The following is an 83,140-nucleotide window of genomic DNA, read 5'->3' as shown; positions in this document are numbered from 1 at the left end:
CAGTTAAGGTACCCTGTGGGCGGTTGGGCCGGGGGTGCGGGGCGGTGGGTGGCACAAAGTCGCCGAACGGCGACTTTCGAAACAGACGCTAATACCCCGCCGCCTCACCCATCGGCAGGCGCGGGTCGATCGTGCCGAACAGGTGTGCGGGGGGGATCGCCACGCCTTCGTCATCGGGCGGTGGCGGGGTCGCGCCGGCAATCCGGGGCCCGCCCACCACGATCGCGGCAATATGGTTGCCGTGGCGGCGTTCGGTCAGGGTGTGGCCGCGCGCTGCCAGAATCTTCAGTGTATCGGGCGACAGCGCATAGCGTTCGTACCAGGTCTGATCGGGCAACCATTGCTGGTGGATGCGCGGGGCTTCGATCGCCTCGGTCAGGGTCATGCCATGATCGATCAGGTTGAGCATGACCTGCAGCACGCCGGTAGGGATGCGGCTGCCGCCAGGGGTGCCGATCACCAGTGCCAGCGCGCCATCATGGGTGACGATGGTCGGGCTCATCGATGACAGCGGCCGCGCGCCTGGGCGGATCGCATTGTTGGCGGATTCGACCAGCCCGTACATGTTGGATGCGCCGGGCTTGGCCGAAAAATCATCCATTTCATCGTTCATCAGCACGCCGGTGCCGGGCGCGGTGACATGCGCGCCAAACCAGTCGTTGAGCGTATAGGTCATCGCCACCGCATTGCCGGCGGCATCGACGATCGAAAAATGCGTGGTATTCTGCCCTTCGCGGCTGGCGGTCACCCCGCCCAGCGACAGCGATGGCGTGGCTTTCGTCATGCTGATCCCCGCGCGCAGCGCCGTCGTATAATCGACCGAAATCAGCCGGGCGGTATCAACCTTCACAAAATCGGGATCGCCCATCCGCGCATTGCGGTCGTGATAGGCGCGGCGCAGCGCCTCTATCAGCGCATGCGTGCCATCGGCCGAATGCCAGCCCCACTGCGCCATGGGATATCCCGACAGAATGCCCAGCGTTTCGCAGATCACCACCCCGCCCGAACTGGGCGGCGGCGCGGCAATCACGTGATACCCACGATAATCGCATTCCAGCGGGTGCAGATCACGCACGGTGTAACCGGCAAAATCGGCGCCGGTCATGATTCCGCCGCCGTGGACGCTGCCCGCCACCATCGCCGCACCGATCGGCCCTTTGTAAAAGGCATCGGCGCCGTGGTCGGCAATCTGGCGCAACGATCGGCCCAGGTCGGCCTGCACCAGCCGGTCGCCGGCCTGCCATGGCCTGCCGGCGTTGAGGAAGATCGCCGCGCTCGCCGGGTCCCGGCGCAATTCATCGGCCGCCTCGGCCAGCATTTCGGCATCGCCGCGGTCGAGCGTGAAGCCATCGCCAGCAAGGTGGATGGCCGCATCCATCAGTTCGGCGCGCGGGCGGCTGCCCCAATGCGCCAGCGCATAGTCCATCCCGGCGACGGTGCCGGGAATGCCCGCCGCCAGCCAGCCACGGGTCGACCGGCCGGGGATCACCTTGCCGGCCTGATCCAGATACATCGTGGCGCGCGCGGCACCCGGCGCGGTTTCGCGAAAGTCCAGGAAATGCGTGGTGCCATCGGCCAGCCGCACGGTCATGAACCCGCCGCCGCCCAGATTGCCCGCCTCCGGGAAAGTCACTGCCAGCGCATAGGCCACCGCCACCGCGGCATCGATGGCGTTGCCGCCGTGGCGCAACACGTCCAGCCCGGCCGCCGTGGCCAGGCGATGCGCGGTGACCACCATGCCATGATCGGCGGCCACCGGCACCGGCGATGCGGCGAAGGCGCTGTCGACCGGTTGCGCCAGCAGCAGGGCGGCTGCCGCCACAACCATCCCTTTGCGCAATGTTCTGCTCATCAAGCCTGCCCTTCGCGCTGTTGCCGTCATGCACGCACGACTAGCAGGCGGGCCGGGCCGGGCAAGGGGGCAGGCGGTCGCTCAACCGTCGAGCGTTTTGTCCGCTGCGTCGGCCACGCCCCGGGTCCAGTATCCCGCGGCCTTCAGCCATTCGCGCGGGTGGCCGATCACGTCCTGCACATGCGCGCGCAGGGCGCGCGCCACCGCGGTTTCGGCCGCGATCCACACAAACCCTTCGCCGGCGGGCAGCGCCAGAGTGCGCAATGCGCCCAGCAGCAGGCCGCTGTCATCATCGCTCTGGCCGGCGCGATAAACCCAGTGGCCCTGCCAATCGGCGCGGGCGGCAAAGCGCTGTTCATCCGCCGGGCCATCGACCACCACCAGCGTGATGGCCGGCACGCCGGCGCGCAATTCCTCTACCCGGCGGCCGATCGCGGGCAGCGCGGTTTCATCGCCGATCATCAGCACCCAGTCGAAATCATCGGGCACCACCGCCGATCCGCGCGGGCCGCCGATGTCCAGCGTATCACCGATCTGCGCGGCCGCGGCCCATTGCGTGGCGGGGCCGGCATCGTGCAGGGCAAAATCGATGGTCAGCGTCTGTGCGGTGGGGTCAAACCGGCGCGGCGTGAAATCGCGCATGACCGTCTCTCCATCAGCGGCGCGAAAGAACAGCTTGATATGATCGTCGGCTGACGCACTGACAAAGTCCTTGAGTTCAGGTGCGGTAAACACCATGCGCCGCATATGGCTGCCGAGGGTTTCGATTGACACGATCGTCAGGGTGCGACGGCGGGTGTCGTGGCGCAGGCGGGTAATCTGGTGGCGGGACATCTGGCATCCTTGCAAAACGGGTGATTCGTTTGAATAGGTCTAAGATATATCGTAAGTCTGCCGATGCAAGGCAAAAGATATATCTTTACGCACGGACTCCGGCTGCATGCTGCAGAATGGCTGTCCACTGGGCGTTCAACACGGGCCGCCTTGGTTGGGCAAGCTACGGTAAAAACTGACAAAATGGTCATGAATGGACACTTGTGTTATACTATAACATTACATATGGCGAACCACCGACCGCGATGCTTTCAGGACATTTGACACCACGATGATCATGCCCCGTGTCAAGCTGCTTGGCGGAACCGCGTATACCGTCTGCGCTGTCATGCTGGCCATCGCAACGCCCGCCGTGGCGGCAGAGGCCCCCCCCGCCACCAACGATGCGCCGCCCGACAGGCCCGCCGATGCCCCGATCGTGGTCACCGCGCGCCGGCTGGATGAGGCGCGTTCGGCGATCCAGAAAAGCCTGGGCGCGGATTCCTATGGCATTTCCGCCGCCGCCATCCAGGCGTTGCCCGGCGGCGACAACCAGCAATTCAACCAGATCATGCTGCAATTGCCCGGCGTGGTGCAGGATGGCTTTGGCCAGTTTCACGTGCGCGACGATCACGCCAACCTGCAATACCGAATCAACGGCACGATCCTGCCCGAAGGGCTGGCGGTGTTTGGCCAGACGCTGTCGCCCCGGCTGATCGACCATTTCGATCTGCTGACCGGCGCGCTGCCCGCGCAATACGGGTTGCGCACCGCCGGCGTGATCGACATCCACACAAAAAGCGGGTTTGCCAACGGCGGGCAGATCTCGCTGTACGGTGGCAGCCACGACACGTTTGAACCCAGCGTGGAATATGGCGGATCGAACGGCACCACCAACTATTTCGTGTCGGCCGATTACCGCCATGATGCGCTGGGGATTGAAAATGTCACCTCTGCGCGCACCGCGCTGCACGATGCCACCGATCAGTTTCAGGGCTTTGCCTACGTCGATCATATCCTGTCTGCCAACGATCGCATCAGCTTTGTCGGTGGCTATTCCAACCAGTGGTTCCAGATCCCCAATCCGCCCGGGCTGATCGCGACATCACCCGTGGCGGTCGATGGACAAACCACGTTCGCCTCTGACCGGTTGAACGAAACGCAGCTGGAACGCACCGGATTTGGCCAGCTGGCGTTTCTGCACGACAATGGTCCGTTGACGGTACAGATCGGGGCGTTTGCGCGCTATTCGGCGCTGCTCTACCGGCCCGATGCGGTTGGTGAACTGATTTTCAACGGCCAGGCGCAAGCTGCGGTGAAGACCGATCTGGCGCTGGGGTTGCAGGGCGATGCGTCATGGCGCGTCGGCGGCGGGCATACGTTGCGCTTTGGCGGGTTTGTCCAGCACGACAACACCCGCAGCAACACCACCACCGCGGTGTTCCCGGTTGACGGCGGTGGCGTGGCCAATGGCCCACCGCTGACGATCGGCGACCGCAGTACAAAAAACGCGGTGATGCTGAGCGCCTATGTCCAGGACGAATGGCAGCTGTCGGGCAAAGTCACGCTGAACTATGGCGCGCGGTTCGACTATTACGACGCTTACAGACACGAAAACCAGTTGAGCCCGCGCGCGAACCTGGTGTGGCAGCCAGGTGCGCTGACCACGCTGCACCTGGGCTATTCCCGCTATTTTTCACCGCCACCGTTCGAACTGGTGGCAAATGGCACCATCGCGCGGTTTGTCGGCACCAGCGCCGCGGCCAATTCGCTGGTCAACACGACGCCGCGCGCCGAACGTCAGCACTATTTCGATATCGGCATGCAGCAGAAACTGGCCCCCGGATTCACCGTCGGGATTGACGGCTATTACCGCCTGTCGCGCCACATGGTCGATGAAGGCCAGTTTGGCGCGCCGATCATCCTGACGCCGTTCAACTATGCCTTTGGCCGGGTGCGCGGGGTCAATCTTTATGGCAATTATCAGCGCGGGGCCTGGCTGCTCTACGCCAACTTTGCCGTGGCCAAGGCGCAGGGGCGGCAGATTGAATCGAGCGAATTTTCGTTTTCGGCCGATGATCTGGCCTATATTGCCAGCCACTATATCTATGTTGATCACGATCAGACTTATACCGGTTCGGCCGGTGCCAGCTATTCCTTCAAAGATGGCGCGCTGACCGGGCTGAAACTGGGGGCCAGCATGATCTATGGTTCGGGCCTGCGGTCGGATCTGGTGCTGGCCGATGGCACCACCATTCCCAACGGCGCCCACCTGCCCGCTTATGCGCAGGTCAATCTGGCCGCCAGCTACAAATGGGAAAAGGCGGGGGTCGAAGTGCGCTTTGACGTGACCAATGCGTTCGATGCGAAATACCAGATCCGCGATGGCACCGGGATCGGCGTGGGCGCGCCGCAATGGGGCCCGCGCCGCGGATTTTTCTTTGGTATTTCAAAGGATCTGTGACGCACGAAGCCAGTCCACCCCGTCGTCGCGGGGCGGACTGGCATGCAATCATTTGTGCAGGTTGTCGGTCGCGGCGATGAACCCGGCGACCGCGTCGTGCAGGTCGTGCAGCGCCGCCGTATTGGCATAGACCATGTGGCCCGACCGGAAATAGCGGAACGCGATGTTGCTCTGCAGGCTGGCAGGAATGGGCAGATGGTGCATTTCGTACCACCCTTCGTAATAGGGCGTGGCCAGGTCGTAATACCCGCCGGTGACCAGCACCTTCATCTGCGGGTTGTATTTCATGGCATAGGCGATGTCGGGCATCACGTTGATGATGCCGCGCACCGGTTCGGGCTGCCCCGGCGGGCGGTGGTCGTAATTCCAGAACGCCCCCACCGGGGCATCGGGCTTGTACGTTTCATCCTGGCCATAATGCAGCGTGTCGCGGGCATAGGCGTTGAACGCCGAAATATACGCCGAACTGATCGCGGCCGACTGCGGATCATAATCGGCCTCTTTGTTCAGCACGTCGATCGCCGGGCCGGAAAACCGCGAATCCAGCCGCCCGGTGATCAGCCCGCTGCCAATCTGCAGGGCCTGGGTGAATTGCCCGCCTTCGATGCGCAGGTCGGATTTCAGGATGTAATCCACCGGCAGGCCGATATATTTTGCCATGCGTTCGGCAATGTCGCGCCGTTTGCCCGGGTCCAGCAGCGATCCTTGTTGCAGCGCGCTGGCATAATCCCCGATGGCAAAGCTTTCTGCCTCTTTCAGAAACGGTTCGATGTCGGCGGGCCGCGTGCCAGGCAGGCGGTTGTGGTACCACGCGGTCGCGGCATAGGTCGGCAACGTGGTGATATAGGGCTGATCGGTGCCGGGATTGAGCACGGCGCCATCGGCCGACAGATTGTAATTCAGGATTTGCGACAACAGGATCACCCCGTTCAGATCGACCGCATGGTCAACCGTCAGCCGCGCCGCGATCATCGCTGCGCGCGGGGTGCCATAGCTTTCGCCGAACAGGTATTTGGGCGAATTCCAGCGGCCATGCCGGGTCAGAAACGCCTGGATAAAGCTGGTAAAGGCATGGGCGTCGGCATCCATACCCCAGAACGCCTTTTCCTTGTCCTTGCCCGCCACGCGCGAAAAGCCGGTGCCGGGGGCATCGATGAACACCACGTCGCTGGCATCAAGCAGGCTGGCATCGTTGTCGATCAGGTCATAGGGCGCCGCCGGGGTGTGGCTGTCATCGCGCGTGACCACCCGGCGTGGGCCGAACGCCCCCATATGCAACCACACGCTGGCCGACCCCGGCCCGCCGTTGAACAGGAACGTGATCGGGCGGCTGGCCGCCGGCACACCCTTTTTGACATAGGCAACATAGAACATCGATGCCTCTGCATCCGGTACCGCGGTGTCGTCAGGCTTGGCCGGGTGGGCGCGCCACGCGGTGTCATCCCAATGTTCGGGATGCACCACGATGGTGCCCGAAATGGCGGTATAATCGATTTTCTGGCCTTTTATGGTGACCGTGCCGGCGGTGATGACCGGTGCGGCATCCTTGAAAATCGTGTTCGGACCAGTGGCCGCCGGCGCGTCGGATTTTTCAGCCGCCAGTACCGGCGCACCCGTCAGAATCAGCGCGCCGGTGGCGGTGCCCAGTATCAATCGGCGCATGACTGGCAGGATCGGCATGAATGTTTCCCAAATTGACCCGGCGCCGTGGCGACGCACTGCGACGTGCTGCACGATCGGCCTACATCGGGCAATCTGCCCTGTCGGGATTGACGGCGGACATTCTGCCAACGCACAACGGTTGTCGTTCAAATACATATTGCCGCCACCGATGGGGGTCAGGGGAAGAGATCATGCGCTTTGTCTGGTTGGGTACACTCGCTTTCGCGATGACTGTCGTCCACGTCGCGCCGGTCAGCGCCGCCACGTATGAATTGAAAGTGGCCCCGCAGACGGTCACCTGGGGGCATTATGACGCCAATGACAAACCGGTGCTGACGGTCCAGTCGGGCGACACGGTGGTGATCCACACCCTGCTGACCAACAGCCCGGCGGGTCTGGAAAAGGCCGGCGTCGCGCCCGCCGATGTCGAACCCGAATTGCGCGCCGTGTTTGACGGCGTGCCGCTGGCGGCGCGCGGCCCGGGCGGCCATATCCTGACCGGCCCGGTGGCGATCGCCGGCGCCATGCCGGGTGACACGCTGGAAGTGCGGATATTGAAGGTCGATCTGGCCATCCCCTATGCCTATAACGCGTTTCGCTATGGCGCCGGGTTTCTGACCGACGATTTTCCCTATCCCAAAATGAAGATCGTGCCGCTGGATGCCAAACGCATGGTGGGCCATTTCGGCCCGGGCATCGACGTGCCGCTGGCGCCGTTTTTCGGCAGCATGGGCGTGGCCCCGCCGCCATCGTTTGGCCGCTATGACAGCGCGCCGCCAACCATCCATGGCGGCAATATGGATGACAAGGCGCTGGTGGCGGGCACCACGCTGTTCCTGCCGGTGCATGCCCCCGGCGCGCTGTTTTCGGTCGGCGATGGCCACGCCGCGCAGGGCAATGGCGAAGTGGATATCACCGCGCTGGAAACATCGCTGGTCGGCACGTTCCAGTTCATCCTGCACAAGGACCAGAACCTGCCCTATCCCCGCGCCGAAACACCCAAGGCCTATATCGCCATGGGTTTCGACGACGACCTGAGCAATGCGACACGCAAAGCGCTGCGCAACATGATCGATTTCCTGATCAACGCCAAAGGGATGTCGCGCGATGATGCCTATATGCTGATCAGCGTGGCCGGCGATGTCGAAGTGACCGAACTGGTCGACCGCAACAAGGGCGTGCACGTGGTGCTGCCCAAGGCGCTGTTCACCAAACCTTGACGGGATTTACGATGGGCGTCGCTGCTCCACTCCCCTTCAGGGGAGGGGTTGGGGAAGGGTGTCCAACGCCCGAATTGTCGCGCGCCATCGCAGCACCGGACACCCCTTCCCAACCCTTCCCCTGAGGGAAGGGCTTTACAAGTCCTGCTCAGCGCAGACTGGTGTCACTGCGCCGGTGCCGCCGGGGTCGGCTCACGGGCCCACGGCGATGTTGCGGCAACCTTGCTGGCGGCAGCGGCATCGGCCTCTGCCTTGCTCTCCTCGCGGCTGGGGATCGAGCAATAGGCGGTCAACAGCACACCCGCCCCCCACAGCAACGCGTTCCAGCGGCTGCGGAACAGCGTGTTCAGCTTTGGCCCGGGAATCAGCATGGGGCGCAGGTTACGCGCCGGGGGTTAACATCTGTTGATCCTGGCCATGGCTCGCGCGGGCTGAACATACGAAAAAGCCCGGCGAAAACGCCGGGCTCTCCCATTTTCATGCCAAGCTTCGAAAAAGCCGAAAAATCAGCGCTTCGAGAACTGGAAGCTCTTGCGCGCTTTGGCCTTGCCGTATTTCTTGCGTTCCACGACGCGCGGGTCGCGGGTCAGGAAACCGGCGGCCTTGACCGCGCTGCGCAGCAGCGGTTCAAACTTTGACAGCGCTTGTGCGATGCCGTGCTTGACCGCGCCGGCCTGGCCCGAAAGCCCGCCGCCCTTGACGGTGCAGACCACGTCATAGGCGCCATCGCGGCCAGCCACCTGGAACGGCTGGTTGATCACCAGGCGCAGCGTGGGGCGGGCGAAATAGACGGTCTGATCGCGGCCATTGACCAGGATCTTGCCCGAACCGGGCTTGATCCACACGCGTGCAACCGCGTCTTTGCGGCGGCCGGTGGCATAGGAACGGCCCTGCGCATCGATTTCCTTTTCGCGGATAACCGCGAGCGGGCCGGTGCGGACGGCGGGTGCCTGGTATTCTTCGGTCGTTTCGACCGGGGCGGCAGCCGACAGATCCTTCAGATCAGCGAGGCTGGAAACGGTATCGGTGTCAGCCATTATGCACCCACCTTGTTCTTGCGATTGAGCGAAGCGACATCGAGCGCTTCGGGCTGGTTGCCGGCGTGCGGATGCTCTGCCTCGGCATAAAGATGCAGCGCGCGCATCTGCGCACGGCCCAGTGGCCCGCGCGGGATCATGCGTTCAACCGCCTTTTCCAGCACGCGTTCGGGGAAACGGCCGCCCAACACTTTGGCCGGGGTCGATTCCTTGATGCCGCCGGCATAACCGGTGTGCTTGTAATAGATCTTGTCACGCAGCTTGTTGCCGGTGAACTTCACCTTGCCGGCGTTGATCACGATGACGTGGTCACCGCAATCGACATGCGGGGTATAGCTGGGCTTGTGCTTGCCGCGCAGCAGGTTGGCGACAATCACCGCCAGCCGTCCCACGACCAGATCGCTGGCATCGATTACGTGCCACTTCTTTTCTACCTCGGCCGGTTTGATCGACCGGGTAACCTTGCTGAGCGCCTTCATGGGCTTATGGTTTCCCTAGACATATGGAATCATTTGGACGTTGCGGGTTCAGGCCCCGCATCGGCGTCACGATCAGTGATGCGGGCCTTTGTTGCAATTGGCGCGCAGAGTCAAGGTTTCAGGCGGCTTTGCGGAGAGGTATAATAATACCGCAGCCGATTTGGCACCCCTTAACGCGGCGCCGCTGCCCGCCCCAGCGCATGCGCCGCGCAGGTTGTCGCCACCACCAGCAGCGCCCCGGTCAGCTGGTGCAGCACCGCCAGCGGCAGCCACACCCCGCTCCACACCGTGGCAATGCCCAGGATGATCTGCGTGCCAAACGCGCTGTGCAGCGCGACCGAGGCCACGCGGTTGCCGCCGCGACGCACCGCCCGCGCCAGCACCACCATCAGCGCGACCACCACCCACGCCCACCAGCGGTGGACGAAATGAATAAGATAGGGATCATGGCTGAACGCAAAGCCCGCCCCTTGCGTCCAGTCGATGCCAGCCGGCCAGAATTGCCCCTGCATCAGTGGCCAGGCGTCCATGCTGCCCCAGCCCGCGCCCGCCACCACCCCGGCGCGCAAGCCCGCCAGCCAGGCCCCCAGCACCAGTTGCACCACCAGCGCGCCCAGCGTCAGCGCCGCCAGCGGGCGCAGTCCTGCCGTCGCGCGACCGCGACCGGTGCCGGCCAGATCAAGCGCGGTCCACACCATGCCGGCCAGTGATGTCAGCGCCAGCAACAGGTGCGTCGCCAGCCGAAAATGGCTGACTTTCACATCATGGGTGATGCCCGATTTGACCATCCACCAGCCCACTGCGCCCTGCAGGCCGAGCAATGCCAACAGCGCGATCAGCCGCAATTTGTACCCCGCCGGAATTGTGCCGCGCAGCCAGAACCACGCGAAGGGCAGCGCAAACACCATGACAATGCTGCGTGCCAGCAACCGGTGCACCCATTCCCAAAAAAAGATCACCTTGTACGTCGCCAGCGTCATCCCCGCCGGGCCGTTGATGCGGATGAATTGCGGGGTGGCGCGGTATTTGTCGAATTCGGCGGCCCAGGCGGCATCGCTCAGCGGTGGCAAAGTGCCCGACACCACGTTCCATTCGGTGATCGACACCCCGGATTCGGTCAGCCGGGTGATCCCGCCCACCACCACGATACCCATGATCATCGCCGCCACCACGATCAGCCACGCGATCATCGGGCGGAGGTTCGCGGTCGGGCGCGCGGACGGGGCAAGGGCGTTGCTGGTCATGGCGCGTGATCTGGAACCGGATTGTTCGCCGCGCAAGCCCCCGTTGCGGGCATTTGCCCGGGTGGGTTAAAGTTGCGTGCATGCGGGTGGTGGTTGCGCCGCAAGCGATGCCAGCGGCCTTGTGTGATGTTACATTATCACATAAGAGGCCGCCATGCGCGAATCGCCCGCCACCCCCTCAACATCCCATCGCACCACCAACGGTGCCCGGCTCGACCGCGCCGGCGTGATCGTGTCCGGGCTGTGCATGGTGCATTGCGTGGCGGGGCTGGTGCTGATCGGGGTGCTGGGGCTGGGCGGCGGCGTGCTGCTGAACCCGGCGATCCACCACATCGGCCTGGCGCTGGCGCTGGCCATCGGCGTGGCGACGATCGGCGCCAACGCGCTGCGGTCGGGCCTCAGCGATGCCGGCCACCGCCTGGCGCTGGTGGTCGGCGCCAGCGGGCTGTCGCTGATGGCCGCCGCAGTGCTGTCGCACCACGGATTGGGTGAGGCGGTGATGACCATCGCCGGGGTGGCCCTGGTAGCCTCCGCCCACTTCATCAACCTGCGCCGCGCGGCCTGTTGCTGAAAGGCACGGGCGGCCTGGATAAATTCCGCCGCCAAACGGGCCAGCGCTGCCGTTCCTTCCCGGGCCGCTGCAAGTCGGCTTGAGCCAGCAGGTGAACGGCGCGCGCGGGTACCGGCACGATCGTCGAATGGCCAGGGCAGAGACCACACAAATCAGTGCGGGGACGGTACCGCACATTGGGAGCTGGACCGCAGATAGGCAATGATCCGCCAGATGTCTTCGTCAGGCAGGGCGCCGCCGAACGCCACCATTCGCGTGCCCGCTACGCCCGTCGTGATGGTGTGGAATACCTGCGCGTCAGACCCGCCATGCAGCCACTCGCAATCGAACAGCGACGGCGCGTCGGAAGCCGGCTCGCGGGCGGCAGACGCGCTCGGCCGGTGACAATAACCACTGCAGGTTCCGGTAAACAACGCCCTGCCGCGTGCAACGTCAGCCGGGGATTGCGGGGGTGAATGGACAGCCGTGTCGGCGGGCTGAGCGTTGTTACCAGCAGCGGCGGGCATTGCATGACCGGCGGAGATGATCGCTATCGCCAATGCGCTCGCCGTCGAAATGGCGATGCCGATCCTGCCCAGACGCTTGTCCATCAACATGCTGCTCCTGAAACTGCGCCAACGCCAAGGCCCATACCGGTCAATCGAGCGAAAAAACAAACAGCTGCCCGCCTTCGGGGATGCTCGACCCAGCGCCGGCAAAGCCGTCGATACCGGCGAACCCGCCCGATGGTATGGCCACATAGGGCTTGCCGTCGATTTCATAGACGATCGGCTGGCCACGGCCAGCGCCGCCCATGCGGAACGACCACAGCTTTTCGCCTGTCGCCTGGTCGAAGGCGAGCGCCTCCCCCTGTTGATTCGACGTGAACAGCACGCCCCCCGCTGTCGAAGCCACGCCGGCCATCATCGGGCGGGCATCCTTGTAGCGCCATTTGATCTTGCCGGTCTTGACGTCGATCGCACTCAACAGCCCGTATGACTTGCCTTCGTTGGCATCGGTGGTGTTGGGCATGCCACCCATGAACGGAATGCCCTTCACATGGACGGCAATACCCTTGACGAATTGCTGGCACGATTCGATCGACGGTGCATAGACGAGCCCTGTCGCCGGGTCATAGGCACCGGTCCAGGAGCCATTCATGCCGCCGAGGTTGGACGGGCAGACCCGCGCGGTCGGATTTTCCTGCGGCATGGCGGCGGGGTCAACCATCGGACGGCCCTTGGCATCGACGCCCTTGGCCCAGGTCAGTTGTTCGACATATTGGCTGGCGCGCAGGAACTTGCCGCTGGCCCGGTCGAGCAGATAGAAATAGCCGTTGCGATTGGCCTGGGCGATCGCTTTGACCGGTTTGCCGTTGAATTCGGTATCAACCAGGAAAATCTGGGTATTGCCGTCATAATCCCACACGTCATGCGGCGTGAACTGAAAATGCCATTTCATCTTGCCGGTCGCAGGGTCGAGCGCCAGCAGCGAGTTGGAATAGAGATTATCGCCGGCACGGCTGTCACCGTTCCAATCCGGCGACGGATTGCCGACGGTCCAGAACAGCGTGTTGGTTTCTGCATCATAGGCGCCGGTGGTCCAGGTTGGCGCGCCGCCCGATTTCCACGATTCGCCGGCCCAGGTCTCGACCCCGGGCTGCCCGGCGGTCGGCACGGTGTTGATGCGCCAGACGCGTTTGCCGGTCTTCATGTCATAGGCATCGATGAAACCCGGCGCACCGAATTCGCCGCCGGCGATGCCGGTATAGACCAGATCGCCGACAATCAGCGGCGCCGCGGTGATCGAATACCCGTCCTTGTAGTTGGCGACCACTTCGTTCCATGCCACCTTGCCGGTGGTCCGATCAAAAGCGATCAGATGCCCGTCGAGTGTCGCCATGAACACCATGTCGCCGCCGATCGCGACGCCGCGGTTGGACGGTCCGCAGCACAGCCGCAGATCGCCCGGCAACTGGACATCGTACCGCCACAAGATCCGCCCGGTCCTGGCATCCAGTGCCATCAGGCGATTGTAGGACGTGGTCACGTACATCACGCCGCCATAGACAATCGGCGAGTTTTCGAATTGGCCGACGGTGCCGGTCGGGGCTGACCATGCGACGCGCAGTTTCCTGATCGACGCTGGCGTGATGCCGGAAACCGGGCTGTGCCGGAAATTGCGATAATCGCCGCCATAAGTCAGCCAGTTGTCGTGATCGGCGCCCTTGGCCAGTTGTGCCGCCGTTACGGGCCCCGCCGACGTACCAACAGGCTTTTCGGCAAACCATGCCGTGGGTGGCGGCGGCAGCGCGACTTCGGCATCGTTGACGCCGGGCGCCGGTGCGGGTCCGGCCAGCGCCGGCGCCGTGGTGAATACCAATGTGGCGGCTATGAACGCCGCGCGTGCATGGCGATAATGACCAGGCATATGCTTCTCCCCCGATTTCACCCGGCGCATTGCTGTCAATATTTGCAGCAACTTTTTCGGTTCTGTTGTCCTGGAACTCTACGGGGGTTGGACGAAGGACGCAAGCCGCGCGCGAATGGCTTGCGCATCAGTATACAACAGGCGGTTGCGCATACATTTTTGCGTTGGTCGGCTGCCGGTTTCACGACGCAAGGCCCGGCAAGCGTTGCCTGGCCGCGCGGCACCGCGCGACCCTTTCGAAACCGCCCCTGGCTCGCCAGGGGCAAGCCGGGATCACACCCGGTCGGGTTCGCTGCGTGCGAAATAGTCCGATCGCATGACCTCCACGTCCGACAGAAATGTCACCCCCGGCAGCGTTTCGAACAGGCGCGCCAGGCCGCGGGCGATGCGGGCGATCGCCGGCGCTTCACCGACGCCCAGGAACATCACCAGCCCGGTCTGATCGTTGAAGATTGAGCGCGCCTGGTGAAACCCGCTATGGCCCACCCCGGCGACATCTCGGATCATGGTCCACCCGCCGATGCCGGCAACATGCAGCAGGTCTTCGACCGGGCGCTGGTCGGCGGCGTGGACGATGATCTCGATTTTCTTGAGCCGGTGCAGCGTCAGGCTGGCAAAGTCGGCGTTGGAAGCGGCGGGCGTGGTCATGGCTGGTTCTCCGAATTGGTGTTGGGGGTTTCGCTGGTTTGGCTGGTTTCGTCGTCGGTGGCCCAGCGCAGCGCCTTGCCGGTGTGCGGGTCGATCACCACCAGTTGCACCCAGCCTTTGCCGAACAGGCGCATCAGGATGTCATTGGCGCCGATCACCGCCTCCACCCGGTCAAACGGGGCGAGCACCACGGTCAACAATCGCTGGGGCACGTGCCAGGGGGTGCCATCATCGGCGAACAGCGACTGGCGCGGCAGCCCGACGCGCAGATCGCCGCCATTGCCCTGCACCACGCCGATCCGGCCGATCACGTTCTGGGTGGTCTTGTCACCCGAACCATAGGCATGGTTGTCGATCGTCGAAAACAGGTACTGGCAATTGATCCATTGCGCGACGACCATCGGCGCGGTCAGGATCATCGCCAGCACCGTGCCATCGGCATCGTCGCGCCAGTCGTAACTGTGCAGAAACGCGCGCGCACCCAGATCGCAATCGCGGCTCAGCCAGCGTGGGCCGACCACGAATGCGGCATTGCCCGACAGGCCCCATTCGGGCCGCACTTCGGCCCAGTTGACCGCCGCGGTCAGCAGATCGTCAGCGCTGCGGCCCAACTGGTGCGCGCGCAACTGGCGGTTGATTGTGCCCGCGCGCGCCAGATCGCGTTCCAGCGCGGCCAGATCGGCCTGGTGGCTGGCGGGCACGGCGTCGCGGTCGAACACGGTCACCGCATCGGTGGTGGTGTTGTGTTCGGCAGCGATGAACACGGTGGTTTCGGGCAGCGCGAAATCCTGCGCCGCCAGCCCCGTGCGCACCTCAGGGTCGTTCAGCAATGTGGCCAGCACGCGGGCGTTGAACCCGCCGGGATGCCCGCCACACGCCCCGCAATCGAGCGCGGCGGCATAAGGATTGTTGACCGCCGCCCCGCTGTGCCCGGCCAGTACGACCAGCCGCGCTGTGGCGGGGGACAGCCCGGTCAGCCGGAACAGCAGCCGCGCATAGCCCAGCTTTTCGGCCAGCGTGAACCCGGTGATGCACGGCGCCAGCAGCGGATCCGCCGGCGGGGTCAGCGTCGCGCCCAGCCGCCGTGCCAGCCTGGGGGCAAACGTGCGCATGGCCATCACCGCCCCTGCCAGCGGCCCGGTCGCCTCGGCCGTGGCAAAGGCGGTGGCCAGGCCCTGTTTGGCCTGGTCAAACACGCGCGTGGTGGCGCTGCGCCGCGCCGCTGCCGCGCAAGCGTGCTCCGCCGCTGCCGTCTGGCCCTGTGCCGGAACCGTCATCAGATCATGCTGCGGCGCCAGCAGTACCGGCAACAGGCGTTCGCGACGTCCCCCGGCACCGTCGCCGGCCCGCGCGATCGGCAGGCCGAAAAACCCGGCATAGCCCAGCGTTTCATAGGCCCCTTGCGCCTCTATCGCGCGGCGGAACGGTTCGGACCGCACATCGATGCAGAACACCAGCTGCGCATCGGCGCGCGATACCGGCGGATCATGACGGACGGCACCGCGCAACCGGCGCACCAGATCATTGCGCAGCCCGGTTTCGGCGGCCGTCATGTAAATGCGGCCCAGCGCGTTTTCGGACATCGTCACGATCTGGTGCCAGCGCGCCCGTTGTTCGGGCTGCAACGCCGCCAGCATGGCGGGGGCCAGGTGGAAATGACCAAGCAGAGCGGTGCCGACAGCATCAGCATCAGCATCAGCATCAGCATCAGCATCAGCATCAGGGATGGGCATGTCGGCCATTGGAACGCGGCCCGCCCTGGCGCGTTCCAGCAGCACCCACAGCGCGATCAGATCGGCCATGCCCGCCGGCGCGCCAGCGCGATCCGATGGTTCGGCATGGTCGCTGCGCCAGCGAATGTGCCCGGCCCAGCCCGGCAACCGCGCCACCAGCGTGGCCAGATAATCGACCTGGTCCGCCGCCGGCACCCCCAGCATGATCAGCCCTTCGGCAATCGCATCGTGCGGATCGCGCGGCACGCTGAGCAGCAGCCGCCGCCCGATGCTCCCGGTCAGCGCGCGATAATCGCGGTCATGCGCGGCCAGCGCCAGCACCGCGCGATACAGCCCCAGATCGCGGTGTGGCATCGGGCTGGCCGCCATGCCCTGGTCAAAAAACGCCGCGCACCATTTCGCCACGAATGCCGCATCGGCCGGCAATGGCGCGGCGGCGGGCGCGGGACTGGCCGGCAGATCGATCAGCCGCGCCATCAGCAGGTCCAGCGGCGACAGATCGGGCCCGATCGGGCTGAACGCGGCATCGATCCCGCCCAGCACGGCAATCGCTGCGTCGCGCAACGCGCCGGCATCGATCCGCCCCGCCTGCAACAGCCGCCGCCAGGTGCCCAGCGCCATATGATCGCGTGCGCCAAACCGGCGCGCGGCGCGTGCCACAGCCTCGTCAAAGCCCAGATCTTCAAACCCCGACAGCGGGTTGACCGCGATCGCGCTTTCCAGCGGCCACAGCGGCGCGACCGTGCGCGCGGCCAGCGACACCATCGCGGCCACTTCGGCGCGAGAGGGCAGGGGGGTATCGATTGCGGCAAAATCGGCGTGGTTCAGCACGGTCATCAGGCGTCTCCGGCACGGGCAGAGTTGAGCGCTCCGCTGTTGATCAGGTGGACATAGATTGCTGCGGGCAGTGCGCGGCGTTGCGCCTGCCATGCCCACACGCCCAGAAATCCGGCGATCAGCGCGATCAGCGCCGGGGTGGACAGCAGCGTCGGGGCATCGGCGCCCAGCACGGCGTGGCACAGCGCCAGCCCCAGCACATTGCCGCCGATCAGCCCGGCGACCAGCGCGCCCGTCACCGCGCGGTCGCCCCAGTGCGGGCTGGCACGCAGCCCGGTGCCGAGCGTGGCCAGCGCGGTCGCCAGCCCCAGCAGCAGCGGCACCAGATTGGCGCTGGCCTGCCCGCCCGCCACCAGCGCCAGCGCCGTGCCGAGCGTGATGGTGGCGATCGCCAGCGTCGTGCGGTCGGCGCGTGGTCCCGGCGCCATCGCGCGGGGTTTCATGCCGATGGTCGATCCCGATCCCAGGAACAGCCAGGCCTTGAACATGCCGTGTGCGACAATGTGCCACAGCGCGGCGGCATAGGCCCCCAGCCCGCAACTGATGATCATGAAGCCCATTTGCGACACCGTCGATCCCGCCAGCGCGCGTTTCACATCGGGGCGCACCACCATCACGCCGGCACCGAGGATTGCCGCGGCCAGACCGACGACAACCGCTGCGACGCGCGCGGCGGGCGCACATTCCAGCACCGGGCCAAACCGGATCAGCAGCAGCCCGCCGGCATTGACCAGCCCGGCGTGCATCAGCGCCGAAACCGGGGTCGGCGCGGTCATCGATGACAGCAGCCAGCCCGAAAACGGCGGCAGCGCACAGCGTGCTGCCGCCGCCACCAGCAACAGCAGCGCCGCTACCGTGGTTGTGCCCGCCGGCATCGTTGGTGCCGCGACGGTCACCGCGCCCAGATCAGCCGACCCCGCCGCGTGGCCCAGCAGCGCCAGCGCGACGATCAACGCCAGATCCCCGATCGCAAACGCCACTTGCGCCCGCCGTGCCGCACCGCGCGCCTCTGCCCAGCCGCGATCGTGCCCGATCAGCCGTGCCAGCAGCACGCCGCTGCCCACCCACGCGATGGCCAGCGCGACCAGGTTGTGCGTGGTCACCACCACCAGCACGCAGGCGATCAGCACCACCAGGGTGCGGCCAAACCGGCGCAAGCCCGGATCGGCGCGCATATAGACCCGCGAAAATCCGGCCACGACCAGCGCCACGAACAGCGTCAGCGCGATCATCACCAGCGCCAACGGGTCGGGCATCAGCGAATGGGCAGAAAATGGCTCGTCAAACAGGGTCTGGACAGAAGGCATGGGCGATCCCTTTCGAGGGACCCTGTCGCGCTTGCGCAACCATTGGTAAAACGATATCTTGAAATCCTGACCATTGAATATCGAAATGATTGATCGCTTTGGAGCGTACAATGCCCGGCACCCGGACCTTTGATCTTGATCTGTTGCGCTGTTTTGTGACGATCGCCGAAACCGGCAGTTTCACGCGCGCTGGTGACCGGCTGGGGCGCACGCAATCGACTGTCAGCCTGCAGATCAAACGGCTGGAGGACCAGATCGGCCGCGCGGTGTTTGCGCGCAGCCCGCGCTCAATGGCGCTGACGCCAGAGGGCGAACGTCTGCTCGGCCCGGCGCGTCAGATGTTGCGGCTGAACGACGCCGCGCTGGCCGAACTGTTTGAACCCGACATGGTCGGCCGGGTGCGGCTGGGCGTGCCGGAAGATTTCGCCACCGCGCATCTGCCGGCCGTGCTGGCCGCCTTTGCCAAGGCGCATCCGCTGGTCGAACTGGAGGTGACGTGCGATCTGACGCTCAACCTGCAAGCGGCGTTTCATGCCGGGCAGTTCGACCTGGTGCTGGTGAAGCGGGAGCCGTCAGCGGCGCTGGAGGGGGTGCGGGTGTGGCGCGAACCGCTGGTGTGGGTGGCGCGCGATGGCAGCGCTGCGGCTGGGGCTGGCAGCGTGCCGCTGGTGATGTCGCCCGAACCATGCGTCTATCGCAAACGCGCGATCGATGCGCTGGAGGCGATGGGGCGCAAATGGCGCGTGGCCTATACCTCCACCAGCCTGGCGGGCGCGCGGTCGGCGGTGAACGCCGGGCTGGGCATTACTGTGCTGCCGCGCGAAATGGTCCCGGCCTATCTGACCGCGATCACCAGCGATCATGATCTGCCGCCGCTGTACGATACCGAAATTGCGCTGATCGAGGCGCCCGGCCTGTCCGACACCGCGCATCGCCTGGCGCAGCACATCGTCGCCGCGCTGGAACGCGGGGAATAACGCCTGCGCTGCGCCAACCCCGCCGGGGGTGAGTGTTTTCCGTTGGTCGACTTCGCGCTATCACGGTGCAGGATGCCGTTCCGGATCATCCGGGACGACACAGCGAGACCGCGCCATGGTTGAAAACACGCCGCCATTTCCGCCGGAACCGCCGCTGATGTTTTCGCGGTCACGACGGCGGCTGACCGTTGACGAGGCGGGGGTGCTGGCCAGCCACGTGCTCGCGTGCGCAGCCGCAGCCGCACGCAACAATCCGCTGCCGGCCCGCCCGCGCCAGGGTGTGCCAATGGTGCCGCCACCGCCCGTGACGCCCGCACGCGGAGGGACGGAATCGTTTGTGCATTGGGCCGAATGTCGGCTGATTGCGTGCACCGTGCTGACCTGCCTGATCATCCTGGCTGTGCAGCACCTGGGCTAACCCGGCGCGGCCAGAGCGCGAATCATCCGTGCAGACCGGCGGGGTGGACAACCGGTTGATGGCCCGTGGTCGCTGTCGGCCCCGATCGAACACCCCGGTGCGCAGCCAATCGTGACCGATCAACCGGGTGTGGTGGCCGGTGCGACGACATTTGCGCCGTATCGCGTGCAATGTGTCAATGTTGTGAAACATATCGCCGCCAAGACGGCGCCATGGGGGAATTCCGCAACAGGGGCATGTCGCGCGTGGCATCGGGGTGGACCGGGCCCTGGCTGTTTGCGGCCCTGGCCGCGGTCTGCGCGCTGTTCCTGCCGCTGGCGGCCATGGCCACCACCATCGACGGGCAGGGTGAAACCGGCCTGACCGCGTATTATGGCGCGGATATGCAGGCCACCGTGGCGCCCGCCGCCACGCCACTGTTTACCCCCGCTGCGCCGATCGCGCCGATCGCGCCGCTGCTGACCGACGATCGCAGCCGCGCGCTCGATTGCATGAGCTGGGCGATCGCCTATGAGGCGGCCGGCCAGCCGATCGCCGGGCAAGAGGCGGTGGGCCAGGTCATTCTGAACCGCGTGCGCAACCCGCATCGGCCCAAGACCGTGTGTGGCGTGGTGTTCGAAGGATCTGAACGCCGGACCGGGTGCCAGTTCACGTTTGCCTGCGACGGTTCGCTCCACCGCCACCTGACGGCCGATACGATGCTGATTGCGCGCAACGCGGCACAGGCAGTGCTGGGTGGTGCGGCGCCCGATCATGTCGGCGGGGCGACGCATTACCATGCCGATTATGTCCTGCCGGTATGGGCCGCCACCGGGCGACGGGTTACGCAGATCGGCGCGCACATCTTTTACAACATGCCAGGCGACACCGCGCAACTGGCCGCGCCGCTGGCCACTGTGGGCGAATCCTATGTCGCCGCCGCGACACCGCAGATCGACATGCGGCCTGCCCACCGCGCCGGCCGCCGCGCGCGCAATGCGGTGATCATGCCGCGCAGCGTTGCACCCGCACCGACGGCGCATTCACTGTTTCAACCCTGGGGCCTGCAAGTCGCCGCCGCGCAGGAATAACGATCACGCGCGTTGGCGCGTGATCAGAAACCCAGGTTGACCGACGAATTGCCTTTGAAAATCGATGCCACCAACCCGAACATCTTGGCCAGTTTGTTGACCTGCACTGACGGCGCGGTGGCGATATAGACCAGGTCGCGGTCGCGCATGACAAAACTGTCGGCCAGCAGCAGGCCGTCGCCGCTCTTGAAATTCAGCTGATAAATCACCGGCACCACGTCGCTCGCCTGCAGGTAATCGGGCAGCGGGGTGGTGGTCAGATTGCGTGCCACCACCAGCTTTTCATAGCGCAGCACATAGACGCCATAGGGGTCGGCCAGATTGTCGGCCAGCCCGCCGCCATTGCCGATCGCCTCGGCCAGCGTGACGCGCGATTTTCCGAACACCACTTCGGTGTTCTTGTTGGCGGCGCCCAGCACGACCAGCGTCTGTGGTTCATGGTCCAGCGAAAGGACATCGTCGCCGCGCAGATAGATGTTTTGCGTCGGGTCGGCCATGACATCGGCCATGCGAATGTTGCGCACCACCCCGCCGCGGGTCAATTGCACCAGCATGTCGCGGGCTTTGCCAGTGGTGCCGCCGGATTCGGCGATCGCATCCAGCAGACGCGTGCCATTGCGCATCAGCGGAACGCGCCCCGGGCGGTTGACATCGCCGGTCACGGTCACCGCATTGTCGCTGCTGCGCACGATCTGCACCAGCGCCTGGGTCTGGTTGGCCTTGCCCTTCAGCGCGGCGATGATCGCGTTCTGCACCACTTTGGTGGTGCGACCGGCGGCGTGGATTTCGCCCGCGAACGGCACGATGATATCGCCGCTCTGGTCCACAGTCTGGTTGGGCACAGTCGCCGATTGCGCACCGACCAACCCTGGTGCCGCGGCGCCAACGTTGGGAATCGACGGGATCGGGCCGAGCAGGCCGCTGCCGAATTCCCACAACGTGACCGAAATGGTGTCGCCGATGTGAATGGTATCGGCCGGCGGCGGGGCCGGCGCGGCCAGCGGCGTAAAGCTGTCGGCCGGCACATGCCCCAGCGCGGTCAGCGTCATGCGGTTGACCGGCACCAGCAGGAACGGCGGCGCTTCCTCATTGGCCTCTCGCTGCAGGCTGGGGGCCATCGGCCCGGCCACCGGCACGGTGCTGCAACCGCCGGTCAGCAGCGCCAGTGCCCCCGCCAGCAGGGCACCACGCAGGGCATGGCGGCGTGGCCTGTGGCTGGGCGCAATCGAAAAGGGGCTGAGCTCGTTCACGGTAATCCTCGAAATTCAAAACATCTGGCGCAAATTCAGGTGGTGCAGATCAAGCAGGCTCGACCGTGGCGGCAATGCTGTCGGCAGGCGCCAGCGCGGCCGAATCGGTGTGGCCACCGGTCTTGGCCATGATCGACAGCAGTTCTTTCTGCACTTCGGGCTTTGACAGCCGGCGCACCACGCGGTCGGATTGTTTTTTTGCGGGTTTTTTGGCGGCGGGTTTGCGCAGCGGCACCGGTTTGGCCAGCACGGGCGGGGCCGCCGCAACCACCGGCGCGGATGGCGCAACGGGTTCTGCGGGCGGCGCGATCACCGGTGGCGTATCCACCGCCACCGCGGCAACCGCGACCGCCGGTGCCGCCGCTGCAACGGGCGCCGCGGCTGCGGCTGGCGCCTGTGCGCTGCCGCGGGGCGCGGGTTGCCCGGTCTTTTTCCGCTTTACCATTTCGGTCAGCTCCTTCCACACATCACACCTGCCTGTTTGCCGGCGCCGACGGTTTGATTTTTCCAAAAATGTCGCGTTTCGTGCGCACCCGCAGCGGCGCCCAGGCGGTTACCCCGGTCCGCCATCACGACGGCCACCGCGCTGCACCGTGCGCATCGTCGTGCCCCAGCGCGATCGCCGCGATCCGGGCGTTGATTGCGGAACGGCAATCGCCGCCCACCTTTGCCCCGTTGCGCCAGAAAAACACCCCGGCCAGCCGGTCTGCCAGGATCGTTCGGCGCACGAATTTCGCATCATCCAGCGTGGTGCCGGCCAATTCAAAATCGATCAGCACCCGCGATCCGTCAAACGCGCCGCCGGCGGCGATGACGGCCTTTTGCGCCTGATAGCTGGCGGGCAGGCTGTGTTCGGGATTCTTGTTCCACAACAGGATCGTGGTCAGATCAAACCGGTTGACCAGCGTATGGGCATTGGCCGCGCTGATCCCGGTATAGCGCTGCGTCGGCGCATCCAGCGGGTTGATCAGCAGGATGCTGGGCCGGCCCGCACCATGCACCAGATCGGCCCATTGCTGCAGAAATGCGGTGGTATCCGCGACGCTGCGACCATCCTGCACTTCATAGTCGAGCAGCACCCCGGCCCGGCCCGGCGGCAATTGCCCGGCCGGAATCACACAGGTATCAGGGGGCCCCAGCGGCGGTTGATCCGCCTGGTCGTCTTCGCTGACCAGCACGATCGCTGCAGCGCCGGCAAACCGGCGGGCCTGTTCGGGCAGGCCCAGAATGCTGGCGGTCTGCGCCAGGGTGCAGCCGTTGGCGCGCGCGACCGAGGTGAAAGTGGTGCGCTGTTTGCGTTTGCCGGCCAGTGCGGGTTGCAGATTGGCCTTGCGCGCAACGCTTGCGCCCTGGCCATTGGTCAGCGGGGCATTGGAACGGTTGGCCCACTGGAAATAATGCGCCGATATCCCGGCCGGTGCGGTGATCACCGATCGCAATTGCATCGATGCAATGCCGGTCAGCGGGTAATAGGCATAGGGGCCGGGCCGACCCGGTGTCGCACCGGCGGCGGCGGCGGCGGCGGGGGCAGGCGCGTTCTGGATCACCTGAAACGACAATCGGGCGTTGTCGGCGCTGGCAAAACACGCCGGGCCGGCCTGCGCGGCCATCGGCGCTGTCACCAGCGCCAGACCGGCCAGCCATATTGCTGCCGCAGCGTAATGGCCCCCGCGCATCGTCACACGCGGGCGCCCTCTGGCGCCAGAAACGCGGCCTCTTCTTCGCTGGCGACCGAGGCAGCGGCGGCCTGGTCGCTTTCGAAGACGGAAATGGCCTCCATCACGTCGTTATAGAACACCAGGCCCTTGTTGCGGATGACATAGCCGCAATCGCAATGCTGGCGCACCACGCGCACGTTGGCGGTCGCCACGATTGCGCCGGCCGTCCGGGTGCGCGCTTCGAACATCGCTTCGCAGCGGGCGCGGAATTCGGGATCGATCGCGCCGATCGAATTGTCGAACAGATAGGTGTCAAACGGCAGCGCATATGTCAGCACATAGCTGAGCCGCGCGCGATCCTGCGGGGTCATCAGCCGCATGTGGATTTCGATCTTGTCGCCCAGGCCCGACACGTGGCGGACGAATTCGAACACCTCATCCGGGTCGGCGCCATAGATCTTGGCCGCGAACATCACATTGTGGCGGCCGGTGTGGGCCGGGCGAAATCCGCGCAGGAACCCGCCGGGAAACGACAGCCGTGCAAACCGGTCGACATAGCCGTGCGACGGCTTCACCAGCCCGCACAGCATCTGCACCAGCGTGCTCTTGCCGCTCCATTTGCCGCCCAGCACGGCCACCCGGCGGTCCGACGGCATCTCCAGCGAGACATCGTCGAACAGGGTGTGGCCGTCCTGGCCGGTAAAAGTGACCCTGTGCAGCTGGATCATCGCGTCATTCCTTGTCTTCCAGATAAGTGCGCATGCCGGCTTCGAGCAGCAGGCCCACCACGATCATCACGATGGCAAACGCCAGCGGATAGGATGCCGTCGTCAACTGATTGGGATAAAAGAAATAAAATGACTGACGGAACCAGTTTACGGCGTGGATCACCGGGTTCAGCCCGAAATACCAGCGCACGTTGGGCGGTTCATAGGCGGCAACGAAATAGGGCGCAGAAAAGTGCAGCGACCCCCGCGCCAGCGCCGGCCACAGCGTATCCCATGGCGGAAACAGCCGCGCGATTACCGAATTGATGATGCCTGCGCCGACGCCGAACAGGAAAAAGATGCTGACCGCCAGCAGTGCGTTCAACGGGTCCCACGGCAGCGCTTCGCGGATGCCGAACCAATACAGGAACGCAAAGAACGAACAGCCGATCAACGCGGTGCTGATGATGTGCAGCACGCCATGCACCAGGATATGATCGAACGCGGTTTCAATGGGATAGCGTTTGCGGTGCGATCCGGGGGCCAGTGCACCGCGCAGCCGCATCGACGTGTGGATGAACAGGTAGATCGGGAACACCCCGGTGGCGATGAACAGGAACAGGCTGTGGCCATAAGGCGCCTGCCGGCCGATGGTATAAAACACCATGGTGATAGTGATGATCACCAGCAGCGGTTCCAGCCCGGCCGCGATATAGCCCAGCGAAAAACGCCGTCCGCGCCGGGTTTCGGATTCGCGGAAAAACAGCGCAGACAGCACGCGTGCCTCGGTCTGCAACGCGTTGCGCCAGAATCCGGCCTGGTTATGGCTGCGCTTGCGGATGGCGCCGGCCATCAGCCGTGCTCCATGATCGAATTTTCAACCAGCCGGCCAACTGCCCATGCCATCGCTGCGGCAATGACAATGATCAGCATGTCGACCCAGCGGCGCGGTTCCAGCGGCGCTTCGGGCAGGGTCGGTTTGACATAAGTGGTCATGTACACGCGCTGCGATTGCGCGGCGGCCTGGGTGGCGCCAAGCGTGTTGATCGCCTGTTTCAATACCGCCTGATAGTCGCGCAGGCGGTTTTGCAGCGCTTCGAACTGGGTGACGGAATCGGCGATGCTGGTCTGCCCGCGCGCCTTGATCGACCCGTTCAACGTGCGCAATTGCAGTTCGTTGGCGGCCAGCTGCTGGCGCAACAGTTGGACCTGGGGTGCGTCCGGGTTTTGCAACTGCGCGGTGATGGCCGCGATCTGGCCCTTCAACTGGCTGTCGCGTTCGTTCAGCTGCGCGATGAAGCTCTGCGTGGCGTTCACCGGGCCGTTCTGGCCCTGGTCGGGGTTGATAAAGCCGGTGGTGCGGCGCGCCTCGGCCACTTCGGCGTTCATCGTCGCCAGTTTCGCCAGCGCGTCATCGACATGCGCTTGCGCAAACCGCACCGAATCCTGTTCGGAAGTCTGGCCGATCGAATTGACCAGTTGCGTGGACAGGTTGACCAGATTGGTGGCGATCGCAAAGCTGTCCTGCGGGTTATAGGCCTTGACCCGCACCACCGCCAGGCCTGACGCAGGGTCATAGACCGAATAGACCATGCCCTGCCAGAACCCGGCCAGACGTTCGATACTGGCGTTCTTGCCCACCTTTGACAGCGGATCGAACGGCCGGTTGTACGCATCGCGCAGGTTCATCTTGGTGTTCAGATCGACCGCGGCCTGGCGGCTGTTGACATAATCGACCACGGTATAGTTATCCAGCAGGTCGGTGCCCGGCGTGGTATTGCCATCGAACAGGAACGATTTGCCCTGCACTTGCGGCGTGGTGGAAATCGGGATCGGCAGACGCACGCTGAACCGGTATTCAGTGACATAGACATCGGGCGCGATCGCAAACAGATACGTCGCGCCCAGGATGACCGGCGCGACGAACGACAGCAAAAACCAGATCTGGCGACCGCGCGAGGTCCGCAGCTTGCCCGATGGCAATTTCATGCCGGCAATGCGCGGTTCGTCATCGTTCACCGGGCGGTCGGGTTCGGCCGGTTGGTCGTCCTGCAATGCGGTGGGTTCGCGCACTGGTGCCGGCGCCGATGTCGCAGGCTGAGACGCTTTGACCTCGCGCAATATCGGACGTTTGTCGGCCACCAGCGCAGCGATCCCGCGAAAACTGTTGTCGGGTTTCAGCGGCGGCGGCATTTTTCCGTCGGCGGGGGCCGCAGGCTGAACCACGGATTTCGGGAACGCCGGAATGGTCGCAACGCTGCCTTCCCCGCCAGCGGCGGTTGGTGCAGTGGCGTCAGCCGCGTGTGGTGGGATCGGTGAACCATCCGTCCCGTGTTCGTTGGCCATGCCGGCGTTTCCCTTGATCTCAATACAATATTTGAAGAGCTGACCCCGGTGCATCCGCACGGGGGGGTTGCCGTGGCAGGCCCTCCATTTCAAAACAACACGATTATAAAATCACATGGCGATGGGCATCAGCTCCGCCGGTTGGCGCGCGACCAGCACCAGATTGGGCGGACCGGCGCGCACTTCGCGTTCCGGCATGGCGATTTCGGCGGGGAACATCACCGGCGCATGATCGCGTGCCGGGGTTGCCGCGGGCAGCGGTTCGCGCGCAGTGTCGCTGACCCAGTGCGAAACGCACGGGATTTTGGACACGTCACACCGACCTGCAAAGCGCCGCGCGATCTGGGCAACCTCTTCGGCCAGGCCTTCCTGCAGCCGGGTCGGTCTCAGACCCAGTTTCAGGAACGAATCGTTGCACACCACCAGCGTGTTTTCAGCGGCTTCGTTGCGCGGATTGGGCACCAGCGTGTAATCGACACCGGTCATGTCGGTCACCATCTGCGCCAGATCGATCAACCGGTGCGTTTCGGTCATCTGGTTCATGATCGCCACCCGGTCGCCGCGTTCGGGCGGGTTGGCAATCGCCAGTTCGATGCAGCGCACCGTATCGCGGATGTGGATGAACGCGCGGGTCTGGCCGCCGGTGCCGTGCACCGTGGGCGCATAGCCGATCGCCGCCTGCATCAAAAAGCGGTTGAGCACCGTGCCGTAATCACCATCGTAATCGAACCGGTTGATCAGTCGGTCATCGCTGCTGGTCTGCGCGGTCTGGGTGCCCCACACGATGCCCTGGTGCAGATCGGTCACCCGGGTGCGGAAATTGCGGGCGTAGTACCAGAAAAACAGCGCATCCTGCGATTTGGTCATGTGATAGATGCTGCCAGGGTTGGCCGGATACAGGATTTCGATTTCCTGCTGCCCCTGCGGCGTATCGACCTTTACCGCCAGATAGCCTTCGGGGATGGCCATGCCGGCGGTGCCATAGCCATAGACGCCCATGGTCCCCAGATGCACCAGATGGATGTCCAGCCCGCTTTCGACGATGGCCGACAGCACATCGTGGGTCGCGTTCAGGTTGTTGTTGACGGTATAACGGCGCTCTTTGGCGCCTTTCATCGAATAGGGCGCAGCGCGCTGTTCGGCAAAGTGGACGATGGCGCGAGGTTTTTCGCGGCGGATAAGGTCGAGCAGGCGGTCATAATCGGTACCGACTGTCAAATTCTCGAACCGTATCGTCTTGCCGCTGACCTCGCGCCAGGCATCCAGGCGTACCCCGATCGAACGGATCGGTGTCAGGGAATCGGCCTCAAGTTCGATATCGATCTTGCGGCGCGAAAGATTGTCAACGATTATAACATCATAACCAATGTCAGAAAGGTGCAGGGCTGTTGGCCAGCCACAAAACCCGTCTCCACCGAGAACGAGGACCGTTTCCATGGGGTAGTGCCTTAAGGTATTCTACAATCGTGGACCGGTTTTTCAGGCCGGTGGTGATATTCAGCCCGCATGCTCACGATCGTGGCGGCGCACCTGGCGCAGACCTTCGAGCATGGCACTGAGAATCCAGCGCTGTTCGGCCGCAGTTGCGACTTCCTTGTAGTACGTCAGCACTTCGCGGATGGTGGTGGGGAAACCGGCAACCGCAGCCTTGATGCGGCAGGTTTCGCCTTCGGTCAGCAGGTCGAACGCGGCTTCGATTTCTTCGAGCTCGGTGCCCTTGAGCTGCGCCGCCATGTCATCAGGAACAGCCATTTCCTGCTTTTTGACTTTGCCCAGCGGCAGGCGTGCGCCGCCATCGGGATCCTGGCGAACGATTTTGATGTTGCGCGGTTCATCGATAAAAAGCAGCATGATCGTATCTCTCCGTTTAAAAAAGCATCAAGGTTGTTGGCGACGGCTGGTCAGAAATGGTGATCAGGATGGGCACTTGGTATCCAACCGGCGGAATTTACGAAAAACGCAAATATCCGTTCGATTCGGGCCGGCACCTGTTATTGCAAATTCCCCCCGGTCATCCCTTAGTAATTTCTTAACCAAACGCGCGAACAGTAATCAATCCGTCATTCCGCCAGGCCGTCGTCGGTCGCGGAAATAACCAGCTTTGCCCCCCGTTCCCGCACACCCGCTGGCCCGGAAACGTCAGGTGTCGCTAATTTACCAGTGTGACAGAGGTGCGACAGCGACGCCGACGGTCGCGTGAATCATCGCCAGGGGGGCCGCGCTGCCCGAAAACGGGTCAGCTTTGTCACGGTGCGTTACGCCCTTTTCGCGCTTCCGCGCGAGGTCTGCCTGCACGCCAGCGCCTTGCAAATTACGCCGGGACCTGCGTTTCGCAAAACCACGTCCAGGTTGCGGCCAGCCCGGCGTGCAGCGGGGTATCGGGCGCAAAACCGATGCGGGCCCGCGCCAGCGCCACATCGCACCAGGTGTGCGCGATTTCGCCGGCGCGCGCCGGGTGATGTTCCACATTGACCGCCACCGGATCGGCCACGGCGCGAATCGCGCTGATCAGCCGGTTGACCGACAGCGGCACCCCCGATCCCAGTTGCAGCACGCCCGATTGTCCGCTGGCAATGCTGCGCATGATGCCGTCGCACAGATCCGCGACATAGACGAAGTCGCGCGTCTGTTCGCCATCGCCATAGACGATCAGCGGCTGGCGTTTCAGCGCCTGTTTCATGAATTGCGCCACCGCGCTGCCCTTGTGAAACGACCGTGGGCCATAGACATTGGCAAAGCGCAGCGACAACGCGGCAAAGCCATAGCTGCCGGCCCAGGCCGAACACATCCCCTCCACCGCGAGCTTGGTCGCGCCATAGGGTGCGATCGGGTTGGGCACCATGGCTTCGTGCACCGGGGGCACCACGTCGCCCATAATCGCGCCGCCGGTCGATGCGTTGATGATTCGCCGCACGCCGCGCGCACGCATCGCTTCAAGCAGGCGGAACGATCCGACCACGTTGACATCGAAATTGAACGCCGGATCGGCGATCGAATCGATCACGCGGGTGTCGGCGGCCAGATGCACGACCGCGTCGATGCCCGCCAGCGCGGCATGCAGCGCGGCGCTGTCGCGGATGTCGCCATCGATGAATTCGCCGGCAAAGTCGCCCAGATGGTCGCGTCGGCCCAGCGACTGGTTGTCAAACACCCGCACCGCATGGCCCGCCGATTCCAGCAGGGGGACCAGGTTCGACCCGATAAAGCCGCAACCGCCGGTAACCAGAATGTTCATGTCTTGCCCCGTTTGCGCTGGCGCGGTTCGCTTGGTGTGACGGTGGCGCCTTCGACCCACAGTGGCAGGCCGGGCAGCGGCAGCCCGAGCGTGGCAATCACCACATCGATGCGGTGGCGCCCGGCATCGCGGAACAGCCGCGGCACCGGCATGGCAAAGCCGCGATCGCCCAGCGCCTTGGGCAGGTCCGCGCCATGACGGTCAATTCCGGGCAGGTCCGCGCGGGTCCGGCCCAGGAACACGCCATTGGCAAACAGCGCGACGTCCAGCACGCGCGCCGGATCATGGGTCTGCCGGGCCCAGCCGCGCACCACGCCGTCGGTTGCGGCCAGGCAACCGGCATCGATGCCACATTGCGCCAGCGTGGTGGCGCGCGGCAGGACCAGCCCTTCGCCCAGCACCAGATCACCGCCGATGGCCGCCACGGCATAGGCCACCGGGCCTTTGCTGGCGGCCGGCGCCGGGGGCAGTTCGATCACAAAGCCGTGCCGTGCCGCCTCTGCCGGCAGCGCGGCAAAGCGCGCAAACGCGCGGTCAGCGGGTTGCGCGTGAAATGATCCGCGCGCGCCATCGACCAGCAATTCGACCTCGACCGGATCGGCAACATTGCCCAGTCGGGTAACCCAGCCATACAGCCGCCCGTCGAACACCCCCAGTACCTGGCCGACCCGGGTGCCGTCCGATGCTGCTTCGTTGCGCGCCACCAGTGCGCGCAGCGGCGCCGACATGGCGCGCGCGCGGGCACGCCCCTTGGCAGCCGCCTCCGCCGCGGGCCGCGCGGAAACCCGTGCCGCCATATCGGCCTGCAGCCGATCACCGGCCTGGCCCAGACCGGCATTGCTGGCCCGGCGCGGGGTGGTGCGGGGTTTGGCGGCGGTGCGGGGGCTGACCGGCGCGCGCGGGGTGGCCGGGGCGGTGTTTGCCGCGGGCGCGGCCACTTTGCTGCGCAGCGCCGGTTTGGCTTTGGTCGCAGACCGGGTGCGCGGCCGGTCGCTCGCTTGCCCTTCGGCTTCGCTGGCGACCCCGGCGATCATCCGCACCAGCATGCCTTCGGGGGTGGCGGGGTTGGTAATGCTGCGCGATTTGCCGCCGCTGCGCACGTGCAACCCGCGCGCCAGCAACAGCGTATCGCGCAGGGCCAGCGGGGTGGCGGCCAGCTCGGGCCGGATCATGCGAAAGCCGCCAGCCGCCAGGTCATACCCGCGCTGGCGCAGCCAGTCGGGCGTGCGCCGGCGGATGCTGCCCACTTCGCGCAACAGCGTCTGGCACGCGGTGCCGTCGATCAGCGCCCGCGCCACGAATTCATGGTCATAGCCGACGACACGGTAATCGGTGGTGAAACCACCCATCTGCGCAAACAGTTCGGCGCGCACAAACAACGGCATTTCGCCGTTTTCGGTGCGGAAAAAGCTGTCGGACGGGGTCACGATCATGTGCGCGCACAAAGGCATGATCGACCCCGCCGCCGCGGTCGGATCGACCGCGCGGAACAGATAGTTCAGCACATGCGCGCCGGTGGTGGCCGCCGCGGCGGCCAGCGTGGCGATCGCCGCCGGATACAGGCTGGCCCCTTCCCACAAAAACAGCAGCCAGGCGCCGGTCGCACGCGCGGCGGCGGTGTTGAACGCCAATCCGGCATCCAGGTCGAACGCCTCCACCACAACCGGCGCAAAACCGTGTGCGGTCAGCATCGCGGCGGCGGTGTCGCAATCATCGTTGCTGTTGGCGTCAACCGCCACGATCACTTCGGGCCGTACCGGGACTTGCGCGGCCAGGCTGGCCAGCGTGGTTTCCAGCGCGGCACTGTCTCCGGCAAAATAGACCGCGACCGTGGTGGCGGGCACGGGGGCCGCGGCGTCGGGCACGGTCGGTCGGGTCGCATCGATCAGCTGCCGGTGCAGGCTGCCGCCCAGCTGGCGGTGGAAACTGCGCCAGGTTTCCAGATTGGCATCGTTGTCGAAACTCGGCCGTGGCACCATCCCGCCCAGCGTCAGCGCCTCTTCCAGCCGGTCGCCCAGCGCCACCGGGTGCGGCGCGCACAGCACCGCATCATGGTCGCCGGCTTCGATCAGTTCGGCATTGCCACCGACATTGGTGGCCACCGCCGGGATCGCGCAGATCGCGGCTTCATAAATGGCCATCGAACTGTTTTCGATGATCGACGGCATCACCGCCAGCCGCTTCCCACCCAGCAGGTATTCGATCGCTTCGTACTGCTGATAACTGGAAATGATCTGCACTTCGGTTGGCCAGTCGGCGCTGACCTCGTGGATGAAATCGGGGGTATCCTGATCGGGGTGCGAGGGCAGCCGCGCCCCGGGCTTGCCCATGAAGGTGATTTTGGCGGGCAGTTTGACGCCCTTGCGGATCAAACGCCGGATTGCCTGGCAGAACACGAACAGGCCCTTGCGCGCCTCCAGCCGGCCGAAAAACACGAATTCGTCGATCGGCGTGCGCTGGCCATGCGGCAGCGCGCGGCGCTGAATCAGCGGTTGCAACGCGTCGAACGTGACCACATTGGGCTGCACAAACGCGCGGGCCTGCGGGATGGCATAGCCCTGGCTGGCCATCCAGCGCAGCAGATGCAGGCTGCCGCCGATCACCACATCGGCCAGTTCCACGCTCTGGCGTTCGGCATGGTTCTTCACCAGATCATCGACGCGTTCGATCAGGTTCGATCCGTACAGCCGGTTCCACATCCACGGGCTGGAGGTTTTTACCGCGAACACCGTGTCAGTGCAGGCAATCCCCTGGCGTTTGGCCAGCAGCGCCAGATAGCCGCTGCCCCGCCATTCCGACACGTGGACGACGTCCATCGGATTGTCGATCAGCCAGCACAGCATGTTGTACGGCGCGCGCAGCCAGCGGTCCGCGCCAGAGGCAAAGTGGTCGGCGGTGGCATAATCGGGCACCGGCACCAGCTTGACGCCCTTCGATGCGTAGTCGGCAATCCAGTAATCGATCGTGTTGATTTCGGATTCCTGCCCGCGCAGATAGAGCACGGTCACGTCAAAGCCGACGTCGGCCAGCAGCAGCGCCATCGCCGCATAGGTGGTGCCGATGCCGCCGTTGCGCACCGGGCCGGTGATCTGTTCGGCGGCGATGCAGATGCGGATCGGCCGGCGCGGTTCATCGCATTCGACAAAACTGTTCAACCCGCGCAACTGCATCGACCATGCGCCGGGATTGCGCGGCAAGACGTTGTCGAGCGATCCGGCCTGGTCGGGCGCGCACAGCAGCCGTTCGGTCTCGCTGGCCACGGCCGGGGCCGGGGCGGCTGGTTCGGGTTGGTCCATGGGCGCTGACGGCTGCGCCGATTTTGCGGGTTTTGCGCGTGGACGACGCGGCGGGGGCGCTGGCGACGTTGCGGCAGCCTTTTTACGCGCCGGGGGTTTGGCCATCAGCCAGCCATCCCGCGCATCCACGCGCTGTGTGTCACCGCGCTGGTTGCTGGATTGGTCATGACCGATTGATGCTGGCGTACATGGTGCAAATTGCCTCCGCACGCGCCGCTAAAGAGTGCTTATGTTACAATTGTGCGACGGCCGTGACCGAATTTGACCCGCGTGCCGGTTTCGCTTTGCCCGGCAAAACCCCCAGGTTGCCGTCAGCGCCACCAATCGTCGCAGATTGTCCGGGCAGTCAGCTAGCTGTCACAAAACTTGCATACTTAGCTGCTCAAGCGCGGGCAGATCACGCCTCCATGTCTGGTTCCTGGTGTCCGTATGCGGTGCGTGCGGACGTTGAGGGTAATTTCGGGAAATACTATGCGACTCCGGTGCCCTGAACCCGACCAGATCGGGCGTACACCCTTCACAATCCGGCGATTTGTGCCGTCGCACGCGCTGTTTTGCGCGACGGTTGCGGCGCTGCCATGCCTGGCGCTGACGCTGCCGCAGACCGCCCTGGCCCAGGCTGCACCATCGGCCAGCCGAGTCGTTCCCGACAGCCTGGCCCCGGTGCGCGCGCAGCCCGACGGGTCGATCGATCTGCCCGCCACCGCCACCGCCACCGCGCCGCCGGGGTCCGATGCGCTGTCGGTCAAAGTCGGCGGTGTGGTGATCGACGGTCTGGACCAGGCTGCGCCAGCCGCGGCGATGAAGGCGGTGGTGGCCGAACGCGACGGGCTGGCCGGTCGCACCGTCACCGTCGCCGAACTCTATGCCGCCGCCGGCCGGATGGAGGCCAGCTTCAGCCGGTCCGGCGAAGTGCTCACCCGCGTTACGCTGCCCCCACAGCATCTGTCCGATGGCGCGGCGGTGCATTTTCTAATTGTCGCCGGGTTTATCGAAAGCGTCGATGTCAGCGCGCTGTCCGCCAATGTGCAGGGCCCGGTGCGCCGGCGGCTGGCGGCGCTGGTGGGCAAACGCGGGCTGACGCTGGCGCAGATCGAACGGCGCGTGTTGCTGGCGGGGGATGTACCCGGGGTGCGCCTGCGTTCGGTGCTGGTGCGCGGCAGCGCGCCCGGGGCGACCCGGCTGGCGGTATCGGGCGAATATCACGTGCTGTCGGGCAGCGTTGGTTTCGACAACAATCTGGGCAACGCCTATGAGTATGAGGCGTTTACGGTGCAGCTGTCGCTGAATTCCGCGCTCGGCGTGGGCGAACAGATCTATGCCTCGCTGACCACCGGTCCCGATTTCAACCACCTGTTCAACGCCAACCCGCGCCGGCGCATCGCCGCAGTGGGCGCGATCGTGCCGATCGGCAACGATGGCCTGACCATCAACCCCGAATATACCCGTGCCGACACCACCCCGCGCGGCGCCGCCGGCAGCGCGATCGTGGCTGGCCGGTTCGAACGGCTGGTGCTGCGCGCCAGCTATCCGCTGATCCGCAGCCGCCGTGAAAACCTGTCGGTCACCGGCAGCGTCGAAATGAGCAACGAAGACCAGACCGTGGTCGGGCTGGGTGTGCTCAGCCGCGACCGGTTGCGGTTCGGCACGCTGGGGCTCAGCTATGCAAGCTCGCTGGGCCAGACTGCCATATTCAACGCCGATGGCCAGGTCAGTGTCGGGATTACCGGGCTGGGCGCGCGCACCCGCGCCGATGCCGTGGCGAGCGGCATCGGCCTGTCGCGCCAGGGTTCCAGCCCCGATTTCAGCAAAGCCAACGTGCATATCAGCATCGCCGACCGCATCGGTGGCGGGTTTGACCTGTCGGGCGTGGTGCGCGCGCAGGCCAGTTTCAGCGGCGCGCTGCCTGCTGCGGCGGAATTTTCGCTGGATGGCAGCGACGCGCTGTCCAGCTTTGCGCTGGGCACCGTCAGCGTTGACAGCGGGGTGACCGGCCGGATCGAACTGGCGCGGCCAATCACGGTGGATGGCGGGCACGGCACGCTGATCACGCCTTATGGCTTTGCGGTGGCCGGTTATGGCCACGTGTCCGCCCCGACCATTGTCGAGGCGGCCGAGCTGCACAGCTGGGCCGCCGGTGGCGGTTTGCGGCTGCTGATCAACGCCGGCGGCCTGGCCACGGTCGGCTCGGTCGAGGTCAGCCACGGCCATATCACCAGTGCCCCTGGCGCAGCTGGCGCAGCGAGGGGCGTTGATCCGACCCGTGCGACCGTCAGCCTCAGCCTGCATTTTTGACGCATCAGACCTTTAACGGAGCGCAGACCCATGCGTCTTTCCAGGCACAAACTGAACCTTACCGCCAGCGTGACCGCGCTGCTGGCCGCTACCGCGGCCGCCCCGGCCTTTGCCGGCGGACTGCCCATCAACGGCAGCGTCGCCACCGGCAACGCCAGCATTGCCGGCAGCGGCAACACGCTGACCATCAACCAGACCACTGCCAACGCGGTGATCAACTGGCAAAGTTTTGATGTCGGCGCGGGCAACACGGTCCGGTTTGTGCAGCCGGACGTCAGCAGCGCCACGCTCAACCGGGTAACCGGCAACACCACATCGGTGATCGCGGGTCAGATCACCGCCAATGGCAGCGTCTATCTGATCAACCCCAACGGCATTCAGATCACGTCAACGGGCGCGATCAGCGTCGGGCGCGGGTTTGTCGCATCGACGTTCGATCTGGCCGATGCCGATTTTGTCGCGGGCAAGGGCACGTTCACCGGACACGGCGGCAGCATCACCCACGCCGGCACGATCACCACGCAGACCGGCGGCTTTGTCGGGCTGCTGGCGGGCAATGTGGCAACCAGCGGCAGCATCCTGGCCCCATCCGGGCATGTGGTGATCGGCGCGGGCACGCTGGCCACGCTCGACATCAATGGCGGCGGATTTTTGCAGGTTGAACTGCCCGGCGGCGCGGCGCTGTCTGCCGATGGTTCGGCCGCGCTGGTCAGCGGGGCTGCGGCGCGCGATGCGGTGCGCAACATCGTCAACCTGCCGGGCACGATCAACGCGCAAAGCGTCAGCGGCACATCGGGCAGCATCGACCTGGGCGGCACCATCAACGTTGATGCAGCCAGCGGCAATGGTGGCCATATCATGGTGCTGGGCAACAGCCTGGCGGGCCATGCCAGCCTGTCGGCGCGCGCGCTGGGCGTCAGCGGCAATGGCGGCACCATCGAAACATCGGGCAATACGGTCGATTTTACCGGGTTCACGATCACCACCGCCGCCGTGCATGGCCGCACCGGCACCTGGCTGCTGGACCCGCTGGATCTGACGATCGACGCCGCTGGCGCCGCGGCGCTGTCGACGGCGCTGGCCAGCAACAGCGTGATCCTGCAGACCACCGGCACCAGCGATGCGACCGGCACCGCCAGCGCGACCGGGTCCAACACTGCGGTCAACCCCAGCGCCTATGGCACCGCGTCCAACGGCACCGGCAATATCAACATCACCAGCGCGGTCAGCTGGTCGAGCAGCAATTCGCTGACGTTGCAGGCGTTTGACGGCATCAACATTACTGCGCCGATCACCGCGGCGTTGGGCGGGCTGGTGCTGACCGCCGGCAATGGCGTGGCGCAGACCGGCGCGATCACCGCCACGGCAGGGGTGTCGGTCGGCACGTTCAGCCTGACCAACGGCAACTGGGCGCAGAACACTGCGACCTTGCCCACGTTTTCCGCCACCGATTTCAGCTTTGATGCGGTCAACGCCAGCTTTCTGCGCGTGACTGGCGGTTTGGGCACCGCGGCCAGCCCCTATCAGATCAGCGATGTCTATGGCCTGCAGGGCATCAATTCGGCGCTGCACCTGTCGGCCAGCTTTGTCCTGGCCAACAATATCGACGCCACCGGCACATCAAAATGGAATGCCGGCACCGGGTTTGCAGCCATCGGCATCGATGCGGCCGATGCGCTGGTGGCCCCCAACGCCGGCGGCAGCGGGTTTACCGGCAGCTTCAACGGGCAGGGCCACACCATCAATGGCGTGACGATCAAGCAGGCCAGTTCCGACAACATCGGCGTGTTCGGCTATGTCGATACGGCTGGTGCGATCAGCAACGTCGGGGTCACTGCGGTATCAATCACCGCCAACAGCAATGGTGGCGGTCTGGTCGGGCAAAACCTGGGCACGATTTCCAACAGCTATGCCACCGGCACTCTGACCGAAGGTGGCGCGGGTATCACCGGTGGCCTGGTCGGGCTGAATGCCGGCACGATTTCGGGCGGTTCCTATGCCGCCGTGACGGTCAGCGGCACCGATACGGTCGGCGGGCTGGTGGGCAGCAACAGCGCCACCGGTTCCATCACCAACAGCCACGCCACCGGTGCGGTTGCGCAGACCGGTTCGGTCGGTGCGGTCGGCGGACTGGCCGGACAGAACTATGGATCGATCGTCGACAGCTATGCGACCGGTGCGGTGCATGGCAGCACGGTGGTCGGCGGCCTGGTCGGGCTGAATGCCGGCGGGGCGGGTGTGACCGGCAGCTATGCCACCGGGCTTGTCACCGGCACCGACGTCAGCACCGGGATCACTGGCGGTCTGGTTGGCGAAAATGCCGGCCATATTGCCAATGGCAGCAGCGGCGGCAGCTATGCCACGGGCGTGGTCAACGGCACCATCAACGTCGGCGGGCTGGTCGGGCAGCAGGACATCACCGGCAGCATTGTCGGCGCCTTCGCCACCGGCAAAGTCACCGGGACGGGATCAAACGTCGGTGGCCTGGTGGGCGCGGCATTCGGGTCGATCAGCAAAAGCTATGCCACCGGCGCGGTTGCCGGCAAAAATTTTGTCGGCGGGCTGGTCGGCGCCAATTACGGTTCGATCGCCGATACTTATGCCACCGGTTCGGCCACCGCCGGCGCGATCAAGAGCCAGGCCAATGTCGGCGGGCTGGTCGGCCAGAGCGCGGCGATCGCGGGCGGTCCAACCCCGACGATCACCCGCAGCTATGCCAGCGGACTGGTCAAGAGCACCGTCGCCGGCGCCACCGCGATCGGCGGGCTGATCGGTTCGAACCTGGGCACGATCAGCGCGTCGTTCTACAACGACCAGACCACCGGGCAGGGCGATGCCAATGGCGGCAGCGGGCTGAACACGTCGGGCATGGAAACGCTCAGCGTGTTTTCCGGTGCCGGGTGGAGCATTGACGATACCGGCAGCACGTCCAGCACCTGGCGCATCTATGGTGGCAACACCGCGCCGCTATTGCGTCTGTTCCTGACGCCCTTGACCGTCAGCGCCAACAATTCGACCATCACCTATGATGGCGCCGCGCATTCGGCCACCGGCTATACCGCGCCCGGCGGCGCCAATGCGGCGAATATCCTGGGCACGCCCAGCGTCGGCACCGCCAGCGGCACCAACGCCGGGACCTATGACGTATCGCTCAGCGGGCTCTATTCCAACCAGCAGGGTTATGACCTGACGCTGACACCGGGCAAGCTGACGATCAATCCGGCCAGCCTGACAATCTCTGCCGATCTGAAAAGCCGCAGCTATGGCGCGGCGAACCCGGTGTTCAGCTTTAGCCAAAGCGGCCTGATCGGCACCGACGCACTGACCGGCAGCCTGACCACCACCGCCACCGCCGCCAGCAACGCGGGCACGTATGGCATCACGCTCGGCACGCTGAGCGCGGGCAGCAATTATACGATCAGCTATGTCGGCAACAACCTGGTGGTCAATCCGGCCAACCTGACCGTGACGTACAACGCCACGCCAAAGACTTCGACGTTTGGCACCACGCCGTCGGGGCTGACCGGGGTCGTGGCCACCACCGGGCTGGTCAATGGCGATACGCTGGCCGGGGTGACCATCGGGACGGCGCAATGGACCACCACTGCGACCGCCGCCAGCAATGTCGGGACATATGCGATTACCGGGTCGGGCCTGTCGGCCAGCAGCGGCAATTACACTTTCACCTTTGCACAAGGTGCGGGCAACAATACTGCGCTGACGATCACACAAAAAGCGCTGACTGCGGTGACCGTCGGGCTGACCGGTTCGATCACCAAGGTCTATGACGGCACGCTGGCCGCCACGCTGACCTCGGCCAACTATGTGCTGTCGGGGTTCGTCAATGGCGATGGCGCCACGGTCAACCAGACGGTCGGGACCTATGCTTCGGCCAATGTCGGCAGTGGCATCACCGTCACCGCCAATCTGAGCGCGGCGAACTTTGTCGCCAATGCCGGCACCGATCTGGGCAATTACAGCCTGCCGACCACGGCCACCGGCAACATCGGCGCGATTACCCCCGCCAGCGTGACCGTCACCTACAACGCCGCGCCGGTGTCGAACACCTTTGGCGCCACGCCTGCCGGCCTGGCCGGATCGTTGAGCGCGGTCGGCATTGTCGATGGCAAAGCGATTTCCGCGATCACCACCGGATCACTGTTGTGGGGCACCACCGCCACCGCGGCCAGCAATGTCGGTCGTTACGCGGTGACCGGTTCGGGCCTGTCGGGCAACGACGGCAATTATACCGTGTCGTTTGCGCAAAGCCCGGGCAACGCCACGGCGCTGGTGGTCAACCCCGCCACGCTGACGGTGACCTATACCGCCAATGCCGCCACCAGCATTTATGGCACCACGCCGTCGGGGCTGACCGGATCGGTGGTCGAAACCGGGCTGGTCAACGGCGATGTGCTGGCCAATGTGACCGGCGGCACCGCCAGCTGGTCGGCCACCAACGCCAATTCCACCAGCCACGTCGGCCATTACACGGTGTCGGGCAACGGCATTTCCACCACCAGCGCCAATTACATCATCAACGCGGTGCAGGCAGCGGGCAATGCGACGGCGCTGACCATCAATCCCGCCAGCCTGTCGGTGATCGCCAATGCGCAGACGCGCAGCTATGGCGCGGCCAACCCGGTGCTGAGCTACAGTTCCAGCGGCCTGGTCAATGGCGATACGCTGTCGGGCAGCCTGGCGACGAGTGCCACGACGGCATCGCATGTCGGCAATTATGGCATCACGCTGGGCACGCTCAGCGCGGGCAGCGATTACACGATCGGCTATACCGGCGCCAATCTGGCGGTGACCCCTGCCAGCCTGACGGTGACCTATACCGCCAATGCCGCCACCAGCACGTATGGCACCACCCCGGCCGGGCTGACCGGCGCGGTGGTCGAAACCGGGCTGCTCAACGGTGATACGCTGGCCGATGTGATCAGCGGTACCGCGACCTGGGCGACCAGCGCCACCAGCACCAGCAACGTGGGCCATTATGGCGTGACCGGCAGCGGCCTGGCCAGTGCCAGCGCCGATTACACCATCAACGCGCTGCAGGCCGCAGGCAATGCAGCCGCGCTGACGGTGAACCCCGCGTCCCTGACGGTCACGTACAACGCCGATGGCAAGAACGTCGTGTACGGCACGACTCCATCGGGCCTGACCGGCACGGTGGCCACCGCGGGCCTGGTCAACGGCGATACGCTGGCCGGGGTTACGACCGGAACCGCGGCGTGGACCACGACCGCCACATCGGCCAGCAATGTCGGCAGCTATGCGATCACCGGATCGGGGCTGACGGGCGCGAACAGCAATTACCAGTTCACCTTTGCGCAAGGCGCAGGCAACGCCACCGCGCTGACGATTTCGAAAGCGCCGCTGATCGTGGTGACCGCCGGGCTGACCGGTTCGATCACCAAGGTCTATGACGGCACGCTGGCCGCCACGCTGACCTCTGCCAACTATGTGCTGTCGGGCTTTGTCACCGGGCAGGGCGCCACGGTCAACCAGACCGCCGGCACTTATGCCTCGGCCAATGTCGGCAGCGGCATCAGCGTTACCGCCAACCTGAGCGCGGCGAACTTTGTCGCCAATGCCGGCACCGATCTTGGCAATTACAGCCTGCCGACCTCTGCCACCGGCAACATCGGCGCGATTACCCCCGCCAGCGTGACCGTCAGCTACAACGCAGCATCGGCATCGAGCACCTATGGCACCACGCCCGGCGGCCTGACCGGTTCACTAAGCGCGGTCGGTATTGTCGATGGCAAATCGGCGTCCGCCATCACCACCGGTTCGCTGCTGTGGGGCACGACAGCCACATCGGCCAGCGGTGTGGGCAGCTATGCCGTGACCGGTTCGGGCCTGTCGGGCAACGACAGCAACTATACCGTGTCGTTTGCGCAGGGCGCGGGCAACGCCAGCGCGCTGACCATCAACCCCGCCAGCCTGACCGTGACCTACAATGCCAATTCCGCCAACAGCACCTATGGCACCACCCCTGGCGGGCTGGGCGGTGCGGTTGCCGAAACCGGGCTGGTCAACGGCGATAGCCTGGCCGAAGTGCTGAACGGCACCGCGCAGTGGGCCACCACCGCCACGGCCACCAGCAATGTCGGCGCCTATGCGATCACCGGCAGCGGGCTTTCTGGCGACAGCGCCAACTATAGCGTGCATTTCGTGCAAGGGCTGGGCAATGCCAGCGCGCTGACGATTGATCCGGCCACCCTGTCGGTGATCGCCAACGCGCAGACACGCAGCTATGGCGCGGCCAACCCCGTGCTGACCTACAGCGCCACCGGGCTGGTCAATGGTGACACCCTGTCGGGCAGCCTGGCGACGACCGCCACGGCGGCATCGCATGTCGGCAATTATGGCATCACGCTGGGCACACTGAGCGCGGGCAGCAATTACACGCTGGGCTTTACCGGCGCCAATCTGGCAGTGACCCCGGCCAGCCTGACCGTGACCTATACCGCCAGCGCGGCCACCAGCACCTATGGCTCCGCGCCCGCCGGATTGACCGGGTCGGTTGCCGGAACCGGGCTGCTGAATGGCGATGTACTGGCCAATGTGATCGGCGGCACGGCCACCTGGGCGACCACCGCCACCGCGGCCAGCAATGTCGGCCAGTATGGCGTGACCGGCAGCGGAATCACCAGCACCAGCGCCGATTACACCATCAATGCAGGTCAGGCTGCGGGCAACGCCACGGCGCTGACGGTCAATCCTGCCAGCCTGACCGTGACCTATACCGCCACTGCCGCCACCAGCACGTATGGCACCACGCCCGCCGGGCTGACCGGATCGGTCGCCGAAACCGGGCTGGTCAATGGCGATTCGCTGGCCAATGTGGTCAGTGGAACGGCAAACTGGACGACGACCGCCAGCAGCACCAGCCACGTCGGCCATTATGGCGTGACCGGCAGCGGTATTGCCAGTGCAAACGCCAATTACACCATCAATGCGGTGCAGGCGGCCGGCAATGCCGGTGCGCTGACGATCAACCCGGCCAGCCTGGCGGTCATCGCCAACGCACAGACGCGCAGCTATGGCGCGGCCAACCCGGCGCTGACCTACAGCACCACCGGGCTGGTCAATGGCGATACGCTGTCAGGCAGTCTGGCGACGACCGCCACGGCGGCATCGCATGTCGGCAGCTACGGCATCACGCTCGGCACGTTGAGCGCGGGCAACGATTACACGTTGGGCTATACCGGCGCCAATCTGGCGGTCACCCCGGCCAGCCTGACGCTGACCTATAACGCCACGGCCGCATCCAGCACTTATGGCTCCACGCCTGCCGGGCTGACCGGCGCGATCGGCGCGACCGGCCTGCTCAACGGTGATACACTGGCAGGGCTGACCAGCGGCACGGCCAGCTGGACCACGACGGCAACCGCGACCAGCGGTGTCGGCGTTTATGCGATCACCGGCAGCGGGCTGACCGCGGTCGCCGGTGGGGATTACACCATCGCGTTTGCGCAAAGCGCGGGCAATGCCACGGCGCTGACGGTCAACCCCGCCAGCCTGACGGTGACCTACAACGCCAATACTGCCACCAGCACTTATGGCGCGACGCCGACCGGGCTGACCGGGTCGGTGGTCGAAACCGGGCTGGTCAATGGCGATACGCTCGCCGCGGTGGTCAGCGGAACGGCGCAGTGGACGACGACCGCCGGGGCCCGCAGCAATGTCGGTGCTTATGCCATCGCCGGCAGTGGCCTGGCCGGCAGCAACGCCAACTATGCGGTGCATTTCGTGCAAGGGCTGGGCAATGCCACGGCGCTGACGATCAATCCGGCCAGCCTGGCGGTGATCGCCAACGCACAGACGCGCAGCTATGGTGCGGCCAACCCGACGCTGACCTACAGCGCCACCGGGCTGGTCAATGGTGATACGCTGTCGGGCGCCCTGGTCACCACGGCCACGGCGGCATCGAATGTCGGCAGCTATGGCATCACGCTTGGCACGCTGAGCGCGGGCAGCAATTACACGCTGGGCTTTAGCGGCGCCAATCTGGCGGTGACCCCGGCCAGCCTGACGCTGACCTACAACGCCATGCCGGCAAATTTCGTGACGGGCACGCCGCTGACCGGGCTGACCGGCAGCGTCAGCGGCACTGGCCTGGTCAATGGTGATACCGTGGCCAGCGTGACCAACGGCACGGTGATCTGGACCACCCTGGCCACCAGCGCCAGCAACCCGGGCGCCTATGCAATCATGGGCAGCGGGCTGGTTGCGCACAGCACCAACTATACCTTTGCCTTTGCGCAGAACCCCGCCAATGCAACCGCACTGACGATCAGCCCGGCATCATCGCAGTTCGGGTCGAACACGCTGGGCCATCAGGATGCATCGGGCGCAAACGGCGATGGATCAGACCAGAACCAGACGCTGAACGGCAACAACGATGTCAGCCAGCTGAACCTCGACACCGGCGCTGCCAAGGATTGCCAGCCGGGCGTGGAGTGCCCCGCCACGCATTGATGGCAGACATGGGCCGGATCGTCGCATCCGGCCCGGCGCAAACGCGTAGAACCCCTGATGCATGCGGCACGCCATATTGACCACATCGGGATAGCTTTGCCTGACCGCCTGACCCGGCACACCGCCCGGTCCGCTGCGTCCATAGCAAGGTGTTCCGATGTCGTTTGCCCACCGCGATTTTACCCCGCAACGCCGCCTGACCACCGCCGAATCCGCGATTCTGGCGCGCGAAGTGCTGGATCGCGCGCGCCAGGCGCTGCGCGATCGGCCGGTTGCGATCCAACCGGCGCCGGTGGCCAATCCCGGCATTGTGCACCGTGGCGCAATGCCACGATCCGCGCTGCGCCGGGTGACCAGCGCGGTGACGGGCAGGGTGCGTGGAATCGTCCGGTCCGGCCTGGGGACAATCGGCAGCGGTCAGGGCGGTGAACTGGTCGTGATCGTGCTGTGCCTGATGGTCAGCGTGATTGGCGCGACGGTGCATCCCCACCTGTGACGGTGCGCCCCGCCTGATGCCAAACGCCGATCAGGCAACCGGTGTCAGCGCCTGTCGTGCGGCTTCGCCCTGCAGGATGTGGCACGTTCCCTGATAGATATGATCCTGCTGATAATGCGTCAGCTCGGTCGCGCGCAGCATGAACAGGTTGGCGGTGCCGGTCGCGGTATCGATCGGGTTGATCACGATCAGGTTCAGCAGCGGTCCTTCGATCGTCGCGCTCAATTCGGTGCGTTCGGGCCACAGGTCAACGATCCGGCCGAAATGTCCGTCGGGCTGGCCCGAAATGTGGTCAGGATCGCTGATGATGCGCGTGCGCGGATCAACCGGTGGCGCCTTCTCGGCGGCATCGGGCGGCCTTCCGACCAGCACCGGAATCGATGGCAGGAACAGCGTAAACACATGGTGGCTGTCAAACCGCAACTGGTCGGGTCTCTGGGCCAGGTGCGGGTCGAAATTGGTGACATGCCCGACCAGGCACGTCAGCAGCCGGTCTGGCAGCGTTGCCGGCACCGGTGCGGGGGTCGCACCCGCGTCTGCCGCAGCGGGCAGCATGATCGCAAGGGTGGCACAGGCCAGACCCAGGCTTCGTATCCATTCCCCGCGGCGTAGCCACTTGACCATCATCACATCCTGAATGCGCACAAGATCGCGGTGTCGCGCGACGCTTGCGCTCTTATGCCGGGGATTGTGTCAATCGAATGAAACCAGCGCGGTGAACCTGCATTTATGCCCCGCCAATCGGTTATCGGACCGCGTGGATCACGTAAGGGCGCCCGGCTTTGCCCGTTATGACGATCACCGCTTCGTGGTGAGCGTGGCCACCCCCCGGCGCTTCGGCGTCGACCGCGATGGTCATCGGCCGATTGAGAAAATCGCTGGCCTTGGTGATGGTGATCACCGCTTGCTGGCCCTGAGTTTCGCGCTGGCGCGCCAGCGCAGAGGGGGACAGGTCCCCGCCGTCGGACAGCACCGCCAATGCCGGCCCTTGCGCATAGGCCGGGTCGATCGACAGCACATCGCGGTCGATGGTGACGCTGTCGCGCAACTTCGCGGCAATCACCGGCCCCACGCCACGCACCCGCGCCAGTTCATCCACCGACAGCAGGCCGCCGTTGCGCGGGGCAATTTTCTGTTGCGCGTAATAGAACGCTTCGGCGCCGCTGGCGCGTGGCTGATCGTCATCGTCCATCCAGTCCTGCAACGAATCGCTGGCGATCGCCAGCTGTTCGCCCGACAGGCCGGCCTGGGCAAACATGCGTGTGATCATGTCGCCTTCGATATGGCTTAGCGGGATCTTGCCGCGTTCATCGCTGATGCGAATGGTCACCCGGCTGCCATCGAAATCGAACTGGTGTTCGTGGCCGCGGACCAGCCCCAGCATCGCGTCTTCGCCGGCCACCAGCCCGTGCTCGGCTATCGCCAGCCCGGCATCGGCAGCCAGGTCGGCGCGGGCGCGGGCCAGTTCGCCCGTGCCGGATGCGATGCTGATCCGCGTGGCGGTGCCGATCGCCAGCGCCAGTGCGCCAAACACCGCAATCGCCGCCACCGCCGCGATCAACGCATAGCCGCGCTCGGCGGCGGCGGGGCGGGCGGGTATCAGGGGATGCCGCCCGGGCTGCGCAAGGGGCCAAGCTGGTGCAATTTGCGCGCCAGTTCGTCGGTAATCCCGCGCGCGTCATCCTCGGTGGCGATGACATGCGGTTTCAGCAGCACGATCAGTTCGGTCCGGGTGTCCTTGGTCCCGCGCGACCCGAACAGGCCGCCAAGGACGGGGATTTGCGACAGCAGCGGGATGCCGTTCTTGGTCACGGTCCTGGTGTCGCTGAACAACCCGCCCAGCGCGATCACCTGCCCATCCTTCACTTCAACCGTGGTCGCAATCTTTCGCGTCGAAATTGTCGGGGTCGCTGCTTCGACTGCCGAACCGCCGCTGCGGGAACTGACATTGCTGACCTCTTGCGCGACGTCGAGCTGAACCACCCCGCTGGCATTCACGCGCGGGGTGATTTTCAGAATGATGCCGGTGTCGGCATAGGCGATCGAGGTTGACGATCCGCCGGCGCCGGTGCTGCTGCCGGTCTGCGTCGGCACCTGGTCACCCACCTGCAGCGATGCGGTCTGGTTGTTCAGCACCAGCAGTTTTGGTGCCGATACCACTTTGACATTGGTGTGTTTTTGCAGTGCGTTCAGCGTTGCGGCAATGCTGTTACCCATGGTGAAAACCGAAAACCCGGGAAAGTTCTGGGTCAACGGTACGCCGGACGGGCTGGTGGCATAGCCGACCTGGGTGCTGCCGCTGGCGTTGGAATAGTTCCACTGCACGCCATAGGCCAGATCGTCGGTCAGCGTGACTTCGGTAATCGCGGCTTCGATCAGGATCTGCTTCGACACGATGTCCAGCTTGCGCAAGGCATCCTCGATCACCGCATATTGCCGCGCGGTGCCGAACACGATGACCGCGTTGTTGGTTTCATCGGCAGTGATCTTGGCCTGCGCCGCGCTGCCACCGGATGTTCCGCCGCCGCGCTGCGCCACGCCGGTGCCGCTGGTTACCGGCGCGGCCGGTGCCTGGGCAAAGCCACCGGGGGGTGAAGGCGGCTGACCCCCGTAATCGCCGGCGCCACCCGTGGCGCCGCTGCTGCCGGCCCCGCCAGACGCGGCGGAAATGCCGCCATAGGCAGCATTGATGGTCTTGGTCAGGTCCTTTGCGCGGCTGTTCTGCACGCGATAAACAAAGATGCGCTGTTCGTTGTTTTCGCCTTCACGGTCAAGGATTTCGATCCACCGCCGTACATCGTCAAGATATTGCGGCTGCGTGCTGATCGCCAGGATACCGTTGAGCTGGTCCATCGCGATCAGCCGCACCAGGCCATGGGTCGGCGAATCCGGCGCGTTGATCAGCTTGTCCAGCGATGGCACGATCAGCCGGGCATCGGTACGTTGCGTAATGTATAACGCAAAACTGGTGTTGCGCAGCCAGTCGACATCGAACTGCCGCAACAGGTCGCGCGCACTGGCGCGCTGGCCCGTGCTGCCTGCAATGGTGACCATGCCGGTGGCGGCATTGGTCTGGGTGATCACGCCGGGCAGCACGGTGTCGAGCAGTTTGCGCACTTCATCGGCGTTGATGAAATGCAGCGTGATCACCTCGCTGCCTGCACCCGCAACCTCTGGCGCGATCAGATTGCGCGCGCCGGCCGCGGTCTGGATTTCATAGCCGGATGCGACCGGCACCAGCGCGAGATTGCCCTGCTGCAGCGCGGCTTCGAACAGATCGAACAGCGCCGCCTTTGACACCGGATAGGGGGTTACCAGCGTGACCGTGCCCGCGACGCCCTGCGCCACCACATAGTTTTTGTGCAGCAGGTCGCCCAGCACGGTGGCGGCCACCGCGCGCACATCGGCGGCGGGAAAATTCAGCGTGATGTCACCATGTTCGGGCGGTTTTGGCGCGGGTCGCGCCACCACCGGCATCGGCGCAGTGCCGCGCACGACGGTGGTGCGCACCGGCATGTCGAGCACGCTGGTCGGGTCTTTTTCCTGCGCAATCGATGGCGTGGCCGGGATTTCGATCGGTGGCTGAGCGGCCATCGCTGTCGGGCCGGACAGCGCCAGCAGCGTGATCGTGGTGATCGCGGTTGAAAGGGGCCGATTGGATGGGGTCATTGGTCATCTGCTGGTTTGCCGGGCGCGCCGGAAATCGGCGGCGGCGAGGGGTGCGCGCCATAGGCGGGCGTCAAAATGCGATGTCTGCCACGCGACAGGCGCGGGCCAAATGGCGTCAGCGCATCCAGCCGCCATCCGGCCAGCTGGCCGCCGATCGCCAGGTAGCGCACGGCGCCATTCGCGCGTTGCACCACCGCCAGCCGCAGCTGTCCACGCTGAACCACACCGGCGATGATCGCGCCGCCCAGCGGGTCGGGCGGCGGTGGCGCGGGTGCTGTGGCACCAGCGCCGGGCTGGTTCGCCACCGGTGAAAACGGATCGCGGCTGGCGATGACCGGCGGGGTCACCACCACTGGCGGCATGGTGGCCGGCGCGGTTTCGCCGATGCGCGCGGGCGTGCCGCCCACGGGCAGGTCGATATGCGACGGGATAGCCAGCTGCACGACCGCCGCCGCCGCCAGTACGGGCAGCAGCAGAAACGGCAGTCGTGCCGGACTACCGCGTGGCGGCAGGGCGAAAGGCAATCGCGATATCAAATTTCACATCCAGGTTTGAGGTGGCGCCAGATACCAGCGCGTCATCCGCGCTGACGGCCAGGCCGGTGATGGTCAGCAGCGGCGGCGCATTTTCGACAGCGGCGATCAACGCCGGCAGCTTTCCGGCGGGAACGCGCATGGCCACGCGCATCGCCATCATGGCGGGCGCGGCGGTCACATCCTCTGCCCCGTGGAATTCGCCGCCGACCGCGTTGGCAGCGGCCTGCATGCGGTCGCGCAGCTGGTCTGCCGCCGTTGCACGATCGGCGGCGATCAGGGCATAGCGCGCGGTCTGGCGGCTCCGCGCGGCGGCCTGCCGGCCCAGCCGGGGGATGGCGGCGATGGTGCGATTGTTGGCGGCATAGCGGGTCAGCAACGCTTCACGCGCATCGGCGCGGTCGGCAAATCCGCCGAACAGCGGTTGGATCACCGCCACATACACCAGCGCCAGCGCGGCCAGCAGCAACAGCACCGCAACCAGCCGGGATTCGCGCGGCGATAGCGCACGCATGATTATGGTTTCCCCAGTTTCAGCGTAATTTCAAACGGTTCGCCCAATGGCGTCGGCGCCGCATTCGATGTGTCGCCATAACGTGCGACCGCCAGCCCGGCCTTGCGCAGCGCGCCCGGCACATCGGTTTTGGCGGGATGGAACCCCGCCAGGCGCACACTGGTGCCTTCCCAGGTGAACCGTTGCAGCCAGGTACCGGCGGGCAGCGCGGCAGTGATCCGCGCCAGCAGGGCCAGCGGTTCGTGGTGTTGGCGCGCGGCGATTGTCGCGGTGGCAATGGCATCGTCGCGGCCCATGCGGGTCAAAATGCCATGCGCGACGTTGACCGCGGGCTGCTGCTGATCAACCACCGCCGCCAGATTGTCGGTCAGCGCGGTATCGCGCCACACCAGCAGGCCGATGTTGAGCGCAAACAGAAACCCGGCGGCCAGCCAGAACGGCGCGGGCGATTGTTCGACCGCCCCGGCCAGCCCGGCCCGGCGCAGCGCCGGCAACAGGTCGATCGGTGGCGGCTGACCCGGTTCGGGCGCGCTGACCAGCACGCAGGCAGGCGCGCGCGGCGCATTGGCCAGCACTTGCGCCAGCGCCTGTGCGCTGGCGCGCGGCAGCCCGGCCACCTCTACCGACAGGCGGCCCGCCGGGGTGTCGCTGGTGGCGGGATTGATCCGCGATCCCAGCAGCACATCGCCGCGCGCGATCGGCATGATGCGGTCGGCGTCAAGCGCGATCAGACTGGCGACGTCACGCGGGGGCAATTGCGGTGTGGTGATTGTGCGGATCAGCGTCAGACCGACTGGCAGGACCACCGCCACCGGCGCGCCCGATCGCACAGCGCGGCCATCCGCCGCCGGCACCGGTTCCAGCACGCCCTGCGCCGGATCATAGGCCATCAGCGTCAGCCGCCGCGCGGTGGTCTGGCGCAAACGCGCTGGTACCAGCCCGGCCAGTTCATCGATCCACCAGCGCCAGCCGTTGGTGATCCACCCGCGCACGGTCTGCATGTCAGCGTCAAGAATGCCGCGCCCGCTCATGTGTTGCCTGCCCTGGTGCAATCGTCGGACAGCGAGTCCTGCGGGCAGGTGTCGGCGGTGGTCGCGCGCGGGTGGACGATCAGATCGGGCCACACGCGTGTATCGCCGACCGGAAAGCTGACTCGTACCCGCACCAGTTGCGGCAAGGTGTCACGATGGGTCCAGTTGTCCTGCCACATCAGCCCCGGCGTGCTGCCAGCCGACAGGCGGCCAAGATAGCGGATTTCAATTCCCGCCGTGCCCGGCACCAGCGGGTGCGCGGTCCATCCCACCGTGGCGGGGTTGTGCACATCGATGCGCTGGTCCAGCGTGTTGACGCTGAACAGCACCAGATCCCCATCGGGATCGCGCGCGATGCGGTAATAATACAGGGCGTCGGGCGCATCGTGGTCGGCGGGATCGGCAATGAAATCGACCCGGCCGTCCAGCCCGACGAAATCGATGCTGTTGTTCCCGGTCTGGGTTTCGGGCACCGGCTGAATCCCTGCCAGCCGCTGGCGCAGCACAAATTGCGCCGTGGCCACCAGATCAACCCGCGCATCGGTCTGGTTGGCCAGGCTGAGCCCCTGCCCGACCCGGCCGATGCCGCCGGCAAACAGCAGCGCGGTCACGCCCAGCACGACCAGGCTGACCAGCATTTCGATCAGGCTGAAACCGGCACTGGCGGGCCCGCGCGCGGTCATGGCGCGATCCGCATGGTGGCCAGCCGCGCCAGTTGCTGATGATCGGCATTTCCAACCGTGATTGTCAGCTGTTCCAGCCGGCCATGGGCAAATGCCTCGGCATTGCCGTAATTGTCGCGTTCGATCTGCCAGGCAAGGCCCAGCGCGGTGCCCGCTGTTTCGGTATCGCCGCCGACCGCGCGATCCAGCTGCGATTGCGCCACCATCAGCGCCGCGCGGCGTTCGCGCACCATGCGGCGCGCGCGGGCATCGGCGGTCATCGTGGCAAACAGCGTCAGCGTCATGGCGGCAATGATCGCCAATGCGACCAGTGCCTCGATCAGCGAAAAGCCCGCTTCGTGCGCAGGCCTGCCCAGCGTCATGGTGCAAAACCGATCCGCGCGGTGGCGGGATCGATGGTGAAGCGGCTGGTGGCGGCCCCGGCATGGATCACGCCGGTCGCCGCGCGCGTCGATCCATCGCCATGGATGGTGACGCCGCCTTCGGGCCATTCGACCACCGCGCCAGCGGGCAGTGCCAGCGGCGCCGGCCCGGCCGAAAATACCAGCGTGTGCGCATCGATGCCGGCCAGTGCGATGCTGACCGGGCGATCGCCGGCCACTGCCGCGCTGCGTGCCTGCGCCACTGCCAGTGCCACCGTGCCACGCGCCGCATCCATCGGCGCGCGCGCCATCAGCCGTTCCAGCAACGGCCAGCCGATGCCGGTGGCCAGCGCCATGATTGCCACCGTCACCATCATTTCCAGCAGCGTAAAACCGCGCTCGCCAGGCGCAGGCCCGCACAGGCGGAATCGGCCAATCCGGTCGGTTGTCTTACCAGCTGCCGACATCTTTGGCCTCACCAGTGCCGCCAGGCTGGCCGTCAGAGCCGAGCGAATAGATATCAACCTCACCATGGTCGCCCGGAATTTTCAGCAGATAGGGTTTGCCCCAGGGATCGGTCAGCGCGGCGGCATCGGCAATATAGGGCCCGTTCCACGCCGGATCGCTGGCCGGCGCCTTGACCAGCGCCTGCAGCCCTTCTTCGGGGGAGGGGTAACGCCCGGCATCCAGCTTGTAGAGCTCCATTGCCGCTTCGATATTCTTGGCCTGGACATGCGCGGTCTGCGTGCGCGAACTGCCCAGATAGCGGATGACCTGCGGGCCGATGATCGCCGCCAGCAGCCCTAGAATGGCCAGCACCACCAGCAGTTCCAGCAGCGTAAAGCCGCGTTCGTTGTCTGACCGGGAAGATGGTGCAGCGCTGATAATCGTCATGGGGATACCGCCAGGTCGTTAAAGCCGAGAATGGCCGACATGATCGATGCGATGATGGTGGCGACAACCGCCCCCAGCACCACGGTGATCGTCGGGGTGAGAATGGCCACCAGTCGTTCCAGCCGGGTGCGCACATCGCGGTCGAGCACCACCGCCAGCCGCCGCAGCATCAGCGCCAGTTCCGACGTTTCCTCGCCCGTGCGCACAAACGCCAGCGCCAGCCGGGGCAGCACTTTGGTGGCGGCCAGCGGCCCGGCCAGCCCGCCGCCTTCGCGCAGGCCCTCGGCCACTTTGCCGATCGCGGCGGCGATCACCGAATTGGCGATCACCCGCTGCGCCAGCACCAGCGCTGTGGGCAGCGGCACCCCGCCATCGACCAGCGCGCCCAGCGTATGCGCAAACCGCGCGGTATCGATCCGCCGCAGCAATTCGCCCAGCAACGGCAGGCGCAGCACCTGCACATCGATCGCCGCGCGCACGCCCGGCCGCGCCGCGGCCTGGCGCAGGCCGAAGCCCAGCGCCACCAGTACCACCAGCGCATAAATGCCGTCTTCGCGCAGCAGCCGGCTGGCGCCGATCACCGCCATCGTTGCGGCGGGCAATTGCGCCCGGGAATTGTCGAGCAGGTGTTCGAACTGCGGCACGACATAGATCAGCATCAGCCCGATCACGCCGGTCGCGATGATCAGCAGCGCGACCGGATAGATCATCGATGTGATCAGGATGCGCTGCAATTCCGCCTCCTGCTCCAGCATTTCCGACAGCCGTTCCAGCGCCTCGGCCAGTTTGCCGCCGGCTTCCCCCGCCTCGGCCATCGCCGCCTCTGCCGGCGTGAACAGTGACGGGTTGTCGAGCATGGCGCGCGACAGCGGCGCGCCTTCACGCACCGCGATCAGCAACGCGCCCATTGCCTGCGCGGCGGCCGGGTTTTCGATATTGTCGATCGCCAGTGCCAGCGCACGGTCCAGCGGCAGGCCGGCGCCCAGCAGCACCGCCAGTTCGCCGATCAGTGCGCGGCTGATTGCGCGCGGCTGGCGGCGGGATTTTTGCGCCGGGCTGGCCGCGCCGCCATCGATGGCGCGCAAATCCAGCGGCACCGCGCCGGTGCGGCGGATGCGCGCAATGGCATCGCCCTGGTCCAATGCCTCGATCTCGCCCGCAACCTGGCTACCATCGGGCCGCACCGCGCGATAGCGCCAGGCGCCAGCGACAGAGGCGCGCAGGGCAGGGGCGAGACCTGCGTTCATTCGCCGCCGCTCGCCACGCGCAGCACTTCCTCGATCGTGGTCAGCCCGGCGGCGGCCTTGGCAAAACCATCGCGCATCAGGCTGTGATAGCCATCGGCGGCAGCGGCACTTTCGATCGCATGGGTATCGGCGCGCTGGCTGATCAGCCGCGCCAGCGTGGCATCGATGGCCAGGAATTCAAACACCGCCAGCCGGCCGGCATAACCGGTGTGGTGGCAAGCGGGGCAACCAGTGGCGCGCCAGAATGCCTGATCGGGCAGGCCCAGCCCGCTGCGCAGCGCGGCATCGGGGTGATAGACTTCGCGGCACTCATGGCACAGCCGCCGCACCAGTCGCTGCGCCAATACGCCCGCCAGCACCGATCCCAGCAGGAACGGTTCAACCTCCATGTCGATCAGGCGGCTGATCGCGCCGGCGGCGGTATTGGTGTGCAGCGTTGACAGGATCATGTGCCCGGTCAGCGCCGCCTGCACCGCGATCTGCGCGGTTTCGGTATCGCGGATTTCACCGACCATGATCACATCGGGGTCCTGCCGCAGAAACGATCGCAGCGCGGTGGCAAAGGTAAAGCCGATGCCCGGCTGCACTTGCGTCTGCACCACCCCGTTCAGGCGGTATTCGATCGGGTCTTCCACCGTCAGCAGCTTGCGTTCCACGCTGTTGATGCCGGCCAGCGCAGCATAAAGCGTGGTGGTCTTGCCGCTGCCGGTCGGCCCGGTCACCAGCACGATGCCGTGCGGGCGGCGCACGACCGCGGCGAACTGCGCCGCCAGCGCATCGTCAAACCCCAGCGTGGCAAAATCGAGCGTCAGGTTTGACCGGTCGAGAATGCGCATGACCACGCTTTCGCCGTGGATCGATGGCGCGGTCGCCACGCGCAGGTCAATCTCGTGCCCGCGCACGGCAATGCGCAACCGGCCATCCTGCGGCAGGCGCCGTTCGGATATGTCGAGGCCTGACACCACTTTGACGCGCGACACCACCGCGCTCTTCATCGCCTGCGGCAGGCGCGTCACTTCGCGCAACATGCCGTCGATGCGGAACCGCACCACCAGGCAGTCTTCGCCCGGTTCCAGATGAATGTCCGACGCGCGTTCATCGACCGCCTCCGCAATCAGGCGGTTGACCGCGCGAATCGCCGGCGCATCGCTGATCAGATCGCGCAGCCGGTCGATGTCATCGGCATTGGCCGCATCATCCAGCAGCGATGGTTCGTCATCGCCCAGCCCCAGCCGTTCGATTGCGGCATCGATGTCGCTGGGCCGGGCCACCATGCGTTCGACCGCGCAGCCGAACACGAACCGGAACGATTGTTCGACAAACGGATCGAACGGATCAACCACCGCGACGCGTAACCCATGCGCATCGCGGGCGATCGGCACCGCGCGGATATCGCGCAGGAAATCGGATGTCAGCGCGCGGTCCAGCGGCAGCGGGGTGCGCAACTGCTCCGCCGGTGCCACCGCCAGGCCACTGGCTGCGCCCAGATGATCGCACAGCGCGGTTTCGGTCATCAGCCCCAGCCGGGTGACCACCGCCTCCAGCCGTTCGCCGCTTTCCTGTGCCACCAGCTGCGCGCGGGCCAGCGCCTCTTTCGACAACAGGCCGTCTGCCGCCAGCACCGCACCGATCGAACGGTATACGGACGCGGGCATCGTGATCGTGCACGCCACCGAATCGCCCTGTTTATGGTCTGGCGCGGTCTGGTCAGGGGCGTCATCGAAAATCACGTTGAACCGCATCCCAAATGGCCGCGTGCGGCATAGCGCCGTGCGGCGCGATCCCTGCCACGCATCTGGCCAGCCACCCAGGGTGGCTGATGCGTGCGAAAAAACCCTGCCCGTGCCGCACGATCCGCGCTGTGCGGCGGCCTGTGGCCGCTGCCGCAGCGTTAACCATGTCCGGGTCAGACCTGGCCCGCAGCACAAGCCAAGCCATGGCCTCTATGCGGGGATTGCGACAGCATTGTTACAAACGAAACCGGCGCGTTGGCGGGGTTTGGCGGGGGTCTGACCATGCGCAGCGATACGGGCGCACCCGTTCATCATTCAGAAAGTTTTTGGCCACTGAAACAAATAAATCACATTAATGTCATCAACGATCGCTAACCACAGCCCTGCCAGCAAGGATCTTTTGCAGGCCATGGGGGGGGTAGTAAGCAAAAATTGCAATGAAAACCCATGTCTTAGCCGGTTCTTGTGTTTCGACTCAAGAATGTCGGCCAGATTCGTTTACCTGTTTGTTCAGTCAGGCAAGCAATTACGCTTGTTATTGATTCCCTGTGGAAAATTTGTCTTGTTCGAACTTCGTATGTGCGAAGTTTGACGGTTTCATGACTTTCCACGCTCTGCTGCATTCGTTTCACCACTCGGAGGTTTCCCATATGTCTACTTTTAAAACTTCACTGCTTGCCGCGACGATGATCGCTGGCGTGGCAGTGTCGTCGGCTGCCAGCGCGCAAAGCGTGCAGTCGTCCTATCCCGCCCCGTTCGACCTGCAGACCTACGTGCTCGACACCAAGATCACCAACGTGGCGCAGCCTGCAGCGCCGCTGTCGCTGGCCGACAACCCCTTCGCGATCGAAGCTCCGGGCAACCCGCAGACTGTTGTCGCGCTCTCCGGCTTTACCGGTGTTCCGACGTCGACCACTGACATCTGGGGCCGCACCGTTTACACGCCGACCACTGGTTATGCCATTTTTGACGGTGACAATGCCATTCACGGCACGGGTTCGTCGGCGGTGCAGAACACCATCGCGCGCGCAATGAACTGCTTTGGCACCCCCAACCCGCTCGCCAACGGCGGCGTCGGTGTGGCTGCTGCCGCTGGCACCATTCCCCAGGGTTCGTTCTCGGTCAAGAATGCGCGTGCCCAGAGCTATAAAGGCACGCCTGAGCTGCTGTGCAACAACGGCACGTTCGTCAACCAGTCGACCGCAACTGCTGCCCCTGCTGGCGGCATCCTGTATGGTGCCAACGCCACCACCAACACCTATTTCGTTCCCGGCGTCAACACCGCTGAATTGCAGCCGCAGTTCAGCGATTACTCGATCACCACGGGCAACGTTGCGCCTTATGGTTTTTCGGGCAAGTACATCGGCACCGGTTCGGGCTTTGGTAAAAAGGCCTGGTCATTCGGCTCCGACGTGTTCGATGACGGCTATGGCGTGACCACCGCCCAGCCCGGCTCGACCAAAAACGTTCCCAACCCGTTCGTGACCATCGGTGGCCAGAACTACTGGAGCCACGTGCAGTTCGCGATGTCGGACGCTCCGCTTGCTCCTGGTGCCAGCGCGTCCAAGGGTCAGTACCTGACCTATGTCGCCAATGCCGGTATCAAGGGTGGCCCAGCCGTTCAATTCCCGCTGTTCGTTGTGCCGATCTCGATCGTTTACAACAGCGTTTATGCCAAGCAGATCAATGGCGCGACCACCAAGACCATGACGTTCAACGTCAAAGGCAACGCGACATACCCGACCGGCGTTACCAACGGTGGCAAGGTTGCATCGCTGCAGCTGACCGGCCCGATCTATTGTGGCATCTTCAACGGCATGATCACCAACTGGAATGATCCGGCGCTGACCCAGGCCAACAAGAACATCCCGCTGTACGATCCGATCAACGACACCGCCACGCGCTGGAACACGCAGGGTGCGCCGATCCGTCTGGTTGGCCGTATGGACAACTCGGGTTCGACCGATATTTTTACCCGCCACCTTGCTGCGGTTTGCAGCCAGTCGGCGATCTACGGGTCGAGCACCACTCCGGGTTCGAACTACTTCACTGCAACTGGCGTGACCGCACCGCTCCTGCCGGTTTCAATCAAGAAGAACTTCAAGCCCAACAAGTTCCTGCAGGCTGCTGAATCGCTGCCTTATAACCAGACCCCGAATCTGGACTTCAACTCGCTGCGTGCTGACACACACCTGGTTCCCAGCGACACCACTGCCTCGGACTTCGCCGGCACCACCAACGTCGTCTCGGGCGATTACTGGACCGGTTCGATCCTGAAGAACATCGGCGCCACCACCAATGGCGGCACGGCCGTGGTTCCTGCCAATCCGACCCTCTATAACGGCAGTGGCCTGTTCATTGTCGCCAACGGCGGCGGCGCGGTTGCTGCGACGATCAGCTATGGTCCGGATTACGATCCGACCACCGGGACCTACAACAACAGCGGCGACAGTGTGGCGCTGGCTGCCAATCCCCTGCTGACAGCGTCGACCAAATTGCTGTTCAACGGCAAAATCGGTTACGTTTCGACCGACGTGGCCGTCGGTGCTGACGCTTCGGTCAACCCGACCCTGCGTTCGGCCGTGTTGGCCACGGTGCCCAACAGCTACACTGCTGTCGGTGGCATCTACGCGTACACCTACTACGCTCCGACGCTGAAAAACGTGCTTTCGGCCTTTAACAAGATCGACGGCACGCTGGCGTTCCTGCCGCCAGAATCGGACAGCACGGGTGCTTACAAGGTTGCCAACAACACTGCGACTTCCGCGCAGGGTGGTCTGATCACGCGTTCGAACCCCTACGCCTGGACCGACAACCTCTATCAGAACGGCGCAAGCTATTCTGCTGGCGGCGGCCTGCTGACGGAAAACTACACGCTGGCCATGCCGAGCCAGGGTTATCCGTTCGTGGGTACCACCCAGATGCTGACCTACACCTGCTTCAGCTCCGCGGGTAACCGCGAAGCGGTGGCAAACCTCGTGGCATCGCTGACTGGCTCGCTGACCGTCGATTCGACCAACAGCAAGGTCAACAAGACCGCGTTCAGCAGCTCGTCGGCTGCTATCCCGGGCATCATCGGTGCATCGAGCATCGGGATCGTCCCTGCCGCATGGCAGACGGCGATTGCCAACACGTTCCTGAAGGCCACTTCGGACGTGAACGACTCGCTGACTGGCGCCTATGCAACTTCGCCGCTGCACTTCACCAGCTCGCCGATCCCGACCAAGGTCAAGGTTTCGGCCGGTGTGTTCGTTTACACCCCGCCGGTGAACAACACCGTGATCTGCAACAGCGAAGGCAACACCGCGTCGAGCGCGTCGGTTGCTGCTGGTACCAACACCGGTCTCTGATCGTCCTGCGACGGTTTGAATACCACATTGCGGGGGCCCCGGATTTATCCGGGGCCCCTTGCTTTTTGCCGCCGCCGGCGGAAATCTCGCCCGGTTGCGTGTGGCAGACTGCCGGATGTCACATAACTTAAACACAAAGTTACCAAGGTCACCTGCGCTTAGCGGGGACAATCGGTGTTTAAGAAGGGGATTCGCCCGCGCCCCATCTGGGCCTGCGGTGCTTTGGGCTTTGCGTTGCAGGCGGGCGGTGCTGTGGCGGCGCCGGTTGAGGCAGTGACTGCGCCCGCCGCGCCAGCCTCCACCCCATCTGCCTCCGCCGCATCTGCCCCTGCTGCGCCAGTGGCCAATCCCGCACCTGAAAGCTTTTTCATTCAGGCGTTTGACGTGTCGGGCGTAACCAGGCTGACCACGGACGAGGTCGAGCGGCTGGTGTACAACCACAGCGGCCCGCGCCGCACCAAGGAAGATGTGGAATCCGCGCGCAAGGCGCTGGCGGATGCCTATGCCGCCAAGGGCTATGGCGCGGTCATTGTCGAAGTGCCGGTGCAGGACCACGACCTGTTTGCCGCCGGGATCGTGCAGATTGCGGTGAGCGAAGCGCCGGTCGGGCAATTGCGTGTAACCGGTGCCCGGTTTCATTCGCTGTATGTCGCGCGCCAGCAGGTGCCATCGCTGGTCGAGGGCCAGCCGATCAACCTGAAAGCGCTGCAGGCCGAAGTATCGGCCGCCAACCGGTTCCCCGACCGGTCGCTGAACCCGCAGTTCAAACCCGGCAAAGTGGCGGGTGAGCTTGATGTCGATCTGGCGATGACCGACCAGCACCCCGCGCATGCCAGTATCGAGCTCGACAACGATGCCAGCCCGTCGACCACCCCGCTGCGGATGTCTGCCAGCGCGCGCTATACCAACCTGTTCCAGGCTGGGCAGTCGGTGTCGCTGACCTATGTGGTGTCACCCGAACGGCGCAAGGATGTGGAGGTGATCGCCGGGTCCTATACCATCCCGTTCCTCAATTCGCCGTGGACGCTGTCGCTGTCGGGGTACCATTCCAACAGCAATGTTTCGTCGCTGGGCGGGTCGGCGGTGCTGGGCAAGGGATACCAGATCGGCGCGCGGCTGCTGTACCGGCTGCCATCGTCGGGGTTGTCGCAAACCATCAGTTTCGGCGTGGATTTCAAGAATTTCAAACAAAAGATCGCGGTCGGCGGCGTGCAGGCCAGTTCCGCGCCGATCCGCTATATTCCGTTCGAGGTGCAATATGCGCTGTCGGGCGCGACCGAACACACCAGTTATGATCTGGCGCTGGGCACCACGGTGGGCCTGCGCGCGTTTCACCAGGTGGTGTGCGTCGATGTGAACGGCACATGCGTGCTGGCCGATGCGTTTCAGAACGCCGCCGGGTTCGCCAATGAAAACTTTGTGCGCACCAATCTGACCGCCGGTTTTTCCTATGCGTTCAAAAACGACATGATCGCCGCGTTCAAGCTGGCGGGGCAGTTTGCGGATTCGCACCTGGTCAGCAACGAACAGTTCGCCGGCGGCGGCACGCAGACCGTGCGCGGGTATTTTTCATCAGAGGCGGTGGGCGACACCGGTATCGAACCCAGCCTGGAATTGCGGTCACCATCGCTGGCCGGGCTGTTTGGCAGCTGGCTGACCGAGGCGCGGGCGTTTGCCTTTGCCGACGCGGCGTTCCTGCACACCGACAGTGCGCTGGCCGGGCAGACCCGCGGCTATGACCTGGTCGGCGTGGGCGGGGGATTGCGGTTGCGGCTGTTCAGCCGGTTCAGCGGCGAGGTCGTGGCGGGTGTACCGATGACCGATGGATCGACCACCAAAAAATACCATCCCCGGATCAATTTTCAGGTCAAAGGGGATTTTTGAGCGATGTTTCGGCTTTTGAGGGAATTGTCTGTGACCCGTATCCTATTGGCATTATTGCTGATTCTGGGCTTTGCCGCGCCGGCCGCGGCGGCGGGCGACCAGGGCTGGTGGAACAAGGACTGGTCGTACCGCAAACAGGTGACGATCGACAGTTCGCCATCGGGGATCAATGCCACCGGGGTGATCGGGCGGACGGTGGTGCTGGTGCGGCTGCACAGCGGCAATTTCACCTTTACCGATGCGATGCCCAATGGCGCGGACATCCGCTTTGTCGATACCGACAACAAGACGCCGTTGCCGTTTCACATCGAACATTATGATTCCACGGTGGGCATTGCCACCGCCTGGGTCGCGGTGCCCAACCTGAACGGCGGCGAAAAGCATTCGATCTGGCTGTATTTCGGCGCCAAGACCGCGCCCGTCGCCCAGGATGAAAAGGGCACTTACGACCCCGATTATATGGCGGTCTATCACTTTGGCGAAGGCCCCGGCACCGCATCGAACGATTCGACCGCCAACGCCAATATCGCCAAAAGCGCGCCCCCCGGGGTCGATGATGCCGGCATTATTGGCCGTGCGGCACGGTTTCCCGGGCAGGGTGAGGTGCAGATTGCCGAATCCGCATCGCTGGCGATGCCGGCCGCCGCGCCGTTTTCGTTTACGGCATGGGTCAAACCTGCGCAGCTGGCCGGGACACAGGCGATTTTTGCGCGTGGTGGTCTGACCATCGGGCTGAACGCGGGCGTGCTGTTCGTTTCGGGGCCGGGGGTTTCGCTGCAGGGCAAGGCGCCGGTGAAGCAGGGCGACTGGAACGCGATTGCGTTCACCACCGATGGCAAGGAGGGCCATCTGTACGTCAACGGGCTGGAACAGGCGACCGGGCCGGCGGCGCTGGGGGCAATCGCCGGCCCGGCCACGCTGGGCGGTGCCGCCGGCCAGCCGTTTACCGGTGAGCTCGACGAAGTGCGCCTGTCGAAAACCGCGCGCCCGGCCGCGATGATCCAGGCGATGGCCGATGCGGAAGGCAAGGGCGGCAAGCTGGTCACCGTCACCGAAACCGCCGAAAAGCAAAGCTCTGGCGGCGGCGTGTTCTTTTTCGTGCTGTCAAAGCTGGAAGGCGTCGACGAAATCGTCGTGGGCGTGTGCCTGATCCTGACCGCGATTTCGGCGTTCGTGATGTACAACCGGTTCGCCTATTTTGCCAAATGCACCAAGGGCAACGCCGCGTTCATGCGCCAGTTTCGCCGGATGGACGGCGAACTGGTGCCCTCGGCCGAAATCCCCGGTTTGGACAAAAAAGAAGCCAGGCTGATCAAAACGTCGCCGCTGGCGCACATCTACGACGTGGGGATCGAGGAATTCAACCGGCGCAAGGCCAGGCTGGGCAACCGCCCGCTGTCATCCCAGGCGATCGAATCCATGCGCGCCGCCGCATCCGAAGTGGTGGTGCACGAAAACCACAAGCTGGACCAGTGGATGGTGATCCTGACCATCGCCATTTCGGGCGGGCCGTTCATCGGCCTGCTGGGCACGGTGATGGGCGTGATGAACACCTTTGGCGGGGTGGCGATGGCTGGCGACGTGAACGTCAACGCGATTGCGCCGGGGATCGCCGCGGCGCTGCTGGCGACAATTTCGGGGCTGTTTTGCGCCATTCCGTCGCTGTTCGGGTACAACTACCTCAACAGCCAGGTGATCCCGCTGGCCAGCGACATGGGCATTTTCATCGACCAGTTGCTGGCCCGCATTGCCGAAACCCAGGCCGAAGAGGCCGCCGATAACGCCATGGGCGGATTTGGCGACGACGACATGGCGATGATGGAAATGGACGACAGCTTTTAACCTCCACCCCGTTTCAATCCCCCCGGCGCGTTGATCTGAAGCCAGCATAAAAGGAGACGACCCATGGATGTCGGTGGTGGCCGCAAGGCCTATGACGATATCAACATCACCCCGATGCTGGACCTGGCCTATGTGCTGCTGGTGATTTTCATCCTGATGGCCACTGCCGGCGTGCAGGGGGTAAAGGTCGATCTGCCCAAGGCCAGTTCGGCCAAGAGCCTGGTGCAGCCCAAGATCGTGTCGATCACGGTCGACAACCAGGGGCAGATCTACATGGATGCGTTCCCGGTCACGCTGTCCGATCTGGAAACCCGGCTGCGCAATGCCAAGGCCAACAATCCCGATGTGCCGATCGTGCTGAAGGGCGATCAGGCATCGCAATATGGCAAGATCATGTCGGTGCTCGACCTGTGTCGCCAGCTGGATCTGAACAAGGTCGGGCTGGTCACCGGCAAGCCGACCGGCGGGTGATGCGTTAATCCATCATGCCCCCGCAACCTGCCCCCGATGATGATGACGACTCCGAATCCGGGGGAATCATGCGCCGCCTGCCGCTTATCATCGGCGCGCTGGTGCTGTTGGGGGTGGCGTGGCTGATCTACAGCCAGATGTCGGCCACGACGGGCGTCAAGGTCGAAGCGCCACCACCCGCGGTGGTCAACATGCTGCCCCCACCGCCCCCGCCCCCGCCGCCCCCGCCCAAGCCGGAGCCAAAGCCGCCCGAACCGCAGGACAAGCCCAACCCGGTGCCCAACCCGGACCCGAAACCGGCCGCCGCCCCCAATTCGCCGGCGCCGGTATCGATCAATGGCCCGGCGCAGGCGGGTTCGGATTCGTTTGGCCTGCAATCGGGCAGTGGTGGCGGGATCGGCGGTAGCGGAACGTGCGCGGGCACCAATTGCGGCAGTGGCAACGGCACTGGCGGCGGTGGCACGGCGATGAGCGAGGTGTTTTATCGCCGCTATCTGAGCGCGGTGCTGCAGGAAAAGATCCAGCGCGATGACCGCATCAACCGGCTGGTGTTTTCGGCCGATTTCGCAATCACCATTTCGCCGGCTGGGCGCGTGACCGCGGTGTCGCTGCTGAAATCATCGGGCCGCACCGATCGCGACCAGATTTTGCGCACCGATCTGTTGAGCGCGGTCGATCTTGATCCGCCACCGGCCGGTGTGAAGTTTCCACAACGGGTAACCGTGCGCGGCAAGCGATCGTTGTAGCCGTATTGTAACCGGCAACAGCGAAACAGCATGAAGAGGTTTTTGAAGTAATGTCACCCAACTGGACGCGCAAAGCGGCATTGCTGCTCGGTCTGCCCGCTGGCATCGCGCTGGGGTCACCCCTGGCGCATGCGCAGGCGGTCGGTTCCGCGCAAGCCACGGCCGCGTCCGCAACCCCCGCGCCATCGACCAATGCCATGGTCAATCTGGTGCGCCTGCTGGTGGCGCAAGGGACGATCGCCAAAGACAAGGGCGATGCGCTGATCGCCCAGGCGCTGCAGGAGGCGGAACAGGCCAAGCTGGCGGAGGCGGAGGCGCATCGGGCACTCGCGCTGGTGCAGACTGCGCCGTCGGGCGGTGCGCCCGCGCCGGCATTGGCACAGGCTGGTAGCGGCGGCGCTGCTGCGGCGACCCCCGCCGCCGCCGCCAGTGCGCCGGTCGAAATGGCCGCCAATCTGCCACCGCCGATCAATGGCGCGATCCGCGTGCCCTATATTCCGCAAGTGGTGCGCGACCAGATCCGTGACGATATCAAGGCCGACGTGATGCGCGAAGCGCGCGCGCAGGGCTGGGCATCGCCGGGGCTGGCGGCGCCCGAATGGGTCCGCGGCATGCGCATTTACGGCGATCTGCGCATCCGGTCGCAATCGCAATTGTACAGCAAGTTCAATTCCACCGTCATTCCCAATTTTCAGTCGATTGTCAGCGGCGGGCCGCTCAATCTGTTGAGCGGCGCCATCCCGTTCCTCAACACCACCGCCAACAAATACAGCCTGATGAGCGTGCGCGCGCGGCTGGGGTTTGATTTCAATGTCAATTCGCGCACCACGGTCGGGCTGGAACTGGCCAGCGGCAACAACAACGCGCCGGTTTCGACCAGCGCGACGCTGGGCAACGGGTTTTTCAAACGCAATCTTTATCTCAACAAGGCGTTCGTGACCGAACGCTTTACCCCCAATTTCAGCGTCACGGTCGGCCGGATGGACAATCCGTTCCTGTCGAACGAGGCCTTGTTCAGCAACGAACTGAAATTCGACGGGATTGCCGGCACCCTGGCGATGCCCAACCGGGTGTTCGGGAATGCCGATTTCTTTGTGCGCGGCGGTGCGTTCCCGCTGGATTTCGGCAACCAGAATTTCCCCGACACATCGACCATAAAGGCGACTTCGGGGCAGAAATGGCTGTTCGCCGGGCAGCTGGAAACCGATTGGCGACTGGGCAACGACCGCACGCTGAAACTCAGCGCCGGCTATTACATGTTCAAGAATATCACCGGGGTGCCGTCAAAGGCCTGCGCGCTGGGCTTTGGCGATACGCAATGTTCGACCGATGCCAGTGCCGCGTTCTTTGTGCAAAAGGGCAACACGCTGTTCCAGATCCGCGATATCGTCAACAGCGCGGGGCAGGCGGTCGATGGCGCACAATTGCTGGGGCTGGCCGAACGGTTCCGCGTGCTTGATGCCATCGCGGTGCTGAAAATCCCGGTCCACGACAAGACCGAAGTGACGCTGATGGGCGAATATCTGCGCAACCTGGCGTTCCGGCGCAACGTTTGCCAGTACGGGCAGGCCTATGAACCGGTCAACAACGGTGGCGCCGGCGGCAGTGGCAATATCTGCGACACGGTGGTGGCCAACCGCACGCCGTTTGTCGGCGGTGGCCAGGGGTTCCAATTGCTGGCGTCGATCGGCAATCCGGCGCCGAAACAGTGGGGCGAATGGCGCGCGTTCCTGGGCTACAAATACCTGGAAAGCGATGTCGTGCTCGATGCGTTCAACGACGATTCGTTCCATCTGGGCGGCACCAATGCCAAGGGTTTCACGATTGGCGGCACGCTGGCACTGTCACCCGGGGTGACCCTGACGCCGCGCTGGCAAAGCGCCAACCAGGTGTCGGGCGATCCGCTGGCGATCGACGTGTTCCAGCTTGATCTGAACGTGGCGTTCTGATGCGCCGGTTTCTGGCCTTTTGCGCGCTGGTACAGGCTGCCCCGGCACTGGCAGCGGCAGTGCCGGCACCCCCGGCGCAGGCCGCGCCCGCCAGCACGGCAGAGGCCGACGCCGCCAAAATTGAATCGCTGCAACAACGCCTGCTGGCCAGCCAGCAGACCATCGCCACGCTGGAACGCGAACTGGCCTCTGCCAAAAACCGCGCGGTGGTGATGGACGAATGCCGGGTCAAGAACGGCCGGCTGGTGTTCATCGGCCGCGAACTGATCGAAGGGTACGAAAAGCGGTATCAGCAGGCGCACAAGGACCCGCTGCAACTGGGCCGCCGCCGCTTTGAATTTGAACTGCAGGCCTTGTCCGACGCGATCTATACCAACCGGATCGATGTGCCGGTGCCACCACCGGTGCCCGGCGACAAGCGCGCGGGTGACGCACCCGATCCTGCGCCAAAGCCGAAAAAGCGCGACAAGGCGAAATCCGCGCCCGCCGCCGCACCCGCCGCCGCACCCGATGCAACGCCTGACGCCGCGTCCGGCCCCGCCACGAAACCGCCGGCAACAGCGGCAACGCCCGGCGCCACTGCGCCCACACCAGAACAGGCACATTGATCATGGCGCGGACCCGATCCAGGCGCAGCACCAGTACCAGCGGTGCGGCGGCGTTCCGCTTCAGCGGTGCGGGTCTGCCAGCCGGGCAAAAGCTGCGCCCGCTGGCCGGGGTCAGCCTGGCGGCGCTGTTGCTGGGCCTGTCAGCCACGCCGGCAGCGGCGCAACTGGCACAACTGCGTGCGAACGCCGGCACGCTTAACCCCGCCACGGCCGCCACCCCGACCACGACTGTGCCGGCCCGCCCGGCGACAATGGTAGAGGCGCTTGCCCGCCAGCAGGCGATGCAGACCCAGGCGCAGCAATTGCGCGGCTATGTGCAGTCGGCGCGCAACGCGGCCTATGCCTCGGTCAAGGGCGCCGAAAACGTCACCGACGGCATTTCGACCCATGGCCTCAACCCGATTGCACCGGTGCGCGCGCTGACGGTGTTTGCCGCGGCCGGTGCCGCCGCCAGCAGCGTGACCGCCAATGCGCCGCCGTTGCAGGTGGCGGCGGCCAGGGACGCGACCGGGCTCAACACGTGGGAGGGCGCGAATGCCCCGGTGCAGACCACGACCGGCACGGGCGCCAGCACCGCCACCACGGTCACCATCACCCAGACGCAGCAGAACGCGCTGCTCAGCTGGCTGAATTTCGATGTCGGCGCCCAGACCACGCTGCAATTCGTGCAGAAACAGGGCGGAGTGGCCAAACCCGGCTGGACAGTGGTCAACCGCGTGGTCAATTCGGTCGATCCCAGCAAGATCCTGGGCACGATCAAGGCCGACGGCACGGTGCTGATCCTCAACCGCAACGGGGTGATTTTCGGCCCCCATGCGCAAGTCAACCTGAACGGCCTGATCGTCAGTTCGCTGGAACTGGGCAATTTTGCGTCGCAGGTGGTGTCAGCGGGCCAGACACAATTGTTCGTCGCGTCGACAGTGGCGCAACGCAACACCGCGTTTCTGCAAAACGGGCTGCTGGTCAATGGCGTCAGCGGCTATCAGGGCCAGATCCTGTCGGCATTGCTGCCGGCGGGCAATTACAATGTGAATGCCGATCTGCCGACATCAGATCTTGGTGCGGTGGTGGTGGACAGCGGCGCCAGCATCACGTCGGGCGCGGGCGGCTATATCATCCTGGCCGGGCCATCGGTGATCAACGCCGGTTCGCTCTATGCGGCCGATGGCCAGGTCAGCCTGCAGGGTGGGATGAATATCGGCGCGGTGGCGTCTTCAGGCGGGTCGGGCAGTGCCGATATCAATGTGCGCGGGCTGGTGTTGACCAGCCAGGTACCCAACCTGCCCACCGTCCCGCAGGCGCCGACGCCCGACCAGGGCGCAGTTGTCAATTATGGCTATATCGAATCGCGGCGCGGCTATATTTCGCTGGGCACGGCGGTCTATGGCACGGTCGAAAACAGTGGCCTGCTGCAGGCGACGACCAGTGTGTCGCGCAACGGCTTCATCCAACTGACCGCCGGTGCGGTAAATCTGGGCGGCGGCACCAGCGGCGCCACCGCCAGCGGGATTGTCATTCTGCCGGATGATGATGGCGAAACCGTGCCGCAGGGCACCGCGGATTCGCCGCCAGCGTTCAAATCGTCGCGCATCGCGATCGGCGATGTTGCCGCATCCTATCTTTCGGCCACGAGCGGGCTGACGCTGTCGCTGTTCCCGTCGATGGTCACCATGGGCAGCAATGCGTTCATCTATGCGCCCAACGCCAATGTCGTGATCGGTGCGGATGCATCGAAAGGCAATTTCACGCTGCAACCGGAAGTGGCCAGCGGCGTCACCATCGCCTCGGGCGCGGTCATCGATGTTGCCGGGGTGATGGATGTGGCGGTCGCCGGATCGACCAACAGCGTCAAGATCAGCCCGGCCAAAAAGAACGAACTGCGCGACACCCCGAACTATCGATCGGTGACCACTGACGGCAGCTTCACGCTCAACGGGGCGACGCTCTATGTCGATGCCACCGCATCGGGGGTGCGTTCGGACGGTGTGGCATGGCAGGGTTCGCCGCTGCTGGAAGCGGGCAGCGCGATCAGCCAGGTTCCAGTCACGGCCGCCGGGCTGATGACCAAAGGCGGGACGATCAGCATCGACGTTGGCGCGCAGAACGTCAGCGGCAATCTGAATTTCGGCCTGGTACCATCGATCAGCATCGCCAGGGACGCACGCTTTGATATTTCGGGCGGCTGGATCACTTATGGTGACGGCTTTGTGCTCAGCAGCGAATTGATCACCGCGGGCGGAACCGCGGTCAACATCGCCAATGCCGATCCCAATGGCAGCTATGTGGGCGTCGTCAACGGGTTTACCGCCACCCAGCCCGGGTCTGGTACGTCGCAGACGTATTACAACGCCGCGATCCGGGGCGAAAAATATGTCGCCGCCTATGATGAGGGCCGCGATGCCGGCGCGCTGCAAATTGTAGGGACCGCGATCGCGTTTGACGGCACGGTCTATGGCAATGCCTTTGCCGGCGCGCACCAGCTTGCCGCGGGACTGGCGCCGACGGCCAGCGCCAGCCTCAAGGGCGACCCGCGCAAATTGCAGTACAGCAAATATCAGCTGCCATCGGGAGGCCTGTTTCGCATCGGTTCGTTCAGCGGCAGTTCGAGCATCGGGGCGGGCCAGGATATCGTCGTATATGACGGGACCCGCATCGTGGATTCCGCCGGCCGGCTGATTGCGGCCAACCCGGGCGAAATCCTGCTCGATGCGCAAATGCTGTCGCGCGCCGGTCTTTCGGGCCTGATGTTGCAGACCAGCGGCGCGGTCATCCTGGCCGCAGCGGCAGACGCACCGCTTCTGCTCAGCACCGTGGCCGGCCCGGATCATCCCGCTGCGCTTGCGCTGTCCGCCACTGCCGACCTGGCGTTGGCCGCGGGCGGAACGCTTGAAATCGACGCCGGGCGGACGATCCGGCTGGATGGCAAGGTGCGGATCGCCGATGGTACGATCCTGGCGCAGACCTACCAGTTGTCGCTGGCGGGGGAGCCGGGCATCGGCAGCGTCGGCAACGCGTTTCGCAGTGATGATGATATCGCCAGCAGCTATGGCGATGCAGCCGCCCTGCCGACCCCGTTCAACATCGTGGTCAACGGCACGCTCGATGTGTCGGGCGCGTGGACCAACGATTATGCCAGAGCCGCGATTCCCCGCGGCGCAGGATGGATCAATGGCGGCTCGATCAGCCTTACCGTTGCGCCCAGGGCGTTCGTTTCGCTGGGCGGTGGCGTGGCGGGCGATCTGTCGGGAAGCATTCTGGTTAATCCCGGCAGCCTGCTGGATGTGTCGGCGGGCGGCTATGTATCGACCAAAGGCGCGCTGACCCTGTCGGCCAGGGGTGGCAATGTCAGCCTGCTGGATCAAACGATCTATGCCGGGATATCTCCGCTGCAGCCCGCCACGATCGACAACGCCGGCGCGACGTTCCTTGGGCAGACGGTGGCATTCACGCCCACGCCGGTCACCCCAACCAGTTATGGCATCGATGTGTCGCTGGTGCCGGTCACGCAGAACAGCGTCGTCAAATTCGCACCTGGTACGATCAGGGGTTTCGGGTTTTCCGGCGGGGGCATCTTCAAACTGATCGCCCCCGACATCGCTTTCACCGCAGATGCCGCAAACGGCAATGCCGACGCCAATGCGACGGTGGTTCCGTTTGATTTCCTGACCCAGACCGGTTTCGGCACGCTGAGCCTTACGGCGTATCATTCGCGGACTTATGCCAACCTGTTCGACAACGGCAGCCACGGTCTTTCGGCGTTTCTGGATACCACCAAAGTAGAGGTAGGTGCCGGTCAGACGCTCAACCTGACGCAAGCGCTGCTGCCCGACAGCATCGATGCCGTCACCGGCGCAGCCTTGCTGGCGCTGCCCAGCGACCGCAATGTGGCATCGTTGCTGACCGCCACCGTCCCATTGCTACCGTGGTATCAAAAACCGGTTACGCTCAGCCTGAATGGCCTGATGGAACTGGATGTCGATGCCGGCGGCACGATCACCGGTGCCGCACAGGCAACGATCATCACGCCAAAGCTTTTCAATGCGGGGCTGATCGACTTGCCCGGCGGCACGATCGCCCAGGCCGCAAACCTGCCCCAGGCGCTGGCCGGCCAGGCCATCGGATTGACCGACCCGACGCTGGGCGGAACCGGCTTTGCGGCCGTGTTCGGCGCGACCAACGCCGAAAACCAATACGAGCTCAATGCCACGAACGTCGCCGGGCTCAAGGACGGGCTTGGCAACCTGCTGACCAACAACGGGATTTTCACAAAAATCGGCGTCGAGCGATTTTTGTATTTTCTGGGACGGGTTTCTGAAAAAGATGGCATTGTCCTGTTGTCTGGCAGCGTAACCAACCTTTCAGGGAATGTAGTTTACAATCCTGTCGCGCCGGTTGGCCCCGATGGGGCAAGGTATACTGTCGGAACGATAATCAATGGCGGCAGTATATCCTCCGCCGCCGGAATCAATGTAACCAACAGTGTTTTGTTCGCTGCGCCAAAATATGGCTTCAATGCCTATTCGGACCCGACCAGCACGTCGCCCAACCCGCCACCGCAACCAACCCAGACGGCACCGCGCCATTTCCTTGCGTTGCCGGGATCGACCATCGATATCCGCGGCACCAGCGCCTTGCTGGATGTGAAAGATGCCAGCGGTCAATATGTTGGCACGCTGGAATGGAGCGATGCGGGCACGGTTGCGCTGCTCGCCGGCGGATCATTGGCGGGCGCGACGATCAAGGCGGACGGCGGGACTGCCAAGGCCACTGGCGGCACGCTCGAATGGTTTGATCCGGTCATCCGCGGCAGCGATGCGACCCAGATTGCCCAATCCGGTTTCAGCACGTTGATCGCCGACGGCGGCATGACGCTCGACGGCACATTTACCCTCGCGCTGAACAAGGCGGTGCTGCTGCGATCGCCCGCATCCATCGATGGGGCCACAGTGGGGGCCAATGCCGCGGTCACCGTTTCCGCAACCACGGGCACCAACGCCACCGTCACCGCGCCTTATATCAATTTTTCCAGCACGTCGGGCGGCGCCGATACCTCCCTGGGTTCGGCAACGGGTGATGCGCGCGTCACCTTTTCTGCCGGCGCATCCGGCATGGATTTCATTGGCGGGATCACCTTCGACGGATCGATCCGGCAGGTCCGGCTGGACAGCGCGGCAGATATTCGCCTGATCGGCGTGGACGATCGCGCCGGTGCCACCAATACCCCGGTTCTGAACGGTGCGCTGGTCACGGCCGGCGATCTGATCTTTGATGCCGGGCGAATCTATACCACCACCGGTACTGGCAATCTGCAACGGATATTGGCCGACGCGGCCGGCGCCAGCGATGCCAATCCCCCGTCGCCCTATTTGCTGACCGCGCTTGGCCAATCGACCATCACGTTTCTGGGCGATCATATCAACACCGCCACGCCCTATTCGGCGGGATCGTATCTGCAGATTCTGGCGTCGTCGATTACCCAGAACGGGTACCTGGCTGCGCCGCTTGGCCGCATCGATTTCGGCACCTCCGCCAGTCCGGTGGGCAGTGTCACGTTTGGCGACAACAGCGTCACTTCGGTTTCGGGTGCGGGGATGAACATCCCTTATGGCACCACCACCAACCTTTCGACCTACTTTTTCACGCCCGGGACGGGTTCGGCATTGACCCAATTGCCCAGCGGCAATCTGACCATCACCGGGTCCGACATCACGATTGCCAAGGGCAGCACCGTTGATGGCGCTGGCGGCGGCGCGGTCTATGCGTTCGAATTCGTGTCGGGCACCGGCGGATCGCGCGATGTGCTCAGCCGGTTCAACACGGACCAGTTTAGCAGCAATGGTTACAACGTGGCCACCGGCGTTGGCTATCAATACGCCGACCAGCGGCAGGTCTATGCCATCGTGCCGCTGGCGCAGGCGCAGAAAATCGCGCTGTATGATCCGCTCTATTCGGCCGATTACAGCCGGGTGCCGACCTTTGACGACAACGGCACGCAAGGCCCGACCAATCTCTATGGTGTCAATGCCGCCATGGCCGTCACGCTGGATGGCGGCGGGGGGATCGCGGCGGGGCAATATGTGCTGATGCCGGCGCATTACGCGCTGTTGCCCGGTGCCTATCGCCTGGTCCAGCATGTCGGCCAGGCCGCGCCGGGGATCGGCGCCACGCAGATTTTGCGCGATGGCAGCGTCATCATGGGCGGAACGTATTCCACCGCCGGCACCAGCCTGACCGGATCGCAGCGCTTTTCGTTCAACATCGAAAGCCAGGCGTCGTTCCTGAAATATTCCGACCTGCACACCACCGACGGTACCACCACGGTCAAGGCCGCCGCCGCTTCGCAGGGGCTGTCCGCCCCGTCCAACCCGCTCAACGCCGCGCAAGTGGTGCTCGATCCGCTGTCGCGGTTGACGGTGAACGGCACGCTTGATCTGGCAGCGGCGACCGGTGGGCGGGGTTCGCAAGTCGATATCCTGGGCAGCACCATCATCGTCAGTGCGTCATCGACATCAAAGGTCGCCGGCGCGCTGGTGCTGAGCAACAAGACGCTGGCCAATCTCAACGCCAACAGCCTGCTGATCGGCGGCGAACGCATTGACAATGCCGATGGCACCACCACGCTTAACGTATCGGCCAGCCGCATCACCGTCGAATATGGCGCCGAAATCACGGCGCCCGAATTGCTGTTCGCCGTCGGCGGCAAAGATTCGCGGTTGGCCATCAATGATGGTGCCAACCTGACCGCCACCGGCACGCTTGATGACACCCGCACCGGCGATTACGTTATCACCGGCACGTTCACCTACAAGGGCGCATCCGAACCGCCGCCGGGCCCGTTTGATGTGACCGGGGTCGGGTCTTTGCTGCGCGTGTCGAACGGCGCGCAACGGCTGGTCGATCGCGTGGGCACCGCCTCTGCCAACCAGAAACGATCGTCCACGCTGAAGATCGGGCTGGCCGGCATTTTCGGCAATGCGCTGCTGCTGAATACCAACAACAAGTTCAGCGTGGCTGCGCGCGCCAATCTTTCGGCCCCCAACATCGCGCTCAGCGCCAGCGATCTCAGTTTCGGGGCAAAGGGCACGGTCAGCGCGGCGATCGAACGGAAACTGGCGGCGACCCGCAATCTGACTCTCGCGTCGAACAACGTCATCACGTTCGATCCGGGCACCACCCATACGTTCAACAACCTGGCGTTAAACGCCCCCGGCATCACGCTGTCGTCGCAAACCGGCCGGGCCGAAACGCTGACGTTGAACACCGGCGCGCTGACGATCCTCAACACCAGCGGGGCGTCGCTGGGCTGCGGGGCGACGGGCGCCCCTGTCTGTGCCACCAGCGGCAATACCCTGACCATCAACGCCAGCAGCGTGACGCTGGGTTCGGGCACGTTCCGCACTTATGGCTTTGACGGCACGGTTGCGCTGACCGCGACCAATGGCGCCTATTTCGAAGGCGCCGGTCAACTGGCGCTGGGCAATGCCACGTTGACCCTGACCACGCCGTTTCTGATCGACCGGGCGGCGGTGATTGACCCCAATCTGCTGTCCGCCACTGCCAGCGACAGCGTGACACCCGGTGGCAATTACACCATCCCGGTCACGCCCGACTATGTGTTTGCCACGGCTGGCGCGGTGCGGCTGACCGCGCCGGCGCGCGCAGCAGGGGTTGCCGCGCCGGTGCCGGCGGGGCTGCGCGCGCCCGGTGCGCGGGTCACGTTCGGATCGGCCGCTACGCCGGTGGCCAGCCTGGCCATTGATGGCGTGGCGGTAACCGCCAGCGCCGGGGTAATCGACGCCCGCGCTGCCGGATCGATCGCGATTTCCGGCGGGGCATCTTTGTCCACCCCGGGTTACACCCGCAACTATGGCAATGCGCAGGACCTGGTGACGGTTGCGGCGGGTGGCGGCACGGTCAATCTGGTATCGTCGCACGGGGATGTCACCGCCGCCAGCGGGACCACGATCACGGTCGACAGCGGCATCGGCAATGCCGGCACGCTCAACCTGATTGCAGCGGCCGGCGCGGTGCGGCTGGATGCCGTGCTGAATGCCGGGCTCACTGGCGCGCGCGCTGCATCGCTGACGCTGGATTCGCAGAACGCCGCATTTGATCTGTCGGGGTTCGCCAGCCACTATGGCCGCCTGTTCGGCGGCACGCTGGCGATCCGCACCGGCCTTGGCAATCTGGATCTGGCCGCTGGCGACACGTTGAAGGCAGCCGGGGTGACGCTGACCGCCGATGGCGGCACAATCACCATCGGCGGCACGATCGATACTTCGGGCGCGGCGATCACCGGCCTGACCCCCAGCCAGGCCGCCAGTGCCGCGGTCAATGGCGGCAATATCGCGCTGTGGGGCCAGAACGGGGTGTCGCTGGCATCGACCGCCCGGCTGGATACCCACACCGGCGGCTATGCCGATACCGATCTGCGCAGTGCAAAGGCGGGCAACGTCACCATCGGCATCGGTGCGGCATCAACCGGTGCGATCACCATCGCATCGGGTGCCACGCTCAATCTGGGTGCCACGCGCACCATCGCGGCGCTGGCGGCGGGGCAGACCGGCAACCGGCTGGTGCCGCGCACCGTTGCCGACCCCAACACCCTGGTCAACACCACGGTCTATGACTTCGTCGCGGCGGACAGCGGCGGCACATTGCTGTTGCGCGCACCGGTGGTCGCCGCGCCGGCGGGCAGCGGTGCCGCCTGGGGGCTGAACATCGGTATCGGTGGCTCTGCCACGATTACCGGCGCTGCCGCGCGCCAGATCGAAGGGGTCTATACCTACAAGCTTGATGCGATCGCGGCCGCTGGAATTTATACCGGCATCACGACGGTGGCGGGTGGCGTGCAGCTGGATGCCACGCCATCGGGCAGCAACGTTCTGTCGGATATGTTCGTCGGTGCTGACGGCACATTGTCGGTGCCGTGGTTCATCCGCAATTATTCCGCCGTTTCCACGGTCGGCGGCACCAGTCTGGCCGGGTTTGACCAGCGACCGGGTGTCAATCTGGTCACCGCCGGCAACCTGACCGTGGCCAAAAGCTGGAATCTGGCGGCGGGCACGCTCGATACCGCAGCGGCGCTGGCAGCGGGTGATCTGAAACTGATTCCCGAACTGGGTCTGCGCGCCGATGGCACGCCCTATTACGCGGTGACGTCGGGCGCCGAGGGCGACATGCTGTCGAAATATGTCGATTTTCTGTACCGCGTGGGGGGCAAGGCCAGCGGCCAGGCCGGCAATTTCAGTTTCGAGGCTGGCGGCAATCTGACCGTCGCCGGATCGATCAGCGACGGCTTTTTCACCTTTGCCGACAAATCGGATGCCACCTGGATCAATTACCAGCTGGGCGGGGGCACGCGCAATTACACCGCCGCCGTGCTGGCCAGTTGCGGCCTGACCAACAATTGCAGCAACATCGCCGATTATTCGCTGGCCGCCATAACCGCGGGCAAACCATCGCTGAATATCGATCTGACTGCGTATTACGGCATCCAGCAGGGCGCATCGACGGTGGTTGCGCCCTATGATGCAGAGGCCAATTCGGCCACCGCCGCCGGCAACAATATCGATCCGGCGTCAGGCACCGTCAGCGGCGATGCGCTGGGATTTGCTTCGCTGTTCCCGCTCCTGCCCGATGGCCACGCGATCGCATCCAGCAGTCTGCGGCTGGTGGCCGGCGCATCGGGCACGACCGACCCGCAAACCGGTGTACGAACGGTTTCCGCCAATCCGCTGAATGTCGATCCCGCGCGGTTCGCCAATCTCACGGTTGAGGGGACCACCCAATATGCGCTGAACGCGAATGCCGCGACGATCAGCATCGGCGACACGCTGGATCTGTTGCTGGCCGTAACCGGGCGCACCGCGTCCAACTATCCGGCGTTTGCGTTGTCGGATCTGATCGACACGACCAGCACCATCAGCAGCGCCAACAAGCTGACCGCCAATTCGCTGACCACGCTGAACTGGGGGCAATCGCGGATCAATCTGCCGGCGATCCTGGGGGCCGATGCCCAGTCCTTTTTCGGCAACGGCCACACCGGAACACTGATCGCCTATCCGCTCGGGTTTTCGGGGGTTCAGGCGCCGCTCAGCGAAATCATCGCGTTCCTGAAACAGTACAGCGGCGATTTTCTGTCGCAACTCGGCACGAAGGGCCCTGGCGCACCAACCGGGTCGATCGCCGCGCCGACGCTGATCAAATATACCAACCCGGTGGCCTATACCAACACGCTGGTGCGCAGCGGCAATGGCACTATCGACGTGGCGGCCAGCGGCAACATCGATCTGACCAACAAGGCGTTCAACCTGGCGACCAACGGGTCGGCGATCGTCTATCGCGATGTCAACGGCCTGTCGAAGGACACCAAGGGCAGGGCGTTTGTTGCGACGTCGAAAAATGTGGCGCAGGTTGGTGGCACGGCGATCTATACCGCTGGCGCGCGCATCTCTGCCGCCGCGATCGAGGCCAACGTGGTCGGCACCCAGGCACGCGTGCTGGTCACGCCTGCGGGTGCCCAGCAGGGTATCACCGCCCAAAGCACATCGTTCATCCCGTCGCCCAAAAACTATGACAATCAAGCCCTAGCGATGGCGGCCAATGGCGGCAATATCACCGTTTCTGCCGGCGGCAGCGTGCTGGCGCTGACCGATTCATGGTCATCGGCCAATCTGGGTTCCGGGTCGACCTACAACAAAACATCGGTATCGCCGTTTGATGCCAGGGCCATCGGTGATTACACCCAGTTGTGGCGCGCCGGATCGGTTGGCCAGGATACCGAAATCGCGATTGCGCCAAAATACTTTACCAGTGGGATCGGCGCGCTGGGCGGTGGCAATGTGACCGTCAATGCGGGCGGCGATACGTCGCAATTGACGCTGGCGCTCGACAGTTCGATCACCACATCGGGTAACGCGATCGGTCCGGTGCTGATGACATTCGGGCGCGGGGACATTCGCGAACATATTGGCGGGAATATCATCGGCGGGCAGATCGACCTTGCCGCCGGATATGGCAGCGTCAATGTTGCGGGGAGCGTGCAGGCGGCGGGCAACGAATATCTGCAGATCAGGATCGCGGATTCAACCTTTGCGTTGGTCGCCGACGGTTCGATCGCGTTGGCAGGGGTGTCGGCCCTGGCGGCATCGACCGGGGGCAATGCTGCCGAATCCTACAATGCAGCGGGATATTTTGCGCCGTTCGCCAGCTTCACCGCCACGGCAACCGGCTCGCTTACCTATACCGACAACCGCGCCAACCAGACCGTGCCGTTTCAGCTTGGCGCAGGGGGCGCCGGGGTGTTTGGCGGAAGCGTCCTGCCCCCCAGCGTCAGCCTGTCGGCCCTGACCAGCACCCTGACCACACCGGGCGAAGCGCTGGAACTGTACCCGTCGGCGATGGGTGAACTGGCATTGTTCAGCGCTGGCAATATTTCGTCCCTGGTGATCGCGATGAGCGACAGTGATCCTTCGCTGTTGCCCGGCGCGTTCAGCGCAGGGGTGTACTCGCTGTCGTCGATCACCGGGTCGGGCAGTGGCAACGTCACCACGCTGCAGGGGCTGGGGTTCGGCATTCCCGGGGTTACACCGACGACCAGCGCGGCGCTGCTGCGAATCTATCACAATCAGTCGATCACCCATGCCAACGACAGCAATCCGATCCGCATTTTCGCTGGCGCCGATATCAGCAACGCGCTGATCAACGTGCCCAAACAGGCGGAAATCATTGCCGGGCGCGACATTTCCAACCTCTATTTCACCGGCCAGAACGTCAATGTGACCGATACCACGCTGATTCAGGCCGGGCGCGACATCGTCGGCACCGATGCGACATCGGCGCTGTACAACCTGCCATACCTGGTATCCAGCAACTATGTGCTTGGCGGGCCCGGCAACCTGCTGGTTCAGGCCGGACGCAATCTGGGTCCGTTCATCAATTCGGCAGTGGTCAGCACGATCAGCTATGCGGGCGGAATCCAGACCGTCGGCAATCTTTATGATCCATGGCTGACCAGCACCGGCGCCAATCTGGGCGTTCTATTCGGGGTGGCCAAAGGCATCGAATATGCGGCGCTGGCGTCGACTTATCTCGATCCCGCGAACTTTGCCAACCAGGATGGCGCGTTGTTTGTGCAGACCACCGATGCGCTGGGCAACAAGCATCCCGACCGCACCCGGCAGATTTACGCGCCGATCCTGGCCACCTGGCTACGCACCAACGATCCGGTCGCGTTTGCAAGCATTTTCGGGCTCGGCACGTTCACCGATGGCACTGCCGCGATAACCGCGATTGGCGCATCATCTTATGCCGATACCGCAACCGGCAATGCCGCGCTGACGCCCGCATCGTATGCGCAAAGCCAGAACATGTATGCCGCGTTCGCCCGGCTGGATGCGCTGCAACAGGATCAGTTCCTGATCAACAGCGTCTATTTCAACGAACTGCGCCAGCCGGCCGACCCGGCCAGCCCGTCCTATCTGCAATATTTCCGGGGCTACCGCGCGATCGATACGCTGTTTCCGACCACGCTTGGCTACACCGACAATTTGGCGGTCTATACCGTCGATCCGTCGACCGTCAGCGCCGATCACCCGGCAGGCATTCCGACCCGCAATCTGGTCAACGGCGAACCGGCCAAGGCAGCGCAAGTGCAAACCGGCAATGCCAACCTGCAACTGGCCACGTTGCAGACCGCCAGCGGCGGCAACCTGACCGTGCTGGGGCCGGGCGGCACGTTCATCGCCGGATCGGTCGTGCGCACATCGACCCAGGCCGCCGGTCTGGTCACCCGGTTTGGCGTCGATCCGACGCAAAGTCTGGCCTATGGCGCGATTTCGGGGACTGCCGTCAATCCGATCAGTGCGATCCCGATCGGGTATGAGGGGCTGCTGACGCTGAACGGCGGGGCGATCAACGGGTTTACCGACGGCAATTTCCTGGTCAACCAAAGCCGCATTTTCACCCTGGCCGGCGGCGATATCGCGATGTGGTCATCGAACGGCGACCTTAACGCCGGGCAAGGGCCAAAGACCGCGTCGAACTTCCCGCCGGTGACGGTCGCCACCGATCTGGACGGGTACAGCACGGTCGACAGTGCGGGCAGCGTTTCGGGCGCGGGGATCGGCGCGTTTCAGCGCCTGCCGACCGACCCGACATCGTCGATCATCCTGGTCGCGCCGGCCGGGCTGGTCGACGCGGGCGACGCCGGCGTGCGCGCATCAGGCAGCATTCTGGTCGCCGCCGCACATGTTGCCAACGCAGATTCGTTCAAGGCAGGCGGATCGATTTCGGGCGTGCCGTCACGCGGGGCGGCACCGGCGGCGGCACCGCCATCGTCCAACGCGGCCAGCGCGGCGCAGGCCAATGCCACCAACGCCAACAACGACAACACGCAGAAACGGTCGGTCATCACCGTCGATGTCGAAGGTTTTGCCGGCAATGTCGCCAACTGCGACGATCCCGACAGCACCGATCCGCAGTGCCGCAAACAGCAGGCGAATTGAGCAGGTATCAGACCGGCGCGATGGCTATCCACATCAACGCGGCCACGGCCAGACCGGTGCCCAGCGGGATCGGGGTCTGGCCGCCTGCCGCGCGCCCGCGCAGCGCCTGCAGCGCGGCCCAGCCCAGCCCGAACAGTGCCGCCCCCAGCACCACCCCCGGCAGCGGCGCGGCGCCCAGCCACGCGCCGATTGCACCCAGCAGCTTGGGATCGCCGCCGCCCAGCCCTTCGCGGCCGCGCAACGCGCGATAGCCGCCGCGCAGCGCTTGCAGCAGCACATAGCCCAGCACAGCCCCCAGGATACGATCCAGCAGATCGGGCCCTGGCACCAGCGCCAGCGCACCCGGCCCCGTCGCCAGCCCCGCCAGCAACAGCGGCAATGTCACCGCATCGGGCAACCACAAATGCCGGGCATCCAGCAGCGCCAGCAGCAGCAGCGCAAACCCCAGTGCGGCCATGATCAGCATGCCCGGCCATGTCGGCGCCAGCGTGGTGGCTACCACGCCAATCGCGCCACCTGCCAGTTCGGCCAGCAGCAGATCGGCGGGCAGCGGTGCGGCGCACCAGCGGCAGCGGCCGCGTTGCATCACATAGCTGATGACCGGGATCAGATTGGCCGCGCCCAGCCGGCGCCCGCAGCCGCGGCAGTGCGATGGCGTCGCCACCACATCTTCACCACGCGGCCAGCGGTCCGCCACCAGCGCGACAAAGCTGCCGACCGCCGCACCGGCAAGGCCTGCGGGGATTGCCAGGGCAGGGGTCATCATCGGGCGTCGTTTCGGCACATGCGAACGACGCATTAGCGCATCAGATGCTATTCGCGCAGGGCTGAATCGCGGATGCGGATGAGTGGCCCCAGCATGTAGTCCAGGATGGTCTGTTTGCCCGACACGATGTTCGCCTCTGCGGTCATGCCGGGGATGACCGGGCGTTTCGGGCCGAAATCGCTGGTATCGGCGCGCAGCCGCACGCGGTAATAGGCTTCGCCCTTGGGGTCCTGGATGACATCGGGCGACACATCGATCACGGTCGCGTTCAACCCGCCGTAAATTGCGGAATCATAGGCCGAAATTTTTATCCGTGCGGGCAGTCCGGGCCAGACATTGCCACGGTCGCGCGGCGGGATATGCGCCTCGATCGTCACAACTTTGTCCACTGGCACGATTTCGGCCACCGGCTCGCCCGGGCGGATCACCCCGCCAATGGTCTGCACGTACAGCTTGTTGACCACGCCGGCCAGCGGCGCGCGGATTTCTTCGCGGGTGGATTTGTCGCGCGCGGCGTTCAGCGTTTCATCGGCCTTGGCCAGTTCGGTGCGCAGCACGGCGGCGCGTGCCCGGATATCCTCGCTATCCTTGGTGAACACCTCGCCGCGCCGGGCGTCGGCCTCGGAAATCTGCGCGGCGCTTTGCGGAATCTGGTTTTCGACATCGGCAATCCGCGTTTGCAACGATGCCAGCGCCTGGCGTTTGTCCAGCACTTCGCGTTCGGATATCGCGTCTTCGGCATAGGCGCGCTCCAGCTTGTGCAACTGCTGCTGGCCCAGGCTTTCCTCTGTGCGCAGATTGATCAGCCGGGCGCGCAGCGATGCCACTTCGGCACGGTGCTGGCGGACCTGTTCGCCGATGATCCCCGATGCCTGGCTGCGCTGTGCCTGCCGCGACCGGAACACCGCCTCTTCGCTGCGGGCGATATCGGGCGCGGCGCGGGCCAGATCGGCCGGCACCGAAAACGCGCCCGCGCCGGCGATTTCGGCATCGAGCCGGGCCAGCGTGATGTGTTTGGCGACCACGTCGGTCTGGCTGGTGGCATATTCGGTGCCGGTAGTGACATTGTCGACGCGCATCAGCACCTGGCCCTGTTTGACCCGTGCGCCCTCCTGCACCAGGATCTGTTGCACAATCCCGCCCTCCTGATGCTGCACCACCTGGTTTTGCACCCCGGGCAGGACGCGACCCTGCCCGCGCGTGACTTTGTCGAGCGTGAACACGCTGGCCCAGACCAGAAAGGCGACGATCGCGCACGCCAGCAGGCGCAGGGTGCGGCCATGGTGATCGGTGCGCTGGCGCACGCTCCACGGGGTCAGCCCGGCGACCGGTTGATGCGCGGCGGGCATGGCGCCGGTCAGCGCCGCCTGCGCTTCGCCCGGGGCCAGATCGTCAAACAGCGCGGCGCCGCCCAGCGCACGGATCAGGCGTTCACGAGGGTTCCTGAAATTGATTATTGTCATGAATGCGATACCCCCCGGCACAGGCACACCCCGCACAGCGCGGCAGGCCGGTGATCGGGCCCGCGTGCCGGGTTCAGGCGATAGGCCGCCGACGTGCAAAAGTGTTGTGCATGCGGCTATTGGTTAACGCGTAGTCCGGCTTAGCGTCAGATTATCGCGCACGATGCTTAAAGCGCCCGATCAATCGAGGCACGCGTGATGGCGATGACGCTGAAATTCCCCTGGGACCATGGTAAACATTCCCGCAACCGTCGGCCTCGCACCGTGGCCGGCCAGATCGCGCCGGGCGAACCCGCAGAATCGATCGAATCCACCGCCGCGCTCACCCCGTTCACCATGCTGGCCGGGGTGCAGGCGCTGTGCGCGGCGCTGGGGCGCGGCGCCGATTCGGCCGCAGTCATGCCGCTGTCCGCCGGCGGGCTGGCACCCGCGCTGGTGCCAGAGGCGCTGGCGCAGGTCGGCTTGCTGGCGCATTGGCTGCCGCTGCCGGTCGACCGGCTGGCGCCGACTGATCTGCCGGCGTTGCTGCGCTGCCAGGACGGCGGCGTGCTGGTGCTGCACACTATTTTGTCGGGCGGGTTTGGCGTGGTCGAGGATGCCCTTGGTCGCCATCCGATCCTGATCGCGCGGCTGGCGCCGCTGGTTGATGGCGAAGTGCTGGTGGCCGGCCCGGCCGACCCCGATCAACCCGCGCAGGCGCACGAAACCGATGACCTGGTCCGCCGCAATCCCCGTCTGTGGCTGGTGGGCGCGTTCATGGCCGAACGCCGCCGGCTGGGGCAACTGGCGCTGACCGGCGCGCTGATCAATCTGTGCGCGCTGACCGTGCCGCTGTACATGCGCGCGATCTATGACCGGGTGGTGCCCAATCTGGCGATTGAATCGCTGTGGGCGCTGTCCGCCGGGGTGTGCATCGCGCTGGTGTTCGAATTGCTGTTGCGCCACGTGAAGGCCGGGTTTGTCGAAAGCACCGGCATCCGCGTGGGCCAGGCGGTGCAGCACAAGGCGGTGTCGGCAATCCTGCGCGGGCGCATCCAGACCAGCGAAAACAGCGTTGGCGCGCTGATGACCGCGCTGCGCGATACCGAACAACTGGCGCTGCTGGTGCCGCTGGCGTTTGTCACTTTCGTGGTCGATATGCCGTCGATCCTGGCCTATTTCGCGCTGATCGCGCTGATCGGCGGGTGGACAGTGCTGGGCCCGATGGTGGGCGCCGGCGCGCTGGTCCTGACCGGCCTGGTGACCAATTTCGCATTGAAACTGGCCAGCCGCCACGCCAGCCGGCTGATGCAGACGCGCAACAATCTGATCGTCGAGGTTGTCAATCGGCGTCCAAACGGGACCCACTATCGGCGTGCAAAAGGGGACCACCT

At 64.9% G+C, this 83,140-nt stretch carries 54 protein-coding genes; 18 read left to right on the top strand and 36 right to left on the bottom strand.

The window, feature by feature from the left end; translation table 11 throughout:
* Positions 1-88: 88 nt before the first annotated feature.
* Together ggt and ABWP89_RS10305 are read right to left on the bottom strand one after the other, a co-directional pair.
* Positions 89-1,852, bottom strand: coding sequence for a gamma-glutamyltransferase (gene ggt / locus ABWP89_RS10310; protein ID WP_353229073.1), 1,764 nt, complete (start codon positions 1,850-1,852; stop codon positions 89-91).
* 81 nt (positions 1,853-1,933) lie between these two features.
* Positions 1,934-2,686, bottom strand: a complete 753-nt coding sequence (locus ABWP89_RS10305) for a siderophore-interacting protein (RefSeq protein ID WP_353229071.1) — start codon at positions 2,684-2,686, stop codon at positions 1,934-1,936.
* Between the two features lie 271 nt (positions 2,687-2,957).
* Here ABWP89_RS10305 and ABWP89_RS10300 point away from each other — a divergent pair, with 271 nt between their 5' ends.
* Positions 2,958-5,129, top strand: a complete 2,172-nt coding sequence (locus tag ABWP89_RS10300; protein ID WP_353229070.1) for a TonB-dependent receptor — start codon at positions 2,958-2,960, stop codon at positions 5,127-5,129.
* 48 nt (positions 5,130-5,177) lie between these two features.
* On the opposite strand, the gene ABWP89_RS10295 is transcribed toward ABWP89_RS10300, so the two are convergent.
* A complete protein-coding gene (locus ABWP89_RS10295) occupies positions 5,178-6,809 on the bottom strand; it encodes a S10 family peptidase (protein WP_353229068.1) in 1,632 nt (543 codons plus the stop codon).
* Positions 6,810-6,982: 173 nt separating this feature from the next.
* Between ABWP89_RS10295 and ABWP89_RS10290 the strand changes: the two genes are divergently transcribed.
* Positions 6,983-8,011 carry an acetamidase/formamidase family protein gene (locus tag ABWP89_RS10290; RefSeq protein ID WP_353229067.1) on the top strand — a complete coding sequence of 343 codons (1,029 nt, stop codon included), beginning with the start codon at positions 6,983-6,985 and terminating at the stop codon, positions 8,009-8,011.
* Between the two features lie 164 nt (positions 8,012-8,175).
* On the opposite strand, the gene ABWP89_RS10285 is transcribed toward ABWP89_RS10290, so the two are convergent.
* The 4 genes from ABWP89_RS10285 to ABWP89_RS10270 form a co-directional block, all read right to left on the bottom strand.
* Positions 8,176-8,382, bottom strand: coding sequence for a hypothetical protein (locus ABWP89_RS10285; RefSeq protein WP_353229066.1), 207 nt, complete (start codon positions 8,380-8,382; stop codon positions 8,176-8,178).
* A 135-nt stretch (positions 8,383-8,517) separates the two neighbouring features.
* Positions 8,518-9,048, bottom strand: a complete 531-nt coding sequence (gene rpsI, locus ABWP89_RS10280; protein WP_353229065.1) for a 30S ribosomal protein S9 — start codon at positions 9,046-9,048, stop codon at positions 8,518-8,520.
* On the bottom strand, positions 9,048-9,527 hold the full coding sequence (rplM, locus tag ABWP89_RS10275; RefSeq protein WP_353229064.1) for a 50S ribosomal protein L13: 480 nt from the start codon (positions 9,525-9,527) through the stop codon (positions 9,048-9,050). The genes rpsI and rplM overlap by 1 nt, the downstream gene beginning before the upstream one ends.
* Positions 9,528-9,697: 170 nt before the next feature.
* The gene (locus tag ABWP89_RS10270) at positions 9,698-10,771 is read right to left on the bottom strand and encodes a COX15/CtaA family protein (RefSeq protein ID WP_502915271.1); all 1,074 of its coding nucleotides are present in this window, start codon (positions 10,769-10,771) and stop codon (positions 9,698-9,700) included.
* A gap of 154 nt (positions 10,772-10,925) precedes the next feature.
* On the opposite strand from ABWP89_RS10270, the gene ABWP89_RS10265 reads away from it, so the two are divergent.
* Positions 10,926-11,342, top strand: coding sequence for a MerC domain-containing protein (locus tag ABWP89_RS10265; RefSeq protein ID WP_353229062.1), 417 nt, complete (start codon positions 10,926-10,928; stop codon positions 11,340-11,342).
* Between the two features lie 152 nt (positions 11,343-11,494).
* Here ABWP89_RS10265 and ABWP89_RS10260 read toward each other — a convergent pair whose 3' ends face one another.
* The 5 genes from ABWP89_RS10260 to ABWP89_RS10240 form a co-directional block, all read right to left on the bottom strand.
* Positions 11,495-11,938 (bottom strand): c-type cytochrome, encoded by a 444-nt coding sequence (locus ABWP89_RS10260; protein ID WP_353229060.1) that lies wholly within the window; start codon positions 11,936-11,938, stop codon positions 11,495-11,497.
* Between the two features lie 40 nt (positions 11,939-11,978).
* Positions 11,979-13,751 carry a pyrroloquinoline quinone-dependent dehydrogenase gene (locus ABWP89_RS10255; RefSeq protein ID WP_353229059.1) on the bottom strand — a complete coding sequence of 591 codons (1,773 nt, stop codon included), beginning with the start codon at positions 13,749-13,751 and terminating at the stop codon, positions 11,979-11,981.
* A gap of 273 nt (positions 13,752-14,024) precedes the next feature.
* Positions 14,025-14,399 carry a P-II family nitrogen regulator gene (locus ABWP89_RS10250; RefSeq protein WP_353229058.1) on the bottom strand — a complete coding sequence of 125 codons (375 nt, stop codon included), beginning with the start codon at positions 14,397-14,399 and terminating at the stop codon, positions 14,025-14,027.
* Positions 14,396-16,969 (bottom strand): DUF2309 domain-containing protein, encoded by a 2,574-nt coding sequence (locus tag ABWP89_RS10245; protein WP_353229056.1) that lies wholly within the window; start codon positions 16,967-16,969, stop codon positions 14,396-14,398. Before ABWP89_RS10245 ends, ABWP89_RS10250 begins: the two co-directional genes overlap by 4 nt.
* Positions 16,969-18,276: a proton-conducting transporter transmembrane domain-containing protein gene (locus ABWP89_RS10240; protein ID WP_353229055.1), complete on the bottom strand. Its 1,308-nt coding sequence runs from the start codon at positions 18,274-18,276 to the stop codon at positions 16,969-16,971. The genes ABWP89_RS10245 and ABWP89_RS10240 overlap by 1 nt, the downstream gene beginning before the upstream one ends.
* A 110-nt stretch (positions 18,277-18,386) precedes the next feature.
* On the opposite strand from ABWP89_RS10240, the gene ABWP89_RS10235 reads away from it, so the two are divergent.
* The 3 genes from ABWP89_RS10235 to ABWP89_RS10225 all read left to right on the top strand — a co-directional run bounded on the left by ABWP89_RS10235 (position 18,387) and on the right by ABWP89_RS10225 (position 20,741).
* Positions 18,387-19,253, top strand: a complete 867-nt coding sequence (locus ABWP89_RS10235) for a LysR substrate-binding domain-containing protein (protein WP_353229054.1) — start codon at positions 18,387-18,389, stop codon at positions 19,251-19,253.
* A gap of 115 nt (positions 19,254-19,368) precedes the next feature.
* Positions 19,369-19,671, top strand: a complete 303-nt coding sequence (locus tag ABWP89_RS10230) for a hypothetical protein (RefSeq protein WP_353229052.1) — start codon at positions 19,369-19,371, stop codon at positions 19,669-19,671.
* 212 nt (positions 19,672-19,883) lie between these two features.
* The gene (locus tag ABWP89_RS10225; protein ID WP_353229051.1) at positions 19,884-20,741 is read left to right on the top strand and encodes a cell wall hydrolase; all 858 of its coding nucleotides are present in this window, start codon (positions 19,884-19,886) and stop codon (positions 20,739-20,741) included.
* Positions 20,742-20,764: 23 nt separating this feature from the next.
* Here the strand turns inward: ABWP89_RS10225 and ABWP89_RS10220 are convergent, their stop codons facing one another.
* The 10 genes from ABWP89_RS10220 to ABWP89_RS10175 all read right to left on the bottom strand — a co-directional run bounded on the left by ABWP89_RS10220 (position 20,765) and on the right by ABWP89_RS10175 (position 33,233).
* Positions 20,765-21,991, bottom strand: a complete 1,227-nt coding sequence (locus tag ABWP89_RS10220; RefSeq protein ID WP_353229049.1) for a polysaccharide biosynthesis/export family protein — start codon at positions 21,989-21,991, stop codon at positions 20,765-20,767.
* A gap of 49 nt (positions 21,992-22,040) precedes the next feature.
* Positions 22,041-22,436 (bottom strand): hypothetical protein, encoded by a 396-nt coding sequence (locus ABWP89_RS10215; RefSeq protein WP_353229048.1) that lies wholly within the window; start codon positions 22,434-22,436, stop codon positions 22,041-22,043.
* A gap of 124 nt (positions 22,437-22,560) precedes the next feature.
* Positions 22,561-23,673, bottom strand: a complete 1,113-nt coding sequence (locus ABWP89_RS10210; RefSeq protein ID WP_353229047.1) for a hypothetical protein — start codon at positions 23,671-23,673, stop codon at positions 22,561-22,563.
* Positions 23,670-24,377: an ATP-binding cassette domain-containing protein gene (locus ABWP89_RS10205; protein WP_353229046.1), complete on the bottom strand. Its 708-nt coding sequence runs from the start codon at positions 24,375-24,377 to the stop codon at positions 23,670-23,672. The genes ABWP89_RS10210 and ABWP89_RS10205 overlap by 4 nt, the downstream gene beginning before the upstream one ends.
* Positions 24,378-24,381: 4 nt before the next feature.
* Positions 24,382-25,209: an ABC transporter permease gene (locus ABWP89_RS10200; protein WP_353229045.1), complete on the bottom strand. Its 828-nt coding sequence runs from the start codon at positions 25,207-25,209 to the stop codon at positions 24,382-24,384.
* Complete coding sequence (locus ABWP89_RS10195; protein ID WP_353229044.1) at positions 25,209-26,702, bottom strand: KpsE/RkpR family capsule polysaccharide export protein; 1,494 nt, start codon at positions 26,700-26,702, stop codon at positions 25,209-25,211. The genes ABWP89_RS10200 and ABWP89_RS10195 overlap by 1 nt, the downstream gene beginning before the upstream one ends.
* Before the next feature lie 111 nt (positions 26,703-26,813).
* The gene (locus ABWP89_RS10190) at positions 26,814-28,139 is read right to left on the bottom strand and encodes an NAD-dependent epimerase/dehydratase family protein (RefSeq protein WP_353229043.1); all 1,326 of its coding nucleotides are present in this window, start codon (positions 28,137-28,139) and stop codon (positions 26,814-26,816) included.
* A gap of 60 nt (positions 28,140-28,199) precedes the next feature.
* Complete coding sequence (locus ABWP89_RS10185; protein ID WP_353229042.1) at positions 28,200-28,553, bottom strand: hypothetical protein; 354 nt, start codon at positions 28,551-28,553, stop codon at positions 28,200-28,202.
* A 460-nt stretch (positions 28,554-29,013) separates the two neighbouring features.
* Positions 29,014-29,937, bottom strand: a complete 924-nt coding sequence (locus ABWP89_RS10180) for an NAD-dependent epimerase/dehydratase family protein (protein ID WP_353229041.1) — start codon at positions 29,935-29,937, stop codon at positions 29,014-29,016.
* Positions 29,934-33,233: a glycosyltransferase gene (locus tag ABWP89_RS10175; RefSeq protein WP_353229040.1), complete on the bottom strand. Its 3,300-nt coding sequence runs from the start codon at positions 33,231-33,233 to the stop codon at positions 29,934-29,936. Before ABWP89_RS10175 ends, ABWP89_RS10180 begins: the two co-directional genes overlap by 4 nt.
* Before the next feature lie 471 nt (positions 33,234-33,704).
* Here ABWP89_RS10175 and ABWP89_RS10170 point away from each other — a divergent pair, with 471 nt between their 5' ends.
* The 3 genes from ABWP89_RS10170 to ABWP89_RS10160 all read left to right on the top strand — a co-directional run bounded on the left by ABWP89_RS10170 (position 33,705) and on the right by ABWP89_RS10160 (position 44,514).
* Positions 33,705-35,528, top strand: a complete 1,824-nt coding sequence (locus tag ABWP89_RS10170) for a ShlB/FhaC/HecB family hemolysin secretion/activation protein (protein WP_353229038.1) — start codon at positions 33,705-33,707, stop codon at positions 35,526-35,528.
* 30 nt (positions 35,529-35,558) lie between these two features.
* Entirely contained in the window at positions 35,559-44,018 is an 8,460-nt protein-coding gene (locus ABWP89_RS10165; protein ID WP_353229036.1) for an MBG domain-containing protein, read from the top strand.
* Positions 44,019-44,175: 157 nt separating this feature from the next.
* The gene (locus tag ABWP89_RS10160) at positions 44,176-44,514 is read left to right on the top strand and encodes a hypothetical protein (protein ID WP_353229035.1); all 339 of its coding nucleotides are present in this window, start codon (positions 44,176-44,178) and stop codon (positions 44,512-44,514) included.
* Positions 44,515-44,544: 30 nt separating this feature from the next.
* Here the strand turns inward: ABWP89_RS10160 and ABWP89_RS10155 are convergent, their stop codons facing one another.
* From ABWP89_RS10155 to ABWP89_RS10100, 12 genes are all read right to left on the bottom strand, one after another.
* Positions 44,545-45,138: a hypothetical protein gene (locus ABWP89_RS10155; RefSeq protein WP_353229034.1), complete on the bottom strand. Its 594-nt coding sequence runs from the start codon at positions 45,136-45,138 to the stop codon at positions 44,545-44,547.
* Positions 45,139-45,259: 121 nt separating this feature from the next.
* On the bottom strand, positions 45,260-46,075 hold the full coding sequence (locus tag ABWP89_RS10150; protein WP_353229033.1) for a type II secretion system minor pseudopilin: 816 nt from the start codon (positions 46,073-46,075) through the stop codon (positions 45,260-45,262).
* Between the two features lie 38 nt (positions 46,076-46,113).
* Entirely contained in the window at positions 46,114-48,183 is a 2,070-nt protein-coding gene (gene gspD, locus ABWP89_RS10145) for a type II secretion system secretin GspD (RefSeq protein ID WP_353229031.1), read from the bottom strand.
* Entirely contained in the window at positions 48,180-48,707 is a 528-nt protein-coding gene (locus ABWP89_RS10140; RefSeq protein WP_353229030.1) for a hypothetical protein, read from the bottom strand. Before ABWP89_RS10140 ends, gspD begins: the two co-directional genes overlap by 4 nt.
* Positions 48,679-49,230 (bottom strand): type II secretion system protein GspM, encoded by a 552-nt coding sequence (gene gspM / locus ABWP89_RS10135; protein ID WP_353229028.1) that lies wholly within the window; start codon positions 49,228-49,230, stop codon positions 48,679-48,681. Before gspM ends, ABWP89_RS10140 begins: the two co-directional genes overlap by 29 nt.
* Before the next feature lie 2 nt (positions 49,231-49,232).
* Positions 49,233-50,261: a hypothetical protein gene (locus ABWP89_RS10130; RefSeq protein WP_353229027.1), complete on the bottom strand. Its 1,029-nt coding sequence runs from the start codon at positions 50,259-50,261 to the stop codon at positions 49,233-49,235.
* Positions 50,258-50,944 carry a prepilin-type N-terminal cleavage/methylation domain-containing protein gene (locus tag ABWP89_RS10125; protein WP_353229026.1) on the bottom strand — a complete coding sequence of 229 codons (687 nt, stop codon included), beginning with the start codon at positions 50,942-50,944 and terminating at the stop codon, positions 50,258-50,260. Before ABWP89_RS10125 ends, ABWP89_RS10130 begins: the two co-directional genes overlap by 4 nt.
* Positions 50,941-51,306 carry a prepilin-type N-terminal cleavage/methylation domain-containing protein gene (locus tag ABWP89_RS10120; RefSeq protein WP_353229025.1) on the bottom strand — a complete coding sequence of 122 codons (366 nt, stop codon included), beginning with the start codon at positions 51,304-51,306 and terminating at the stop codon, positions 50,941-50,943. The genes ABWP89_RS10125 and ABWP89_RS10120 overlap by 4 nt, the downstream gene beginning before the upstream one ends.
* A complete protein-coding gene (locus tag ABWP89_RS10115; RefSeq protein WP_353229023.1) occupies positions 51,303-51,773 on the bottom strand; it encodes a pilus assembly FimT family protein in 471 nt (156 codons plus the stop codon). The genes ABWP89_RS10120 and ABWP89_RS10115 overlap by 4 nt, the downstream gene beginning before the upstream one ends.
* Positions 51,757-52,200 (bottom strand): type II secretion system major pseudopilin GspG, encoded by a 444-nt coding sequence (gspG, locus tag ABWP89_RS10110; protein ID WP_353229022.1) that lies wholly within the window; start codon positions 52,198-52,200, stop codon positions 51,757-51,759. The genes ABWP89_RS10115 and gspG overlap by 17 nt, the downstream gene beginning before the upstream one ends.
* Positions 52,197-53,447 carry a type II secretion system F family protein gene (locus ABWP89_RS10105; protein WP_353229021.1) on the bottom strand — a complete coding sequence of 417 codons (1,251 nt, stop codon included), beginning with the start codon at positions 53,445-53,447 and terminating at the stop codon, positions 52,197-52,199. The genes gspG and ABWP89_RS10105 overlap by 4 nt, the downstream gene beginning before the upstream one ends.
* Positions 53,444-55,102: a GspE/PulE family protein gene (locus ABWP89_RS10100; protein WP_353229019.1), complete on the bottom strand. Its 1,659-nt coding sequence runs from the start codon at positions 55,100-55,102 to the stop codon at positions 53,444-53,446. Before ABWP89_RS10100 ends, ABWP89_RS10105 begins: the two co-directional genes overlap by 4 nt.
* Positions 55,103-55,779: 677 nt before the next feature.
* Here ABWP89_RS10100 and ABWP89_RS10095 point away from each other — a divergent pair.
* The 8 genes from ABWP89_RS10095 (at position 55,780) to ABWP89_RS10060 (ending at position 79,538) form a co-directional block, all read left to right on the top strand.
* Positions 55,780-58,530 (top strand): substrate-binding domain-containing protein, encoded by a 2,751-nt coding sequence (locus ABWP89_RS10095; protein ID WP_353229018.1) that lies wholly within the window; start codon positions 55,780-55,782, stop codon positions 58,528-58,530.
* Positions 58,531-58,782: 252 nt separating this feature from the next.
* Positions 58,783-60,414 carry a ShlB/FhaC/HecB family hemolysin secretion/activation protein gene (locus ABWP89_RS10090; protein WP_353229017.1) on the top strand — a complete coding sequence of 544 codons (1,632 nt, stop codon included), beginning with the start codon at positions 58,783-58,785 and terminating at the stop codon, positions 60,412-60,414.
* Positions 60,415-60,444: 30 nt separating this feature from the next.
* Positions 60,445-62,256 carry a DUF2341 domain-containing protein gene (locus tag ABWP89_RS10085; protein ID WP_353229015.1) on the top strand — a complete coding sequence of 604 codons (1,812 nt, stop codon included), beginning with the start codon at positions 60,445-60,447 and terminating at the stop codon, positions 62,254-62,256.
* Between the two features lie 63 nt (positions 62,257-62,319).
* The gene (locus ABWP89_RS10080; RefSeq protein WP_353229014.1) at positions 62,320-62,727 is read left to right on the top strand and encodes an ExbD/TolR family protein; all 408 of its coding nucleotides are present in this window, start codon (positions 62,320-62,322) and stop codon (positions 62,725-62,727) included.
* A gap of 14 nt (positions 62,728-62,741) precedes the next feature.
* Positions 62,742-63,473: a TonB C-terminal domain-containing protein gene (locus tag ABWP89_RS10075; RefSeq protein WP_353229012.1), complete on the top strand. Its 732-nt coding sequence runs from the start codon at positions 62,742-62,744 to the stop codon at positions 63,471-63,473.
* A 50-nt stretch (positions 63,474-63,523) separates the two neighbouring features.
* Positions 63,524-65,422 carry a putative porin gene (locus ABWP89_RS10070; protein WP_353229011.1) on the top strand — a complete coding sequence of 633 codons (1,899 nt, stop codon included), beginning with the start codon at positions 63,524-63,526 and terminating at the stop codon, positions 65,420-65,422.
* On the top strand, positions 65,422-66,030 hold the full coding sequence (locus tag ABWP89_RS10065; protein WP_353229009.1) for a hypothetical protein: 609 nt from the start codon (positions 65,422-65,424) through the stop codon (positions 66,028-66,030). Before ABWP89_RS10070 ends, ABWP89_RS10065 begins: the two co-directional genes overlap by 1 nt.
* Positions 66,031-66,032: 2 nt before the next feature.
* A complete protein-coding gene (locus tag ABWP89_RS10060; protein WP_353229008.1) occupies positions 66,033-79,538 on the top strand; it encodes a filamentous hemagglutinin family protein in 13,506 nt (4,501 codons plus the stop codon).
* Between the two features lie 7 nt (positions 79,539-79,545).
* On the opposite strand, the gene ABWP89_RS10055 is transcribed toward ABWP89_RS10060, so the two are convergent.
* Together ABWP89_RS10055 and ABWP89_RS10050 are read right to left on the bottom strand one after the other, a co-directional pair.
* A complete protein-coding gene (locus ABWP89_RS10055) occupies positions 79,546-80,301 on the bottom strand; it encodes a prepilin peptidase (RefSeq protein WP_353229006.1) in 756 nt (251 codons plus the stop codon).
* A 50-nt stretch (positions 80,302-80,351) separates the two neighbouring features.
* The gene (locus ABWP89_RS10050) at positions 80,352-81,767 is read right to left on the bottom strand and encodes an HlyD family type I secretion periplasmic adaptor subunit (protein WP_353229005.1); all 1,416 of its coding nucleotides are present in this window, start codon (positions 81,765-81,767) and stop codon (positions 80,352-80,354) included.
* Positions 81,768-81,965: 198 nt separating this feature from the next.
* Here ABWP89_RS10050 and ABWP89_RS10045 point away from each other — a divergent pair.
* The coding region (locus tag ABWP89_RS10045; protein ID WP_353229004.1) for a type I secretion system permease/ATPase at positions 81,966-83,140 on the top strand (1,175 nt) is incomplete at its 3' end.

The organism is Novosphingobium sp. (assembly GCF_040398825.1).
Taxonomy (GTDB): domain Bacteria; phylum Pseudomonadota; class Alphaproteobacteria; order Sphingomonadales; family Sphingomonadaceae; genus Novosphingobium.
This window is presented reverse-complemented; position numbering and strand designations above follow the sequence as displayed.

What these genes read in the sequence shown, in the direction of transcription:
- rplM (WP_353229064.1), bottom strand. Translation starts at nt 9,527, where the DNA reads ATGAAGGCGCTCAGCAAGGTTACCCGGTCGATCAAACCGGCCGAGGTA.
- ABWP89_RS10070 (WP_353229011.1), top strand. Translation starts at nt 63,524, where the DNA reads ATGTCACCCAACTGGACGCGCAAAGCGGCATTGCTGCTCGGTCTGCCC.
- ABWP89_RS10125 (WP_353229026.1), bottom strand. Translation starts at nt 50,944, where the DNA reads ATGACCGCGCGCGGGCCCGCCAGTGCCGGTTTCAGCCTGATCGAAATG.
- ABWP89_RS10300 (WP_353229070.1), top strand. Translation starts at nt 2,958, where the DNA reads ATGATCATGCCCCGTGTCAAGCTGCTTGGCGGAACCGCGTATACCGTC.
- ABWP89_RS10130 (WP_353229027.1), bottom strand. Translation starts at nt 50,261, where the DNA reads ATGAGCGGGCGCGGCATTCTTGACGCTGACATGCAGACCGTGCGCGGG.
- ABWP89_RS10260 (WP_353229060.1), bottom strand. Translation starts at nt 11,938, where the DNA reads ATGTTGATGGACAAGCGTCTGGGCAGGATCGGCATCGCCATTTCGACG.
- ABWP89_RS10065 (WP_353229009.1), top strand. Translation starts at nt 65,422, where the DNA reads ATGCGCCGGTTTCTGGCCTTTTGCGCGCTGGTACAGGCTGCCCCGGCA.
- ABWP89_RS10075 (WP_353229012.1), top strand. Translation starts at nt 62,742, where the DNA reads ATGCCCCCGCAACCTGCCCCCGATGATGATGACGACTCCGAATCCGGG.
- ABWP89_RS10120 (WP_353229025.1), bottom strand. Translation starts at nt 51,306, where the DNA reads ATGACGCTGGGCAGGCCTGCGCACGAAGCGGGCTTTTCGCTGATCGAG.
- ABWP89_RS10235 (WP_353229054.1), top strand. Translation starts at nt 18,387, where the DNA reads ATGCCCGGCACCCGGACCTTTGATCTTGATCTGTTGCGCTGTTTTGTG.
- ABWP89_RS10055 (WP_353229006.1), bottom strand. Translation starts at nt 80,301, where the DNA reads ATGACCCCTGCCCTGGCAATCCCCGCAGGCCTTGCCGGTGCGGCGGTC.
- ABWP89_RS10190 (WP_353229043.1), bottom strand. Translation starts at nt 28,139, where the DNA reads ATGGAAACGGTCCTCGTTCTCGGTGGAGACGGGTTTTGTGGCTGGCCA.
- ABWP89_RS10225 (WP_353229051.1), top strand. Translation starts at nt 19,884, where the DNA reads ATGGGGGAATTCCGCAACAGGGGCATGTCGCGCGTGGCATCGGGGTGG.
- gspD (WP_353229031.1), bottom strand. Translation starts at nt 48,183, where the DNA reads ATGACCCCATCCAATCGGCCCCTTTCAACCGCGATCACCACGATCACG.
- ABWP89_RS10270 (WP_502915271.1), bottom strand. Translation starts at nt 10,771, where the DNA reads ATGACCAGCAACGCCCTTGCCCCGTCCGCGCGCCCGACCGCGAACCTC.
- ABWP89_RS10305 (WP_353229071.1), bottom strand. Translation starts at nt 2,686, where the DNA reads ATGTCCCGCCACCAGATTACCCGCCTGCGCCACGACACCCGCCGTCGC.
- ABWP89_RS10265 (WP_353229062.1), top strand. Translation starts at nt 10,926, where the DNA reads ATGCGCGAATCGCCCGCCACCCCCTCAACATCCCATCGCACCACCAAC.
- ABWP89_RS10050 (WP_353229005.1), bottom strand. Translation starts at nt 81,767, where the DNA reads ATGACAATAATCAATTTCAGGAACCCTCGTGAACGCCTGATCCGTGCG.
- ABWP89_RS10165 (WP_353229036.1), top strand. Translation starts at nt 35,559, where the DNA reads ATGCGTCTTTCCAGGCACAAACTGAACCTTACCGCCAGCGTGACCGCG.
- ABWP89_RS10295 (WP_353229068.1), bottom strand. Translation starts at nt 6,809, where the DNA reads ATGCCGATCCTGCCAGTCATGCGCCGATTGATACTGGGCACCGCCACC.
- ABWP89_RS10285 (WP_353229066.1), bottom strand. Translation starts at nt 8,382, where the DNA reads ATGCTGATTCCCGGGCCAAAGCTGAACACGCTGTTCCGCAGCCGCTGG.
- ABWP89_RS10095 (WP_353229018.1), top strand. Translation starts at nt 55,780, where the DNA reads ATGACTTTCCACGCTCTGCTGCATTCGTTTCACCACTCGGAGGTTTCC.
- ABWP89_RS10215 (WP_353229048.1), bottom strand. Translation starts at nt 22,436, where the DNA reads ATGGTAAAGCGGAAAAAGACCGGGCAACCCGCGCCCCGCGGCAGCGCA.
- gspM (WP_353229028.1), bottom strand. Translation starts at nt 49,230, where the DNA reads ATGCGTGCGCTATCGCCGCGCGAATCCCGGCTGGTTGCGGTGCTGTTG.
- ABWP89_RS10200 (WP_353229045.1), bottom strand. Translation starts at nt 25,209, where the DNA reads ATGGCCGGCGCCATCCGCAAGCGCAGCCATAACCAGGCCGGATTCTGG.
- ABWP89_RS10290 (WP_353229067.1), top strand. Translation starts at nt 6,983, where the DNA reads ATGCGCTTTGTCTGGTTGGGTACACTCGCTTTCGCGATGACTGTCGTC.
- ABWP89_RS10250 (WP_353229058.1), bottom strand. Translation starts at nt 14,399, where the DNA reads ATGACCACGCCCGCCGCTTCCAACGCCGACTTTGCCAGCCTGACGCTG.
- ABWP89_RS10160 (WP_353229035.1), top strand. Translation starts at nt 44,176, where the DNA reads ATGTCGTTTGCCCACCGCGATTTTACCCCGCAACGCCGCCTGACCACC.
- rpsI (WP_353229065.1), bottom strand. Translation starts at nt 9,048, where the DNA reads ATGGCTGACACCGATACCGTTTCCAGCCTCGCTGATCTGAAGGATCTG.
- ABWP89_RS10240 (WP_353229055.1), bottom strand. Translation starts at nt 18,276, where the DNA reads ATGCCTTCTGTCCAGACCCTGTTTGACGAGCCATTTTCTGCCCATTCG.
- ABWP89_RS10205 (WP_353229046.1), bottom strand. Translation starts at nt 24,377, where the DNA reads ATGATCCAGCTGCACAGGGTCACTTTTACCGGCCAGGACGGCCACACC.
- ABWP89_RS10170 (WP_353229038.1), top strand. Translation starts at nt 33,705, where the DNA reads ATGCGACTCCGGTGCCCTGAACCCGACCAGATCGGGCGTACACCCTTC.
- ABWP89_RS10060 (WP_353229008.1), top strand. Translation starts at nt 66,033, where the DNA reads ATGGCGCGGACCCGATCCAGGCGCAGCACCAGTACCAGCGGTGCGGCG.
- ABWP89_RS10195 (WP_353229044.1), bottom strand. Translation starts at nt 26,702, where the DNA reads ATGGCCAACGAACACGGGACGGATGGTTCACCGATCCCACCACACGCG.
- ABWP89_RS10080 (WP_353229014.1), top strand. Translation starts at nt 62,320, where the DNA reads ATGGATGTCGGTGGTGGCCGCAAGGCCTATGACGATATCAACATCACC.
- ABWP89_RS10230 (WP_353229052.1), top strand. Translation starts at nt 19,369, where the DNA reads ATGGTTGAAAACACGCCGCCATTTCCGCCGGAACCGCCGCTGATGTTT.
- ABWP89_RS10105 (WP_353229021.1), bottom strand. Translation starts at nt 53,447, where the DNA reads ATGAACGCAGGTCTCGCCCCTGCCCTGCGCGCCTCTGTCGCTGGCGCC.
- ABWP89_RS10115 (WP_353229023.1), bottom strand. Translation starts at nt 51,773, where the DNA reads ATGTCGGCAGCTGGTAAGACAACCGACCGGATTGGCCGATTCCGCCTG.
- ABWP89_RS10175 (WP_353229040.1), bottom strand. Translation starts at nt 33,233, where the DNA reads ATGGACCAACCCGAACCAGCCGCCCCGGCCCCGGCCGTGGCCAGCGAG.
- ABWP89_RS10245 (WP_353229056.1), bottom strand. Translation starts at nt 16,969, where the DNA reads ATGACCGTGCTGAACCACGCCGATTTTGCCGCAATCGATACCCCCCTG.
- gspG (WP_353229022.1), bottom strand. Translation starts at nt 52,200, where the DNA reads ATGACGATTATCAGCGCTGCACCATCTTCCCGGTCAGACAACGAACGC.
- ABWP89_RS10185 (WP_353229042.1), bottom strand. Translation starts at nt 28,553, where the DNA reads ATGCTGCTTTTTATCGATGAACCGCGCAACATCAAAATCGTTCGCCAG.
- ABWP89_RS10180 (WP_353229041.1), bottom strand. Translation starts at nt 29,937, where the DNA reads ATGAACATTCTGGTTACCGGCGGTTGCGGCTTTATCGGGTCGAACCTG.
- ABWP89_RS10255 (WP_353229059.1), bottom strand. Translation starts at nt 13,751, where the DNA reads ATGCCTGGTCATTATCGCCATGCACGCGCGGCGTTCATAGCCGCCACA.
- ggt (WP_353229073.1), bottom strand. Translation starts at nt 1,852, where the DNA reads ATGAGCAGAACATTGCGCAAAGGGATGGTTGTGGCGGCAGCCGCCCTG.
- ABWP89_RS10155 (WP_353229034.1), bottom strand. Translation starts at nt 45,138, where the DNA reads ATGGTCAAGTGGCTACGCCGCGGGGAATGGATACGAAGCCTGGGTCTG.
- ABWP89_RS10100 (WP_353229019.1), bottom strand. Translation starts at nt 55,102, where the DNA reads ATGCCCGCGTCCGTATACCGTTCGATCGGTGCGGTGCTGGCGGCAGAC.